Genomic DNA, 87,608 nt, shown 5'->3' with positions numbered 1-87,608 from the left:
GCCGAGACCGATCTCGGTCACCGTCAGGCCCCGACCGGTGGTACGTGAACGGATGGCAGATCCTCCTCGTCGAGCCTAGAATTCATCTAACATCACATGAATCGGAGCAATTCTATGCGTACAGCGTCGTACACGGGCGATCGCAACATCGCGGTCGGCGAAGCCGAACCCCGTCCCGCCGGAACGGGCGAGGTCCGCATCGCGGTCGCCTACACCGGCCTGTGCGGCACTGACCTTCACATCCTGCACGGCAACATGGATGCGCGCGTGACGAGGCCGCTGATTTTCGGGCACGAGATGAGCGGAACGATTGAGAGCGTCGGCGCCGACGTGACCGAGTGGTCAGTCGGCGATCTGGTTACCGTGATGCCTCTCGACTGGGACGGCACCTGCCCCGCCTGCCTTGCCGGCAATTCACACATCTGCCAGAACCTGAACTTCGTCGGGATCGACTCCCCCGGTTCGCTTCAGCAACTCTGGACCGTTCCGGCCGCGCTGCTGGTGCGCCTGCCCGCGGGAATCGACCTGCAGCAAGCTGCTCTCGCCGAACCTGTCGCAGTTGCCGTGCACGACGTGCGCCGCTCGGAGCTGGTCGCGGGTGACCACACTGTCGTCGTCGGCGGAGGCCCGATCGGGGTACTCATCGCGACGGTCGCCCGCCATGAGGGTGCGGAGGTCGTCGTGATCGAGCCCGAAGCTAAACGTCGCGCGCAGATCGCCGAGCTCGGCTTCACAGTGCTCGACCCGATGGCGACCGACCAGGTCGCGTGGGTCGAAGAGTGGACCGGAGGCGCCGGGGCTGACGTCGTGTTCGAGGTGTCGGGTGCTGCCGCCGCCGTCAAGGGAACCACCGCACTCGCGAAGGTGCGGGGCACGATCGTCGTCGTTGCCATCCACCCCACTCCGCGTGAGATCGATCTGCAGCGGGTCTTCTGGCGCGAATTGCGCTTGCTCGGCGCTCGCGTCTATCAGCGCACCGACTTCGAGCGCGCCATCGAGTTGCTCGAGCAGGGCGTCATCCCGACCGAAGCTCTGATCAGCTCGGTCGTGCCACTCGACGGCATCCCCGCCGCGGTCGAGGATCTCGAAAATGGCCGCGCGCTGAAGATCCTGGTGGATGTCGCAGGCACCCCGCGATGAGCGCCTCCTTTGATCTGACCGGCAAGCTCGCCGTCGTGACCGGCGCGAAGCGCGGCATCGGATTCGCGATGGCCGAGGCTTTGGCCGAAGCCGGCGCCGACATCATCGGGGTCAGCGCGTCGATCGAGGCCAGCGGCAGCGCCATCGAAGCCGCCGTCACGAGCCACGGCCGAAAGTTCGAGGCGATCGCCTGCGACTTCGCTGACCCAGAAGCCGTCGTTCGTCTGGGCGCGCAGTTGGCGCAGCGCCCCATCGACATCCTGGTCAACAACGCGGGAACGATCCGCCGCTCGCCCGCCGCGGAGCACCCGCTGGAGTGGTGGGACGAGGTGCTGCGCGTCGACCTGACCAGCCCGTTCGTGCTGACGCAGGCGATTGCCCGCGGCATGCTGGAGCGCGGTCGCGGCAAAGTCATTTTCACCGCGTCGCTGCTCACTTTCCAGGGCGGGATCAACGTGCCGGGCTACGCGGCAGCGAAGTCGGGCATCGGCGGCCTCACGAAGGCTCTCGCCAACGAGTGGACCGCTCGAGGTGTGACCGTGAATGCGATCGCGCCCGGTTACATCGCCACCGACAACACGCAGGCACTTCAAGACGACCCTGACCGGTCCCGCTCGATTCTCGACCGCATCCCGGCAGGACGTTGGGGACAGGCATCCGACCTGGGCGGCGCCGTCGTGTTTCTCTCCTCGTCGGCATCCGACTACGTCTCGGGGGTCGTGCTCCCGGTCGACGGCGGCTGGCTCGGACGATGACAACGGCCGGGGCCCTCGACGGGCATCGGATCGTTCCGGTCGTCGTGATCGACGATCCGGCGCGGGCGGCCGACCTTGCGCACGCTCTCGCCGCCGGCGGCATCCACTGCGCCGAGATCACGCTCCGCACCTCGAACGCTGTTGAGGCGATTCGGGCGATGGCCGAAGTACCCGGATTCGTCGTCGGCGCCGGCACCGTCGTGAATCTCGAGCAGGCGAGTGCGGTTCTGGATGCGGGAGCACAGTTCATCGTCAGCCCGGGATTCTCTGCCGCGATCGTTGATGCCACGCGCACACGCGGGGCCGGCGTGCTGCCGGGCATCGCCACCGGAACCGAAGCGATGACTGCCCTTCAGGCCGGGCTCGACGTCGTCAAGTTCTTCCCGGCCGATCGGCTCGGCGGACTCGCCACCATCCGTGCGCTTGCCGCACCGTTTCCCCAACTCGGCTTCGTCCCCAGCGGGGGCGTCACTGCACTGAGCGCTCCGGAGTACCTCGCCGATCCCGCGGTTCCCGCGGTGAGCGGCTCCTGGATGGTGGGCCGCGACCTGATCACGGCGGGCGACTTCGAGACGATCACCCGACTCAGTCGGGATGCCGTCGCCGCGATCGGCGCACCGTGATCGACCACGTCGGCGACGCTGGGCCGGTCGTCGTCACGATCGGCGAGACCATGGGCCTCTTTAGCGCCGTCGACATCGGGCCTCGACCCGACCGTTACCGCCTCGGAATCGGCGGAGCCGAGAGCAACGTCGCAATCGGTCTGGCACGCCTCGGAACCCGCGCTACCTGGATCGGCCGGGTCGGTGCGGATAGCGCCGGGGATCTGGTGCGCCGCGAACTCCGCGCCGAAGGCGTCGAGGCTGTCGCGATCGTCGACCCGGAAGCGCCGACCGGCCTCATGGTCAAGCATCGTCCCCGCGGATCCGCGAGCCGAGTGGAGTACCACCGCCGCGGCAGCGCCGGCAGCCGACTTCGTCCCGAAGATCTCGACCCCGAGCAGATTCGGGATGCCGACCTCCTCCACGTCACGGGCATCACCCCTGCGCTCTCCCCCACCGCTGCCGCCGCGATCGACCACGCGATCGACGTCGCGGTCGCGGCCGGAGTCCCGGTCTCCTTCGACATCAATCACCGCGCGTCGCTGTGGTTGGGACGTTCGCCGGTCGAGATGTACCTGTCGATCGCTCGACGGGCGCACATCCTCTTTGCCGGTGACGACGAGGCTGCGCTGATCGTCGACGGTTCGTCGGCCCAGGATCTGGCCCTCGCTCTCACGGCGCTCGGGCCGACCCAGGTGCTCGTGAAACTCGGCGCCGACGGGTGCGTCGCGATGATCGACGGCGAGCTGATCACGGTTCCCGCGATCCCCATCGTTCCCATCGACACTGTCGGAGCCGGCGATGCCTTCGCGGCTGGCTACCTCGCCGAACTCCTTGCCGGTTCGACTCCGGCGCAGCGGCTCAACATCGCGGTGCGGGCCGGTGCCTTCGCGTGCCTCGGCCCCGGCGATTGGGAGAGCCTCCCGAGGCGGGGTGACCTCGCCGCCCTCGACGGCGGCGCCGATCCCGTCATCCGCTGACGATCTGAGCCGACTTTGCGCGGTCGACGTGCTTCACGTCGTCCGTTACCGTTCCGAGACTCCGGCAGGACATATGATGTATGCTGTTTCCGCGCGCAGCTATGCGGCACCACCAATCAAGGGCGATGATGAAGATCACGGGGTATCGCTGCATTCGCAGTTACCACGACTGGGGACGGCCGGTAGGCGACGTCAACGGGTTCGTCGAATCGGGAATCACTGAGGTTCCGATCGTCGTCATCGAGACCGATGCGGGCATCACCGGCTACGGCACGGGTTCTCACGAGGGAATCGATCGCGTCTTCCCAGCCCTTGAGGGCCAAGACCCCCTGGCTGTCACGACTCTGTACGACCGGATGCTGGCGCGAGTATTCAAGGCCGGTCACGCCGGCGCCACATTTGGCGGCATCGGCACTCTCGACATGGCGTTGTGGGACATCAAGGCCAAGGCCGCCGGGCAGCCGCTGTGGCGCCTTCTGGGGGGCGGCGACCGCTTCGTCGCCGGCTACGCGTCGGGCCTCGACATTGCGCTCAGTGACGAGCAACTCGCGAAGTTCTATCACGAGATGGGCAATCGCGGGTTCCGCAGCGGCAAGCTCAAGGGCGGGCGCGATGTTGAAGACGACATCCGCCGCCTCGGCATCGTGTCCGATGCACTCGCGCGCGACAGCACTCGCCCGGCGCTGATGCTCGATGCGAACGAATCGTGGAACCTCAAGCAGGCCGTTCGCTATGTCAGTCGGGTCGAAGAAGTGCACGACCTGACCTGGATCGAAGAACCGTTGCGCCGCTGGGATGCCGCCGGCAATGCTCGACTTTCGGCCTCAATCCGGGCCGCGGTCGCAACCGGTGAGAACCTCAGTGGCCTCGAGCAGTACCGGCCCCTGCTGGACGCGAATGCCGTCGACATCGTGCAGGCCGCCGCAGTCTGGGGCATCACGAACTTCTTGCGCGTCTCGATCGCCGCGCATAGCCGCGACCTGCCGATGAGCCCCGTAGGCCTCACCGCCAATGCTGGCGTAGCGCACGCTGCGGCGGCGATCCCGAATCACCTGTCGGCCGAGGTTCAAGACCTGGGCGCGCCGTTCGGAACCACAGTCGATGCCGAATACGCCGACGGGGGAATCGTGCTCGGCGAGGAGCCCGGAGTTGGGCTGATCGTCGACGAGGCGAAGATCCTCGCCGAGGGACAGAAGTCCGCATCCTGGTTGATCCCGCAAGGGCCGCACGTCCGACCGAGTCGAGCGGGCCTGCGGCTCGTCGCCGAACCCTCCGACGCACGCTAGTACTGAACTTCACCCACCTAAACTGAGCGCATGACCGACGCGGCAACCGATATCGAGGCAAACAAGTCGGTTTTGAGCGGCGTGCCCGCGCGTACCCCGGCCGCTCGACTCGGTGTCGCGGTCGTGAGCAATCTGGTCAACGCCGTCGTGACCGGTGAACTGCTCCCCGCCGATGTATTGCCCCCCGAGGGTGCCCTCTCTCAACGCTTCGGCGTGAGTCGTACCGTCATCCGCGAGTCCGTGAAGCGGGTCGAAGAAAAGGGGCTCCTGACGGTCGCACAAGGGCGTGGCACCACCGTGAACCCGCCCAGTTCGTGGAACGTTCTCGACCCGATCGTGCTCTCAGCTTTGGTCGACCATGACGACTCACTCGGGGTCCTCGACGATCTCTCCGTGGTTCGCGGGAGCCTCGAATCCTCGATGGCTGCGGCGGCGGCTCGCCGGCAAACTCCCGAGCGCCGCGCAGAACTCCAGTTGGCGTACGACGAAACCGTGCGACGAGTCGATGACCTCGACGCCTATAACGAGGCTGACGCGGCCTTCCACTACACGATCATGGAACAGTCGGGCAATCGGCTCGCGGCCAACATCACCCGCATCCTGTTCACGCGTGCGCGGGAGAGTCGACGATTCACCGGCATCCCGGAATCGAACGGTCCGCACGACACCCTTGAGGAGCACAAAGCCATCCTCGAGGCGATCTTGGCCGGCGACGCCGAGCGCGCAGCCGAGGCCATGCACGACCACATCGCTCTGGCCTGGGCGCGTCGCCGTCCCGACGGACGCGGCATCCCCGCTGAGTGACTGACTGACGCTCTGACTGACTGACGCTCGCGACGGATCAGTCGAGGTGCCAGGCCTCTTCGAGTTCCTGCCACTGGGTGCCCTCAGGAGCGTCAGCATCGAAGCCGTACTGGCACGGATCCGTGTTCGACCACCACTCCTGGGAGACCGGGTCGGCCGACATCCGGGCCTGATCAGCGTCGTAGTCGTCGCCGACATACTCGTAGTACCCGAAGAGCACGTCGCCGCGCACGAAGATCGTGAAATTGCGGATGCCACATTCCGTGATCATCGCCTCTACACCCGGCCAGACAGCCGAATGCAACTCGAGATACTCGTCTCGCTTTTCGGGGCGCAGCCGACACGCCATCCCAAACCGACGGGTCACTCCTTGGTGCCGCCCGCGGTCAGACCGCTCACCAGGAATCGCTGTGAGAACAGGAAGATGACAAGCACCGGTGCGACGGAAATGAGCGTCGCGAGCGCGAGTTGGGGAAGGCTGATCGTGATGGAAGCGACCGTGGTCGGATTGAACAGCGGAACGTTAGAAATCAACTCCGCCAGACCGACCTGTACGGGCATCCTTGTCGACCCCGGTTCCATGACGAACGGGAGGAAGTAGTTGTTCCAGTTCGTGACGAAGTTGAAGAAGCCCACGAGTGCGATGACGGGGGTAGCGAGCGGCAGCGCGATTCGCGAGAAGACCCTGAACTCCCCTGCGCCGTCGATGCGCGCAGCGTCGAGCAGGTCACGCGAAATGCTCGTCGAGAAGTAGATGTACGCCAGATACACGCCGAATGGGAAGAAGGAGAACGGCAAGATCACCGCCAGCGGCGACCCGACGAGTTTCACGACGCTGAGCTCAAGGAAGATCGGCAGCACGAGCGCCGTGTTCGGGATGAGCATCACCATCAGGGTCAAGACGAGAAGCGTCCGGCGAAACCTGAAATGCGTCATGGCGAGGGCGTAGCCGGCGGGAACCGTCACGAGGAGGGTGATCACCAGCGCGCCACCCGAGTACAGCACCGAATTACCGAGCCAGGTCCAGATGACGCCGTGCTGGAATCCCACCAACGCGTTCCAGTTTTCGGCGAGTTGATCGAACGACCCGAAGCTAAAGGGCTGCTCGCCGTTGAGGCCATTGAGTTGGTTGCTCGACTTCGTCGGCGCGAGCAACAGCCACGCGATCGGGACCACGAAGAACAGGGTGAAGAAGATGATGATCGCGCCGGCGAGGAGGCGGCCAACCCAGCGTCCGGGAGCGAAGCCGGTGCGATCGACGACGGTCTTAGTCGCGGTCAAAGAGTCCTCCTCGGAATACGAAGAACGCGGCAAGCCCCATCGCTACCACGAGCAAGAGAATCGAAATCGCGGCAGAGCTGTTGAAGTCTCCTTGCGGGCCGAATGCGACGAGGTACGCGAGCTGATTGAGGGAGTAGTCCTTGGGAACCACGCCGCGGCTTGCGAGGCTGAGGATCTTCGGTTCGACGAACAACTGGCTGCCGGCGGCGAGCGACATGACGCCCATGTATGCGATCCACTTCCGCAAGAGCGGAATCTGGATGTACATGGCTGTCTTGATGGGGCCCGCACCGTCGATGCGGGCTGCCTCCATGATGTCGCTCGAGATGTTGTTCAGGGCGCCGTACATGATGATGATCCAGCCACCGGCACCGGTCCAGAACGCGATCACGGTGAAGATGAACGGAAGGTTGTCCTGGGCGACAGTCTGGACGAAGCTCGTTGATCCGAACTGCTTCAGAAGGGTCGCGACCGGGCTGACGCTGGGGTCGAGCAAGAAGAGCCACAGCATGACGCTCGCAGAACCCGCGAGCGCGCCCGGGATGTAAAACAGGAAGCGCGTGGTGGCGGACAGCCACCTGACCCGCACGGCGTGAACGATGAGCGCCAGCAGGACGACAAGCACAATCAGCGACGCGACCCAGATGGCCACGAACATCGCGACGTGTTGCACCGCGGGGCCGAATCGGAAGTCGCCGAAGACCTTAATGAAGTTGGCGAAGCCAACAAATTTTCCGGCCTTGGTGAATGCGAGGAACAAGGCGTAGATCATGGGGAGAACGCCGAAGACTAGGAGCAGAATTCCGTAGCCACTGGAGAACACGTAGCCAATGACGGTCTGCGCCCGATCTGGGCGACTTCGCGGGGACCGGGCGACCCGCTGCCGCCCCTGTGAGGGGGCGGCAGCGGGCACCATGGTGTCACTCTGAGAGATGGTGCTTATCCTTCTCTACTACTTGACCGTGAGGCCGTTGACTTGAGCGTCATTCTCGTAGCGCTTCTTCCACGCGTCAGCAACTGACGCGATGGTCTTGCCAGAAACGATGGCCGGAAGAACGACCTCTGCCCAGGCAGTCTCCGAGCTGAAGGGAAGCGTGGCTCCCCAGCCCTGCCAGATGTTGGCAGCAGCCTCGGTGACGACGGCCTTGAACTTGTCCGAGTCCGCCCAGGCACCGCTGGAGGCCTGCGCGTCGAGCCACTCAGAAGCGGTCTTCTCGTAGGCCGGGAGGCCGGTGATGAGCTTCACAGACTGCGGTCCGCTCGTCGCGTACTGCAGGAAGGTGCCGACAGCTGCGAGGTTCTTCGAGTGGCTGGAACCGTACCAGAAGCCACCACCCACGTTGCCCGTTGCGATCGGTTCGCCAGCCCAGTGAAGCGCGTTGCTCGCACCCCAGGTGCCCTTCGGTGCGTCGAGCACGGTGGGGTTGTTGATGATACCGCCCGAGAACCACGTCGGCCCGGGGATCCCGAGCGTCGTGTCCTTGTGGTTCTTCGGGTAGTCAGCCGTGAACAGCCCATCGAGCGTCAGGGTCTTGTTCGCCAGCATGTGGTCCATGAGGGCGATCATCCGGGTGCTGTGGTCGTCCGCGAAGTTGGCCGTGAAGTTGCCTCCGTCGACCGTGTAGATCGGCGCCTGAGCGCTCCACATGTTGGTCAAGACAGCGGTGAACGGGTCACCGATCGAGCCGAGGACGTATCCGGGGTGCTCAGCAGCAAGCTTGTCGCTCAGCGCCTGGTAGTCCTCCCAAGTCTTCGGGACGGTGTAGCCGAACTGGTCGAACAGGGTCTTGTTGTACCAGAACACGACGGGCGCGAGGTTGTCGCGGGCGCCGTAGACGTGACCGTCAACCGTGACCGGGTCTTCAGCGTGTGCCGTGTAGCCGTCGAGCCAGCCCTTGTCGGTGACGCCCAAGTCGAGCGGCGCGGCGAATGCCTGCACGCCGTTCTGCTCCTTGGCGGCCCAGCTGGCGTCGTTGACCTGCCCTGACCATACGACGTCGGGCCAGCCTTCGCCCGCCTGGTCGAAGAGCGAAACCTTGGTGTGGAACGAGTCGCTGCCGCCGGAGTTACCGTCGTACGTCTCGACGGTGACCTTGATCTCCGGGTGGTCGGCGATGAACGCGTTGACGATGGCCGTGCGGTCAGCGTCAACCCAGATCGTGATCGGGCTGTTCTCAACCTGATCGGCGGTGGGGAAACCGTACTTTGAGCCGGTGTCGGTACCGGGAGTGGTACCGGTGCAACCGACTGCAAGCATTGCGATGCTCGCAGCTACGGCGGTAAGGCCGATGGCACGCGAGGTGCGAGTAATGCGGCGTTGCTGTGATGACATTGTCGCGTCCTTTTCTGTCGACGTCGTTGACGACTTCCCGCCAATCGACGGTAAGACGTAGTAGATCATACATGTGACGTTTTGGCAACGATGCCTGAGCGATCGTGACCAGCCCGTCGCGGCTCGCTTTAAGGCGCGGGCGTCGACTCCGGGGGGTGCTGCTCCAGCTCCGTGAGGAGCCGTGCCATCTTGGCGCCAAATGTGCGTGCGACAGCCAACGCGCTCCCGATCGTGGCGTCGTTGTCAAAGAGCGCCGAGAGAACCATCGGGTGGCCCGCGACGCGGAGCTGCACGACGTAGCCCTTACCCGAGGCGATGATGATGTACTCACTGTCGCCGATGCGCAGCTCATGGGTCACGGCATCGCCGAGAGCCTGCATGGAACTCGCCATACTGGCGAACCGCGCGCCATCAGTCTCCCCCGGCAGCCGAGCGACGTCGAAGCCGTCATCGGTCAGGAGAGCTGCGTAGTCGAGGGAAGCCGCCACGCTCTTCATCTCATCGAGGACTGCTGACGCTGCGGCGATCAGGTCGGGGTTGGTGTGTGGTGCCTTGGTCATCTCGAGAACGACATTACCGGTATGGCTCTCGGCCCCGACGGGGTGAGTCGGCCGCAGCCGGGGCTTGCTACAGGATGATTTGCGCGTCAGCCTCGGTCGCCTTGTAGCGTGCCATCGCGAGGCTAGCCTTCGATCGATCAGCGACCAGATAGATGAACATCGTCGGCTTATTCGTGAGCGGGCGAATGATGTGAAGTTGTGTCGTGAGCGTCATGAGCAGATCGTCGATCTGGTCAGGAAGCGCGAGCGCTTTCACGGTCGCGCGACGGGCTCGCAGAATCATCGAGGCGCCGGCGGCTGCCCGCTCCATCTCAATCCCCGACCCAGCCTGACCCAGCACCATTCCCGACTCGCTGTCAGCCAACGCGACACACATGGCGCCATCGAAATTCAGCATCTTCTGAAGCTCTTCGGTGAGTGCCGACGGCTTACCTGCCGCTTCTTGGACCGGAGCTGGGGACACAGATCCGACGGAAACTGCGGCGGGCGCTGTTTCACGCGCGGCCTCTGGCGCGGGCTCTGGTACCGACTCTGGTGCAGAGGCCATGAAGGCATCCAGGTTTGCCGACCACGCCGAGAAGTCGGGCTCTGAGTAGTCGGGCCGGACCGCATCGGCCGCAGCCTTGCGACCGCGCGTGAGAAAGCGGGGAAAATCGCTCATGAGCGCACCCCGCTGTGATGGATCTGTCGGCTACCCAGACTTTGCGTCGCCATTGTCGCTCCCTCCCGAGCTTCGCCACGTTTCTGGGTGCCGAAGCTCCCCGAATTCATAAGACCAGTTGCGCTTCGCATTCCGCGACCTTGTATCTGGCCAACGCCAAGTTCGACTTCGATTTGTCCATCGTCAGGTAGATGAACATCGACGGGTGTTCCCCCAACAGGCGGAGGATGTCGTACTGGGTCGTCAGGGTGATGAGGATGTCGTCGATCGAATCGGTCTGCCCCAGAGATTCCAAGAGCTTCAGCTGAGCCCGAACGACCTCCGTGTTGCCCGCGGCCGCGACATCCATGTTGGCGCTCGAGCCACTTTGCCCGATGACCATTCCCGACGTGCTATCGACCAATGCGGCGCACTTGGCGCCCGCAAGCTCCATGAGACTGTCGAGTGATTCTTTGAGGTTTGACAAATTCGGGTCCTCGGGATGAATTGCGGGTCCGCGGGATGAAATTGAACGCGATTTGTTGAGTGTAGCCGCGGCCGGTTCGAGGATTCTTGCCCACGTTCGAGGGGAGGCGCGCCGCGTCAGCCGCATCAGCGGCTCAGCGCGCCGGCGCTCAATTCGTCGAAGTTTTTTGGTGGACCCTAGGAGATTCGAACTCCTGACCTCCTCGATGCGAACGAGGCGCGCTACCAACTGCGCTAAGGGCCCGTGGACAAGAAGTCACATTACCAGCCCGCCCGGAGGGCCTTCACCCCGCCGAGCGTCGACGCCTCAGCACCTCGTCGAGGTCAGTTGCCTCGACGGCATCGGGTCCGAGCACTCCCATCCCGGAGTAGGGGGACGGCTTCGCAGCACGGAACGGCACGACCTCGGGCGCGGCTTGAGCGGCGCGGAGGTTCCGCTCGGCATCGGCTGCGGCATCCCGAAGCGCCTGCCGCAGGTCACGGTGCACGACGGCATGTTCGGGTGCCGGGCTCGAGAGGTAGAGCGGCTTCGGCGTTGCAACCGGGGTCCAGGATGTCGGGGCCGGCCGGGCCGACATCACGGGAACCTGCACCGCGGTTCTCGATCGCGCGGAAACCGAGGTGGCAGCGATGGGTGCCGCAATCGCGGCGAGGCGCCGTTGGATGGCTATCGCGGTGGTGCCGACGACGACCGAGCCGGCCAGGACGAGCCACGCGCCCATGCCGATCCCCGTCGTGAGGATCAACCAGATCTGAACCAGCGTGACGAGGGTGGCCGCGACGAGCGAAAGTGCCGCGATGCTGCGGGTTCGACGCATCCGGCGGCGGCGCAGCAGATCTCCCGACAGCGGAACGCTCGCGCCCACCGGTTCGCGTGCGGCAGCTCGCACAACGGCTGACCGTTCAACGGCCTGCCGCAACGCGGACGCATCAGCACGGCGTTGCTCGGCGCGCAGGATGCGTTCCTGCCGTGCGACCTCTCGGGCGGTCGCCGCGACCCGCACCTCGGTCGGAATCTCGGAGGTTTCGGCCATCACCCGCATGGTCTGCTGAAGCCGGGTCGCCGTGCGCTCGGTTGCGAGGTATTCGCGACGCCGCATCCAGGTCGGCACAAAATAGACGAACCAGAGCAGGGCGGCGATGGCGAGCATGATCGCCGTTCCCGCGCCGCTAGTCATGCTGCCGACAGTACGAGCCCCGCGCGCGGCGGGCGGAGTGCCGCGCCGCAGCGTGGAGCGGGTCCGAAGCTCACACCTGGTTCAGCCCAGGCGCAGGGGCTTCTCGGCAAGCGCACGGTCGGCGGCAGGCACCGAGCCGACACCTCTCGGTACGCGGCCGTCCTTCCAACGCCGGAGCACCCCGCTGGGAACCTCCTCGACGGTCAGCGCGAAGCAGAAGTGGTCGCGCCAATCGCCGTTGATGTGAATGAACCGCCGGCGCAGCCCCTCGTACCGAAACCCGAGCTTCTCCACCACGCGCAGCGAAGGAGCGTTTTCGGGACGAATGCAGATCTCCATCCGATGCAAACCCAGGCTGAAGAAGCAGTGATCGGTCGCGAGCGCTACCGCGGTGGGGATGACGTCTTTGCCGGCGAAGCGCTCGGCCACCCAGTAGCCAACGGATGCTGACGACAGGGACCCGTACGACATCCCGGAGATATTGAGCTGGCCGGCGAACTCCCCGTCGTACTCGACCGCGAACGGGACGCCGTTACCGGTGCGAGCGTGGGCCAGCAACGACCGGATGCTGGCCCGTGCGTCGAAACCGACAGGCCCGGTCGGGTTGGTCGCCTCCCATTTGCGCAGCCAGGTGCGGTTGTTTAAGAGTTCGCGCTCAAGGGCGCGCCCGTCGCGAACGCGAATGGCGCGAATCGAGATGTTTCCGTCACGAAGAGTCGGCCCGCTCACGGCTCCGTCAGCATCCCGTCTGCGGGGACGGTATCGGACAGTCCCGCAGCGAAAGGCTTGAGCCAGGCGCGGAAGTCGGGCCCCAGATCATCCCGGTCGGAGGCGAGCTGCACGATCGCCTTCAGGTAGTCAAGGCGGTCGCCGGTGTCGTAGCGGCGCCCCCGGAAGACGACTCCATACACGCCCCCCGCCCATTCGGGTCCCGTCGCGAGCGCCTGAAGAGCGTCGGTGAGCTGGATCTCCCCGCCCTTGCCCGGCGGGGTCGCTTCGAGGATGTCGAAGATCTCGGGACGCAACACATAGCGTCCGATGACCGCGAGATTCGACGGCGCGGTCCCCGGCGCGGGCTTCTCGACCAGGCTCGTGATGCGCACCAGGTCGGGGTCGTCGGTGGGCTCGACGGTCGCGATGCCGTACTGGTGAGCAACCGACGGGTCGACCTCGAGAAGGGCGATCACGGTGGTGTTGCGTTGGGCCTGTACCTCGAGCATTCGGGCCAACAAGACATCGCGCGAGTCGATGATGTCGTCGCCGAGCAGCACCGCAAACGGTTCGTCACCCACGTGCATGCGCGCTCGCAGCACCGCATGGCCGAGGCCGAGTGGATCACCCTGACGCACGTAGTGCACGTCGGCCAGGTCGGTGGAACGCCGCACCTTCTCGAGCTTCTCGGCGTCGCCCTTGGCAAGCAACGCCTGCTCGAGCTCGCCCACCTTGTCGAAGTGGTTCTCGAGCGCGGTCTTGTTGCGTCCGGTGATCATCAGAACGTCGTGCAGGCCGGCGGCGACAGCCTCTTCGACCACGTACTGGATCGCCGGCATGTCGACGACGGGCAACATCTCTTTCGGCATCGCCTTGGTTGCTGGCAGGAAGCGCGTGCCCATGCCAGCTGCGGGAATGACGGCCTTCGTGATAGGTCGGGGCATGTCGACCAGCGTAACCGGCCCTCTAAGCTCGAAATGTGCCGGATGAGGAGAGTCAGAAGCGCGCCCTTCGTGCTGAACTGCGCGAACGCCGCCGCATCCGCACGGCAACCCAGCGCGAAGCGGCAGCGACCGCCCTGACGGCAAACCTCCAGAAGCTCGCGACCGACACCGGCGCGCACTCCATCGCCGCCTACCTGTCGCTGCCCGACGAGCCCGGTACCCGGCAGTTTCTGCACTGGGCCGACGAGCAGGGTTTGCGTGTGCTGTTGCCGATTTCGCGCGAAGACGGCCTGCTCGACTGGGCGCCGTACGACGCGGGCGAAGAGGAGGCCGACATCCTCGGGATGCCGACGCCGACCAGCGAACTCCTCGGTCCGATCGCGATTAACGACGTCGATCTCATCCTGGTTCCGGCGGCTGCCGTCGACCGCGGTGGGATGCGGATGGGCTGGGGCCGCGGCTACTTCGACAAAACCCTCGGCTCGATGGAAAACTGCCCGCCCGTCTATGCTGTGATCTTCGACGACGAGCTCGTCGACGCGGTTCCGCGGGAGCGCCACGATATGCCGGTGAGCGGCGTCGTGACGCCGGGCGGCATCGTCACGTTCTGAGTTCGCGTCTCGACGCGACGGATCTCATGCCCACCTATTCCTACCGCTGCACCGAATGCGGTACCGCTTTCGACATCCAGCAGGCGTTCACCGACGACACCCTGACGGTGTGCCCGAACTGCGGCGGGAAGCTGCGGAAGCTGTTCACGACCGTGGGGGTGACCTTCAACGGGTCGGGCTTCTACCGAACCGACAGTCGCTCGTCGTCGTCGTCTTCTTCGTCGAACAAAGGCTCGTCGTCGTCCGACGGAGGCTCGTCGTCACCGGGTGCAGACTCGTCCTCCTCGGCGCCGGCACCAAGTTCTGCCCCCGCGTCGTCACCCAGTACGTCGAGTTCGCCCAGCACATCGAGTTCGCCCAGCAAGGAGTAACTGTGTTCAAGGGATTCCGGGAATTCATCCTCCGCGGTAACGTCATCGACCTCGCGGTGGCCGTCGTCATCGGTACCGCGTTCACCGCGATCGTCACGGGCCTGGTGGAGGGCGTCTTCAATCCACTCATCACCCTGATCTTCAACGCCGACACCCTCGCCGGCTCAGGGTTCACGCTGCGGCCCGAATCCGCCCCCGGCGCCGGGGATGCCGTCGTGCTCGGCTGGGGAAAGGTCATCTCGGCGCTCATCCAGTTTGCGCTGGTCGCATCCATCGTCTACTTCGCCCTCGTGGCGCCGATGAACTTCGTGAAGAGGCGTGCCGAGCGTCGCAAGGCCGAAGGTCATCCTGCCGCCGACCCCACGCCGACTGAACTCGAACTGCTCACCGAGATTCGCGACCTGCTGAAAGCTCAGCAGCCCAGTTCTTAGGCATGGTTAGTAGTGCGGGGGCTTGTCGTCGCGCAGGCGTGAGTCGTTCTCACCCTCGGCGTGCACGTCGGGTTCCTCAACGGGCGTCGGGTCGCTGCCTCGCGGCACCTCTGTCGTCACCCGGCGATGGCGGCGGCGACGTGGATGCGGTGCCTCAGACTCCGGCAATGACCGGAATCTCTTGGGTGGTCGTCGCAACCTGCATTCCGGCGACTCGCGCGATGCGGTCGGCAACAGCATCCGGATCGCTGAACAGCTCGAAGGCGTGCACCCGGGTGTAGTGCCAGCCGAGTCTGCGCAGCACTTCGGGTCGCAGCCGCAGGGACTCCCGCAGCGAGCGGCCGAGCAACACGGTGTCGGTTTCGACGACGACGCAGGTGCCTCCGTTGGCCGCGACGAGCCCGAGTTTCGACCGGTGGCCGAGCGCGACACGGAGGCCGCGCGCGGCGAGCCTGCGCGACAGGTCAACGAGCATCGGGTCCGAGTCGTCGGGGATCGGCGGTTCGGCGCGACGTGCGGCGATCTCTTCGAGAATCTCGGCGAGGGCGACGGCGCCGTGACCGAGCCGACCGTCTTCGATGTCGGCGGGCTGGAAGCAGGTCACGATGACCAGCGAGCGGCGGGCCCGAGTGATCGCGACGGCGAGCAGGCGCTCTCCCCCGGGCTCGCCGAGCGGCCCGAAGTCTGACAAAACGCGCCCGTGCGGCGTGCGCCCGTAGCCGACCGAGAACACGACACGGTCGCGACTCTGCGCGACGGCTCGGCCAATCGGCAGCACGTCGAACGGTTCGGCCCGGTCGCTCAAGACGAAGTCGCTCAGGGCGGCGCGGCCGGGCATCGCTTCGGCGACGGCCTTCCACACACGGTCGGCGTGCTTCTCGCTGGCACTGACCACCATGAGGGATTCTTGCGGCCGCGATTCGGCGTGTTGGATGACGAGGTCGACGACGCGCTGCACCTCGGCATCCACACTCTCGACCGCGCCGGTGACCGGGTCGGGCATTCCGGTGCCGTTTTCGACGTAGTCCAGCACGAGGCTGCCATGTCCAAGGAACGATCCGGCCCACGGCAGTGCATCGATCTTGCCGCCGTAGAAACGGCGGTTCACGAGTTCGGCGAGATCCTCGCCCCCCGCTCGGTAGGAGCGGGTCAGAGTGAGGGTCGGCAACACCTGGCTGAGACGCGCAAGCGCCGAACGGGAATGCAAATCGTCGAGAGGGCGCGAGTCGGGACCGCGCGAATCGACATCGCCCGCGTCGAGGTCCCCCGGCTCGGGAGCGCCGGAATTGGCAGCCGTCGCGAGTTCTTCCTCGGCGTCGCCGAGACCGATCGAGAACGGAGCGGGAGTCTGAGTGACCGAGTCGCCGATGACGACGATCTGCTTGGCGCGGCGGATAGCGCCGACACTCTCGGCGACCGTGACGGCCCCGGCATCCACCAGCAGGAGCGTGTCGAAACTGATGTCGGCCGCAACGGTATCGATGTCGTACGGCGACGCGAGCCACACCGGGGCGAGGGCGCGCGACAGGTGTGGAGCGGCGCGGTGGAGGGCGGCCGAGGTGAGATCGTCGGCGCGCAACGCCATCTTCAGGGCGGCCGCCTCGTCGGGCCAGTCGAGGAGCGCAATCTTCCAGCCTTCGGCGAGGCGGTAGGCGAGAGCCTGGGCGCTGCCGGCGACATGTGCCTCATCGACCAGTCGGAAGTCAGCTTCGAGCCGTTCGAGCACGTCGGTTTTCGCTCCGAGTAGCGCCCGATCGTTGGCCAGCAGCGAGTCGAGTGCCGAGCGCCACCAGGCCAGTTCGAGCTCGACCGCCACGCTCTCCTCGGGCACGTGCCGGCTCGCGAGATCGGTGATCAGGTCGTCAAGGTCAAGTGCCCGAAGGATGCCGACCAGCTCCGCACGCTCCTGGAGGTTGAGCAGGGCATCCGACTCGGTCGCGAGACCGCCGAGCGCCTCACCGAGGGCGTGCAGCGGCAACGACACCAGTGAGGTCTCGCGGGTGACCCGGCCGAGCGGAGCATCCAGCGACTCGAGGTCGACCGCGACGTTAGTCCAGGCAGCCTGCACTTCGGCGATGCCGGCGGGAACCTCGGGTGTCACCCCGGCGGCGGCGAAACGCTGCCACAGAATGCGTTGGCGCTGGATCGCATCGAGTGACGCGTGCAGGTCGCGAACGTGCATCCCCGGCCGGATGTACTCCTTCGCGAGGCTCATCAACCGGCGACGACTGGAGGCGCTCATCTCGGGAGCCTCACGGCGGGGGGCTGTCGCCGCGACCAGCTCGGAGAGTGAGCGGTCAAAGACAGCGGGCACGAAACGATCGAGGGTGTCGCGGATGTCGGCGAGCAGCCGCAGGTACACCCCGAGTTCGGCGATCGTCTCAAACGGCCGCATCCGGGTCGCACCGATCAGTTCTTGCGCGCGCACCAGCAGCCACGGCACCGACTCGCCGTGCAGACGTTGTGCCAGGCGGTGAGCGGCGGCAGCGGAGTCGCCGTTCGGGAACGCAGCGCCGTACCAGGGAGAGTCGGCCGGCCCGTAGCGGAACTGCCCGAGCTTGGCGGCCTCAACCATGGTCATGGCAATCGGAGCGCGGTCGGCGCTCAGTCGCTCAACCGTTGCACGAGACAACCGCGCGGTCGTGGCCGGAGGATGTGGCAGCAGTTGCAACCGGGAAAGTTCGGTCACGCAGTCGAGCACCGAGACGCCCAGCACGTCATCGGGCCGGGTGAGGGCACCGCGGTAGTCGAGCAGCACGGCACGCAGGCGCACCATGGCTTCATCGACGTCGCCGACGCGGGGGGCAACGGCCTTCTCGTTGCGCGTGATCGCCCGCAACAGGTCGCGGCGCAGGCCGCGCGGCGAAACCGCAACGCCGGGCAGCCCGATGTCGGCGAGCCGCCGGGAGATGCCCGACAGGGTGCCACGGCGGGGGCTGACCACCAGCACCCGACGACCCTGGGTGATGAGAGCACCCAGGGCGTTCACGATGGTCTGCGTGCCACCCGTGCCGGGCATGGTCTTGACGACGATCGAATTGCCCGCGGCGATCTGCGCGATCGCGTTCTCCTGCTCGGCATCGGCATCCAGTAATAGGGAGTCGGTCGACGGATCGCGGTAGTCGGAATCGATCACATCGACGGGGCTCTGGGCCTCAGAGATAGCCCATTTCGCGGTCGAGTTACCGGCGAGTGCATCAAGCACCGGGTGGTCGAGGTCGCTCGCATCGTCCAGGAGCGCGCTCGCGACCTCGGCGAACGACGACACGATGAGACGCGGCTGCACCGTGAATCCGTCGATGTGGCCGGTGAGACCCCGAAGTTGGTCGATGACGGCGTTCGGCTTGAAGGTTCCGTCGGCGTCGCTGAGAGCTACGAAGGCGCGGGCATCGAGTGCGATCCCAAATTGCCGTTCCAGGGCGCGCACGAGAGCCGGATTGAGCACCGCCTCACCGCGCAGTTTCAGTTCGACATCCCGCCCATACCGACGGATGGAAAGCGGGCGCAGCAAAATGGGCGCACAGAAGTCGCCGTCGGGGCCGCTCCACTGGGCGAGCCCAATTCCGAGACGGATGGCGTCGATGCCACGGGTACTGGAGAGTTCGAGACCCTTCGCGGCGATTCGGTCGGCGGCCAGGCGCGCGGCCCGCAGCGCCACGTCGTCGCGGATCAGTTGCGAGAGCAGCGTGCTGGCGCCGGTGATGAACCGAGCGAGCCCGCCAGGATGGGTGGTCGACAGCTCGATCCGCGTTGAGGGGTCGTCGACGAAATGCACCAGCGGCGACGGCCCACCCACCGCGGCGAGTTCGGCCCGCCAATGTTCGCGTACGGGAGCCGCGGGATTCGCGGTGCGCCAATCGCTTTCGACCGGCGTCAGGTCGGCACGCGCGCTGGCAGGGGGGTGCTCCGCCTCGTCCATTCCGAGGTGGTCCTCCCGCCGATCGGCATTGCGCACGTCGCCACGATAAGACGAGACCCCCTGAATTCCGGGGAACCGCTCCGGGGTTTCGATACACCGAGCGCACTAGGCTCTGGGGCTGTGGCACCCGATCTTGCGAACGTTGCCGTGCTCATCGTCGGCACCGTCGTGGTTGCGTTCGTCATCCTGATGGCCGTTGGCCTGGTTGTGCTGCGTCGACGAGCACGGCAAGCGGCTCACGCGCCGATTCCCGGTCGAACGGATGCCGGAGTCGCGCTGGTGCGCGCCGACGACGCGATCCATGCGGCGACCGACGATCTCGCGTTCGCCGTTGCGCAGTTCGGCTCAGACCGCACTCGCGATTTCGCGGCGGCCCTTGCCCAGGCGAAGACCGATCTCGACCGCGCCTTCGCCCTGCAGCAGAAAATCGACGATGTCGAACCCGACAGCGATCGACAGCACGCCGACTGGGTCAAAGACATCCGCAGCCTCGCTGATGGCGCCCGCAACGCTGTGGAGACCCAGGCCGCCACTTTCACGACGCTGCGCCGCGACGAGGCGAGCGCGCCCGAGACCCTGCGCCTGCTGCGCCAGCAGATGACCGCGATCGAAGCACGCCGATCGACGGTCGCGGCGGTGCTCGCCGACCTCAAGACCGCCTACGTCGAGAGCGCTGTCGCACCCGTGTCGGGCAACATCGAAGCGGCGGCGACCGCTCTCGCCGACGCGAAGAAAGCGGCGGATGACGCCGAGGCCGCCATCGCCGCCACCCGCGTGACTGCCGTGAGTGACGCGTTGCAGACGGCGCAGGCGAAAGTTCAGGCCGCGGCAGGACTCCTGGATGCGATCGAGCACCGGCGCGACGAACTCGCCGCCTCGGTCGCCGGGCTTCAATCACTCGCGACCGAGCAGCAGACGGCTCTGGAGGCCGCGCGTACTCTGCGGGACGCCCCGCCGGATCCCGACTCGTCATCTCGCGTCAACGACGCCATCGGCGAGCTCGAACCGTTACTTGCCTCCGTCGGCAAGAAGGGTCGCCGCGACCCGGTCGGCGAACTTGACCGACTGGTCGATGCCGGGGATGCGCTCGACGTGGCCGTCTCGGCCGCTCGTAACCAGCAGCGGCGGCTCGACGGTGCCCGCGGGGCGCTGACCGGAGCACTGACTTCGGCGAAGGCTCAGATCAGTGCGGTCGAAGACTTCATCGGTTCGCACGGCGGCGGGGCCGGATCGCGCACCAAGCTCGCCGAGGCGAAGCGAGAACTGCTCACCGCCGAAAACGAGTCCGACCCGGTGGACGCCCTCGACGCCGCCCGCCGCGCCCAGAACCGGGCACGGGATGCCGACGACCTCGCCCGCTACGCCGGACTGTGAACCGCGCGGGGCTGTGAACCGCGCCGGGCTGTGAACCAAGCGGGGCCTAGCGAATCACGTTGAGCGGCGGTGCCCCGGCCTCGAGCGCCGCGACCTGTCGGCGAATGAGCGCTTCGACCGCATCCGGCATCGTCGTGACCTGACCACCGACGTGCGGCGAGATCAGGATGCCGGGTGCGCGCCACAGGGGATGGTCGGGCGGCAGCGGTTCGGGGTCAGTGACATCGAGGGCGGCCCGCAGTCGACCCGCGCTGAGTTCGGCGAGGAGTGCGTCGGTATCGACGACTGCCCCGCGTCCGATATTCACCAGGATCGCGCCGTCGGGCATCCGTGCCAGGAACACTCCGTCGACCATCGCCGCCGTGCTCGGTTCGAGCGGCAGGCAAATCACGACGGCATCGGCGTTCGGCAGCAGTGTCGGCAACTCGTCGACACCGGCGACCTCCCCACGTTCGTCGGTTCGCCGGGTGCGCCCGACCCGAGTCGGGTGTGCGCCGAACGGCAGCAGCCGGTCAACGAGAGCGTTCGCGAGTCCGCCGGCGCCCAGCACCACGACTCGGAGCCCGAAGAGACCGCGAGTGAAGCCGCCCCGCCACTCGCCGACATCCTGTTGCCTCACGAAACGCGGCAGCTCGCGTTGCGCCGCGAGGAGGAGAGCCATCCCGATCTCTGCAGCGGGACCCTCGTGCACACTCGCAGCGTTGGCGAACGTGGTGCCCGCTGGAAGCCGCTCGAGCACCCCGTCGTAGCCGATGCTCTGACTTTGAACCAGCCCAACCTCGACTCCGGCGAGCGCGCCGAACAACGCGGTCGCGCCCATGTAGGGCGGCACCACGATGTCGATTGCGGGCCACGGCGCGGGGGTGGTGAGATCCCAGACGGCGACGTCGCCGACATCCGCCAGCCGTTCGCGCAGCAGCTCGGTAGGAACGGTGACGCGCATCCCGACAGTCTGCCCGACGTCAGCCGGGTCATCGAGACCCCGGTCCCGCGCGAGTACTGTCGGCCTCATGATGGTGGATGCGGGCGCGGCGACCTTCTGGGCTCGAGGTCAGTCCTGAGCGGTGAGCAGCTTCAGGCGCTTCTTGGCGGCCTTCGCGCTCAGCACCGAAACGTAGTCGTGCACGGGGCGCTTCTCGAGAGTCGCGACCTCTTCGGCGACGATCCGCTCGACGTCTGCCGGGTTTGCCGACGGGAACTTCTCCCGGAGGCTCTCGGTCACCTGGCGGACGACTTCTTCAGGATCGAACTCTGAGGTCATGACGAAAGCTTGTCACGCCCCACGGCCTGGTGCATCTGCTCGAGACCGAGTGCGGGAAGGATCACATCGTCAATCACAGAGATCATGAAGTCGCGCGTCACCGGTTGCCGCAGCATGAGCACGCGATAGGCGGTCATTGCGGGGGCGACGATCGCCACCGTCTCGAGATCGTGCTCGGCCGACACCTCGCCTCGCTCGACAGCACGCTGGATGAAGAAGCGAGTGACGGCGGCGCGAGGCTCGACAAACGCCTGATGAGCAACGAGCGCGAGTTCTGGCGACCGAGAGATCATCGAGACGATTCCCGCCATGATCTGCAGCTTCCGCTCGCCATCTTCCATCGTCGGAGTCTTGATCATCGCGACCAGGTCACCGCGCAGTGATCCGGTGTCGGGAAGGTTTTCGGGGTCGAAGCTCGCGCCCTTCATGCACGCGACGGCATCGATGACGAGTTCGGCCTTCGAGGGCCAACGACGGTAGAGCGTCGCTTTGCCCGCTTTGGCGCGCGAGGCCACCATGTCGACGGTCATCCTGTCGTAGCCCTCCTCGGCCAGCACCTCGAGGGTGGCGGCGAGGATCTCAGGGTCGCGACTGTGATCGCGCTTGCGGCCGGAGCGCACGGGCGCGTTCGACTCGGCGGGGTCGGTGGTGAGTCCGAGCAGCGTCATTGCGGCTTCCTCCTCATGTTTCTTCACCTCATGGTGCACGATCAGCCGGAGGCGAATCGGTACCGAAACGTTCAAGAACTGACTATATCCGAAACTGGCGAGTTTCGTATATAGTCTCCCTCATGTCTTCTACTCCTACGCCCGGCGCGACCGTGGCATCCGTCTCCTCCCGGCGCTGGCTGACCCTCGTTGCGGTCGGCCTCGCCCAGCTCATGGTCGTGCTTGACGCGACCGTTGTGAACATCGCGCTGCCCTCCGCGCAGGGCGAACTCCACTTCTCGGATGGCGACCGCCAGTGGGTCGTCACCGCCTACTCCCTCGCCTTCGGCAGCCTCCTGCTTCTCGGCGGTCGAGTCTCCGACCTGATCGGTCGCAAGCGCACCTTCCTGATCGGACTCGTCGGCTTCGCCCTCGCGTCGGCTCTCGGCGGGGCCGCTCCCACGTTCGAGGTGCTCATCGCGGCCCGCGCCCTGCAGGGTGCCTTCGCCGCGCTGCTCGCGCCGACGGCACTCGCCGTGCTCACCACGACCTTCACGGTCCCCAAGGAGCGGGCGCGTGCGTTCGGTGTCTTCGGGGCCATCGCTGGCGCCGGCGGGGCGGTCGGCCTTCTGCTCGGCGGCGTTCTCACCGAACAACTCGACTGGCGCTGGAACCTCTACATCAACGTCTTCATCGCGGCCGTCGCCGTCGTCGGCACCCTGATGTTCGTACCGAACGTCCTCCGCACCGGACCCCGCCCGCGCCTGGATGTGCCGGGCACCATCCTGATTTCGGGTGCGCTGTTCGGCATCGTCTACGGCTTCTCGAACGCCGTCACCGAGGGCTGGGATTCGCCACTCACCTGGGGCGTTCTGGTCGCGGCCGGCATCCTCTTGATCGCGTTCGTCGTCTGGCAGACGCAGGCGAAGCATCCCCTGCTCCCCCTGTCGGTCGTGCTCGACCGCAACCGCGGGGCGGCGTTCATAGCCGTCATGATCGCCGGGGCCGGAATGTTCGGCATCTTCCTGTTCGTGACGTACTACATGCAGACCTCGCTGGGCTTCAGCCCGATCCAGACCGGTCTCGCGTTCCTGCCGATGATCGGGATGCTCGTGCTCGCGGCACAGATCTCGACCAACTTCCTGCTCCCCCGCCTCGGCCCGAAGATCATGGTGCCGTTCGGGATGGCCTTCGGCGTCGTCGGGATGCTGCTGCTCACGCGCCTTGACCTCGACAGCAGCTACGCCGCGAACGTGCTGCCAGCCCTCATGGTGCTCGGCCTCACGATGGGCACGATCATGCCCGCCGCGATGCAGACTGCCACCCTGGGCGTCGACCGCCAGTTCGCCGGCGTCTCCTCGGCGATGGTGAACACCAGCCAGCAGGTCGGCGGATCGGTCGGCACCGCATTGCTCAACACGATCGCGGCCACCGTCGCAACTGACTACGTCGCCAATCACCTTCCGCCGAGCGACCTCGTCGTGGCGCAGGCCGCCGTGACGTCATATGCCGCCGCGTACTGGTGGGATGCCGCGATCTTCGCGGGGGGCGCCGTCATCACCGCCCTGCTGTTCCGCCGGCGCGGACAGGGTGTCTCACTCACCTCGGGTCACGCGGCCGCCGACAGCGTGAAGGATGCCGAGCCGGTCGTCGTGCACTAAACCGTCTCCCCCAGGCGATCTTCGGGGCTGCCGTTCTGAGAGCTCTCTCAGCACGGCAGCCCCTTCCCGTCTCTAACTCACTGTCACTCCGCGGCCCGCTGGCGCAAAGTTATTCCCAACGACCCGCGCGCGTCGCGTCCCCAAGGTCACCCTTCTGTCCTGGGTACGGAAGCGGCTCGCGGCGGGCTGGGCCTCGGCGCGGTTGTCGAACGACACGCGCGACATTTGGTGCCCCTGGAGAGACTCGAACTCCCAACCGTTTCCTTAGGACGGAACTGCTCTTCCATTGAGCTACAGAGGCTGACCGCACGATTCTAGGCGCGGCTCCTCGATCCCGACGGTCCCGTACAACTCAACTCCCCGTCGAGCGCCACCCACCGTGGTACTCGGTGCGAGCCGTCACGGCGTACGGGGCCGGGCTCACCACCACGCGGACCGCGCGCTGCGTGTGCGGCTGCACCGTGGTCTTCTTGCTGTTCGGGCTCTCGCCCCACAGCACGCGCAACTCGGTGCCGAGTTCGATCTTCGGATCGATGGTCGCGAGCGAAAGACCGCGACGCTCGTTCGCGCTGTAGCCGGTGAAGAGGGATGCACCGACGACGGTGCCGTCGGCGTCGACCACGGAGTCGAAGTTCGATGAGCCGTAGTTCGCGTTCGGCAGGTCGAAGAATTGCGCTGAGTCCGACTCGTCGTCGAGAACCGACGTCATGATCTCGCCCAGGTCTTCGCGGTTCCAGGCGAGCGTCACCTTCTTGCGCTGCTGCTCGGGAACGATCTTCTCGAGAGCCTCGCGACCGATGAAATCGTGGTCGAACTTGACGAACGAGCCGTACCCGAGCTCCCACGGGTTGAGGTAGTAGTCCTCGATGTTGTCCGACTCAAACGAACCCGCCAGCGCGTTCGTTGCTTCATAACTGTCAGCGGGGAGCCATTCCCGGTAAGCCCGCTCGGCGTCGCCGGTGTAGATCGACGGGAGTGGCGACGGGATCCATCCGGATTCCAGCGTGTTCGACGAGTAGGCGCGCGACCCGACCGCCTCGATGCCGAACTCGCGCCCCGCCTCCAGGATCGCGTTCCGAATCCGCTCGGCGTCTTCGTAGGGACCCCAGAGTTCAAGCCCCGGTGCGCCGGCCATGCCGTGACGCAGAGTGTGCACCTGGGTGCCGTCAATGGTGAGGAATCCCATGTGGAAGAACTTCACCTGTTCGACCGATGAACCCTGCAGCTTCTCGATGATCGGCCAGGCGTTCGGCCCCTGGATCTGGTAGCGCCAGTATTTGCGGCTGACGGCCTTGCCGTAGGGGCGCGACGGTGAGCGCCGATCGACGACCATTTCGACGTCGTAACCACCCGTCGACCCGTGGAACTGAAGCCAGTTTGCGACCGGAGCACGACCGACGTAGACGTACTCGTCGTCGGCTTCGTGGAACAGGATGCCGTCACCGACCACGCCGCCATTCGACGCGACCGGGACGAACTGCTTCGCGATGTTTACCGGGAAGTTCGCGAACGAGTTGATGCCGAGTTCGGAGATCAGCCGCAGGGCGTCTTTGCCCTTAATGAAGAGGTTGTCCATGTGATGCGACTGGTCGTACAGCACGGCTGTCTCGCGCCAGGCCCGCTGTTCGCGTCGCCAGTTGGTGAACTCCGCCGGCACAACCGGGTAGATGTAGGTGCCGAGCTGCGAATTGCGCAGCAGCTCGACGGTGTTGCCTGCGGCATCCAGGACTTCCTGAAGGTTTTTCGGGGCCATGTGTCTCGCGCTTTCTGCTGGCAATCACTATCTCGATAGCGAGTTGATACACCGGACGCTACCGCCGCGTGACAGAAGTCGTCAACAACATTGCAGACAATCTTGCCGATGATCGTCGGGCGTGGTTTGCTGTGACCGAGTCAGGACAACCAAGGGAGCAGACGATGAGCGCAGCTGGCACGGGGACCATGCTCGTGGTGAGCGCCCACGCGGGCGACTTCGTCTGGCGAGCGGCGGGGGCGATCGCATCCGCCACCCAGCGCGGCGACCGAGCCGTGATCGTCTGCCTCACGTACGGCGAGCGCGGCGAGTCCGCAAGTCAGTGGCTGGCCGGCAAGACCCTCGACGAGATCAAAGGGATGCGGCGCGCCGAGGCCGAAGCGGCAGCGGCAGCGCTCGGCGCCGAGATCGAGTTTCTCGATGCAGGCGACTACCCCCTGCTGGAATCCGCGGAACTCACGGATCGCCTGGTCGAGGTCTATCGGCGGATCGTTCCGACGGTCGTGCTGACGCATCCACTGTCTGACCCGTACAACGGCGACCACCCAGCCGCCGCCCGGATGGCCATTCAGGCCAGAATCCTGGCGCAGGCGATCGGCTATCCGGGGCCCGGTGAGCCGCTCGGTGCGCCCCCGGTGTTCTTCTTCGAGCCGCACCAGCCCGAGCAAAGCGACTTCAAGCCGAACGTGCTTCTCGACATCACCGCGGCATTCCCAGCCAAGGAGGCGGCCATGCGCTGCCTCCCCGCCCAGCAGCACATGTGGGACTACTACAGCGACCTCGCGGTGCGCCGCGGAGTGCAGGTTCGCCGAAACGCCGGCCCGAACCTCGGGTTGTCCTCGGACACCAAGGGCGAAGCGTTCATGCGGTACTACCCGCAAGTGACGGATGTCTTGGAATGAGAACTGTCGTCGTCACCGACCCACCGCGCACGCCCCTCGACCAGCTCGACGCGCTCGCGACGTTCGGTGTCGCCACCGTTCACGAGGCGATCGGTCGCACGGGACTGGTCGGCACCGGCCTGCGCCCGATTCAGGATGGCGCCCGCATCGCCGGCGCAGCCGTCACCGTGCTGAGTTGGCCGGGTGACAATCTCATGATCCACGCCGCGGTCGAGCAGTGCCGCCCCGGTGATGTGCTCGTCGTCACGACGGTGTCGCCGTCACTCGACGGGTCGTTCGGTGAGTTGTTCGCCACCGCACTGCGGCATCGGGGAGTACGCGGCCTGGTGACCACAGGCGGTGTCCGCGACGTTGCCGAGCTGCGCGAACTGGGATTTCCGGTCTGGGCGGGTGCGCAGAACGCGCAGGGCACCGTGAAAGCGACAGCGGGTTCCGTCAACATCCCGATCCTGGTCGGCGGCGTCGTCGTCCATCCGGGCGATGCGATCGTTGCTGACGACGATGGCGTGCTGTGTATTCCGCGCGAAACCGTCGAGGGTGCGATCGCGGCATCCGAGGCCCGCACTCTCAAAGAGGCCGAATCCCGCCTTGCCTACCAGAACGGCGAGCTCAGCCTCGATCGCAACAACCTTCGCGGGGTGCTCGCCGACCTTGGTGTCGAGTACGTGAAGGCGTCCAATGCCTAGTTCTGAGGGCATCGGTTCTGACGGCATCCGCTGCATGATGATGCGCGGTGGGACCTCGAAGGGGGCCTACTTCCTGGCTGAAGACCTTCCCGCGGATGTCGCCGAGCGCGACCGACTGTTGCTGGCGATCATGGGGAGCCCCGATCCGCGCCAGATCGACGGAATCGGCGGCGCCGATCCACTCACCAGCAAGGTCGCGATCGTCTCGAGATCCACCGACCCGTCGACCGACGTCGACTACCTCTTTCTTCAGGTGCTCGTCAATGAGCCGATCGTGACCGACCGCCAGAACTGCGGCAACATCCTGGCCGGGGTCGGGCCGTTCGCCGTCGAGCGAGGCCTCGTGGCGGCGCGCGGCGACTCCACGACCGTGCGCATCCGAATGGTGAACTCGGGTTCGATCGCGGCCGCGACCTTCCCAACGCCCGGCGGGTCACCCGACTACCGCGGAGACACCTCGATCGACGGGGTACCCGGGACGGCCGCCGCCGTGCGGATCGACTTCGCCGATACGGCGGGGTCGTCGACCGGGTCATTGCTGCCGACCGGCAACGTGCACGACACGTTCGAGGGCGTCGCCGTCACGTGCGTTGACAACGGGATGCCGACAGTCCTCATCGCCGCCGCCGACCTGGGCCTCACCGGAGCCGAGTCACCGGATCAGCTCGAAGCCGACGTGGCCCTCAACGAGCGACTGCACGCCATCCGTACCGCCGCCGCAGCCGCCATGGGGATGGGCGATGTGTCGAAGGCGACGGTTCCGAAGGTGGTTCTGCTCTCGCCCCCGCGCGAGGATGGCGTCATCGCCACCCGCAGCTTCCTGCCCGTAAAGGTGCACACCTCAATCGGCGTTCTGGGAGCTCTCACCGTCGCCGCCGGAGTTTCGATTCCGGGGGCGGTGGGGTACGACTTCGCTCGACTCCCGGCTCCCGGCGGTCAGTTCCGCATCGAACATCCGACCGGTCACCTTGATGTCGTGATCGACATGGATGGCACCCAGGTCATCGCGTCGGGCAACGTCCGCACCGCCCGAAAGCTTTTCGACGGCGTCGTCTTTCCCCGACCGATCTGACTCTTTCACAGACAGGATTCATCATGAGAACACCGGCCTTCGGCGATATCGCCCACCTCGGACACGTCGAGCTACTGACCTCTGAGTTCGAGAAGAGCAGATGGTTCTTCACCCGACTGCTCGGAATGCGCGAAGTCGCCGCCGACGGGGACTCGGTGTTCCTGCACGCCTGGGATGACTACGAGCGCTACACCCTGAAACTCACCGCCGCCCCCGCGTCGGGCGTCGGTCGAGTCGCGCTCAGGGCGGCAAGCCCCGAGGCGCTCGAGAGGCGGGTTCGGGCCATCGAGGATGCCGGCCGCGGAGTCGGCTGGAAAGACGGCGAGCAGGGCGTGGGCCGCAGTTACGCCTTCACCGATCCCGATGGCCACCCCATGGAGATCTACTACGACACCGAATGGTTCACGGCGCCTGAGGGCGAGGGTCCCGCCTTGAAGAACCAGGCGGACCGCTTCCCCGGATTCGGCATCAACGCCCGCCGACTCGATCACGTGAACTATCTCGCGAAGGATGTCGAGGAGAACGGCGTGTTCATCGAACAGGCCCTAGGCGGGGAACCGACCGAGCAGATCCGGCTCGACTCCGGCGAGATCTCGGCCCAGTGGTTCCACTTCACGAACAAGTCCTACGACCTGGTCTACTCAGCCGATAACACCGGCAGCACGGGGCGCTTGCACCACATCGCGTTCGCGACCGACACCCGAGAAGACATCTTGAAGGGGGCCGACATCTTTCTCGAGAACGGCATCCACATCGAGTCTGGCCCGCACAAGCACGCGATCCAGCAGACCTTCTTCCTCTACGTCTACGAACCCGGCGGCAACCGGATCGAGTTCGCCAACGCTGGTGCGCGGCTCATGCTCGCACCGGACTGGCGCACGATCGAGTGGAGCGAAGCCGAGCGCGCGAAGGGTCAGGCGTGGGGGATGAAGACGATCTCCACGTTCCACAGCCACGGCACCCCACCGGTGGGCGAGTAGCCGATCGAGTAGCCGGGCGTTAGGTCAGGCTGCGCAACGCCTCGATGACACTCATCAGGTGTTCGCGGGTCGCGGCCTGAGCGGCGACCGGATCCCGGTCGATGAGTGCGTCGATGATGGCGACGTGCTCGTTGACTGAGACCCGTGCCCGCCCGGCTTGAAACGAAAGCCGGAACTGGTGGCGCACGCTCTGCGCGCGGAGACGCTCGATGATGCCGACCGCTGTCGCCTGGGCGCTGATCTCCCGGATGCGACGGTCGAGGTTCTGGTGCAGGCGGGAATATTCCAGAAGATCGCCGGCGCTCACTGACTCGATGAGTGCCGCACGCAGCAGCCGCAGTTCATCCACTTCGCCGTCGGTAATGCGCTCGGCGGCCTTGGCCGCGCACAGTCCCTCCACCGCGATGCGCACCTCGAGGATTTCGACCGCCTCGTCCAGCGAAACCGAGCGAACTCGGGCGCCACGATTCGGGAGCCGGTCGACGAGTCCCTCGGTAGCGAGCTCGAAGAGAGCGGAACGGATCGAAGTGCGGCTGGCTCCGAGGCTGCCCGTGAGATCCGCCTCAATCAGGCGTTGGTTCGGCGCGAACTCGCCGCTGACGATGGCCGCCCGGATCGCATCGGTGACCGACGGGTCGGGGCGATCGGTGTCTGATATTTCTACGGCATTCACGGCGATCCTCCCTTCGGCGACATTATTGTCTACAATCACACAGCATTGCAGTTCGAGGGAGATCATATGCGTGTCGCGGTCCTTGGACTCGGCGAGGCAGGCCGTCTTTACGTGGAGGGGTTCAGCTCCCTCGGCGTCGACGTGGTCGGCTATGACCCGCAATCTCCCGAGCCGCTCCTGACCGGCTTGCGGGTTGGTACCGTCGCCGACGCCGTGCGGAACGCAGACTTCGTGGTGAGCCTCACCGGGGCCGAGGCCTCGCGAGCCGTTCTCGACGCGGCGCTGCCCGCGATCTCCGCATCCACGGTGTACGCCGATCTGAACACCGCCAGACCCGAACACAAGGCCGGGCTCGCGCAACAGGCAGCCAACCACGCGACGGCGTTCGCAGATGTCGCTGTGATGGCCCCCGTCCCGCGAGCGGGAGTCCTCACCCCGCTGCTTGCGAGCGGGACCGGCGCGGAACGGGTCGCTGCCGAGTGGTCGGTACTGGGCATCCCTATTCGTGACGTTGGCGAGGTGGCAGGTCACGCCGCCGGGTTGAAACTGCTGCGCAGCGTCTTCATGAAAGGGCTAGCCGCACTGGTCTATGAAGGAGTGACCGCCGCAAGCCACCTCGGAGAACGCGACTGGATGACGGCCGAGATCGCGTCAGAGCTCGGCCCCGAGGGCGCCGCCCTCGTCGACCGCCTGCTCGACGGTACGCGCCTGCATGCCCGTCGACGCGCGCACGAGATGCACGACGTCATTAGCTATCTGGGCGACCTCAACGCGCCGCACTGGATGAGCGACGCGACCGTCCAGTGGCTCGAAGCACTCGCTGAGGATCCCGGCTTCGCCGACTCACCCTGACGCGGGGGTGAGCTCGGCCAGGATCGCATCCTTGAACACGGGCGCGAAGTAGCGGCTGAAGGTCGCCGTCACGTGGTTGCCGTCGAGATAGGTCTGCACGTCGCCCATGATCAGCGGACACACGTCGGTGCAGAAGTAGGGCTGCAGATCGAGGTAGGCGGCGCCCGTCGCCTGCGCCGCGCCGCGCTCCGCGTCGACGACCCGCGGATTGACCGCTTCGGACACCGGGCTCGCACAGGTCAGTGCATCCTGCAGATGGGCCGAGAGACAGTCCTGCGGATCGAACGCGCGACTCGGTACGTCACCGACGACGATTACGCGCGTTGACGGGTTGAGCTCTTGGATGGTGCGGCTCAGCGCCGCCCCGTAGTCGTCCGTGTACGGAAAATACAGCTCCGCATGATTCGCGAGTACGACCACGTCGGGCGGGTCGGCGCGCAGCAGATCGATGACGCCCCGACGCCACTCGTTGCAGTTGGGATAGGGGCTGGTATCGACGAGCACATCCTCGACGAATGCTGAAGGACAGCCCCGCTTGGTGTACCTGGTCATCTGAATCGTTCCGTCATCCGCGAGGGCTTCGAGGGCGGGGATCCAGGATGCGGCGTGAGAGTCACCGAATAGAGCAACGGTCGGCGCGCCGGTCGCGGAGCCGTACGCGCAGCCGGTGGGGTCGGCATTGTCGTAGTCGCGCACGCAGTCCGGCCGATCGACGCCGGGGATGTCGCCCGAACCTGCCCACAGGTTGGGCGTGAGGTTGTTGGGAACGAACGCCGTCCCCACCGGACTCTTGCTCAGCACGAACGCCGGCGCCGCCCGTCCCGCGTCGACGGGAAGACGCTGAACCACGACGGCGCTCGGCACGAGCACGACCGCGAAGGCGAGGCTGGCGGCGAGGCCGACGATCAGGGTCCGCTTAGCCGACGCGGTCCACTTCCACGTGCCGCGTCTCCCCGGCTCTTCGACGAAGCGCCACAACAGCCAGGCGAGGGGGATGGCGGCCGCCGCGAGGATGAGCGGCACCCAGAAAGGAAGGGGTTCGCGCCAGCCGAAGAGCACCTGAGGCACGATGATCAGCGGCCAGTGCACGAGGTAGAGCGAGTACGAGATCTTGCCGATGAACTGCGCCGGGCGGATGGCGAGCACGGCCGCCGGTCCGTAGCGCGTCGCTCCGGTCCCGCCCAGGATCGCGGCGGCGGCCGCGAGAACTGGCAGGGCGGCGTACCACGAGGGGTAGGGCGTCGCCGGACCGTAGAGCAGCGCGGCGGCGGCGATCCCGACCAGTCCCGCCCAGGCGAGCGGAGCCTTCCACCACCGGTATTCGGAAATCTTGGGAGCCGCGATGACCGCCAGGGCGACCAACGCGCCCACGCCGAGTTGCCAGGCGCGCGTCGGCAGCAGGAAGAAGGCGAGCGGCTGCCGATAGTCGGTGACGACGACCGCGAGCGCGAAGGACACGACGGTGATGATCGCCACCGCCACGAACAACCCGCGACGAGAACGTTTGAAAACCCACCACGCAAGCAGCAGCAGGAGCGGCCAGAAGAGGTAGAACTGCTCCTCGACGCCGAGCGACCAGTAGTGCTGAACGACCGAGGGATCCGTGCCGGCGAAGTAGTCCGTGCCCGAGACGGCGAACAGGATGTTGGGGCCGTACAGCGCGGCAGCCGCGATCTCGACGAATGCCTTCGGCTTCATGAGCGGAGGGAACCAGATCGCCACGGTCGCCGCGGTCAGAGCGAGGACGATGAGCGCCGCGGGAAGCAGTCGCCGGATGCGCCGACTGTAGAAGTCGCGCAACCGGAGCCGGCTCGCCTCAATCGACTCGACGAGGTGGGTCGTGATGAGGAACCCCGAGATCACGAAGAACACATCGACGCCGACGAAACCTCCGTCGAGAACTGACACCCCCGCGTGGCTGAGGACGACCAACGCCACCGCGATCGCGCGAAGACCCTGGATGTCGGGCCGGAACTCTCGTTTCACCGGTTCATCCTGACATGGCGCGAGCTCGACCCCGCCCAACGCTCGTCGCGCGCCTGAGCGGGCGGCGCGTCAGCGAACGACGCGGATCACTTGGGCGGCGCGTACAGGTAGTAGTAGCTGCTGGCCGGAACGATGCGCTGGCCGTAGACGTGAGTCCGGTTCCAGTTGTATTCCTCGATCAACACCGTGCCGTCAGGCAGGATGCCGTTCACGTAGGCCACGTGGTTGCCGCCCGGCAGCCATGCGACCGCGCCAACCTCCGGGGTCGTCCCGGTCGGCCAGCCGTGGTTCAGCCAGGCCGTCTTCCAGTAGCGCGCGCTGCCCTGGGCGAGGTTCGTCCAGACCCACTTCCACGGCGCAGAGGTGACCCCGGCATCCCGGTTCATCCGCCAGGCGACGAAGTCGACGCACTCCCGGTAGTAATAGTTGAACGGTGAAAGCCCACCGCCCTGGTCGATGCTGATCGCGTCGGGGTACGGGTAGTCGTCGCCGAGCTCCTTCGCGCCCGAGTTGAGGTACGCCGCCAGATTCTGCTGACGCAGCGCCTCGGCGTAGAGCTTCTTGAGGTCGGACGCGTTCGTGACCCCGTACGTGTCCCGAATGGATGTCGCAGCATCCGCATTCGCGGCTGTCACGTCGAGAGCCTGGCCGGCCAGCGGGTCGGCGTTCTTCTGGGTGGGCCCGCCCTGATCGGCGAACGCGGGGAGCGCGAGCGTTGCGAACAATCCGAAGATCACCGTCATGACACCCGCGGTGCTGAGCTTGCGACGCAGGCTCGTCGGCGGGGGTTTGAGTCCGGCCCGCACGTTGTCCCGGGTGTTCGAGCGCTTCGCTGCGCCGCGTGGTCGCGAGCGCGCCGCCGTCGACGTGGTCCGGCTCACCGCCGGTGTCGGGGTGTTGCGCGACACCGGCGCTGCGGTGACGGGCGCCGGGGTCGTGGTGGCGGGCGCCGCGGTGGCGGGCAGCGAACCCGCGGATTCCGCAACCTGGTAGCCGCCCGCTTCACGCATCGCGCGGCGCGAGGTGAATGTCGCGTCGGCGGGCGGGACCGCCGCAACGGGAAGGTCGGGCGAGTCACCGAGGGTCCACCCACTGGATGGGACACCAGCATTTTCGGGAACACCGGACGTACGAGCGAGATCGGGACGACTAACGTTCTCGTCCTTCTCGCCGAAGAGTCCCCTCATTGGATCGGGGAACTCGCTATCCGTCACAAGAATGCCTCCGGGTTTACGACCGTTCGAGAGTACGAGACAAAGCTGGGAAAGTCACGTACAGGTAACGGTCACGCCGCTGGAGCGAGGAATTCTTCCCACTGAGGCTGCGCCCGTTCCACCCCACGCACGAGCCAAGCGGTGCCATGTGGAGCGCGCGGGATGTAGCGCAGCGACCAGCCCATCTCGTGGGGAGTGCGGTCGCCCTTGAGGTTGTTGCACCGCAGGCAGCACGCGACGAGGTTCTCCCAACTGTCCGCACCACCGCGCGAGCGGGGCTGAACGTGGTCGATCGTGGTCGCACTCGCGGGGCAGTAGGCGCAGCGCTGGAGGTCGCGACGCAGCACACCCCGACGAGATACCGGCACGTTTCGACCGCTCGGCACCTTGACGTACCGCCGCAACAGGATGACGGACGGGCGATCCCACGCGCCGGAGGTGCCGACCACCGGATTGTCGGGGTCACTCGCGACGATCGACGCCTTTCCGCCCAGCACCAGCACCAGTGCGCGTTTGAAAGACACCACAGCCAACGGCTCGTAGCCGGCGTTCAATACCAGAGTTCGCATTCGGGCTCCTCTCGAAGGCGCCCGCACGGCTTGCAGAAATTCGATTCCCAGATCCGTTGTCACACAGGAGGAGCAAACACAAAAGGCGCCGTCGTTGCCGACAGGCGCCTTAGTCGACCGGGACGTGACAGTGCACGACCGGACGGATGCTGCGCCGTATGAAGAACAGCGCGCGGGCATCCTTGGTAGGGATGCTGCCCGTGTTCTGCATACGACTCTCCCGATTTACTCGAGTTCCGAGGATCCCAGGCTAGACCCGCAAACCCTCGGTGTCGGTTACGGCACGGTGACGATTAGCCCACGTGCCCGGCGACTCAGATGCCGGGACGCACGAACCAGTAGTCGCCCCACGGCTTGCCGATCCGCACCACGGTGCCGGGCATCGGTGCATGAATCATCTGTCCGCCACCGATGTAAATCCCGACGTGATGGCCGCCGTCGAGCACGACGAGGTCACCGGGCAGCGCTGCGGCCGGGTCGATGGCCTGCATCCGGCCCTGCGCGCTCGACGAGTGCGGAAGCGAAATCCCGACGTTGGCGAACACGAACTGGGTCAATCCCGAGCAGTCAAAGCCGGCCGGTGAGTTTCCGCCGAAGACGTAGGGCACGCCCAAGTACTGCTCGGCGATCGAGACGATCGTCGCCGGGTCGTAGTTCGGGTAGGGCGGGTTTTTCAGCAGGTCGCTCACACTCGGGCCGCTGTACGCGCGTGCCGCCGCCGCGAGCTCGGAGCGACGCATGTCTGCCGCCGAGGTCGCCGTGTAGTCATCGCGAGCGACAGCAATTGCGGCGGGGCTGACGACATCCACGGTTTGCGCGTCCTGCGTCTTATACGCCTCAAGCGCGGCGGTAGCGCGGCCATCGACGGGTTGGGCCGAACTGTAGGCGTAGGCCGGAAGGGCGACCGTGCAGAAGATGGCCGGAACGGCGACACCCATGACCAGAATCGGCAGGACGCGAGCCTTAAGCCCGATCCGCGGGGTGAGGGTCGAAGCAGGCGCAGGAAGGGGAACGATTGCTGACCGGCTACCGGTCGGCTCAGGTGAGGTTAAGAACACGAGAGACTCCTGCGCCACACCGCCTCTCTCAGCGGCCCCATCCCTGTCGTATGTCACGTCGTGCCGCCGAGGATGGGTGACGTGACGCCCGGCGAAACGGCCTCCGGCCGGCTTACGTGGCCGAGAGGACTCGTTGACTATACGTGGAGCAGTTAGGCAATGCCAGTCGGGCGCGCGACATAGATGTGAGTCGCGACTTCGGGCGGCAACTCGAGGCCGTCACCGTAACCGTCGACCCGCACGAGGACATAGCCGTCGGCGGCCGAGATGCTCGCATCCGCACCGGGCAGTACGCCAGCAGTCTTCAACTGCTCCAACAGGTCGGGTTCGAACTGCACCGGCTCACCCAATCGGCGGATGGTCACGACCACGGGATCGACTTCACTGCGAACCCGCTCGACGATGTTGACGACACCTTCGAGGAAGGGCGCCGACGCCGTGCCGCCGATCTCCTCGAGTGCGGGGATGGGGTTTCCGTAGGGCGACTCGGTCGGGTGGTTGAGGATTTCGAGGAGCCGTCGCTCGACCTGCTCGCTCATGACGTGCTCCCACCGGCAGGCTTCGTCGTGAACAAGCGCCCAGTCCAGCCCAATGACGTCGTACAACAGCCGCTCTGCCAGCCGGTGCTTGCGCATCACGTGCAGGGCGCGCAAGCGGCCCTCGGCCGTGAACTCCAGGTGGCGATCCCCTTCGACACGAACCAGACCGTCGCGCTCCATCCGACCGATGGTCTGCGACACGGTCGGACCGGAGTGCCCGAGCCGCTCAGAAATACGGGCGCGCAGCGGCACGATGCCCTCCTCCTCGAGATCGAGGATGGTGCGGAGGTACATCTCGGTGGTGTCGACGAGATCCGTCATCTTGGCCTCCCGGCTGCCGTCGATCAGCGTACCCGTCGGCCCGGGCGGCGTCCGGTACGCCGGTAGAATTCGAGCATGCCGAGCCTCGAGATCCCCCGCGACCTGTTGCCCGTCGACGGACGGTTCGGTTGCGGACCCTCGAAGGTGCGCCCCGAACAGATCGCCCACCTTCAGCACAATGTGGGACTGCTCGGAACCTCCCATCGGCAGGCACCTGTGAAGAACCTCGTCGGCCGCGTGCGCTCAGGTCTTGGCGACCTGTTCTCGGCGCCCGACGGCTACGAGATTCTGCTCGGCAACGGCGGCTCGACTGCGTTCTGGGATGCCGCCGCCTTCTCGCTCATCGACAAGCGCAGCGAGAATCTCGCGTTCGGCGAGTTCGGGGCAAAGTTTGCGGCCGCTGCGAAAGCTCCGTTCCTTGAGGCTCCGCACGTCATCACTGCGACCGGCGGAACCCGTACTGGCGTCGAGGTGCTCGCGGGCATCGACGTCTACGCCTGGACCCACAACGAGACCTCGACCGGCGTCATGGCTCCCGTTACCCGCGTGGTCGCCGACCCGGGCGCTCTCACCGTGATCGATGCGACGAGTGCGGCGGGCGGCATCCAATTCGATGCGTCGCAAGCGGATGTCTACTACTTCGCGCCGCAGAAGAATCTGGCCAGCGACGGCGGCCTGTGGTTCGCCCTGGTTTCGCCTGCCGCGGTGGAGCGCATCGAGCGGATCGCGGCGAGCGACCGTTGGATCCCCGAGATCCTCAGCCTCAAGCAGGCTCTCGACAACAGCCGCCTCAACCAGACCCTCAACACCCCGGCGCTCGCGACGCTGCTGCTGCTCGAAAACCAGCTCGACTGGATCAACGGCAACGGAGGGTTGGCCTGGGCCGACTCCCGAACCCAGCGCTCGTCGGACCTGCTCTATGACTGGGCCGATGCGTCGCCGATCGCGAGCCCGTTTGTGGTCGAAAAGGGAGACCGCTCGCAGGTCGTCGCGACGATCGACTTCGACGAGACGGTCGACGCCGCAGCGGTCGCGCAGATCTTGCGCGACAACGGAATCGTCGACACCGAGCCGTATCGCAAGCTAGGTCGTAATCAGTTGCGTATCGCGACCTTCACGGCCGTCGAACCGGATGACGTGGCCGCCCTGATCGCGAGCCTCGACTGGGTACTTGAGCGGGTCACGGGTGAGCCGAGCGCCGTGGAAACCGCCGCGGCGGCGAACTGATGCGCCTTTTCCTCAAAGACTCAGAGCGTCGCCCCGATCCGGCCCCCGTCAAGACCGACGACCGCAAGGTCGTGCTGGTCGGGCTGGTGCTGTGGCTGGTCGCCCTCGGGGTGCTGCTGGTGTTCCTCACTCCCCTTCAGGAGTCAGGGCACGTCGGCTCGCTCTGGACTGTCCTCGTCGGACTCGCCCTCGGCCTCGTCTTGCTCGTCTACACCCAGCGGCGCCGCGACTAGTTCGTCGCTTTCGAAGTCGATGCCGTCGACCAGGTCGTCTTCGTCGTCGTCATCCTCGACGTCGTCATCTTCGAGGTCGTCATCACCCTCGACGAGGAGTCCTGCCGCCGCCTGAGCGGCGCGGTACTCCTCGAGGCGATCGACCCACGGCACCCAGTCCGGCGAGACCAGAGCGCCATCACCGGGCATCAGCTCGGCTTCGAGAACTGTGGGGTCTTCACCGGCAACCTGGGCGGCGCTGACCGACCAGTGCCAGCCCGGATAGCCCGGCAGCGTCGAGACGAAATTCAGCGTGACGACCCCGTCGTCTTCACCGACCTGCGAGATCAACACACCGATCGTGTCGGGTGTCGTAATCTCGGCAAGCGCCGCGCGAGCTACCCCTTCGAAGGTGGCGGTGTCGCCTGTATCAGCGGTATCCGACGACATCAGGCGTCGAGGTCGTCGGCTACCCGGCGAAGCACGGCGGCAATCTTCGCGCCGTGCGTCTTGTCGGGATACCGGCCGCGCCGCAGCCCGGCACCGATGCCATCCATCAACTTGACGAGGTCTTCGACCACGATCGCCATATCGTCGGCGGAGCGACGGTTGCGCTGCCCCATCGTGACGGGGGTCTCCAGGACGCGAACCGAAAGGGCCTGTGCGCCCTTCTTGCCGTCAGCGATTCCGTACTCCAGGCGCGAACCCGCCTTCACCACGGCGCCGGCGGGCAGCGCGGAGGCGTGCAGAAACACTTCGGTGCCATCGTCCGATGCGATGAATCCGAAACCCTTGTCCTCGTCGTAGAACTTGACCTTGCCGGTGGGCATGACAGCTGACCTCTATCCTTGACCCGTGGCGAATGAAACCCAGGTACCGCTCAATCGTATCGAACGCATCCTGGTGGCGATGGTCGCATCGAGTGCGGGGCTCTCGATCGCTGCGATTATCGCCGTCATCATCGGCGGCTTTGCGAAAGCAGACACCAACTCGGGCATCTGGCTGACCGTCAAGGTGCTCCCCTTTGTCGGCCTTATTCTGGCGCTGATTCTGATCGTGGTCTTCCTGATCGTCAGCGTCGTGCGGCGCCGCCGACTCGCGCGAGACGGTCGCTAGCGCCAGCAATGGCCGCCAGCGGTTCGGCCCTCGCGCTCGCCGCGCGGCTACGGGCGCTGGATGACGGCGCGCTCGCACGGTTGGTGACCCAACGCCTCGTGCGCGAGTCCGGCATCCGCGACTTCTTCGATCTCGCCGAAGCGCTGCTCGACCGCAGTTCGATTCAGGCGGCCCTCGAACGGCTCGATCGCGGCACTCTGGCGCTTCTCGCGGTCGCCGGAGAACTCGCCGAGAGCGCCGGAGCGCCGACTGCCGAACAACTTTCCGCGCGCCTCGACCTTCCCGTCGCCGACGTTCGGGAGCGCATCGCGACCGCGCTCGATGCCGGACTCCTCGGTACCGAGTCGGGCCGCTACGCCCCCTGGGATGCCGTGGTTGAGCAGCTGCGCGCCTGGCCAGCGTTTGGACTGCCTGCCGGTCGCGACCTGGTGGACGGCTCCCCACCCGCAGTCTTGGAACCGGTCAGCGAAGCCGACGTGCGCTTCATCGACCGGGGCGCGGGCGACCGCGCCTTCGGAACCCTCGGCGCCGTCACCGAAACCCTGCTGGCCTTGCGCGAAGCCCCGGCCCGACGCCTCGCCCGGGGTGGGCTCGCCCTCCCCGATGCCCGCCGTCTCGCCGCCATCGCCGGCGTCGATGCCGGTGAGGTCGAACTGCTGCTCGACATCGCATCCCGAGCAGGGCTCGCGGTGCTGGCCGGGACTGAATGGGTCGCGACCGATCGGCTGACCGACTGGCTCGCCGGATCGCGGATCGACCGCTGGGGTGAACTCGCGAGCGGTTGGCTCTCGCGCCTGCCCGACGACCTCCGTGACCTGTTGCGCATGCGCGCCCATGCGGTCTGGGGAGACGGCCTGCTCGACTATCTCGATTGGCTGTACCCGGCAGGCGCGTCGTGGGTGCGCGAGCGCGCCGTCATTGCTGCCCGCACGGCAGAACTGCTGGGCATCACGGGCGCAGGTGCCCCGAGTAGCGCAGGCGCACGACTGCTGCTCGACGGCACCGAGGCGGCCGCCGAGGCCATGGCGGCATCCTTCCCCGCCGAGGTCGACAACGTGTACCTCCAGCACGACCTCTCGGTGATCGCGCCCGGTCCACTTCGGGTCGACCTCGAGACCCGACTGCGGGTCATGGCCGAGGTCGAGGCTCGCGGTCTCGCGTCATCGTTCCGCATCACCGCCGTCTCGTTGACCCGAGCACTGGTCGCGGGCGAGACGGCGACCAGCATCCGCGAGTTCCTCGGCACGCTGTCGCTCACCGGCATCCCACAACCGTTGGACTACCTGATCACCGACACCGACGCGCGGTTCGGAACCCTTCGGGTCGGGCAGATCGACGGCGCGATCGGCAGTTACGTGCGCAGTGTGGATGCCGAGCTGCTGCGCCAACTCGCGGTCGACCAAGCCCTCGCACCGCTCGCCTTCGACTCCACCGACCCACATCGGCTGACGACCCGGTTCGACGTCGGGCTGCTGTACACCTCGCTGCTCGACGCTCGATATCCGGTCGTCGCCGAAGACGGTTCGGGGCGGCTGATCGCGATTCGAGCCCAACGCCGCTCCACCGGGGGAGGCGAACTTGTCACGCAAGATACCGCCGCCGTGCTGGTGCAGCGCGTGCGCGAAGGGGCTGCGGCGGCCCCCGAAGAAGCCGACCGTGCGTGGCTCGCCCGGCAGCTTGAACTCGCGATCAAAGGCAAGGTGACCGTTACCGTGACCGTCCGGTTGCCCGATGACTCTCTCGCCGAGTACGTGCTCGAACCGGCGGCTCTCGCCGGGGGACGGTTGCGGGCCCGCGATCGTCGATCCGACATTGAGCGCACACTGCCCCTGTCATCCATCGTCGCCGTCGCCAACGCCTAACCTCCGCTCGCCGTAGACTTGCACGTTATGTCTGCGCCCCCGGTCAGCCCTGTGCCCGTGAGCAACTCTGGGCCGCTGATCGTGCAGAGTGACCGCACCGTGCTGCTCGAAGTCGCGCATCCGGATGCTGAAGACGCCCGCCACGAACTGAGTGTCTTCGCCGAGCTCGAGCGCGCACCTGAGCACGTGCACACCTACCGCATCACGCGGCTCGGCCTGTGGAACGCCCGTGCGGCCGGCCACACCGCCGATCAGATGCTGAGCACTCTGGAACGCTTCGCCAAGTTTCCGGTGCCGCAGTCGGTCACGATCGACATCACCGAAACCGTCGGGCGCTACGGCCGACTCGTCATCACCCGGGGCGACGAGAACGAGCTGCTGCTCACGACGACCGACCCGGCCGTGCTCGCCGAGATCACCCGCTCGGCCAAGGTCGGGCCGTTCCTCGGAATCCGGCGAACCCCCACCGAGTGGACTCTGCAGCCCTGGGCTCGCGGGCAGATCAAACAAGAACTTCTCAAGCTCGGCTGGCCCGCCGAAGATCACGCCGGCTACACCCCCGGCACGCCCCACGAGATCGGCCTGATCGAGAACGGCTGGGCGCTGCGGGCCTACCAGCAGAAGGCCATCGACAACTTTTTCGCCGGCGGCTCCGGGGTCGTCGTGCTGCCGTGCGGCGCGGGCAAAACGATCGTCGGCGCCGGCGCAATGGCCGAAGCCGACTCGACCACGCTCATCCTGGTGACCAACACGGTCTCGGCGCGACAGTGGCGCACCGAACTGCTCAAGCGCACGACCCTCACCGACGACGAGATCGGCGAGTACTCCGGCGAGCGCAAAGAGGTCAGGCCGGTCACGATCGCGACCTACCAAATCCTCACCGCGAAGCGAAAGGGCGAGTTCGCCCACCTCGCGCTGCTCGATGCCCTGGACTGGGGCCTCATCATCTACGACGAGGTGCACCTGCTTCCCGCGCCGGTGTTCAAGCTCACCGCCGAACTGCAGGCCCGCCGCCGCCTCGGCCTGACGGCGACCCTGGTGCGCGAAGACGGCCGCGAGTCGGATGTCTTCTCGCTCATCGGTCCGAAGCGTTTCGACGCCCCCTGGAAAGAGATCGAGGCGCAGGGCTTCATCTCGCCCGCCGCCTGCTACGAAGTGCGGATCGACCTGCCGCAGTCCGACCGGTTGGAGTACGCGGCGTCCGCCGACGACGAGCGATACCGGCTGGCCGCAACGGCACCGGCGAAACTGCAGGTCGTGAAGGATCTCGTGAAGAAACACGAGGGCGAACGCATCCTGGTCATCGGCCAGTATCTCGACCAGATCGACACCCTTGCCGACGTGCTGAAGGCGCCGTCGATCACAGGCGCGACACCCATCGCCGAACGCGAACGGCTGTACGAGGAATTCCGCGAGGGGCGCATCAAACTGCTCGTCGTGTCAAAGGTCGCGAACTTCTCGATCGACCTTCCCGAGGCCACCGTCGCCATCCAGGTGTCGGGCTCGTTCGGATCGCGCCAAGAAGAAGCCCAGCGTCTCGGTCGGCTGTTGCGGCCGAAAGAGAGCGGCATCCCGGCGTCGTTCTACACCCTCGTCGCGCGCGACACGGTGGATCAGGACTACGCGCAGAACCGGCAGCGCTTTCTCGCCGAGCAGGGGTACTCCTACACGATTCTGGATGCCGACGGCCTCGCCGCCTGATGAGCGACACAGCGGCGTAGCGGTCACAGAACTCTCCCAGGCGAGATACCTCTCCGGGAGTACAGGTCACGGCCGGGGGGATGACAGGCTGAACTCGTGATCGAAGCATCAGGCCTGACCAAGCGTTACGGCGACAAGACCGCCGTTGACGACGTGAGTTTCACCGTCAAGCCCGGGATGGTGACCGGATTCCTCGGCCCCAACGGCGCGGGCAAATCGACGACGATGCGACTGATTGTCGGGCTCGACAGCCCGTCGGCGGGGAGAGTGACAGTCGGCGGCAAGCGGTACGAAGATCTGAAAGCACCGCTCCGCGAGGTCGGCGTCCTGCTCGACGCGAAGGCGGTACACACCGGCCGCACCGCCGAAAGCCACCTCCTCGCGCTGGCAGCCACCCACGGCATCCCGAAGAAGCGCGTTGCGGAAGTGATTTCGCTCACCGGACTCGAGTCGGTGGCCCGACGGCGCGTCGGCGGCTTCTCGCTCGGCATGGGGCAGCGGCTCGGGATCGCGGCGGCACTGCTCGGCGATCCGGAAACCCTCATCCTCGACGAGCCGGTCAACGGACTCGACCCCGAAGGCGTCATCTGGGTGCGCACGTTGTCCCAAGCGCTCGCCAAGCAGGGCCGCACCGTCTTTCTCTCGTCGCACCTGATGAGCGAGATGGCGCTGACAGCGGAGCACATCATCGTGCTGGGCCGCGGTCGGGTCATCGCGGACGCCCCGGTCGGCGACATCCTCGCGCGTGCGGGGGGCGGCACGGTTAACGTGCGCACCCCGGATGGCTCCAAACTCAGCGCGGCCGTCACCAAAGAAGGCGGCACCGTCACGCCCAGCGCGAACGGACTCCTCGTCGTGACGGGTCTCGCCGCTCCCCGGATCGGCGAACTCGCCGCCCGCGACGGCGTCGTGCTGCACGAGCTCACGACCGACGTCGGGACTCTCGAAGAGGCTTACCTCGCGCTCACCGCCGACGAGGTCGAATACCACGCAGGAGGACTCCAGTGACCACCACCGTCGCCACGCGACAGCCGCACCTCACCTTCGGCGGCATCCTGCGCTCGGAGTGGATCAAGCTGCGCAGCCTGCGTTCGACGCTGTGGTGCTACCTGATCTTCGTCGCGCTCACGATTGGGTTCGCCGCGCTCGTCGCCGTCGCTGCGCCGACCGACGGCAGCAGCGGCGGACGCGGCCTGATCGATCCCTCGGTCGGGGTCGAGCCCCTCTGGTTGGGTGTTGCGACCGTCGGGGTCACCTTCGGCCAGCTAGTCATCGCGGTGCTCGGAGCACTCGTGATCACGGGCGAATACGGAACCGGGATGATCCGCTCGACCTTCGCCGCCGTGCCCAAGCGGCTGCCCGCGATCGCCGGGAAGGCTCTCGTCTTCGGTGTCGTCACGGTCGTCGTGTCGGCGGTCGCCCTGATCGCTTCAGCATTGATCTCGGCCGCGATCCTGACCGGTCGGGGCCGCACCCTCGACCTGGGCGATCCGCCCTTCTGGTGGGGGATCCTCGGCGCGATCGGCTACCTCGCGCTGATCGGCATCCTGTCGCTCGCGATCGGCGCGATCATCCGGGTCAGTTCGGGCAGTATCGCGACCGTCGTCGGAATCGTCTTCATCGCGCCCATCGTGCTCAGCCTGGTTGGCGTGCTCACGCAGGCGGCCTGGGCCTTCAACGTCGCGGCATTCTTGCCGAGCAACGCGGGCGGTCAGATGTACGCGTATGAACCGGTGGCTTCTTCCGAAGGCGGCGTGCTGACCCTCGATGCCACCCAGGGGCTGCTCGTCATGCTCGCGTGGGTCGTCGTGAACGGTATCGCGGCCTTGGTTCTCGTGAAGCGCCGCGACACGTAGTCACGGCCTTTCCGGGCGATACTCGAAGGGTGTCTGCGCGCATCGAACCCTTCACCATTCAGGTCGAGGATGACATCCTCACCGACCTGCACGACCGGCTAACCCGCACCCGTCGGGCGCCGGTGAGTGTCGCCGACGATTGGTCGCGCGGCATCCCGCCGGCCGCCCTCAACCGAGTACTCGCCCACTGGGCCGGCGCCTACGACTGGCGAGCGGCCGAGGAGCGGCTCAACCGATTCGACCAGGTGCGGGTGACGGTGCCGACGCCGAGCGGGCACGACCTCGGCGTGCATGTGGTGCGCGCCGGGACCCGCGGTGCGACCCCGCTCCTGTTGCTGCACGGCTGGCCCGACGGGTTCGTGCGGTTCGAGAAGGCGCTCCCGCTGCTGGCCGAGCGTTTCGAGCTGATCGTGCCGAGCATCCCCGGGTTCGGGTTCAGTGACAAGCCGCACGAAGCGCTCGGGCCCGTCGGAGTCGCTGAGGTGTTCGCGGCGGTGATGACCGAACTCGGACACGACAGGTTCGGCGTCCATGGAGCCGACCTGGGCTCGCAGATCGGGGAACAACTCGCGCTGATCTGCCCCGAACGGTTGCTCGGGCTGCACCTCGGCGACATCCCGTTGCGGCGGTTGCGCAGCCTCCTCACCGGCAACCCGGCCGACCTCAGCGACGGCGACCGCGACTGGCTCGCGCGACTCAGCGACTGGGAGACCGCAGAGGGCGCCTACGCGCGACTGCAACGCACGAAACCGCAGACCATCGGGGCTGCACTCGACGACTCCCCCGCGGGGTTCGCCGCGTGGATCGTCGAGAAGTTCCAAGCGTGGAGCGACGGCGACGTCTTCGACGTGTACACGCTCGACGAGCTGTGTACCAACCTCACGATCTACTGGGTGACTGCGTCGGCGACGTCGGCCGCGCAGTACTACTACGACAACGGACATTCGACCCTCTCGGAAGCACCTGTCACGGTGCCAACGGGTGTATCGGTGTGGCCCGGCGACCTCGTGCCCGGACCACGGGCGTCGGCTGAGCACTGGTTCCCGATCGTGCGGTGGACCGAGCTGCCGCGCGGCGGGCACTTCGGCCCGTGGGAGCAGCCCGCGCTCTGGGCCGACGATGTGATCGCCTTCTTCAACCAGGTAGGAGCCTGAACTATGTCACGCGTTGTGAGCGACCTCGCTGTCTCGATGGACGGCTACGGATCCGGGATCGGGCAGAGCTTCGAGAGCCCATTCGGCGACTTCGACCAGACCCTGATGCTCTGCTGGATGTTCAAGGAGCCGTATGCCGCCGAGAACCGGGCAGAAGTGGCCACGATCGTCGACGCGGGCGCATTCATCATGGGCCGCAACATGTTCGGCCCCGACCGCGGCGACTGGGATCTCGACTGGACCGGATGGTGGGGGCCTGAGCCGCCGTATCGCGGGCCGGTGTTCGTGCTCGCGCACCGCGAACGCGACGACCTCGTGATGGAGGGCGGGACGACCTTCCATTTCGTGAGCGACGGAATCCATGCGGCGCTCGACCGAGCACGGGATGCGGCGGGCGACCGCAACGTCGCGATTTCGGGCGGCCCGTCGACCGTGAACCAGTTCCTTGCGGAGGGGCTGGTCGACGAGTTGCGGTTGCACGTCATGCCGATGGTCGCTGGCCGCGGCGAGCGGCTGTTCGACGGGGTTCCCGCCCAACAGTGGCGGCAAGTGTCGGCGCGGGCGACGACCCTCGTCACCCACCTCGTTTACGAGCCGGTGCGCTGAAGCCTCAGCCCCCCGAGGTTCGGGATGTCGCGATTCAGACTCCCGAGAACCGCGCGATCGCGACAAAGAGCAGCAGCGCGATCAGGACGAGGGCGACCGGAACATTCGGCCACTCCCGCCGGCGCAGGTGGAAGACCAGCGCTCCGGCCATGATCAGCGCGAGGCAGCACGCGGCGATCGGCGCCAGCACCGGGAGGATGCCGGTCAGCATCGGCACGACGAGGCCACCCGCCCCGAGGATCTCAGCGAGGGAGATCGCGATCACGCCGCGGCGGGGAACGGCGCGAATCCACTGCTGATTCGGGATGTCGGCATAGCGCTCGGCTGGTACGACAAGACGCGCGACCCCTCCGACGACGAAAGCGAAGGCGAGCAGCCCCGACACGATCCAGACGGCGATCTCCACGTGTTCCTCCTGGTACCTGAAGCATCTACTTGAAGCGTCAACTGATTGCGAGGCTAGACCGAATAACTTGAAGCGTCAAGTTTTGGTATCCTCTCCCCATGAGCGAGCGCGCGCGGTTCCCCGGTCAAGACCTGGGAGCACTTCAGCGCATGGCGTGGATCCGATTCGCCGGCGTGTCTGCGGGGATCCCTTCCGAGATCACCTCGCGGCTCCTGACCCAGACCGGACTTACCCAGTTCGAGTACCTCGTCTTCAACCATCTGAACCTCAGCGACGGCCGGGCCATGCCGATGTCGCGGCTCGCGCTGCTGCTCGCCTCCTCGTTGTCGCGGCTGTCCCACGCCGTCTCGCGGCTTGAATCCCGCGGAACGGTCACCCGCTCGCGCTCGGTCGACGACAAGCGGGTGCAGATCGTGACCCTCACCGAAACCGGGTACGCGGCATTCCGAGCCGCCGCCCCGTTCTACTTCGCCGCAGTGGGTGACTTATTCTTCGACCGACTCAGTGACGCCGACCTCGCGGATCTCGACCGGGTCATGGCAAAGTTGCTGCCCGGCGTCGACGCCGGCGGCATCCTGGCCCCCCTCGCCGACCGGATCGCGGCCGATGCCACGTCGCCGATGACCCCGAGGTGATCCCCCGATCACGCGACTATCAGGAATCATCCAGCAAACGCGCAGAAACTAGGGACATGAGCGACGGCCCCCGCATCCTGATTGTCGACGACGAGCCCAACATCCGTGACCTCCTCACCACCAGCCTGCGCTTCGCCGGCTTCGCGGTGCGCGCGGTCGGCAACGGTGCCCAGGCGATCTCGGCGGTGCTTGAAGAAGAGCCCGATCTGATCATCCTCGACGTCATGCTCCCCGACATGAACGGTTTCGGCGTGACCAAGCGGCTGCGCGCGAGCGGCTACACCGCACCCATCCTGTTCCTCACCGCGAAAGACGACACCGAAGACAAGATCACCGGGCTGACCGTCGGCGGCGACGACTATGTGACCAAGCCGTTCTCGCTCGACGAGATCGTCGCCCGACTGAAGGCAATCCTGCGCCGCACGATGCATGACGAAGAGGATGCCGTCATCCGAACCGGCGAACTGAGCATGGATCAGGACACGCACGAGGTGACCGTCGGTTCCGAACAGGTCGAACTGTCGCCCACCGAATTCAAGCTGCTGCGCTATCTGATGCTCAACCCGAACCGGGTGCTCAGCAAGGCTCAGATCCTCGACCACGTCTGGGAATACGACTTCAACGGCGATGCCGGGATCGTCGAGAGCTACATCTCGTACCTGCGCCGTAAGCTCGATCAGCACTCGACCGAGCCGATGATTCAGACCAAACGCGGATTCGGGTACATGCTCAAGACCTCGAAGGTCTAAGCCGCAGTCAACGACTCAGCCTCGATCACCACAGGACCGCTCGGGAGGCGCGTGATGTCGAACCCCGTCCAGGCCTCCTTCGACCGCTGGTGGAACGGCATCTCGCTGCGCGCCAAGGTCACCGGCGTCATCGTGTTGCTGCTGACCCTCGGCCTCACGGTCGCGGGTGCCGGAACCATGACGGTGCTACGCGCCTACCTGCTTGAGCGCGTCGACGAGGGAATCAACTCGAGGTACTCCAATCTCGAATCCGCGGTTGAGTTCAGCGGCTTTCTGCCCTACGGCGACGACCGCGCCGGCTTCACGCCGTACTATTTCGCAGCCGTCTCGGCGAGCGGTGAACTCCTCGACGACAATCTCTCGCTGAGCGAAACCGACATCGCGCCGGTCATCTCAGGGCTCGGCCTGTCGTCGGTGATTCAGCTCGACGGCGGCATCACCCTGCTCAACGCTGCCAAGACCACCGAGTGGCGGGTGATCGCGTACCCCTCGACCGTCTCCTGGCAGGGCCACCAGGCGACGCTCCTGATCGGGCGAAACCTGAGCGACACCAACGCGCTCCTCGGGCGTTACGCGGCGATCTTCCTGTTGTTCGCGATCGCGGTCGTCGTATTCGCGGCCATGGCGACGCAGTTGTTGGTGAGCGGCGCCTTCATGCCGCTGCGCGACGTCGAACGTACCGCCGCGCGCTTCGCCGCAGGCGACTACAGTCAGCGGCTCGGCGGTGCCACCCCCAACACCGAGGTCGGCCGGTTGAGCCGCTCACTCAACACGATGCTCGCCCGCATCGACCGGGCCTTCGCCGACCGTGCGCGCACTGTCGATCAGATGCGGCGCTTCGTCGGCGACGCATCGCACGAACTGCGCACGCCGTTGGTCTCGGTGCGCGGCTACGCCGAGCTGTATCGGATGGGGGCGTTGCAGACGTCGGAAGACGTCGCGCAAGCCATGGACCGTATCGAACGCGAGGCGATCCGCATGGGCGCCCTGGTCGAGGACCTGCTCGAACTCGCTCGACTTGACGAGGCACGGCCGCTGACCCGCGTCGCCGTCGATCTGCTGCCGATCGCTCGGGATGCCGCACTCGACGCCGCGGCATCCGCACCCGAACGGCGCATCACCGTCGTCGTTCCCGAACCTGAAGAGACGAACTCCGGCATCCCCACGGCCGATTCGTCGGAGGCCGACGCTGCCGTCGCGGCGGTGCCGTCGGCGGCCCGGCGCGCGGGAGTCACCGTTGGGGCATTTGCGTTTGCCGGGGCAACCCTTGCCCGACTTCGATTCCGCCGCCCGGCACGCGGAGCGCCCGTTTCGGCCCCAACGCCGCTGCTTCCTGTCGGGCCGATCGTGTTTGCCGAAGAAGACAAGATCCGCCAGGTCGTGACAAACCTGATGGGAAACGCGATGCGATTCACCCGTGACAACTCCCCCGTTGAGATCGTCGTGGATGTCGACAGCGTGGGTGGATTCGGGGTGATCGCGATCGTTGACCACGGCGAGGGCATCCCGCCGCAACTGCGCGAGAAGATCTTCCAGCGGTTCTTCCGCGCCGACTCCTCGCGCACCCGCGACACGGGTGGCTCGGGCCTCGGACTCGCGATCGTGGCGGGCATCGTGGCCAACCACGACGGCCACGTTGAGGTTGTCGAGACTCCCGGCGGGGGCGCGACGTTCCGGGTCAGCCTGCCTCTCCTCCCCACCTCGGAGCCGGAAGCCCCGTCCCCAGCGCCAGCGCCCGCGTCACGGGGGCGTGCTAAGCGTCCGTAGGTTCACCGCATGACGCGATATCAAGTAGATAGTGAAGCCGTCGCTGCCGCGACCTCTTCCGTTCAAGCGGCCGCGAGCCGCATCCAATCCGACGTGAGCGTGCTCCACACCAAGCTCCTCGACCTCCAGAGTTCGTGGACGGGGCAGGCCGCAGCAGCCTTTCAGGCCGTCGTCGCGGACTGGACCGCTACCCAGCGGCGAGTGGAGGACAGCCTGCACCTCATCAACACCGGGTTGGCCCAAGCGGGCCAGCACTACGCCGACATCGAGCAGCAGAACGCGCGGTTGTTCGCGCGCTAACGCCAATCCGAAACGTCGGCGAACGGGAAACGAAAGCGGGCGGCTCCTTGTGGGAGCCGCCCGCTGATCGTTGTGCAGGACTTAGAAGTCCATGCCACCCGACGGGTCGCCGGCCGGGGCAGTGTTGCGCTCCGGCTTGTCGGCGACAACCGCTTCGGTCGTCAGGAACAGCGCGGCGATGGATGCGGCGTTGAGCAGAGCCGAACGCGTCACCTTCACCGGGTCGTTGATTCCGGCGGCCAGCATGTCGACGTACTCGCCGGTCGCAGCGTTGAGGCCCTGACCGACGGGGAGGTTGCGCACCTTGTCAACGACGACGCCGGGCTCGAGACCCGAGTTGAGCGCGATCTGCTTGAGCGGGGCATCGATGGCGACGCGCACGATGTTCGCACCCGTCGCCTCGTCACCCACGAGGGCCTTGATGGCCTTGCTCTCGAAGGCGAGCTTGCCTGCCTGGATGAGGGCAACGCCACCACCGGCGACGATTCCCTCTTCGACGGCGGCCTTCGCGTTGCGAACGGCGTCCTCGATGCGGTGCTTGCGCTCTTTGAGTTCGACCTCGGTCGCGGCCCCGGCCTTGATGACCGCGACACCACCGGCGAGCTTCGCGAGGCGCTCCTGGAGCTTCTCGCGGTCGTAGTCGCTGTCGGTGTTCTCGATCTCCTGACGGATCTGCTTGACCCGTCCGGCGATCTGGTCGGCGTTGCCGGCACCCTCGATGATCGTGGTCTCGTCCTTCGTGACGATGATCTTGCGGGCGGACCCAAGCTGCTCGAGCGTTGCGTTCTCAAGCTTGAGCCCGAGCTCTTCGCTGATGACCTCGCCACCGGTGAGGATGGCGATGTCGGCGAGCTGCGCCTTGCGACGGTCACCGAAGCCGGGAGCCTTGACGGCAACCGACTTGAAGATGCCACGGATCTTGTTGACGATCAGGGTCGCGAGAGCCTCGCCGTCGACGTCTTCCGCGATGATCAGCAGCTGCTTGCCCGCCTGGATCACCTTGTCGACGATCGGGAGGAGGTCCTTGATGTTGGAGACCTTCGAGTTGACGATGAGCACGTAGGCGTCTTCGAAGACGGCCTCCTGACGCTCCTGGTCGGTGACGAAGTACTGCGACAGGTAGCCCTTGTCGAAGCGCATCCCCTCGGTCAGTTCGAGTGTCGTGCCGAAGGTGTTCGACTCCTCAACAGTGACGACGCCCTCCTTGCCGACCTTGTCGATCGCTTCGGCGATGAGCGCGCCGATCTCGGGGTCTCCGGCAGAGATGGATGCGGTGGCCGCGATCTCTTCCTTGGTCTCGATTTCTTTGGCGCCAGCAATCAGCTCGGCGATAACGGCCGCAACGGCCTTCTCGATGCCGCGCTTGAGGCTGATCGGGTCCGCGCCAGCTGCGACGTTGCGCAGGCCTTCGCGAACGAGCGCCTGGGCGAGCACGACCGAGGTGGTCGTTCCGTCGCCCGCGACGTCATCAGTCTTCTTGGCAACCTCTTTGACCAGCTCTGCGCCGATCTTCTCGTAGGGGTCGTCGAGCTCGATCTCTTTCGCGATCGAGACGCCGTCGTTGGTGATCGTGGGAGCGCCCCACTTCTTCTCCAGAACGACGTTGCGGCCACGCGGGCCGAGCGTTACCTTGACGGCGTCAGCGAGAATATTCAAGCCGCGCTCGAGGCCGCGACGGGCCTCTTCGTTGAAAGCGATGATCTTTGCCATGAGTGTGTGTCGTCCCTCCTGGACGTAGAACTTGGCACTCACGACGCGCGAGTGCCAGAGGCTATCTTGGCACTCGACCAGGGGGAGTGCAAGCCGCGCACCGAGCGGTCAGGGGGTTGGGGAAGGCTCCGGAGACGGCGGCGGCGCCGCGAAGTCGACGCTTCCGGCAAGCGGCACGAGCTCGATCCAGCTGTTCCCCGGCGCGAGTCGCACGACAGTGCCGGTGTCGTCGACGATGCGGATCGGCTCGTACATCGACGCCTTCGACCAGGTCGCGTGGATCGTGAAGCCTCCCGACGACACCCAGGCCTCGCCCGACCCGATCAGTTCGGTCTTCGGCACGCCCCCGTCGTTGGAGATGGCGACCCGGATGACAACCACGTTGACTGCCGAGTACGGCGTTCCCGCCGAATCGAGATCCGGCGACTCATCTTGCGATCGAAGCCAACGTTGCGAGGCGGCATCCCAGGCCCACCCGCGACGCGAGCCCGAACTGAAGCGTGCGGTGATCGCGGCGGTTGCGGCTCCTTCACGCACTGCAGACGACGAATCGAGGTCGGGCGCGAACGAGAACAGCTGTACGGGCGCCGCGAGATCGAGGTGCCGGGCGATCAGTTCCTGCGCCTTGACGATGACATCGTGAGGGCCGGGCCGGTCCGGTGCCCGGTACATCAGGTCATCGGTATCCCGCTGTCCGTGGATGGCGTTGTACAGCCCGGTATTCAGCATCTGCTGCACGAACCGGGACTGACCGCCCGAGTAGGCGACGATCCCCCCGAGCGGCGAAATGATGTCGGGATCCATCGGGCGGATGCTGCGGATCGGTCCGATCTCGGCAGGAACGTCAGAATGCCAGACCGCGACGTACCGCGTGAGACCACCCTCGACGAGCTCCTCGAACAGCAGATCGGTGTGCTCAAGACCCACCTGGGGCCGAGCATCCGGGTGGTTGTCGATTTTCGCCGACAGCGCCGGAGCGCTCAACGATCCGACCGGGATTATCGCGCCCGTGAGGGGCGCGAGCCCGGTCGGCTCCGGCGTGACGTAGGTCGAGGAGTAGCTCGGCGTCGGCATCGGAACGGGTGCGACGGCACAGCCAGCGAGAAGGGCGATCGCGGCCAGAGCGCCCACAGAACCCGCGACCCAACGCCCCCTGATGGTTCGCCCCCGACTCATGCCGTCATGGTAGGCGGGGCGGTCACCGCGTGGATGGACCGACTCGGCACGGGGAGAATCTCGCGGTCGGCTAGGGCGCCGGCGGGACGTAGTCGGCGCCGAGAATAATGGTGACCGGGGCTCCGGGGTAGAAGTCGGAAAGCACGATGTTCGCCGGATCGGTGCCCAGCAGTTGCGCCAATCCGAGGGCAATCCCCTCGAAGTCGCTCGAGCTGTAGTAGATCTTGGTGACCTTCTCCTCGCGCGACGTGGAGTTGGCCGCGGCCGGTGTCGGCCAGCCTGCCAGCGCGATCTGGTTGGCCGCAGCCTCCGCCTGCTTGTTGGTCGGCGAGCCGTTCAGAACCGAGATCGACAGGTTAAGCGCCGGATCGACCTGCGTCGGGTCAGTGACCGGGACGACGACCGGTGCGGGGCTTTCCGTTTCACCGGCAGTGGGTCCGCCCCCGAAGTTCGGGAGGTCGAAAGAGACGTCGGGATTGACGCGCGAGAGCCCGTAGAGCCCGGCGACGATGAGCACAGCGGTGACCAGGGCTGCCCAGGCGAACTTGACCCAGCCGCGTCCACGCCTCGCGGGTGCCCGGTGCGCGCCAACACGCACGAGATCGTCGGGGACGTCGTCAAAGCGGTCCCTGGGCTGAGTGGCCATCTACTCGGTGTCGTCCTGGCTATCGGGGCGGGCTGTGCTGTCTGATGGGAAGGTGTGGGCTCGCGCCCTGCGCCGTGCGTCGCGGAGCCGCTGGAGGCGGCGCACGAGGATCGGATCGTCGCGCACTGCGAGCGGCGAATCAATGAGCGCGTACAGCATTTGATAGTACCGGGCTGAGGAAACGCCGAATTCGGCCCGGATAGCGGCCTCACGGTTGCCGGTGCGGTCGGCCCACGCCCGCTCGAAGTCGAGCAGTCGCAGCTCCGTCTCATCGAGCGCCGCGTGCGAGGCGGCCACGGGCGAGGCAGCGGTCATATCGGTGACTTTAGGGCGCGGTACCGGGGTCGCGACGGAGGCTGGCCGGGCTCGGGCGAGCGCTCACCCGACCCACGACAAACGGTCGCCGTGCGGGCTGACCTGAGCGATCGGTTCCCCGTCGAGGGCGAGCACAAACCCGGTGCGTTCGGGAGCTGTTCGTGCTGTGGTTTGGTCCGCGATTCCCTCGGCCTCGAGGGTGACCAAGCGAGCACCGAGGCGGGCGACCGCTTTCGGAAATTCCGCGCGCGCTGCCGGAGCGAGGTAGACCAAGGTTCCGAGCGAGACGACAACGAGGGGGATGTCGCGCGGCGCATCGGCGGCGACCCGCGCGAGATCGTCGAGCGCATCCCCGGCCACCACTGTCGGGGGGTCGACCTCGGCGGTGGCGAGAGCGGCCCTGAGACGGGAACGTCGATCGGGACGGTCGAGCGGAATCAGGGCCTCGAGCCACTCCCGGTCGGCAGAGTCGGCGGCCGAGAGTGGATTGAGATCGATGCCCCGTCGCCAGGCAATCGCGGGAATCCGCTCGGGAGGGATGCCGTCACCTGAGACAGCCACCTCGATGAGTGGTGTGCCGTCGCCGACAACGGGGTGGGTGCCAAACCGGTACGAATATCTGTCGGGGATCATGCACAGTCCGGCCGCGGCCCCGACCTCGAGGAGCGCGATCGGGGCGGTCTCGCCGCCGCGATCCGTGACGCGGTCCAAGGCGACCACAAGGGGGCCGCATCTCGCGACCTCGTTCGTCTGGGTGCGACGAGTTGTGGTCTCGCGTTCAACGTCGGGCCAGTGCTCGACCAGCCAGGTGCGAAAACCCGGGTAGGCCTCGAGCGGCGCCCCGAGGTAGGTCGCAACCGAGAAGACCAGCGAGGGCTGCCGACGCTCGCGCGGGAGTCGATCCAGCAACGCAACAACCTCGTCATCCGCGGCCACTCCGGCCGCCCAGGCGACGTGCAGCGCCGAGTGGCCCACCAGGTCGCGCGTGGCGGCCCGGTGGTACCAGTCGGCGGTCGGGCTGCTCATGGCAAGCAGTCTGTCAGCCTGCTCGGGTTGAATAGAGTGGCGTGCGCATCGGGCGAGCGTCGCGGAGCGGAAGGACACGACATGACCACAACGGGCAAGGGCTACTCGGTCGAAAAGACCGACGCACAGTGGCGCGATGAACTCTCCCCCGAGCAATACGCGGTTCTTCGCGAGGCCTCAACCGAGCGCGCTTGGACCGGCGAACTCCTCGACGAGCAGCGCGCCGGGCTGTACACCTGCGCGGCCTGCGACGCCGAGTTGTTCAAGAGCGGAACGAAGTTCGATTCTGGCTGTGGCTGGCCGTCGTTCTACGACTCCGTGAACCCGGATGCCGTCGAGCTCATCGAAGATCGCTCGCTCGGAACCGTGCGCACCGAGGTGCGGTGCGCCCGCTGCGGCTCCCATCTCGGCCACGTCTTCGACGACGGCTTCGGCACCCCCACCGGGCTGCGCTACTGCATGAATTCCGTCTCGCTCGGGTTCCACTCGGAGCCGTGACCAGCCACCCCATCGCCGACGGGATGCGACGCCGCCACTCGCATCCCGCGGTGACCGAGCAGGCGCCCCGAACGCGCGACCTGCTGCCGCTCATCGAGGCGGCAGCATCCATCGGCGATCATGCGGCGCTGCGACCGTGGCGCATCATCGCGGTGCGCGGCGAGTCCCGCCGTCGGGTGGGAGAGGCCCTGGCCGAGGCGGCTGGCCTGCAGGGTTTGGCGGCAGAGAAGATGGCCGCCAAACCCCTTCGGGCGCCCCTTCTGCTCGCCATCGTCGCGTCCCCGAAACCGAGCATCAAAGTGCCCGAGTGGGAGCAAGAGGCTGTCGCCGCGGGAGTCGCTCACGCGCTCAGCCTGGTTCTCGACGAGGCGGGGTGGGGAGTCATGTGGCGCACCGGACTCTTCACCCGTTCAGAACCCGTACGGCGCTGCCATCGGCTAGAGCCTGGAGAGTCTCTGCTCGGCTGGCTCTACGTCGGCGGGAAGCACGATCTCGCGCCGACCGGTCGCCGTCCGGCCATGAGTGCTCGGAACTTCCTCACCTCGTTGTGAACGGGGTTCAGTCGGGTGCGGCAACGCGAGCCCGCCGTGGGAGCGCGGCAACGACGACTGCTGCCAACACGAGAGCCGTTCCGATGACCGTGACCAGATGGATGCCGTCGGCCGATACCGGCACGATCAGGTCGAACAGCACGGCGGCGCACAACTGTCCTGCGAGCAACGCGAGACCCATCAGCAGCACGCCGGTCCTTGTGACGATGACAGCCTGCGCCGCGATGAAGACACACCCGAGCGCACCACCCAGGTACAGCCACGGCACGGTCGGCAACTCGACGCGGCCACCGCCGACCGCCAGGTGCACGAGCAGCGCGATCCCGAGCACGAGGGTGCCGACGAGAAAGTTGCCGAAGGTCGCGGCGTAGGCCGACCCGGCGATCGACCGCACTTGTCCGTTTGCCGCCTGCTGCCATCCGACCAATAGTCCGGCGACGATCGGGATGAGGAGCGCGAGGTAGGGCGCGTCAGGACGCACCCGATCTGAGACGGCTACCCCGACCGCAAGTACGGCCAGCGCGGCGCCGAAAATCCGCCGAGGGGTCGCGGGCGTTGCCGGCATGAGCGCAAGCCCGCGGTGATCGACCAGGAGCGAGCTCACGGTCTGGCCGCAGACCACGCCCACCGTGAAGAGCGCGACCCCGAGGATGCCGACCGTGAGCGTCTGACCAAGCACGAAAGTCGCACCGCCGGCGCCGCCGAGCACCAACCACCACGGGATGCGGCGCTCCCGAATCGCGGCGACGACGCGAGCAACGCCGCGACGCCCGGGTCGCCAGACGATTCCCACGAGGCACAGAATGACGAATCCCGATCCGAACGAGATGAACGCCGCCAGAAAACCGTCGCCGAGGCGCTGCCCCAGCTCCCCGTTGATGCGCGACTGCACGGCGATGAGCCCGCCGGTAGCGAAGGTGACGACGAGCACGAGCACAAGTCGTGCCGACGCGGCGGGGGGCGCTGGAGAGGTCGAAGACATCGAGCCTGCTGTCGGAATCGAACCGACGACCTACGCTTTACAAGAGCGTTGCTCTACCAACTGAGCTAAGCAGGCGGGCCGAGCGAGTCTACGGGGCCGGGGTCTCGGTCGGTGTCGACGTCGGCGTCGCGTTCTCGCTGAACGACTGACCGGCCACCCTCAGCACGAACTGTCGGAATTCGTTCGGGTCGAATGCCGTCGTGTAGTGAAACTCTTGCCCGTTGACGATGATCGTCGGCGTCGCCTCGATCTTCGCGACGTCGGTGCCCGGGATGGGCCCGGCCAAAGCGCGGTTCGTCGCGTCAACTACCCAGGCGCGGTAGGTGTGGTCGTGCACACAGGTCGTGACGTTGGCAATGTCTGCGACGCCGGCTGTCTGCGCCGCAGCGATCAGTTGCTCGTCGGTGAGCCCCGGGGTGTTCTCTTCGGGCTGCTCGGCGAACAGCTCGTCATGAAATGCGTAAAAGTCGTCGGGCGAAAACTGGGCGACGCAGGCCGCGGCATTCGCTGCCCGAAGTGAGTACTGGGTGCCCGCGGACTTCGAGGTGAAAATCGCGATCGGGTGAAATTCGACGGTCGCCGCCCCCGACTCCACCCACTCGCGGAGCGTGTCGCGATTGCGCTTTTCGAACTGACCGCAGTTCGGGCAGAGGTAGTCAACGTAGATCTGGATGTCGACCACGTTCGGCGCATTCGTCGACGACGCGACCGGGGTCTGGTCGGCTTTGAGGCCCACCGTGGGCACGGCTACGAGGTTCTGACCGATCTTGATGCCGTCGCTCAACATGTTCGCCGGACCTGTCGCGGGCGTTCGCGGGGTCGAGAGTGCCACAACCACAATCACCGCCACGACGAGCATCCCACCCGTAATCCCGAGAATGAGCGCCGTACGTTGGCGTCGATCGTGACGGCGGTGCTCGGCTCGGAGCTCGCTGGCGCGCTGGCGCGCAGCCTCACGCGATTCGCTCATGGATCCTCTTCAGGTCGGGTCACGCGGCGCCAAAATACTGCAGAACAGGCCGCGCGGGCAAAAGCGCCTGGTAGAGCGTATGGGGCCACTCTGGGAGTCGCCCCGACGGATGCCGAATCCGCCCCCTCAATGGGGCGTGCCATAATCGGGGGTACTGAGTCCCCAACTCGGCACATCATCCATTCACTAAGGATCGTCCGGCACGTACCTGCCGGTGAACGGGAGCAGTATTCCTATGGCAACAGTTACCTTCGATAAGGCCACTCGGCTCTACCCCGGCACTACTCGCCCGGCAGTCGACGCCATCGAACTGGAGGTCGCCGACGGCGAGTTCCTCGTCCTCGTCGGACCCTCGGGTTGCGGCAAGTCCACGACCCTTCGCATGCTCGCGGGCCTCGAAGAGGTCAACTCGGGACGCATCCTGATCGGCGATCGGGACGTCACCGACGTGCCGCCGAAGGATCGCGACATCGCGATGGTCTTCCAGAACTACGCGCTCTACCCCCATATGACAGTCGCCGAAAACATGGGCTTCGCCCTGAAGATCGCCGGCGTCAACAAGTCTGAGCGCGCCGAACGGGTACTTCAGGCGGCGAAGCTGCTCGACCTCGAGCCGTACCTCGGGCGCAAGCCGAAGGCACTCTCCGGTGGTCAGCGTCAGCGGGTGGCGATGGGTCGCGCGATCGTGCGTCAGCCCCAGGTGTTCCTCATGGACGAGCCGCTGTCGAACCTCGACGCCAAGTTGCGCGTCCAGACGCGAACCCAAATCGCTTCGCTCCAGCGTCGGCTCGGCGTGACCACGGTCTACGTCACCCACGACCAGACCGAGGCGCTCACCATGGGTGACCGCATTGCGGTGCTCAAGGATGGCGTGCTGCAGCAGATCGGTACTCCGCGCGACCTCTACGAGAACCCGCTCAACGTTTTCGTTGCCGGCTTCATCGGCAGCCCGGCGATGAACTTGTTCACGACAGACCTCACCGAAGGCGGCATCAAGTTCGGCACGGCTATCGCCAAGGTCGAGCGCGAGGTGCTCTCCGGCACCAAGGCGAAGAAGGTCACCATCGGCATCCGACCCGAAGACCTGACCATCGCGACCAGCGGCAGCGGCCTTCCGGTCGAGGTTGACGTCGTCGAGGAACTCGGCGCCGACGGTTACCTCTACGGGCACACCAAAGTCGACGGCAACCGGGTCGACATCGTCGCCCGCGTCGACGGCCGTAGTCACCCGAACCCGGGCGACAAGATCGTGGTCACCCCGACCCCGGCGCACATCCACGCTTTCGACATCGAGAGCGGCGAGCGCCTCTCGAAGCCGGTAACGGCGAAGGCCAGCTGACCGGCTCCCCTCTACGCGGCCCCCGTCTCCTACGAGGCGGGGGCCGTTGTTTTGCTCGGCCCGAGGTTCGGGAGGGTCGCTCGCCCTAGGCTCGGGGAGTGAGTTCCGCCCTCTCGATCACCTCGGCCGTCCCCGATCCGGCTCTGCTCGACCTGCCGTGGAACCTTCCCCTTGAGCTTTGGCCCGACGAGACCATCGCGGCACTCCCTAAGGGCATCTCGCGACACCTCGTGCGGTTCGTGCGGCTCGGCGAGCACGTGCTGGCCGTCAAAGAGACCACTGCCGAGATGGCCCAACACGAGTACGAGCTGCTGCGCACCCTCAACCGCCTTGACCTGCCGTGTGTCGAACCGATCGCCGTGATCACCGGACGCACCTCCGCGACCGGTGAAGAACTCGCGCCGGTGCTGGTCACTCGCCACCTGCGTTTCTCGCTGCCCTACCGCGCGATCTACTCGCAGACCCTCCGGCCGGATACCGCCACCCGGTTGGTCGATGCCCTCGCCGTTCTGCTCGCGCGGCTTCATGTTGCCGGGTTCTTCTGGGGCGACGTGTCGCTGTCGAACACTCTGTTCCGGCGAGACGCAGGCGCCTTCGCGGCGTACCTCGTGGATGCCGAGACCGGCAAACTGTACGACGGCGCCCTGAGCGCGGGGCAGCGCGAGCACGACCTCGAGATCGGCCGGATCAACATCGCCGGCGAACTTCTCGACCTCCAGTCCGGCGGCCGACTCGATGAAGACGTCGACCCCGTCGTGATCGCCGACCGGATCGTCGAGGCCTACCGCGACCTGTGGGTCGAGCTGACGGCATCCGAATCGTTCCCCGAAACGGAGCGATGGCGTATCGCGCAACGCGTCGAGCGACTCAACGAGCTCGGGTTCGATATCGAGGAACTGTCGATCAGTCGGGATGACGCGGGCGCTCGAGTGCGCATCCAACCCAAGGTGGTGGATGCCGGTCACCATTCGCGCCGATTGCTGCGGCTGACCGGATTGGATGCCGGCGAGAACCAGGCGCGCCGCCTGCTGAACGACCTCGACGCCTATCGCACCTCCGGTGACAGGGTCGGTCACGACGAAGAGGTTGTCGCCCACGAATGGCTCGCGCGGGTGTTCGAGCCTGTGGTGCGCGCGATTCCGCGTGAACTGCGCGGGAAGTTGGAACCGGCCGAGGTTTTCCACCAGTTGCTGGAGCACCGGTGGTACCGCTCGCAGGACGAAAAGCGCAACGTTCCGCTCGCCGAAGCGCTGACCTCGTACATCGAGACGGTGCTGCGTCACCGCCGCGATGAGATGACCGTGGTCGATCCACCGACCGGCTCGATTACCGCTCCCATCACCGTGGTCGAAGACTGGCGAGACAAGGTCTGACGCGGCTTTAGGGTCGAGTCATGGCTGTCGACCCTTCGCATCCTCACCCCGTTGGCGCGCTGGGCAAACTCGCCGGGGCATCCGCTCGGCATCCGTTCCGGGTCCTCACAATTTGGGTCGTCGTGCTGGGTGCAGCGGCGGCGGTCGCGCTCGCGGGGGTGACCGGTCAGGGGCTCTTCGATCGACTCGGGAGCGACGGCAGCTCGTGGTCCAACGGGGAGAGTAAAACGGCCGACGATCTTCTGGCCGGGGAGGATGCCCGTTCGACGACTCTTCTCGTCTACGGCGTCGACACCACGGATCCCGAACTCGCAACGCTCGTCGCTGCCGCGGCAACTGACCTCGGTGATCTCGACGGCGTGACGGTTGTCGATCCACTGCTCCTGCCGCCGCTTCCGGATGGCAGCCCCGACCCACGGACTGCTTCGCTCTACGCAGCTGACGGCGACGGGGTGCTGATCAGCGCGTCAGTTGCGCGGACCGCCAACGACGTGGATGCCACCGTCGAGCGCGTTGTGGATCGCCTGCGCTCGACGGCAGACGCGATCCGCACGACCTTTCCGGGCGCGACGGCCCAAGTCGGCAGTTCCGATCTGCTCGTCGACTCGATCGTGCACATCTCCGAGAGCGACCTTCAGCGGGGCGAGACCATCGCCCTCCCGATCGCGCTGATTGTGATGCTCGTCGTATTCGGCGGCTTCCTCGCTGCGGGCATGCCTCTCGTTGGCGCGCTCGTGTCGATCCTCGGTGGCCTCGGCGCCCTGTTCGGGTTCACCTATCTGATCGACGTCAACACCACCGTCGTCAACGTCGTCACGGCCGTTGGGCTAGGCCTCTCGATCGACTACGGACTGCTGATCGTGTCGCGGTTCCGTGAGGAGTACCGACGCTCGCCGGATGGCGGCTCCGCGCGAGCACACCGACTCACGGCCATTGTGCGAACGGCAGAGACGGCGGGTCGCACGGTCGCGTTCTCGGGCACGACGTTCGCGATCGCAGGACTCGGCCTGCTGTTCTTCTCGCCGTCGATCGTCAAGGCGATCGGGCTGGGCGCCCTGTCGGTCACCGTGATCTCCATCGCATCCGCCCTCACGCTCCTCCCGGCGCTCCTCGCGCTCACCGGCGAACGGCTGGTGCGTCCCGGCGCTCTCACCAAGATCCCGGGGATCGGCCGAGCGCTCACTCGCTTCGGCGATATCGCCCCCGCCGAGGGCTTCTTCTCGAAGCTTGCCCGTCGACTTCAGCGGCATCCAGCTCTCGTCGCCCTCGGCGCTTTCGCGGTGCTGCTGCTTCTCGCGACTCCCGTGCTCTCGCTTCGACTGGCGAACACCGCGGTCGACGCGATCCCCAGCTCATCCGATCAGTCCACCTTCATCACGACGTTGAACACACACTTCCCCGAGGCGGCGGCGCCCCGAGTCGCGCTGGTCACGCGCTCCGAGGCGGACGCCCGCTCCTGGGCCGCGACCGCGTCGAAGCTGGCGCACGTTGAGTCGGTGGGCACGCCGGTCGAGTCGGGCGATGCCTGGCGAACGTCGGTCGTCGTCGATGGCAAGAACGGCGGCGCAGTGGTTGCCGAGCTCCGCGATGGACATCCCGCCTTCGATCACTGGGTCACCGGCACGGATGCCCGCGCCGTCGACTTTTCGCAGTCTCTGCGCAGCGGCATCCCGTGGGCGGCCGGCGTCATCGCCCTGGGCACCGTGCTGCTGCTCTTCCTCATGACGGGGTCGGTCGTCATCCCGCTTAAGGCGCTGTTCGCCAGCGCACTCTCGCTCGGAGCCTCGGTGGGACTGCTGGTCTGGGGCTTCCAAGACGGAGCGTTTGCCGGCCTCATGGGCTTCGACCCCACAACCGTGTACGGCGTCGACACCCTCGTCGTGCTGCTGACCTTCGTCTTCGGTTTCGGCCTCGCGATGGACTACGAGATGTTCATCCTGTCGCGCATCAAAGATCAGCGGGATGCCGGCGCGACCGACGAAGAGTCGATCGCGCGGGGTCTTCAGCAGTCCGGCCGCATCATCACCTCGGCGGCGCTGATCATCATCGTGGTCTTCGCCGGCTTCGCGACCGGTGACCTGATGATCATCAAACAGCTGGGCGTCGCCCTGGCCTTTGCGGTGCTGCTCGATGCGACGCTCGTGCGCTGCATCCTGGTGCCGGCGTTCATGACCTGGCAGCGCCGGATCATGTGGTGGGCGCCCGCTCCGCTGAAGCGTCTGCACGCCCGCTTCGGGGTGAGCGACTAGCCGCTTCTTGTGCGCTTAGATCCATCTAAGCGCGGATGGACCCCCGTACACCTGGGTCCATCCACCCCGAGATGGATCTAGGTCGATCGAAGCTTCGAGATTTCGTACAGCGTGACGCTCACCGCGATGCCGGCGTTGAGCGACTCAGTCGCCGAGTCGATCGGAATCGACACGACCGCGTCGCAGGTCTCGGTGACCAGTCGCGACAGCCCTTTGCCTTCGCTGCCGACGACGATCACGATGGGTTCTTTCGCGAGCGCGAGCTGCGGCAGTGACACTGATCCGCCCCCGTCGAGACCGAGCACGAACACGCCGCGCTTCTTGAACTCCTTGAGCGTCGTCGTCAGGTTCGGCGCCATCGCGACCGGGACGCGCGCCGCGGCCCCTGCCGAGGTTTTCCACGCGGATGCCGTCATCCCGACGCTTCTGCGCTGCGGCACGATCGCACCCTGGCCGCCGAACGCGGCAATCGAGCGCACGATCGCACCCAGGTTGCGCGGATCGGTGATCCCGTCGAGGGCGACGAGCAGCGGCACCTTGCCGGACTTCTCGATCTGATCGAGCAGTTCCATCGGATGCGCGTACTCGTAGGCCGGAACCTTGAGGGCAAGCCCCTGGTGCACCGAATCGGGACCGGTCATCCGGTCGAGTTCCTGCCGCATCACTTCGAGCACCGGGATGTTGCGCTTGCCGGCGAGCGAGATGGCTTCCTTCACGCGGTCATCCATCTCCAACCGCGACGCGAGGTAGAGCGTCGTGCCCGGAACCTTCGCCCGCAGCGCTTCGACGACCGAGTTGCGCCCGGTGACCATCTCCGACTCGGCGTCCCGCTGGGGAGCGCGACGCCGCTCGGGGGCCGGTCGACCGGTGCCGCCCTGTCGGTCCGCACCCTGCCGGTCCGCACCCTGCCTGTCGGCACCCGGCTTTCCGCCACCGTGCCTCTCGCGTGCGGCTTCGAGGCGATCGTTCGCCGCCTTCCGCTTGCCGGCGACATGCCAGCTGCGGTCGGTTGCCTTCGGGGTCGGCCCCTTGCCCTCAAGCGCCTGACGACCATGACCGCCGGTGCCCGTGGTCGGGCCCTTCTTGTTTCCGCGTGCGCCGGGGCGCCCAGGCTTAACCAATTTGTTCCTGCCTCACAGGGTCCACCGAGTTCCCTCGGGGCCGTCTTCGAGCGTGATGCCCGCACCGGCCAATGTGTCGCGCACCTTGTCGGCGGTCGCGAAGTCTTTCGAAGCCCGAGCGGACTCCCGTTCGGCGATGAGTCGGTCGACGAGGGTGCCGAGCACGGCATCCGCTGCTCCGCCTTCGCCCGACGTCCATTCCGGAGCCTCCGGGTTGATGCCCAGCACCGACGTCATCGCGATGACCTCAGCCCGTGCGCGGGCCGCGGTCGCGGTGTCGCCGTCATCGAGCGCAGCGTTCCCCGCCCGCACCGTTTCGTGCACGACGCCGAGCGCCTGGGGTACCCCGAGGTCGTCGTCCATCGCAGTCGCGAATGCGTCCGGTATGGCGACGGCACCGCCTGAGGTGCCCTGACCTGCCAGTACCCGGCCCGATCGCTCGAGGAATCCCTGGATGCGGTCGAGCGCCGACTCTGCCTCGACGAGCGAACCCGCGTGGTAGTCGATCGTCGAGCGGTAGTGCGCACTCGCGAGGTAGTAGCGAATGACGATCGGCCGCGCCGCGGCGAGGAACTCGGCGGCGTAGATCGAGTTGCCGAGCGACTTCGACATCTTTTGGCCGTCGATGTTGACCAACCCGTTGTGCACCCAGTGCTGCGCGAATGCATCCCCCGCCGCGGTCGACTGGGCGAGTTCGTTCTCGTGGTGCGGGAAGCGCAGGTCGAGTCCGCCGCCGTGGATGTCGAACGATGAACCCAGATAACGGCGGGCCATCGCCGAGCATTCGACGTGCCAGCCCGGACGGCCGGGACCCCACGGGGAGTTCCACGACGCCGATGCCGGCTCCCCCGCCTTCGTGCCCTTCCATAGAGCGAAGTCGCGCGGGTCGCGCTTGCCCCGAGTAGCGGCGTCGGCGGAGTCCGCCATGTCGTCAGGCTTCTGGTTGGTCAACTCACCGTAGGCAGCCCAGCTCTTGACGTCGAAGAACACGTCACCCGTGCCGTCCTCGGCAACGTAGGCGTGACCCTTCTCGATCAGGGTGGCGATCAGCTCCTGCATCCCCGGAATGGATGCCGTGGCTCGCGGCTCATAGGTCGGCGCCAGGATGCCGAGGGCGTTGTAGCCGGCCGTGAATTCGAGTTCGACCCGGTAGGCGACCGCCCACCACGGGTCGTTCGCACTGCCGTTGGCCAGCACCTTGTCGTCGATATCGGTGACGTTGCGCACGAAGGTGACGTCGTACCCGCGGTAGGTGAACCAGCGCCGCCACAGGTCGTAGGCCAGCGCGCTGCGGAGGTGCCCGATGTGCGGGGAGGACTGCACCGTCGGCCCGCAGACGTACATTCCGACCTTGCCCGGTTCGAGCGCGACGAACTCTTGCAGCGCCTGAGCGCGCGAGTCGTACAGCCGGATCGCCACCCGTGAATCTTACGGGGGCCGCTCTGCGGTGTTACGGAGCTGCCGCGAGAAGTACTGTCGCGATGGCGCCGAGTCCCCGGTCGCCCGTGAAACCGAGACGATCCGAGGTCGTCGCGCCCACGGCCACGGGGGCGCCGACGAGCGCGCTGAGGTGCTCCTCAAGCTCCTGCCGTCGCGGCCCAATCTTCGGATGCGCACCGACAATCTGCACTGCGACGTTGGCCACCTGCCATCCGCTCTCGGCGACCAGACTGAGGGCACGCTCAAGGAACACCGCACTGGCCGCACCCGCGAACTCCGGACGGTCGGTGCCGAATTGCGAGCCGATGTCACCGAGGCCGGCGGCGGACAGCAGCGCATCGACGATCGCGTGGATGACGGCGTCGCCGTCGCTGTGCCCAGAGAGACCTGGCTCGCCGGGCCAGTCGAGACCCCCGAGCCGCAGGCGAACCTCGGGGTCGTAGGCGTGGACGTCGTACCCGACCCCGCCGCGACCATGGGCGACCGCCCATTCGGGACCGAGCAGTTGCGCGGCGCGGTGCAAGTCGTCGGGCGTAGTGATTTTGAAACCACGAGGATCACCAGGGACCGTCGCGACGGAATGTCCGGCCGCGGCGAAGAGCGCGGCGTCGTCAGTGTGGTCGACGGTCGCGGCAGCGTACGCCGCCTCGAGTGCTGCACGCGGGAACCCCTGCGGCGTCTGGACGGCAACCAGGTCGGCGCGGTCGACGGTCGCGACGACGACCCCGTCGTGCACGCGCTTGACCGTGTCGGTGACCGGCAGCACCGGGATGACGCCCTCACCTGTCGTGCGGACCGCCTCGACGACGCGCTCGAAGACCTCGATCGGCGCGAGCGCGCGTGCCGCATCGTGAACGAGCACAACATCCACCTCGTCACCAAGCGCCGCGAGGCCCGCGGCCACCGACTGCTGACGGGTGCCGCCCCCGGCAACCACAATCGCGGACGGGGACGGCCTGATTTCCTGGTGAAGTGCCACGGTCACGCGAGCCTGTTCGAGGTGGCTCGCGGGAGCGACGACAACCAGGTCAGCATCGGGCGGCACGCGAACCAGCGCGTGATCAAGGACCGACCATGATGCCAGCCGGGCGAACGCCTTCGGCATCCCGGCGCCGAGCCGCTCACCACTTCCCGCGGCGACGACGATGACGGCGACACTCATCGATCGTCCGTCGGGACTCAGCTGTCCAGAACCTTAAGAGGCCAGAACCCTAAGAGGCCAGAACCTCGTCGAGAACGTTGGACGCCTTCTCTTCGTCAGTCTTTTCGGCGAGCGCCAACTCAGAGATCAGAATCTGACGTGCCTTGGCCAGCATCCGCTTCTCGCCAGCAGAGAGTCCACGGTCCTGATCGCGGCGCCACAGGTCGCGAACGACCTCAGAGACTTTGATGACGTCGCCCGAGGCGAGCTTCTCGAGGTTCGCCTTGTAGCGACGGCTCCAGTTGGTGGGCTCTTCGGTGAACGGAGCGCGCAGCACCTCGAACACCTTGTCGAGGCCTTCCTTGCCGATGACGTCACGAACGCCAACCAGATCGACGTTGTCGGCCGGGACCTCGATGGTCAGATCGCCCTGGGTGACGTTCAGTTTGAGGTACAACTTCGTCTCACCCCGGACGGTGCGATTCTTGACCTCGATGATGGTCGCGGCACCATGGTGGGGGTAAACGACAGTTTCGCCGACCTCAAAAAGCATGGAATTGTTCCTTCCGCAGAATTGCCAGTCTACCACGCGGCTCATTCCGTCAGGCGGGCCTCACTCCGACCGCGGCTCGGTCGCCGCTAGGCTGGAACTGCTCATGCGCAATCGACCCGGGAGGTCTGAAATGAAGGTCCGTACCGGGGCATCCGTCATCGTCGGAGCAGTCCTTGCAACCCTGCTCGCCGGCTGCAGCTTGTTCGCGATTCACCAGACCCTCGAGCACTACGACTCGAGCGACGGTGTCAGCGTGACTGTCGGCGATGTCACGTTCATCAACGCCATCGTCTTTACGAAAAACGGGCAGGATGGCAACTTCTCCGCCGCCGCCGTCAACACCGGCACGAGCGACCTCACGGTCACGCTGCAGTACCAGTCCCATGGGGCGAAGATCGACGTCACGGTTGACGTTCCCGCCGGCGGAACCACCACGCTCGGGGAAGGCGGCCTCGACGGCCAGGTTCTTCTCGCCGGGATGGACACGCCCCCCGGCAGCCTTCTCAAGATCTACGTGCAGTACGGCACGGTGCCGGGCAAACAGTTCGACGTGCCGGTTCTCGACGCTTCGCTGGGCCAGTACGGCTCGCTGATTCCGTCGCCAACGCCGTCGCCAACGCCAACCCCGACCGCCACCCTGACGCCGAGCCCGACACCTACTCCGTAGCGCTCAGCTTCGAAACGGATCAGCTTCCAAACGGCTCAGCCCCGAAACGGGCTCAGCTTTCGAAGCGATAGCCGAGGCCGCGAACCGTGACGAGCAACTTCGGGTCGGACGGCTCGTCTTCGATCTTCGAGCGGATGCGCTTGATGTGCACGTCGAGCGTTTTGGTGTCGCCGAAATAGTCGGACCCCCAGACCCGGTCGATCAACTGCCCGCGAGTGAGCACCCGGCCCGCGTTGCGCATCAGCAGCTCGAGCAGTTCGAACTCTTTGAGCGGCATCGCCGTCTCCTTGCCGCGCACCGACACGGCGTGACGTTCGACATCCATTCGCACGGTCCCCGCCTCAACCACGCCGTGGTCGTCGTCACCCAGGTCGGAGTGGCGGCGCATCACCGCGCGAATGCGGGCCAGCAGCTCACGCGACGAGTAGGGCTTGGTGACGTAGTCATCCGCTCCGAGTTCCAGACCGACGACGATGTCGACCTCGGTGTCTTTCGCGGTGAGCATGATGATCGGCACGGCCGAGCGGGTGCGTAGTTCGCGGCACACTTCGGTGCCCGGCAGCCCCGGCAGCATGAGATCGAGCAGCACGAGGTCCGCGCCGGAGCGGTCGAACATCGACAGCGCGACCCTGCCATCCGCCGCGATCTCGGTCTCGTATCCCTCGCGCCGCAACAGGAACGAGAGCGGCTCCGAGAGGGAAGGCTCGTCTTCGACGATGAGGATGCGGGTCACGTGGTGGCTCCGGTAGTGGTCGTGATGGTGGCGGCCGAAGTGCGAGACGACTCCGGAAGTCTGATGGTGAAGGTCGAGCCGCTGCCCTGATGAGACCAGACGCGCACATCCCCCCCGTGGTTCTGAACGACGTGTTTGACGATCGCCAGGCCGAGGCCGGTTCCGCCGGTGTTGCGGCTGCGCGCCGAGTCGACCCGAAAGAACCGTTCGAACACGCGGTCGCGCTCAGCCTCGGGAATTCCGACGCCCTGGTCGGTCACGGCGATCTCGACGACCCCGTCGGTGTGGGTAACCCCGATCCCGATGCGTGAGTTGTCGGGCGAATACTGGATGGCGTTGGCGATCAGGTTGTGAACCGCGGTGACCAGCAGGGCTTCGTCGCCGTAGACCTCAGTCCCGGCGTCGCCGCCAGACACGAGCGCGATGGCGTGCTTGTCGGCGGCGACGCGGTTGCGGTCGAGCGCCTGTGCGATAACCGTGTCGACATCCACGGTGCTCGCGTCGTGCAGGACGTCGGTGGCTTGCAGCCGGCTGAGTTCGATGATCTCGTGGGTGGTCTTCGCCAACCGGTCGGCCTCGATCGACAGCCGCTTCGCGAACCGTTTGACTTCGTGGGGCTCATCGGCCGCCAACTCGAGCGCTTCGGCGAGAAGCCCGACCGCACCGATCGGGGTCTTCAACTCGTGACTGATATTGGCGACGAAATCGCGCCGCACCTCATCAAGGCGATAAGCCTCCGTGCGATCCTCGGCGAGAACCAGCACGAACCGGGTGCCCAGCCGAGCGATGCGCACGAAGACATGGATGCTGGCTTCGCCAAACGGCCCACGGGAGAGGTGCAGTTCGCGGGCGATCGGCTCGCCGTCGCGGCGTACCTGGTCGACGAGGTGCACGAGCTCCGGATGCACGAGAGCCTGGTTCCAGACCAGGCCAAAAGCGAGAGCGCCCGTCGACGCCTTCAAGACATTGTTGGAGGCGTCGAGCACGATGCCGGCCGACTCGAGCGAGTCGATGACCTCATCCGCACCCTCGGGAACCGTGGGGGTCACCACTGCAACCGCGCGCTGACCGCGGCGGTGAGCCGCAACGAAGACCGCTGCAGACCCCGCACCGAGCACGAATCCGAACACGATCGCGACCGGCACGAGCCAGGCCTGGTCCATGCGACTAGATTAGGGCTCGCTACGCGTGTCAAACGTGGCGTGTGCGCCCTGGTAGGGGAGTTGCACCAGAAAGTTCAGGCTTCCGACACCGGCAGTTAACCTGCGCGGGGGACCGTGGCCTACGGCGGGCGGTTCGAGGCTGTCTGCGAAACGGGAGGACCAGAATGCGCGAAGTATTCCAACAGGAACTGCGTGAAGTGCAGGACCGCCTGGTGGAGATCGCGTCACTCGTCGCGGACTCGATCCAGAAGGCCACCACAGCGTTCAACGAGTCGAATGTCGCGCTCGCCGAGATTGTCATCGAAGAAGACGATCGAATCGACACCGCGGCGCTTGAACTCGACGAACTCGCCATTCAGATCCTCGCTCGGCAGCAGCCCGTTGCCCGGGATCTTCGCATCGTCGTCAGCGCGCTGCGTATCAGCGCCTCGCTCGAGCGGATGGGCGACATGTCGACCCACATCGCGCAACTCTCGCGCTACCGCTTCCCCGAGAAGGTCGTGCCGAAGTCACTGCGCCCAACCTTCGTCGAGATGGGGCAACTGGATGTCGGCATCGCCCGCATGCTGACCGAACTCTTGCGCACCCAGGATGTCGCGATCGCCGAGCAGATCCGCAACGAAGACGACAAGGTCGACGCCCTGCACCTCTCGGTGTTCGACAAGGTTCTCGGCGAGAGCTGGAAGGGCCAAGCCGTCGACACCGTCGACTCGACTCTCGCCTCGCGCTACCACGAGCGTTTTGCCGACCACGCCGTCTCGATCTCCAAGAAGGTGCAGTACCTCGCTACCGGTGACTGGATCCCCGCCGACAGCTGAGGCGACAAACGCTATTCGAGAAGCGCCATTCCGGGGAGCTCTGAGGCCCTGCGGTCGAACGTGACGGTGTACTCGCAGTCCGCGTCGATCGCGAGGTGCGCGATGATCGCGTCCGCGAGGTCGGTGCCGTGTTCCGCGGCGTCTCGCAATGCCCGGCGCACGACATCCGGTGCCTGGACCACGATCTCTTCCGCGCTGAGGAACGCGCTCACGATCGCGACCACGCGCGACATCGGCACCTTGTCGCGTCGACTCAGCGTCCACACTGTCTCCACCAGCACCACGACAGAGAGAAACGCGGGGTCTTTCGCCGACCGGGCGGAGAAGAATGCTGCGGCCTGGCGCGACTGGGTTGCATCGTCGTCGAGCAGATGGCGCAGGAGGACGTTGCTATCGACCCCGATCACGGGCGACGGCTTCGTGCGTCCTCTGCGGTGAGGTGCTCCGCAATCGCGGCATCCATCTCTTCGAGGGTCATCGGGGGCATCGCGTCCTTGAGCACCCCCGCGAGATCCATGATCGACCCCGTTGCCGGGATGAAGTCGTAGATGCCATCCGCGCCGGTGACGAATTGCACGCGCGTGCCGGTGTGGATTCCGAGTTGCGCACGTACCGCAAGCGGGATGGTGATCTGTCCTTTGCTCGTTACTGTGGCGATAGGCATGGCGCAATCTTACCCTTCGAGCACTTCCTTACCATCAGTAAGATTGCGTCATTGCAGGGCACGGACCGGCCAGAATCGAGAGATGAGCATCCGACGGGCGCGCGCACGATGATCCTGGCCACCCGCATCGTCGCGTACGCCGCGGCGGCTCTCGGCGCGATCGCGTACTGGACGATTTTCGGCGACTACTTTGAGCGCGGCATCTGGCCGTTGCTCGCCTGGTATTCGATCGCGGGGGCAACGCTCGGGCTGCGGGCACTTCCCGTCAAGGAGCAGGTCGACCGACTCCCCGAAGCGGGGCTCGACCCGATCATGAAGGGTCGCGTTCGGAGCTCGCTCATCGACATCGGCGTCATCTTCGCGATCTCGATCGTGGCCGCTTTCTTGGCCATCCTCACAACCGGTGCGAACGACTGGGGTTTGCCGCTGCTCATGCAGCTTCTGGTGGTGATGGCTTTCGCGATGGGGATTCTTGTCGGGCTACTCGTGCTGATGCCACTCGGACTGCTGGCGACCGCGATCGTACGTGCCGCGCAGGGGCGGCCGGTCGCCGGCGGAGTCGTCGGAATAGCGGTCCTGCTGCTCGCGACGGTCGCCTTCGGCATTGTTGGAGTGCTCGCCCTCAACGGACACTCAGACTCGCTGTTCTGGCGCACCCGTGCCTATGAGGCGATGTTTGTCGTACTCACCGGAATCCCGACCGACACGATATCTGTGGGATCGCAGCCGCTGGCCTGGGTCGCACGGGCGATCGCGGTAGCGATTGTCGCGCTCATCGTCTACCTCGTGAAGACCGGCTTCGCGACCGGCCGGGCGGCCCGAGCCAGTCGCCGACAGGCCTGACGCTCTACTTCGTGGGTCGCGCTACTTCTTCTGACCCTGTGCGGCGACCGCGGCCGCTCCCGCTGCGGCGGCATCCGGGTCGAGGTAGCGTGACGGGCCGGTCGGGCGGAAGGCGTCATCCAACTCGTAGACCAGCGGAATACCGGTCGGGATGTTGAGCTCCGCGATCTCGTCGTCGGGGATGTCGTCGAGGTGCTTGACGAGCGCGCGCAGCGAGTTTCCGTGAGCCGTGACGAGCACGGTCTTGCCCGCCGCGAGGTCCTTCGTGATGTCTGATTCCCAGTAGGGCAGCATCCGATCGATGACGAGTTTGAGGCTCTCGGTGCGCGGCAGCTCGGCATCCGGGATGTCGGCGTAGCGTTCGTCGCCCACCTGCGACCACTCGGCGTCATCGGCGAGCGGCGGCGGCGGTACGTCAAAACTGCGGCGCCATTCCATGAACTGATGCTCGCCGTACTTCGCGAGAGTCTCGGCCTTGTCGAGCCCCTGCAACGCGCCATAGTGCCGCTCGTTCAACCGCCAGGAGCGCTTCACCGGAATCCAGAGCCGGTCGGCGACCTCAAGCGCGAGGTTGGCGGTCTGGATCGCCCGGGTGAGCACGCTCGTGTAGAGAACCTCCGGCGCCAGCCCCGACGCGGCGAGCAGTTCGCCAGCCCACTGCGCCTCGATCACACCCTGCTCGGAGAGCCGCACATCCACCCATCCGGTGAAGAGGTTCTTCTGGTTCCAGTCGGAGTTTCCGTGCCGCAGCAAGATGAGGGTGGCCATGCCGCCAGCCTACGCAAGCGCCGACACCGGCAGAATCGAGGAATGGCCCGCGCATCCGTTCCGAGTGGACGGATCACTCGCGGCACGACCGGTGTCAACCGGCTGCGCCGCATCGACCGCTGGATCGCCGTGCAACCGGTCTTACGTCGCGCCGAGGATCCCACAGTCGTCGACCTCGGCTACGGCGCCTCCGCGACGACGACCCTTGAGTTGCGCGACCGGCTCGCGCGGGTTCGCCCTGACGTCAGGGTGGTCGGCATCGAGATCGACCCCGAGCGGGTGCGGATCGCATCAGCCGCGGCTCGGGATGGCGTCGAGTTTCACCTCGGCGGCTTCGAGACCCCGCTGCCCGGTGGACGCAAGCCCGCCATCATCCGGGCCCTCAACGTGCTGCGCCAGTACGACGAAGGCGAGGTCGCCGCGGCCTGGGCGACGATGGGCGGGCGCCTCCAACCCGGCGGATTGCTCGTCGAGGGCACCTGCAACGAGTTGGGTCGGGTTGCGTCCTGGGTGGGGCTCGATCCCGACGGTCCGCAGACGTTCACGATCTCACTTCGATTGGATGCTCTCGAGCAGCCGTCGATCGTCGCCGAACGGCTGCCGAAGTCACTCATCCACCGCAACGTCGACGGCGAACCGGTGCACGAACTCCTGGTCGCCCTCGACCGCCTGTGGGCGACCCACGCCCCGCTCGGCGTCTATGGGCCGACACAGCGATGGATCGCCGTGGCCGAGTCCCTCCGCGCTCTGGGCTGGCCGGTGCGCGACTCACGAGCGCGCTGGCGTTTAGGAGAACTCACCCTCGACTGGACCGCGGTCGCGCCGCTCACGTGAGCGAGGTCTGACCGACGGGGGTCAGATCATCGGGAGCAGGGCGCGGGCGTCGTCGAGCGGCATCCCGGTGCCGGCGAGGAGGTCGACGGCCAGCGGACGCAACATCAGCACGACGGCGGCGTCAGCGAGCCCCGCCGCCGGGATCACCACGGCAGGATCGAGTCGGCGAGCCAGGTCAGTCAGCAGCGACCGGGCCGCCCCCGCGACCTGCGGGTCGGCCAGCTCCTCCCCGAGCAGCCTGACTCCCGTCGCGGCGGTCGCGACGAGTTCCGCGATCGCCGGGCGATGTTCGCCGTCGCGCACCAGAAACTCAACGCGTCGCGCGAGGGTGCGCAGGTGCCGAGACGCGAGGTCGGCCGCTTCGACGGCGCGGGCGTTTCGCTTGTAGTCGGGCAGCCGCGCCCGCAGATACGGCGACACCCGGGCGACCGAGATCGCGGTGTCCAGGGACGTGCGCCAGGCATCGACGAGGGGCTGGGTACGCCGGAGTCGGGTCAGGGCGAGTTCCCCGGCGGCCGTATCGGCGTCGTCGAGGGAGTCGACAATCGACCCCATCGACTCAACCAGGACCGAGAACAGCGTGGTGCGATCACGCGCGGCGGCCCGGCCGGGATCGCGGGGCAACAGCGCCGTCGCGAGAAGAGCGACGGCGCCTGCGACCACGGCATCGAGCGTGCGCGTGAAAGGACTTCCGGTGACCGGCACGAGCACCACGAGAGCCGAGGGTAACGCCGCGGCGAGCGCGAACCCCGGGTTGGGAGACACGATCCGGCCGGTGATGAAGACGACCAGCAGCACCACGACGAGTTGCCAGATTCCGCTGCCGAGAAAGATCGTGAGGACATCGGCGAGCGCGACCCCGAGCAGGATGCCGAGGAGGGTCTCGGCGACCCGCCGCGGACGTGCATCCCGCGAGAAGCCGAGCGAGTTGATCGTCACCGTTACCGCGAGGATGGGCGTCGCGTGCCCGAGTCCGTAGTGCGCGATCGCGTAGGCCGCTGCTACGGCCGCCGTGATTTGGATGATCGCCGGCAACGACTCCCAGACCCGACGGGCGGCCACCGCGACATCCAGCCGACGGCGGATGCGGCGCTCGAGCCTGCGCAGCCCCGCGCCGTCAGAGGTCATTCGCGTCGAACAGCGCCGAGGCGCGGAAGCCTCGGAACGTTCGCCTCGGCTCCGGCGTCGGGAGGGACGATGACCTCCTGCGCCGCCGCAACAGCGACACCATCCGAAGTGGTTACCGTCAAGGTTGCCGCTGGATCCGTCGCCCTTTTAACGAGGGCGAGCGCGATCGGGCCCAGCTCATAGTGCAGAGCGGATGCCGTGATCCGGCCGACCACCGTGTCACCATTCGCGACCTGGTCACCAGCCGCGACCGGGGCGCTGTCGGACCCGTCGAGGTGCAACATCACCAGACGACGCGGGGGATGACCCAGGTTGTGCACCTTCGCGACAGTCTCCTGCCCGCGGTAACACCCCTTTGCCAGGTGCACCGCGGAGCGCATCCAGTCGAATTCGTGCGGAATCGCCGTGGCGTCAAGTTCGGTCAGCGCGCGCGGGCGCCAGGCTGCGATGCGGAGCGCTTCGAGAGCGAGGATGCCGGCCGCGGGCCGATCAGCGAACGCGGCGAGGGCATCCCTCGGCACGAGAGTCTCGGAGTAGGCCCAGTCGGTGGCGGGATGCTCGTCAACCGCCGCATACTGATGACCGCCCGGCGCGACCGACGACCACGAGTCACGCCAGGTGACGTGAGAAGAGCCGAGGTCCTCTGCCGCGGCACCGAGCGCGCCGATCGTCGCGTACTGCGCCGATCGGTCGGCAACCTCGACCCGGAGGGTGAACCGCATCCGATCGAGGAAGGTCAGCAGCCCGGCACTCGTGCCGGCATCCATCAACAGCCAGGTGGTCTCGCCATCGTCGACGACGCGCACCGCGTACTCGATCCGTCCACTCGGGTCGAGCAGGAGCGCTTCTGCCGACTCACCGGGCGCGAGCCGCGCGAGACTCTGCGACAGCAGTGAGTCGAGCCAGGTCAACCGGTCAGAGCCCGTGACAGAGAGAACCTCACGGTCGGCGAGGTCGACGATGGCACGGCCTGCGGCCAGTTCACGCTGCTCGGCAAGGAGCGATCCGTAGTGCTGGGGCGGCTCCCCCACGGCGCCGGGGCGAGACGTGAACGGGTCACGCACGACACTCGGCTCACTCGACACGAGCAAGCCGTCCTGAGGCGTGAGTGCGCAGATCTTGGCCGAGGGCGGCGATATCCCAGGCCCAGAGCAGGTGATCGTCGACGAGACCGTAGAGACGGGTCGCTGCGGCGTACTCCTTCGCTGTCGCGGATCGCATCACCGCATCCGTTCCCAGCTCGATGCGCGGTCCGGTCACCGTGCCCAGGTAGAGCTCGCTGACCCCGGTTGGATGCAGGATCGTCACCTCGAGATCGAAACCGCCGGTCGCGTTGCGCAGCGTTTCAACGTCATCGGCGTTCGTAAAGAGAGGGTCCCCGACTCCGGGCAACATCCCCGGGCCTTGGTCTGCGGCGCCGAGCTGCCGAGAGAGGCGCCAGTATCCAATTTCAGAAAACAGCGGCGTGCGCTCGGTGACGTCGATCGAGTCGTCGAGCAGCCAGCTACTGGAGACGTACTGCACGGTGGTGCCGCCGTCGTGGGTGAAGGCGACCCGCTGCCCGAACTCGTACTCGCGCACGACATCCCCCACCGTGTAGGCGATCACTCCGCTGCCTTCCCACACTCCGAGGAGCCAGGAGAGGGGAACGATCTCCGCCGGTACTGCGGCGTCGAGTTCGAACATGACGAGCCTTAGCGCTGGCCGCGGAACAGGTTGTAGAGCACGACGAGTGAGACAAACCCGATCGCGAGAACTGCCAAGCCGAGGAGTCCGATGAAGGAGAGTTCCAAGGCGAGCATCATGCACCCAGACTATCGAGCGAACCCGGGTTCAGCAGGAGCAGCACGACAGTCGCGACCGCGAGCAGCGCGAGCGAGCCTCCGATGCTCGCGATGATGCGATTCACCAGGCCATCTTTGCGCTGCAAGGAGAGCTGAATGACAAACGTCAACAACACGACGATGGCGAGCACGACGGGAAGCCAGGAGAGGAAGGCCGCGCCGGCGAAGATTCCCACCAGCACCGCGCCAACGAGGGCGGCGACCCACACCGGGGGGACGCTTCGGGATCGCCAAGACACGTCCTCAGGATAGGCCACCAGCCGCGCCGACCAGGTGCCCGTGGAGGCGTCACCCACGTGCCCAGAACGCCTCCCGCGACCTCGCCGCGCCGATACGCTGGCCTCAGCCGAGCAGAGGGTGACCCGACCCGAGGCCGCACCCAACTCGAAAGGGACCCGTGGCGATCGATCGCGATATTTCGCTGACGGAGTTGGGCGATCCCGCGACCGAGCCCGCGCGGTTAGCGGAGATCGCGCACGCCTTCCCCGACCTGGCGCCGCAGATCACCGCGCACCCCAACGTCTACCCCGATCTGGTGGCGTGGCTGGCAGCCCACCGTGCCGTTCCCCTGTCGCCAGCAGCGGCGGTCACGCTGACAAGGCGGACCCCGCTGCTAGCTACGGCGGAGGCGGAGCACATCCCGCCGCCACCGGCACCGGCGCGAAAGACGCTCGTCGGAATCGGCATTGGTGCGTTCACCCTCATCCTGGTCATCGTCGTCGCTGTCGTGGCGTTCGCCTACCGCGGCTCTGCGCCGACATTCTTCGCCGACGGCGGCTCCGACGGCGGGGACTCCGACGGCGGGGCCGCGGCGACAGTCGCGTGTCCGAGCGGCTCGACCCAGGTCATGTGGTCGAACTGGGATGGCGGCGCCACTCTGGTCTGCAAATTCGAGAGCGGCGGATACGTCATGATCGTCGCCAACGGTGGATCGTTGGCGCAAAGTGAGGACGTCACCTCAACTCCCACCGGCTACTCGTCGAGTCTCGCCGAGGTGGGTTTCGGTGGCTGGGTGGTCTGGTTGCCCAACGGCTCCGACGGGATCGCGGCGACATCCTGGGGTAACAGCGACTTCGGGGATGCCAGCGGTGAACCCCCCGCGGCATCCGGCATCGCGGCGTGCCCATCCGGCAGTTACCCGCTCTCGCTCTCCCAATGGTCCGGCGGCTGGTTGCTCATCTGTGGGATTTCGAGCGAACAGCCGACCAGTTTCAGCTATCTCGACGGGTCACGCTCCGGCTCGGGTGGCAACCTCAACCTCTCGGGTGGCCGATACTGCGGCACCGACGAGAACGAATCCGAGGTCTGCGTCAGCGCTGCGCCGGCTCTCGTGCAATTCACGCCCGCGGATGACGGCTACTCCACCCGCTTTTCCGTCACCTCGAACTACTTCGCGGGTTCCGGGGTGGGCGGCCAGGGCAAGGGCACCGGTGCCTACGGCGTCGCGGCTCCGGGAAGCACGGCAGAGGACCAAGTCGGCTACCTCGTCGCCATCCTGGAGAAGTCGGCCGAGGCACGTTCGGCGGTGAACTCAGTGCTCGCCCCGCTCAATGCCTGCTCGGTGTCGAGTGATGACGTCGCGGCGCTTCAGACCCTGACCCAGGCGCGCACCGACCTCCTCGACGCGCTCCACTCGACGCCGGTCGATCAGGTGCCCGGCGGCGACAATCTGCTCGCTCAGCTGACCTCCGCCATCCAACTCTCCCAACAAGCTGACCTCGGGTACGTCGATGCCGCGCAGATCATGTCATCGGGCGATTGCAGCAATGGCAAGGGCACCTATCGCAACGCGCTCAACATCGCGGACCAGGCGGAAGCGGCCAAGCAGGCCTTTGTCGACTCATGGAACGGCTCGATCGCGGCAACGTTCGGGGTAGGGACGTACACCGCGAAGGATATCTAGCACACTGAGACATCCCGCCAGTGTCCCTACACTGTCGAGTAGGCGTTTTGGAGGTTTCCGCTTGGCTCAGTTGCTCATCTTGACCTCTGCGGTCGATGGCGACGCTCTGCCCGCCCTGGGGTTGCTGTCACATCGCACCCGGAGCATCCCCGCCCAGCCTGCGGCACTCATCAACGCTCCCACCGCGGATTTGATTTTCGTCGACGCCCGTCAAGACCTGGCCAGCGCCAAATCGCTGTGCAAGATCCTCAACACCACGGGAATCAACGTTCCCCTGGTGCTGGTCCTCACCGAGGGTGGGCTCACCGCCGTCTCCGCCGATTGGGGCGTGGATGACGTCATCCTCGAGTCCGCCGGTCCCGCCGAGGTGGATGCCCGCATCCGGCTCGTGATCGGGCGACTGGCTCAAGAGAAGAACGGTTCCAAGATTCACGCATCCGGTGTCGTGATCGACGAGGCCTCCTACTCGGCCAAGGTGCACGGCCGGCCGCTCGACCTCACGTTCAAGGAATTCGAGCTGTTGCGTTTCTTCGCGAGCCACCCGTCGCGGGTATTCACCCGTGAACAGTTGCTGAGCGAAGTGTGGGGGTACGACTACTTCGGCGGCACGCGAACCGTCGACGTGCACGTGCGTCGGTTGCGCGCCAAACTCGGCGACCTCGAGTCGCTGATCGGCACGGTGCGCAACGTCGGCTACCGCTTCAACGTCTACGAAGACGAAGAACGGCTCGCGCCCGTCTCCTGAGCTTTCGGCCTATCAGGCGACGCGTTCGCGGGCCAGGAGGGCCCAGGTTTCGAGGGTGCTCCATTCGCCTTTGAACCAGTCGGCTTCAACGGCCACCCCTTCCTGGCGAAGACCGACCCGCTCCAGAAGACGCTTCACCGCCGTATTGCGCTCGTCGCACTGGGCGAACACTCGGTGAGCGCCACGATCCCGGAAGAGATGGTCAATGACGCCCGCCACAGCTCGCGTCGCGAGACCTCGGCCTTGAGTCGCGGGCGCGAAGGTCACGCCGAACTCGTAGCAGTCCGGTTGATCCGCAAGCGGGTGCACGGCGACGTCGCCCGCCAGGGTGCCTGCTGAGGTAACCCCCAACTGCATCCATTCACCCGCCGGCGGAAAGTCCCATCCAGCCTGATCGTCGAGTAGCCGGCGGGCGTCGTCGAGGGTGTAGTCGGGAGACCAGCTCTGGTACCGCGCCACCCGCGGATCACTCCGGTAGGCGACGAACTCAGGCAGATCACGTGCTGTCAGAGGCCCGACGCAGAGTTCTTGAAGGTCGAGTCGCATGCTTGACGGTAGTCGAGTTCATCCGCCATTCACGTGCGGCTGACATGATGGAGCGATGGAGGACAGCCCCCTCGGCGACGCCACGATCGCCGCCGACCTGCTCGACGATTACGACGCCGAACCGCTGTTCATCGACACCACCGAACTTCCGGGCGATCGCTTTCTCGATCGCGAGTTGAGCTGGCTCGGTTTCAACAAACGCGTGCTCGAACTCGCCGAAGACGAATCACTCCCGCTGCTCGAGCGCGCTAACTTTCTGGCGATCTTCGCGAGCAATCTCGACGAGTTCTTCATGGTGCGCGTTGCCGGCCTGAAGCGGCGGATCGCCACCGGAATTGCCGTTCCGACCAACACCGGCCGGTCTCCGATCGACGTTTTGCGCGACATCTCGGCACGTGCCCATGACCTTCAGGAGCGGCACGCCCAGGCCTTCCGCGTCATGGTGAAGCCCGCGCTCGATGCCGCAGACATCCACGTCGAGAGCTGGGGTGACCTCGACGAAAACGACCGCGCGAGCCTCGACGAGATCTTCTCGGGGCAGATCTTCCCGGTGCTGATGCCCCTCGCTGTCGACCCCGCGCATCCCTTCCCGTACATCTCGGGGCTCTCACTCAACCTGTCGATTCGGGTGCGCAACCCGCGGAACGGCCGAGAGGAGTTCGCGCGCCTCAAGGTGCCGACCAACCTCCCGCGATTCGTGAAACTGCCGGATGACGACCGCGGCACCCTGCGCTACATCCCGCTCGAAGACCTGATCTCCAACCACCTCGACGAACTCTTTCCGGGAATGGAGGTGTTGGAGCACCACGAGTTTCGGGTGACGCGCAACGAAGACCTCGAAGTCGAAGAGGATGACGCCGAGAACCTCCTCATGGCGCTGGAGAAAGAACTGCAGCGCCGTCGCTTCGGGCCCCCCATTCGGCTCGAGATCACCGACGACATGGACGAGACCACCCTGGCCCTGCTCATGTCGGAATTGCAGATCACCGAGCAGGAGGTCTACCGCCTTCCCGCGCCACTGGACCTCATGGGCCTGTTCGAGCTGATGCGGCTCGAACGCCCGAGTCTCAAATACGCCCGGCACGTTCCGACGACGAGCGTGAGCCTGTTGCCGACCGACCCGACCGAGAAGCCGGATGTCTTCGCCTCCATCTCGCGCGGCGACATCCTGCTGCACCACCCTTACGAGTCGTTCGCGACCAGCGTGCAGGCTTTCCTCGAGCAAGCCGCGGCCGACCCCAACGTGCTCGCCATCAAGCAGACGCTCTACCGCACGAGTGGAGACAGCCCGATCGTCGAAGCGCTGATCGACGCCGCCGAAGCCGGCAAGGCCGTGCTCGCCCTGGTCGAGATCAAGGCGCGCTTCGACGAGCAGGCCAACATCGGCTGGGCGCGCAAACTGGAACGCGCGGGAGTGCACGTCGTCTACGGGCTCGTCGGACTCAAGACTCATAGCAAGCTCGCCCTCGTCGTGCGGCAAGAGGGCGGCAAGCTCGTCCACTACAGCCACATCGGTACCGGCAACTACAACCCGAAGACCAGCCGCATCTACGAAGACCTGGGCCTGCTCACCGCCGACGACACCGTGGGAAAAGACCTCACTCGGCTGTTCAACGAGCTCTCGGGCTACGCGATCGAAAAGAAGTTCAAACGACTTCTGGTCGCGCCGCTGCACCTCCGCAAGGGCCTCCTCAAACGGATCGCCGCAGAAGCCGACAACGCGCGCGCTGGCAAGCCCAGCGGCATCCGCATCAAGGCGAACTCGATGGTCGACGAGTCGATCATCGACGCGCTCTACCGAGCCAGCCAGGCCGGAGTGCCGATCGAGATCTGGGTGCGGGGCATCTGTTCCCTCAAGCCGGGTGTCGAAGGACTCTCCGACAACATCCGGGTGCGCAGCATTTTGGGACGCTACCTCGAACACTCACGGATCTTCCGCTTCGAAAACGACGGCGACCCGCAGGTATTCATCGGCAGCGCCGACATGATGCATCGCAACCTCGACCGTCGCGTCGAAGCGCTCGTGCGGCTCACCCGCCCCGAGCACCTCGACGAACTTCAGCAGCTGTTCGACCTGGCGATGGCGGAGACGACGTCGTCGTGGTGGCTCGGCAACGACGGACACTGGACACGCCACGATCGGGATGACTCCGGAGAGCCGCTGCGTGATCTGCAGAATGAGCTCATGCGACAGATCGGCGCACGCAAGCGCCCCGCCAGCTACGGAGCAACGGCACGGTGACCGAGCCAGTCCTTGCGGCAGGAGCGGTCTGCTGGAAGATCACGGGCAAGGGCAAACTCCGCATCCTGGTGGTGCTTCGCACCCAGCACAAAGATGTCTCGCTCCCGAAAGGGAAGGTGGATCCTGGCGAGACGCTGCCCGAGACTGCCGTGCGCGAGATCGCTGAAGAGACCGGGCTGATCGTCGGACTCGGAGTGCCACTCGGGGTGGTTGAGTACGACCTGCCGAACGGGCGATCGAAAGTCGTCTACTACTGGGCTGCCGAGGTTGACCGGCTGGCCATCGAGAACTCCACCTTCGTCTCGAACGACGAAATCGATCAACTCGCCTGGATGAGCATCAAAAAGGCGCGCATCCGTCTCAGCTACCCCCACGACGTCGACATCGTCGATCGTTTCGCCGACCTCGCGGCCCAGGGTCGCGCGCGCACTTTCGCGATCATCGCCCTCCGGCATGGCAAGGCGACGCCGCCCGAAACCTGGAATGGCCCGGATTCCACGCGACCGCTGCTGCCTCGCGGCGAGACTCAAGCGATCAGCGTCGCTCCCGCCGTCGCGGCCTTCCGCCCCGCGAAGCTGATCTCCTCGACTGCGGTTCGTTGCGTCACCACGATCGCTCCCACCGCCCGAATCACCGGCCTCGACGTGGCGCAGAAGGGCGAGATCAGCCAGGAGGCCTTCAACGCCGATGGCGCAGCCGTGCGCAAGCTCGTTGAGAAGCGACTGCGCAAGGGCGTCACCGCGGTGCTCTGCAGCCACGGGCCGGTGTTGCCCCAGATCATCCATTCTCTTGCCCGAGCGACGGGTACGCCTGACAGTGCCCGGCTTCAGCGCGCGTCTGCTCTGGCGACCGGCGAATACGCCGTGTTACACATCCCCGTCGATGACCCCTCCAGCGGCATCATTGCGGTCGAGATCCACGGTCCTGCGGTCTAACCTTCGAGCGTTCTCCCAGCTGGGCGCGCGCGCCGTTCGGCCGTCGTTAACCTCGCGTTTACCGTCCACCCAAAGGCTGGTCACGCGGCGTTCTTACCGTCGGGACGGGCCTTCACCGGCTCGTCCTGTAACGACACATCAAAATTCCCGAAGGGAACACACACAGTGAAGATCACGCGTACTGGCAGCATCGCTGCCATCGCAATCGTGGGCGCAATGGCGCTCGCCGGATGTTCGACCGCTGGCGGCGGAACGACCCCCGCCCCCACCTCGGCTCCGATGGACTACAGCTCGATCTCCGGCACGCTCAGCGCCGGTGGATCCAGCGCGCAGGGCAACGCGGAGTCGGCCTGGACGGCCGCCTTCAAGGGCCTCGGCGCAACCCTGACGTTCGAGTACGACAAGTCGCAGGGCTCCGGCGGCGGCCGTACCAAGTTCCTTGCGGGCGAGTACGACTTCGCTGGCTCGGACGCTCCGCTCTCGGCCGACGAGACGACGTCTGCCGCAACGACCTGTGGCGCCGATGGTGCCATCGACCTGCCGATCTACCTTGACGGTGTGTCAATCGCGTACAACGTCTCCGGCGTGACCGACCTCAACCTGTCGTCGGCCACGATCGCGAAGATCTTCAACCTGAAGATCACCGACTGGAGCGACCCGGCGATCGCCGCCGACAACGGTGGCAAGGCGCTTCCGTCCGGCCCGATCACCACGGTCGTGCGCTCCGACAGCTCAGGCACCGCGACCAACTTCACGAAGTTCCTCGTGGGCACGGCCGGCACCGAATGGCCTTACCCGGCTGGCGGAACCTGGCCGATCACGGCCGGTGTTTCGGCTCAGAAGGGTGGCTCGGCAGTTGCCGGAACCATCGGCACGACCGCCGGTGCGATCGGCTACGTCGACCACAGCGCCGCGAAGGACTCCAACGGTAAGGCGCTCACCGTAGCGAACGTCAACGGTGTCGCTTACACGCCGGAAGCCGTCTCGAGCACGCTCGCGAACATCGGAACCGTCAAGAGCAACGGTGTTGCCGGTGACCTCTCGATCTCGTTCGACTACTCGAAGCTCGCTGCAACCGACTACCCGGTGCCGCTGCTCTCGTACGCGATCATTTGCAAGACTTTCGCGAACCCGGCCCAGGCCGAGCTCACGAAGGCCTACCTCGGGTTCATCGCGAGCACCACTGGCCAGCAGGTCGCCGCAAAGAACGCTGGCGCCGCCCCGCTGCCCGAGTCGATCCTCGCGCAGATCACGGCGTCGCTCGCGGACGTCAAGTAACCCTTCCGTAGTTCGCAGTAACCGGAATACTGAACATCGTGCAAGAGCCGCAGGGACAGGGCAAGGAGAGTCGTGACCGACAACTCAACGGTTGACGCTCGCGCGTCCTCCCCTGCGGCTCGGCCGGTCAAACCGGTAAAGAGTGGGGCCCCCCGGAACTCGGGGGGCCCCACCCCTGCGGGAGGCGTGTCGAAAGCCGGAGATCGCGTCTTCCTGGGCCTGAGCACGAGCGCCGCGTGGCTCATCATGGTGATGCTCGCCGGCGTCGCAATCTTCCTGATCATCAAAGCCTGGCCCGCCATCACGGCCAACTGGGACGCCAGCAACCCGCTCCAGGACCGCACGTCGGGCAACACCGCCGGCCAGACCAGCTTCTGGTCGTATGTCGGCCCCCTCGTCTTTGGCACTCTGTGGTCGGCGTTTCTCGCGCTTCTGATGGGCGCTCCGGTCGCGATCGGAATCGCGCTCTTTATTTCGCACTACGCCCCGCGGCGACTCGCCGGCACCCTGGGCTACCTGATCGATCTCCTCGCAGCAGTGCCGTCAATCGTGTTCGGCCTGTGGGGGGTGTTCGTCATCCGCGACTTCTTCAAGCCGCTCAACGGCTTCCTCAACCAGACCCTCGGCTGGCTTCCGTTCTTCCAAGGGACGACGAACGCCAATGGCGAGAGTCCGATTTCGGCCACCGGGTCGACAATTCTCGCTGGCGCGGTGGTGCTCGCCGTGATGATCCTGCCGATCATCACCTCGATCAGCCGCGAGATCTTCCTGCAGACTCCGAGCCTTCATGAAGAGGCGGCATTTGCTCTCGGCGCGACGCGCTGGGAGATGATCCGGATGGCGGTGCTCCCCTACGCGCGCAGTGGCATCGTCAGCGCCACCCTGCTCGGTCTCGGTCGCGCCTTGGGCGAGACGATGGCCATCGCGATCATCGTGTCACCGCACCTGGTCTACTCGTTCAAGCTCATCACCGACGGCGAGAACCCGGCAACGATCGCGGGCAACATCGCGCTGCAGTTCTCCGGATCGAACAGCCTCCAGCAATCGGCGCTCATCGCCACTGGCCTGATGTTGTTCGTGATCTCGTTCGCCGTGAACTTCATTGCGCGCATCGTCGTCGCCCGCACCGCGCCCGGCGCCAAGCGGCGGACCAGGAAGGTCACGAAAGCGTGAGCACCTCGACCCGAACTCCCTCGAACCGCACGCCGTCGACCCGCACCCCGTCGGCCCTTGTGGTCGGACAGTTGCCTCCGTTCAGCGAACTGTGGACTCTCATCGCCGTGACGATCGCGGTGGGCGTCATCTTCATGTTGATCGGCTTCAGCATCCCCGGCTGGCTGATCGTCTCGGCGATCACCTACCTCGTCGTCATCGGGGCACTCTCGGCCGTTGCCGAAGGCCGGCGCAAGGCAACCGACCGGGTGATCCGCGGGCTCGTGACTGCGGCGTTCCTGCTCGCGATGATCCCGCTGGTCTCGACGCTCTGGACGGTCATCTCGCACGGCATCGCCCAGATCACTCCCGACTTCATCTTCGGCGTCTCTCGATCCGAATTCGACGTGAACTCCCTCGAGGTGAAGGTCTTCCCCGGCGCCCTTCAGGCGATCGTTGGAACCCTCGAGACGACGGGTATCGCGGCCCTGATCTCGATCCCGATCGGCCTGCTCACGGCCGTCTGGCTCACCGAATACACGCTGCCCACCAACCCGGTGCGCCGAATCGTGACCTTCCTCGTGGATGTGATGACCGGCATCCCGTCGATTGTTGCCGGGCTGTTCGCGTTCTCGCTGTTTGCGCTGATTCGCGGCCCCCGCGAGGCGTATAGCGGCTTCTCCGCGGCGATTGCACTGTGCGTGCTGATGATTCCGATCGTCGTGCGCGCCTCAGAAGAGATGATCCGCCTCGTCCCCGACGAGCTGCGCGAAGCGTCGTACGCGCTCGGAGTCCCCAAGTGGCGCACGATCATCCATGTGGTGCTGCGCACCGCGGTCGCCGGTCTGGTGACCGGCATGGTGCTCGCGATCGCCCGAGTCATCGGTGAGACAGCACCGATCTACATCGCCGCGGGCATCGCCGGCGGGCTCAACACGGACCCACTCAACGGGGCGATGCAAACATTGGCTGTGCTGGCCTACACGGGCTACCAGTTCCCGAACTCGCAAGACCCGGCGGCATCGCTGCTCGAGGCCTGGGGTTCCGCACTGCTGCTCGTCATCCTGGTGATCGTCCTCAACCTCGTCGCTCGAATCGTCTCCCGGCTCTTCGCCCCCAAAGCGCGCCGGTAACCTGCGGCGAAATTAGAAAGGCTCCACGTGTCCAAGCGCATCGAGGTCAGCAACCTCAACGTCTACTACAGCGATTTCCTCGCCGTCGAAGGCGTCAACATCACAATCGAACCGCGCACGGTGACGGCTCTCATCGGACCGTCGGGATGTGGCAAGTCCACCTTTCTGCGCACCCTGAATCGGATGCACGAAGTGATCCCCGGCGCGCACGTGGAGGGTGAGGTGCTTATCGACGGCAACAACCTGTACGGGCCCGGCGTCGACCCCGTCATGGTGCGCCGCCAAGTGGGCATGGTGTTCCAGCGACCGAACCCGTTTCCGACGATGTCCATTCGCGACAACGTGCTCGCCGGCGTGAAACTCAATGCCCGCCGGATGCCGAAGGCGGAAGGCGACGATCTGGTCGAGAAGTCGCTGCAGCGCGCGAACCTCTGGAACGAGGTCAAAGACCGTCTCGACCGACCCGGATCCAGCCTTTCGGGCGGCCAGCAACAGCGCCTCTGCATCGCCCGGGCGATCGCGGTCTCCCCCGATGTCGTGCTGATGGACGAGCCGTGCTCGGCCCTCGACCCGATCTCAACGCTCGCGATCGAGGACCTCATCGAGGAGCTCAAACAGGACTACACGATCGTGATCGTGACCCACAACATGCAGCAGGCCTCCCGGGTGAGCGACCGCACCGCGTTCTTCAATATCGCCGGTTCCGGAAAGCCGGGCAAGCTCATCGAGTACGACGACACCTCAACGATCTTCAGCAAGCCCAGCGTTCAGGCGACCGAAGACTACGTCTCGGGCAAATTCGGGTAGGTCCGCCTCAGGCTTCGGTCGGGATGACGACGATCGGCGTGGTGCTCGGCGCAGCCGATCCACCGGACGGCTCGACCGTGATGCCCACTGAGTCTCCGCGCGCCAGGTTGCCGGCGAGCACGATCGACTGCACGTCACTTCCGCT

Annotated in this window: 92 protein-coding genes, 3 tRNA genes and 1 pseudogene (1 of these 96 only partly in view); 46 read left to right on the top strand and 50 right to left on the bottom strand. The window is 66.2% G+C overall.

Annotated features, from left to right (window positions below; genetic code table 11):
- Window positions 1-114: 114 nt before the first annotated feature.
- From ABIR17_RS11455 to ABIR17_RS11430, 6 genes are all read left to right on the top strand, one after another.
- Window positions 115-1,140, top strand: a complete 1,026-nt coding sequence (locus ABIR17_RS11455; RefSeq protein WP_348004523.1) for an alcohol dehydrogenase catalytic domain-containing protein — start codon at window positions 115-117, stop codon at window positions 1,138-1,140.
- A complete protein-coding gene (locus ABIR17_RS11450; protein ID WP_348004522.1) occupies window positions 1,137-1,895 on the top strand; it encodes an SDR family oxidoreductase in 759 nt (252 codons plus the stop codon). The genes ABIR17_RS11455 and ABIR17_RS11450 overlap by 4 nt, the downstream gene beginning before the upstream one ends.
- Window positions 1,892-2,518, top strand: coding sequence for a bifunctional 4-hydroxy-2-oxoglutarate aldolase/2-dehydro-3-deoxy-phosphogluconate aldolase (gene eda, locus ABIR17_RS11445; protein ID WP_348004521.1), 627 nt, complete (start codon window positions 1,892-1,894; stop codon window positions 2,516-2,518). The genes ABIR17_RS11450 and eda overlap by 4 nt, the downstream gene beginning before the upstream one ends.
- On the top strand, window positions 2,515-3,477 hold the full coding sequence (locus ABIR17_RS11440; RefSeq protein WP_348004520.1) for a sugar kinase: 963 nt from the start codon (window positions 2,515-2,517) through the stop codon (window positions 3,475-3,477). The genes eda and ABIR17_RS11440 overlap by 4 nt, the downstream gene beginning before the upstream one ends.
- 128 nt (window positions 3,478-3,605) lie before the next feature.
- Window positions 3,606-4,763: a mandelate racemase/muconate lactonizing enzyme family protein gene (locus tag ABIR17_RS11435; RefSeq protein WP_348004519.1), complete on the top strand. Its 1,158-nt coding sequence runs from the start codon at window positions 3,606-3,608 to the stop codon at window positions 4,761-4,763.
- A gap of 30 nt (window positions 4,764-4,793) precedes the next feature.
- Entirely contained in the window at window positions 4,794-5,567 is a 774-nt protein-coding gene (locus tag ABIR17_RS11430; RefSeq protein ID WP_348004518.1) for a FadR/GntR family transcriptional regulator, read from the top strand.
- Window positions 5,568-5,604: 37 nt separating this feature from the next.
- Here the strand turns inward: ABIR17_RS11430 and ABIR17_RS11425 are convergent, their stop codons facing one another.
- The 11 genes from ABIR17_RS11425 to galU form a co-directional block, all read right to left on the bottom strand.
- The gene (locus tag ABIR17_RS11425) at window positions 5,605-5,934 is read right to left on the bottom strand and encodes an L-rhamnose mutarotase (RefSeq protein WP_348004517.1); all 330 of its coding nucleotides are present in this window, start codon (window positions 5,932-5,934) and stop codon (window positions 5,605-5,607) included.
- A complete protein-coding gene (locus ABIR17_RS11420) occupies window positions 5,931-6,848 on the bottom strand; it encodes a carbohydrate ABC transporter permease (protein ID WP_348004516.1) in 918 nt (305 codons plus the stop codon). Before ABIR17_RS11420 ends, ABIR17_RS11425 begins: the two co-directional genes overlap by 4 nt.
- Window positions 6,835-7,620, bottom strand: a complete 786-nt coding sequence (locus tag ABIR17_RS11415; protein ID WP_348004515.1) for a sugar ABC transporter permease — start codon at window positions 7,618-7,620, stop codon at window positions 6,835-6,837. Before ABIR17_RS11415 ends, ABIR17_RS11420 begins: the two co-directional genes overlap by 14 nt.
- 180 nt (window positions 7,621-7,800) lie before the next feature.
- Window positions 7,801-9,180 (bottom strand): carbohydrate ABC transporter substrate-binding protein, encoded by a 1,380-nt coding sequence (locus tag ABIR17_RS11410; RefSeq protein WP_348004514.1) that lies wholly within the window; start codon window positions 9,178-9,180, stop codon window positions 7,801-7,803.
- A 128-nt stretch (window positions 9,181-9,308) separates the two neighbouring features.
- On the bottom strand, window positions 9,309-9,740 hold the full coding sequence (locus tag ABIR17_RS11405; protein ID WP_348004513.1) for a roadblock/LC7 domain-containing protein: 432 nt from the start codon (window positions 9,738-9,740) through the stop codon (window positions 9,309-9,311).
- A 67-nt stretch (window positions 9,741-9,807) separates the two neighbouring features.
- Window positions 9,808-10,401, bottom strand: coding sequence for a hypothetical protein (locus ABIR17_RS11400; RefSeq protein ID WP_348004512.1), 594 nt, complete (start codon window positions 10,399-10,401; stop codon window positions 9,808-9,810).
- Window positions 10,402-10,507: 106 nt separating this feature from the next.
- Window positions 10,508-10,783 (bottom strand): hypothetical protein, encoded by a 276-nt coding sequence (locus ABIR17_RS11395; RefSeq protein ID WP_348004511.1) that lies wholly within the window; start codon window positions 10,781-10,783, stop codon window positions 10,508-10,510.
- A 251-nt stretch (window positions 10,784-11,034) separates the two neighbouring features.
- Window positions 11,035-11,110 (bottom strand) — tRNA-Ala (locus tag ABIR17_RS11390).
- Window positions 11,111-11,150: 40 nt separating this feature from the next.
- A complete protein-coding gene (locus tag ABIR17_RS11385; RefSeq protein ID WP_348004510.1) occupies window positions 11,151-12,044 on the bottom strand; it encodes a hypothetical protein in 894 nt (297 codons plus the stop codon).
- An 81-nt stretch (window positions 12,045-12,125) separates the two neighbouring features.
- Window positions 12,126-12,773, bottom strand: a complete 648-nt coding sequence (locus ABIR17_RS11380; protein ID WP_348004509.1) for a GNAT family protein — start codon at window positions 12,771-12,773, stop codon at window positions 12,126-12,128.
- The gene (galU, locus tag ABIR17_RS11375; RefSeq protein WP_348004508.1) at window positions 12,770-13,699 is read right to left on the bottom strand and encodes a UTP--glucose-1-phosphate uridylyltransferase GalU; all 930 of its coding nucleotides are present in this window, start codon (window positions 13,697-13,699) and stop codon (window positions 12,770-12,772) included. The genes ABIR17_RS11380 and galU overlap by 4 nt, the downstream gene beginning before the upstream one ends.
- A gap of 35 nt (window positions 13,700-13,734) precedes the next feature.
- Between galU and ABIR17_RS11370 the strand changes: the two genes are divergently transcribed.
- The gene (locus ABIR17_RS11370) at window positions 13,735-14,310 is read left to right on the top strand and encodes a 5-formyltetrahydrofolate cyclo-ligase (protein ID WP_348004507.1); all 576 of its coding nucleotides are present in this window, start codon (window positions 13,735-13,737) and stop codon (window positions 14,308-14,310) included.
- Window positions 14,311-14,336: 26 nt separating this feature from the next.
- Window positions 14,337-14,477 (top strand): annotated as a pseudogene (locus ABIR17_RS11365) (FmdB family zinc ribbon protein); the annotation flags it as partial.
- Between the two features lie 14 nt (window positions 14,478-14,491).
- Here the strand turns inward: ABIR17_RS11365 and ABIR17_RS11360 are convergent.
- The gene (locus ABIR17_RS11360) at window positions 14,492-14,674 is read right to left on the bottom strand and encodes a hypothetical protein (RefSeq protein WP_348004529.1); all 183 of its coding nucleotides are present in this window, start codon (window positions 14,672-14,674) and stop codon (window positions 14,492-14,494) included.
- Window positions 14,675-14,683: 9 nt separating this feature from the next.
- On the opposite strand from ABIR17_RS11360, the gene mscL reads away from it, so the two are divergent.
- Complete coding sequence (mscL, locus tag ABIR17_RS11355; RefSeq protein WP_348004506.1) at window positions 14,684-15,112, top strand: large conductance mechanosensitive channel protein MscL; 429 nt, start codon at window positions 14,684-14,686, stop codon at window positions 15,110-15,112.
- Window positions 15,113-15,266: 154 nt separating this feature from the next.
- Here mscL and ABIR17_RS11350 read toward each other — a convergent pair whose 3' ends face one another.
- On the bottom strand, window positions 15,267-19,031 hold the full coding sequence (locus ABIR17_RS11350; RefSeq protein WP_348004528.1) for an AAA family ATPase: 3,765 nt from the start codon (window positions 19,029-19,031) through the stop codon (window positions 15,267-15,269).
- A 120-nt stretch (window positions 19,032-19,151) separates the two neighbouring features.
- Between ABIR17_RS11350 and ABIR17_RS11345 the strand changes: the two genes are divergently transcribed.
- Complete coding sequence (locus ABIR17_RS11345; protein WP_348004505.1) at window positions 19,152-20,405, top strand: hypothetical protein; 1,254 nt, start codon at window positions 19,152-19,154, stop codon at window positions 20,403-20,405.
- Between the two features lie 46 nt (window positions 20,406-20,451).
- On the opposite strand, the gene ABIR17_RS11340 is transcribed toward ABIR17_RS11345, so the two are convergent.
- From ABIR17_RS11340 to ABIR17_RS11330, 3 genes are all read right to left on the bottom strand, one after another.
- Complete coding sequence (locus ABIR17_RS11340; RefSeq protein WP_348004504.1) at window positions 20,452-21,348, bottom strand: 2-hydroxyacid dehydrogenase; 897 nt, start codon at window positions 21,346-21,348, stop codon at window positions 20,452-20,454.
- A gap of 108 nt (window positions 21,349-21,456) precedes the next feature.
- A complete protein-coding gene (locus ABIR17_RS11335) occupies window positions 21,457-21,666 on the bottom strand; it encodes a hypothetical protein (RefSeq protein ID WP_348004503.1) in 210 nt (69 codons plus the stop codon).
- Window positions 21,663-22,409, bottom strand: a complete 747-nt coding sequence (locus ABIR17_RS11330) for a TetR/AcrR family transcriptional regulator (RefSeq protein ID WP_348004502.1) — start codon at window positions 22,407-22,409, stop codon at window positions 21,663-21,665. Before ABIR17_RS11330 ends, ABIR17_RS11335 begins: the two co-directional genes overlap by 4 nt.
- A 47-nt stretch (window positions 22,410-22,456) precedes the next feature.
- On the opposite strand from ABIR17_RS11330, the gene ABIR17_RS11325 reads away from it, so the two are divergent.
- On the top strand, window positions 22,457-23,974 hold the full coding sequence (locus tag ABIR17_RS11325) for an MFS transporter (protein WP_348004501.1): 1,518 nt from the start codon (window positions 22,457-22,459) through the stop codon (window positions 23,972-23,974).
- Window positions 23,975-24,200: 226 nt separating this feature from the next.
- Here the strand turns inward: ABIR17_RS11325 and ABIR17_RS11320 are convergent.
- Window positions 24,201-24,275 (bottom strand) — tRNA-Arg (locus tag ABIR17_RS11320).
- Window positions 24,276-24,326: 51 nt separating this feature from the next.
- Complete coding sequence (locus ABIR17_RS11315; RefSeq protein ID WP_348004500.1) at window positions 24,327-25,727, bottom strand: aminomethyl transferase family protein; 1,401 nt, start codon at window positions 25,725-25,727, stop codon at window positions 24,327-24,329.
- Window positions 25,728-25,891: 164 nt separating this feature from the next.
- On the opposite strand from ABIR17_RS11315, the gene ABIR17_RS11310 reads away from it, so the two are divergent.
- From ABIR17_RS11310 to ABIR17_RS11295, 4 genes are read left to right on the top strand one after another with little or no spacing between them, the layout of a single operon-like run.
- Window positions 25,892-26,629, top strand: coding sequence for a PIG-L deacetylase family protein (locus ABIR17_RS11310; protein ID WP_348004499.1), 738 nt, complete (start codon window positions 25,892-25,894; stop codon window positions 26,627-26,629).
- The gene (locus ABIR17_RS11305) at window positions 26,626-27,315 is read left to right on the top strand and encodes a 4-carboxy-4-hydroxy-2-oxoadipate aldolase/oxaloacetate decarboxylase (protein ID WP_348004498.1); all 690 of its coding nucleotides are present in this window, start codon (window positions 26,626-26,628) and stop codon (window positions 27,313-27,315) included. Before ABIR17_RS11310 ends, ABIR17_RS11305 begins: the two co-directional genes overlap by 4 nt.
- Window positions 27,308-28,387, top strand: a complete 1,080-nt coding sequence (locus ABIR17_RS11300; RefSeq protein ID WP_348004497.1) for a 4-oxalomesaconate tautomerase — start codon at window positions 27,308-27,310, stop codon at window positions 28,385-28,387. The genes ABIR17_RS11305 and ABIR17_RS11300 overlap by 8 nt, the downstream gene beginning before the upstream one ends.
- A 23-nt stretch (window positions 28,388-28,410) precedes the next feature.
- Window positions 28,411-29,367, top strand: coding sequence for a VOC family protein (locus tag ABIR17_RS11295; protein WP_348004496.1), 957 nt, complete (start codon window positions 28,411-28,413; stop codon window positions 29,365-29,367).
- Between the two features lie 19 nt (window positions 29,368-29,386).
- Here ABIR17_RS11295 and ABIR17_RS11290 read toward each other — a convergent pair whose 3' ends face one another.
- Entirely contained in the window at window positions 29,387-30,040 is a 654-nt protein-coding gene (locus ABIR17_RS11290; protein ID WP_348004495.1) for a GntR family transcriptional regulator, read from the bottom strand.
- Window positions 30,041-30,106: 66 nt separating this feature from the next.
- Here ABIR17_RS11290 and ABIR17_RS11285 point away from each other — a divergent pair, with 66 nt between their 5' ends.
- Window positions 30,107-30,892, top strand: coding sequence for a DUF1932 domain-containing protein (locus ABIR17_RS11285; protein WP_348004494.1), 786 nt, complete (start codon window positions 30,107-30,109; stop codon window positions 30,890-30,892).
- Here the strand turns inward: ABIR17_RS11285 and ABIR17_RS11280 are convergent.
- The 5 genes from ABIR17_RS11280 to ABIR17_RS11260 form a co-directional block, all read right to left on the bottom strand.
- Complete coding sequence (locus ABIR17_RS11280; RefSeq protein WP_348004493.1) at window positions 30,884-32,878, bottom strand: acyltransferase family protein; 1,995 nt, start codon at window positions 32,876-32,878, stop codon at window positions 30,884-30,886. The two genes, ABIR17_RS11285 and ABIR17_RS11280, sit on opposite strands and share 9 nt — an antisense overlap.
- Before the next feature lie 86 nt (window positions 32,879-32,964).
- Window positions 32,965-34,092 carry a CHAP domain-containing protein gene (locus ABIR17_RS11275; protein WP_348004492.1) on the bottom strand — a complete coding sequence of 376 codons (1,128 nt, stop codon included), beginning with the start codon at window positions 34,090-34,092 and terminating at the stop codon, window positions 32,965-32,967.
- Between the two features lie 71 nt (window positions 34,093-34,163).
- The gene (locus tag ABIR17_RS11270) at window positions 34,164-34,661 is read right to left on the bottom strand and encodes an HNH endonuclease (protein WP_348004491.1); all 498 of its coding nucleotides are present in this window, start codon (window positions 34,659-34,661) and stop codon (window positions 34,164-34,166) included.
- Window positions 34,662-34,975: 314 nt separating this feature from the next.
- Complete coding sequence (locus ABIR17_RS11265; protein ID WP_348004490.1) at window positions 34,976-35,719, bottom strand: C40 family peptidase; 744 nt, start codon at window positions 35,717-35,719, stop codon at window positions 34,976-34,978.
- Between the two features lie 152 nt (window positions 35,720-35,871).
- Window positions 35,872-36,579 carry a metal-dependent transcriptional regulator gene (locus tag ABIR17_RS11260; RefSeq protein ID WP_348004489.1) on the bottom strand — a complete coding sequence of 236 codons (708 nt, stop codon included), beginning with the start codon at window positions 36,577-36,579 and terminating at the stop codon, window positions 35,872-35,874.
- Window positions 36,580-36,654: 75 nt separating this feature from the next.
- Between ABIR17_RS11260 and serC the strand changes: the two genes are divergently transcribed.
- The gene (gene serC / locus ABIR17_RS11255) at window positions 36,655-37,806 is read left to right on the top strand and encodes a phosphoserine transaminase (RefSeq protein ID WP_348004488.1); all 1,152 of its coding nucleotides are present in this window, start codon (window positions 36,655-36,657) and stop codon (window positions 37,804-37,806) included.
- A complete protein-coding gene (locus ABIR17_RS11250) occupies window positions 37,806-38,039 on the top strand; it encodes a DUF2530 domain-containing protein (RefSeq protein WP_348004487.1) in 234 nt (77 codons plus the stop codon). Before serC ends, ABIR17_RS11250 begins: the two co-directional genes overlap by 1 nt.
- Here the strand turns inward: ABIR17_RS11250 and ABIR17_RS11245 are convergent.
- Together ABIR17_RS11245 and ABIR17_RS11240 are read right to left on the bottom strand one after the other, a co-directional pair.
- Window positions 37,950-38,468 carry a DUF3027 domain-containing protein gene (locus ABIR17_RS11245; protein WP_348004486.1) on the bottom strand — a complete coding sequence of 173 codons (519 nt, stop codon included), beginning with the start codon at window positions 38,466-38,468 and terminating at the stop codon, window positions 37,950-37,952. The two genes, ABIR17_RS11250 and ABIR17_RS11245, sit on opposite strands and share 90 nt — an antisense overlap.
- Window positions 38,468-38,848 carry a cold shock domain-containing protein gene (locus tag ABIR17_RS11240; protein ID WP_348004485.1) on the bottom strand — a complete coding sequence of 127 codons (381 nt, stop codon included), beginning with the start codon at window positions 38,846-38,848 and terminating at the stop codon, window positions 38,468-38,470. The genes ABIR17_RS11245 and ABIR17_RS11240 overlap by 1 nt, the downstream gene beginning before the upstream one ends.
- 25 nt (window positions 38,849-38,873) lie before the next feature.
- Between ABIR17_RS11240 and ABIR17_RS11235 the strand changes: the two genes are divergently transcribed.
- From ABIR17_RS11235 to ABIR17_RS11205, 7 genes are all read left to right on the top strand, one after another.
- A complete protein-coding gene (locus tag ABIR17_RS11235) occupies window positions 38,874-39,134 on the top strand; it encodes a multidrug ABC transporter ATPase (RefSeq protein WP_348004484.1) in 261 nt (86 codons plus the stop codon).
- An 8-nt stretch (window positions 39,135-39,142) separates the two neighbouring features.
- The gene (locus ABIR17_RS11230) at window positions 39,143-40,996 is read left to right on the top strand and encodes a helicase-associated domain-containing protein (RefSeq protein ID WP_348004483.1); all 1,854 of its coding nucleotides are present in this window, start codon (window positions 39,143-39,145) and stop codon (window positions 40,994-40,996) included.
- A 57-nt stretch (window positions 40,997-41,053) separates the two neighbouring features.
- On the top strand, window positions 41,054-42,697 hold the full coding sequence (locus ABIR17_RS11225) for a DNA repair helicase XPB (protein ID WP_348004482.1): 1,644 nt from the start codon (window positions 41,054-41,056) through the stop codon (window positions 42,695-42,697).
- Between the two features lie 96 nt (window positions 42,698-42,793).
- Window positions 42,794-43,705, top strand: a complete 912-nt coding sequence (locus ABIR17_RS11220; RefSeq protein ID WP_348004481.1) for an ATP-binding cassette domain-containing protein — start codon at window positions 42,794-42,796, stop codon at window positions 43,703-43,705.
- The gene (locus ABIR17_RS11215; protein WP_348004480.1) at window positions 43,702-44,553 is read left to right on the top strand and encodes an ABC transporter permease; all 852 of its coding nucleotides are present in this window, start codon (window positions 43,702-43,704) and stop codon (window positions 44,551-44,553) included. Before ABIR17_RS11220 ends, ABIR17_RS11215 begins: the two co-directional genes overlap by 4 nt.
- 29 nt (window positions 44,554-44,582) lie before the next feature.
- Window positions 44,583-45,707 (top strand): epoxide hydrolase family protein, encoded by a 1,125-nt coding sequence (locus tag ABIR17_RS11210; RefSeq protein ID WP_348004479.1) that lies wholly within the window; start codon window positions 44,583-44,585, stop codon window positions 45,705-45,707.
- Window positions 45,708-45,710: 3 nt separating this feature from the next.
- Window positions 45,711-46,313 carry a dihydrofolate reductase family protein gene (locus ABIR17_RS11205; protein ID WP_348004478.1) on the top strand — a complete coding sequence of 201 codons (603 nt, stop codon included), beginning with the start codon at window positions 45,711-45,713 and terminating at the stop codon, window positions 46,311-46,313.
- Window positions 46,314-46,347: 34 nt separating this feature from the next.
- Here the strand turns inward: ABIR17_RS11205 and ABIR17_RS11200 are convergent, their stop codons facing one another.
- On the bottom strand, window positions 46,348-46,719 hold the full coding sequence (locus tag ABIR17_RS11200; RefSeq protein WP_348004477.1) for a DoxX family protein: 372 nt from the start codon (window positions 46,717-46,719) through the stop codon (window positions 46,348-46,350).
- Between the two features lie 98 nt (window positions 46,720-46,817).
- Here ABIR17_RS11200 and ABIR17_RS11195 point away from each other — a divergent pair, with 98 nt between their 5' ends.
- Genes ABIR17_RS11195 through ABIR17_RS11180 form a run of 4 tightly spaced genes read left to right on the top strand, consistent with a single transcriptional unit; the run spans window position 46,818 to window position 50,170 of the window.
- On the top strand, window positions 46,818-47,354 hold the full coding sequence (locus ABIR17_RS11195; protein WP_348004476.1) for a MarR family transcriptional regulator: 537 nt from the start codon (window positions 46,818-46,820) through the stop codon (window positions 47,352-47,354).
- A gap of 56 nt (window positions 47,355-47,410) precedes the next feature.
- Window positions 47,411-48,103, top strand: a complete 693-nt coding sequence (locus ABIR17_RS11190) for a response regulator transcription factor (RefSeq protein ID WP_348004475.1) — start codon at window positions 47,411-47,413, stop codon at window positions 48,101-48,103.
- A gap of 54 nt (window positions 48,104-48,157) precedes the next feature.
- Window positions 48,158-49,870 carry a HAMP domain-containing sensor histidine kinase gene (locus ABIR17_RS11185; protein ID WP_348004474.1) on the top strand — a complete coding sequence of 571 codons (1,713 nt, stop codon included), beginning with the start codon at window positions 48,158-48,160 and terminating at the stop codon, window positions 49,868-49,870.
- Window positions 49,871-49,879: 9 nt separating this feature from the next.
- A complete protein-coding gene (locus ABIR17_RS11180) occupies window positions 49,880-50,170 on the top strand; it encodes a WXG100 family type VII secretion target (protein ID WP_348004473.1) in 291 nt (96 codons plus the stop codon).
- Window positions 50,171-50,251: 81 nt separating this feature from the next.
- Here the strand turns inward: ABIR17_RS11180 and groL are convergent, their stop codons facing one another.
- From groL to ABIR17_RS11155, 5 genes are all read right to left on the bottom strand, one after another.
- Window positions 50,252-51,880, bottom strand: coding sequence for a chaperonin GroEL (groL, locus tag ABIR17_RS11175; RefSeq protein WP_348004472.1), 1,629 nt, complete (start codon window positions 51,878-51,880; stop codon window positions 50,252-50,254).
- A 108-nt stretch (window positions 51,881-51,988) separates the two neighbouring features.
- Window positions 51,989-53,056, bottom strand: coding sequence for a DUF3048 domain-containing protein (locus tag ABIR17_RS11170; RefSeq protein ID WP_348004471.1), 1,068 nt, complete (start codon window positions 53,054-53,056; stop codon window positions 51,989-51,991).
- A gap of 70 nt (window positions 53,057-53,126) precedes the next feature.
- Window positions 53,127-53,702, bottom strand: coding sequence for a LytR C-terminal domain-containing protein (locus ABIR17_RS11165; protein WP_348004470.1), 576 nt, complete (start codon window positions 53,700-53,702; stop codon window positions 53,127-53,129).
- Complete coding sequence (locus tag ABIR17_RS11160; RefSeq protein WP_348004469.1) at window positions 53,703-54,017, bottom strand: DUF3263 domain-containing protein; 315 nt, start codon at window positions 54,015-54,017, stop codon at window positions 53,703-53,705.
- A gap of 63 nt (window positions 54,018-54,080) precedes the next feature.
- Window positions 54,081-55,043 carry a DUF2332 domain-containing protein gene (locus ABIR17_RS11155; protein WP_348004468.1) on the bottom strand — a complete coding sequence of 321 codons (963 nt, stop codon included), beginning with the start codon at window positions 55,041-55,043 and terminating at the stop codon, window positions 54,081-54,083.
- 81 nt (window positions 55,044-55,124) lie between these two features.
- Here ABIR17_RS11155 and msrB point away from each other — a divergent pair, with 81 nt between their 5' ends.
- Together msrB and ABIR17_RS11145 are read left to right on the top strand one after the other, a co-directional pair.
- Window positions 55,125-55,541 carry a peptide-methionine (R)-S-oxide reductase MsrB gene (gene msrB, locus ABIR17_RS11150; RefSeq protein ID WP_348004467.1) on the top strand — a complete coding sequence of 139 codons (417 nt, stop codon included), beginning with the start codon at window positions 55,125-55,127 and terminating at the stop codon, window positions 55,539-55,541.
- Complete coding sequence (locus ABIR17_RS11145; RefSeq protein WP_348004466.1) at window positions 55,538-56,092, top strand: nitroreductase family protein; 555 nt, start codon at window positions 55,538-55,540, stop codon at window positions 56,090-56,092. The genes msrB and ABIR17_RS11145 overlap by 4 nt, the downstream gene beginning before the upstream one ends.
- 7 nt (window positions 56,093-56,099) lie before the next feature.
- On the opposite strand, the gene ABIR17_RS11140 is transcribed toward ABIR17_RS11145, so the two are convergent.
- The 3 genes from ABIR17_RS11140 to ABIR17_RS11130 form a co-directional block, all read right to left on the bottom strand.
- Window positions 56,100-57,074: a DMT family transporter gene (locus tag ABIR17_RS11140; protein WP_348004465.1), complete on the bottom strand. Its 975-nt coding sequence runs from the start codon at window positions 57,072-57,074 to the stop codon at window positions 56,100-56,102.
- A gap of 2 nt (window positions 57,075-57,076) precedes the next feature.
- A tRNA-Thr gene (locus tag ABIR17_RS11135) sits at window positions 57,077-57,149 on the bottom strand.
- Between the two features lie 13 nt (window positions 57,150-57,162).
- Complete coding sequence (locus tag ABIR17_RS11130; protein WP_348004464.1) at window positions 57,163-58,044, bottom strand: thioredoxin domain-containing protein; 882 nt, start codon at window positions 58,042-58,044, stop codon at window positions 57,163-57,165.
- Between the two features lie 235 nt (window positions 58,045-58,279).
- Between ABIR17_RS11130 and ugpC the strand changes: the two genes are divergently transcribed.
- The 3 genes from ugpC to ABIR17_RS11115 all read left to right on the top strand — a co-directional run bounded on the left by ugpC (window position 58,280) and on the right by ABIR17_RS11115 (window position 63,005).
- On the top strand, window positions 58,280-59,383 hold the full coding sequence (gene ugpC, locus ABIR17_RS11125) for a sn-glycerol-3-phosphate ABC transporter ATP-binding protein UgpC (RefSeq protein WP_348004463.1): 1,104 nt from the start codon (window positions 58,280-58,282) through the stop codon (window positions 59,381-59,383).
- A 98-nt stretch (window positions 59,384-59,481) separates the two neighbouring features.
- The gene (locus ABIR17_RS11120; RefSeq protein ID WP_348004462.1) at window positions 59,482-60,756 is read left to right on the top strand and encodes a DUF4032 domain-containing protein; all 1,275 of its coding nucleotides are present in this window, start codon (window positions 59,482-59,484) and stop codon (window positions 60,754-60,756) included.
- 20 nt (window positions 60,757-60,776) lie between these two features.
- Window positions 60,777-63,005, top strand: coding sequence for an MMPL family transporter (locus ABIR17_RS11115; protein WP_348004461.1), 2,229 nt, complete (start codon window positions 60,777-60,779; stop codon window positions 63,003-63,005).
- A gap of 77 nt (window positions 63,006-63,082) precedes the next feature.
- Here the strand turns inward: ABIR17_RS11115 and rlmB are convergent, their stop codons facing one another.
- Genes rlmB through ABIR17_RS11095 form a run of 4 tightly spaced genes read right to left on the bottom strand, consistent with a single transcriptional unit; the run spans window position 63,083 to window position 67,260 of the window.
- Entirely contained in the window at window positions 63,083-64,126 is a 1,044-nt protein-coding gene (rlmB, locus tag ABIR17_RS11110) for a 23S rRNA (guanosine(2251)-2'-O)-methyltransferase RlmB (protein ID WP_348004460.1), read from the bottom strand.
- A gap of 12 nt (window positions 64,127-64,138) precedes the next feature.
- On the bottom strand, window positions 64,139-65,545 hold the full coding sequence (gene cysS, locus ABIR17_RS11105) for a cysteine--tRNA ligase (RefSeq protein WP_348004459.1): 1,407 nt from the start codon (window positions 65,543-65,545) through the stop codon (window positions 64,139-64,141).
- A gap of 31 nt (window positions 65,546-65,576) precedes the next feature.
- Window positions 65,577-66,728, bottom strand: coding sequence for a 2-C-methyl-D-erythritol 4-phosphate cytidylyltransferase (gene ispD, locus ABIR17_RS11100; RefSeq protein ID WP_348004458.1), 1,152 nt, complete (start codon window positions 66,726-66,728; stop codon window positions 65,577-65,579).
- Between the two features lie 49 nt (window positions 66,729-66,777).
- Window positions 66,778-67,260 carry a CarD family transcriptional regulator gene (locus ABIR17_RS11095; protein WP_348004457.1) on the bottom strand — a complete coding sequence of 161 codons (483 nt, stop codon included), beginning with the start codon at window positions 67,258-67,260 and terminating at the stop codon, window positions 66,778-66,780.
- A 130-nt stretch (window positions 67,261-67,390) separates the two neighbouring features.
- Between ABIR17_RS11095 and ABIR17_RS11090 the strand changes: the two genes are divergently transcribed.
- Complete coding sequence (locus tag ABIR17_RS11090) at window positions 67,391-67,927, top strand: hypothetical protein (protein ID WP_348004456.1); 537 nt, start codon at window positions 67,391-67,393, stop codon at window positions 67,925-67,927.
- Window positions 67,928-67,979: 52 nt separating this feature from the next.
- Here ABIR17_RS11090 and ABIR17_RS11085 read toward each other — a convergent pair whose 3' ends face one another.
- Window positions 67,980-68,660: a response regulator transcription factor gene (locus tag ABIR17_RS11085; protein ID WP_348004455.1), complete on the bottom strand. Its 681-nt coding sequence runs from the start codon at window positions 68,658-68,660 to the stop codon at window positions 67,980-67,982.
- Window positions 68,657-69,823, bottom strand: a complete 1,167-nt coding sequence (locus ABIR17_RS11080; protein WP_348004454.1) for an ATP-binding protein — start codon at window positions 69,821-69,823, stop codon at window positions 68,657-68,659. The genes ABIR17_RS11085 and ABIR17_RS11080 overlap by 4 nt, the downstream gene beginning before the upstream one ends.
- 164 nt (window positions 69,824-69,987) lie before the next feature.
- On the opposite strand from ABIR17_RS11080, the gene phoU reads away from it, so the two are divergent.
- The gene (gene phoU, locus ABIR17_RS11075) at window positions 69,988-70,641 is read left to right on the top strand and encodes a phosphate signaling complex protein PhoU (RefSeq protein WP_348004453.1); all 654 of its coding nucleotides are present in this window, start codon (window positions 69,988-69,990) and stop codon (window positions 70,639-70,641) included.
- 11 nt (window positions 70,642-70,652) lie between these two features.
- On the opposite strand, the gene ABIR17_RS11070 is transcribed toward phoU, so the two are convergent.
- Both ABIR17_RS11070 and ABIR17_RS11065 read right to left on the bottom strand, forming a co-directional pair.
- Window positions 70,653-71,048: a type II toxin-antitoxin system VapC family toxin gene (locus tag ABIR17_RS11070; RefSeq protein ID WP_348004452.1), complete on the bottom strand. Its 396-nt coding sequence runs from the start codon at window positions 71,046-71,048 to the stop codon at window positions 70,653-70,655.
- A complete protein-coding gene (locus ABIR17_RS11065; protein WP_348004451.1) occupies window positions 71,045-71,305 on the bottom strand; it encodes an AbrB/MazE/SpoVT family DNA-binding domain-containing protein in 261 nt (86 codons plus the stop codon). The genes ABIR17_RS11070 and ABIR17_RS11065 overlap by 4 nt, the downstream gene beginning before the upstream one ends.
- A 108-nt stretch (window positions 71,306-71,413) precedes the next feature.
- Here ABIR17_RS11065 and ABIR17_RS11060 point away from each other — a divergent pair, with 108 nt between their 5' ends.
- Window positions 71,414-72,148 (top strand): hypothetical protein, encoded by a 735-nt coding sequence (locus tag ABIR17_RS11060; protein ID WP_348004450.1) that lies wholly within the window; start codon window positions 71,414-71,416, stop codon window positions 72,146-72,148.
- Between the two features lie 21 nt (window positions 72,149-72,169).
- Here the strand turns inward: ABIR17_RS11060 and ABIR17_RS11055 are convergent, their stop codons facing one another.
- Complete coding sequence (locus ABIR17_RS11055; RefSeq protein ID WP_348004449.1) at window positions 72,170-72,916, bottom strand: phosphoglyceromutase; 747 nt, start codon at window positions 72,914-72,916, stop codon at window positions 72,170-72,172.
- Between the two features lie 42 nt (window positions 72,917-72,958).
- Here ABIR17_RS11055 and ABIR17_RS11050 point away from each other — a divergent pair, with 42 nt between their 5' ends.
- Entirely contained in the window at window positions 72,959-73,750 is a 792-nt protein-coding gene (locus ABIR17_RS11050) for a class I SAM-dependent methyltransferase (protein WP_348004448.1), read from the top strand.
- Between the two features lie 21 nt (window positions 73,751-73,771).
- Here the strand turns inward: ABIR17_RS11050 and ABIR17_RS11045 are convergent, their stop codons facing one another.
- The 4 genes from ABIR17_RS11045 to ABIR17_RS11030 form a co-directional block, all read right to left on the bottom strand.
- Window positions 73,772-74,878, bottom strand: coding sequence for an FUSC family protein (locus ABIR17_RS11045; protein ID WP_348004447.1), 1,107 nt, complete (start codon window positions 74,876-74,878; stop codon window positions 73,772-73,774).
- Window positions 74,875-75,942 (bottom strand): glycine cleavage T C-terminal barrel domain-containing protein, encoded by a 1,068-nt coding sequence (locus ABIR17_RS11040; protein ID WP_348004446.1) that lies wholly within the window; start codon window positions 75,940-75,942, stop codon window positions 74,875-74,877. Before ABIR17_RS11040 ends, ABIR17_RS11045 begins: the two co-directional genes overlap by 4 nt.
- A 10-nt stretch (window positions 75,943-75,952) precedes the next feature.
- On the bottom strand, window positions 75,953-76,564 hold the full coding sequence (locus tag ABIR17_RS11035; RefSeq protein ID WP_348004445.1) for an FABP family protein: 612 nt from the start codon (window positions 76,562-76,564) through the stop codon (window positions 75,953-75,955).
- 115 nt (window positions 76,565-76,679) lie between these two features.
- Window positions 76,680-76,961, bottom strand: coding sequence for a hypothetical protein (locus ABIR17_RS11030; RefSeq protein WP_348004444.1), 282 nt, complete (start codon window positions 76,959-76,961; stop codon window positions 76,680-76,682).
- Between the two features lie 158 nt (window positions 76,962-77,119).
- On the opposite strand from ABIR17_RS11030, the gene ABIR17_RS11025 reads away from it, so the two are divergent.
- Both ABIR17_RS11025 and ABIR17_RS11020 read left to right on the top strand, forming a co-directional pair.
- Window positions 77,120-78,625, top strand: coding sequence for a hypothetical protein (locus tag ABIR17_RS11025; RefSeq protein ID WP_348004443.1), 1,506 nt, complete (start codon window positions 77,120-77,122; stop codon window positions 78,623-78,625).
- Window positions 78,626-78,686: 61 nt separating this feature from the next.
- Window positions 78,687-79,370: a response regulator transcription factor gene (locus tag ABIR17_RS11020; protein ID WP_348004442.1), complete on the top strand. Its 684-nt coding sequence runs from the start codon at window positions 78,687-78,689 to the stop codon at window positions 79,368-79,370.
- A gap of 12 nt (window positions 79,371-79,382) precedes the next feature.
- On the opposite strand, the gene ABIR17_RS11015 is transcribed toward ABIR17_RS11020, so the two are convergent.
- Window positions 79,383-79,916 carry a GNAT family protein gene (locus tag ABIR17_RS11015; RefSeq protein WP_348004441.1) on the bottom strand — a complete coding sequence of 178 codons (534 nt, stop codon included), beginning with the start codon at window positions 79,914-79,916 and terminating at the stop codon, window positions 79,383-79,385.
- 55 nt (window positions 79,917-79,971) lie between these two features.
- Here ABIR17_RS11015 and ABIR17_RS11010 point away from each other — a divergent pair, with 55 nt between their 5' ends.
- The 6 genes from ABIR17_RS11010 to pstB all read left to right on the top strand — a co-directional run bounded on the left by ABIR17_RS11010 (window position 79,972) and on the right by pstB (window position 87,463).
- Window positions 79,972-82,158, top strand: coding sequence for an RNA degradosome polyphosphate kinase (locus ABIR17_RS11010; protein WP_348004440.1), 2,187 nt, complete (start codon window positions 79,972-79,974; stop codon window positions 82,156-82,158).
- The gene (locus tag ABIR17_RS11005; RefSeq protein ID WP_348004439.1) at window positions 82,155-83,093 is read left to right on the top strand and encodes an NUDIX domain-containing protein; all 939 of its coding nucleotides are present in this window, start codon (window positions 82,155-82,157) and stop codon (window positions 83,091-83,093) included. The genes ABIR17_RS11010 and ABIR17_RS11005 overlap by 4 nt, the downstream gene beginning before the upstream one ends.
- Window positions 83,094-83,258: 165 nt before the next feature.
- Window positions 83,259-84,371: a phosphate ABC transporter substrate-binding protein PstS gene (locus tag ABIR17_RS11000; protein WP_348004438.1), complete on the top strand. Its 1,113-nt coding sequence runs from the start codon at window positions 83,259-83,261 to the stop codon at window positions 84,369-84,371.
- Between the two features lie 246 nt (window positions 84,372-84,617).
- A complete protein-coding gene (gene pstC / locus ABIR17_RS10995) occupies window positions 84,618-85,544 on the top strand; it encodes a phosphate ABC transporter permease subunit PstC (RefSeq protein WP_348004527.1) in 927 nt (308 codons plus the stop codon).
- Window positions 85,541-86,656, top strand: coding sequence for a phosphate ABC transporter permease PstA (gene pstA, locus ABIR17_RS10990; protein WP_348004437.1), 1,116 nt, complete (start codon window positions 85,541-85,543; stop codon window positions 86,654-86,656). The genes pstC and pstA overlap by 4 nt, the downstream gene beginning before the upstream one ends.
- Window positions 86,657-86,683: 27 nt before the next feature.
- The gene (pstB, locus tag ABIR17_RS10985; RefSeq protein WP_348004436.1) at window positions 86,684-87,463 is read left to right on the top strand and encodes a phosphate ABC transporter ATP-binding protein PstB; all 780 of its coding nucleotides are present in this window, start codon (window positions 86,684-86,686) and stop codon (window positions 87,461-87,463) included.
- 7 nt (window positions 87,464-87,470) lie between these two features.
- Here the strand turns inward: pstB and ABIR17_RS10980 are convergent, their stop codons facing one another.
- A protein-coding gene (locus ABIR17_RS10980) for an anti-sigma factor (RefSeq protein WP_348004435.1) crosses the window boundary here: on the bottom strand, window positions 87,471-87,608 show its 3' end. Its footprint extends 573 nt past the window's final position; only the last 138 of its 711 coding nucleotides appear in the window; the start codon falls outside the window, past its right edge — the gene reads right to left on this strand; the stop codon is at window positions 87,471-87,473.

Source organism: Pseudolysinimonas sp., from assembly GCF_039912695.1.
GTDB lineage: Bacteria > Actinomycetota > Actinomycetes > Actinomycetales > Microbacteriaceae > Pseudolysinimonas_A.
Note: the sequence above shows the minus strand (reverse complement) of the source record. Positions and strands in the feature narration are given on the sequence as shown.

Excerpts from the sequence above, each read along its gene's own strand:
- ABIR17_RS11285 (WP_348004494.1), top strand. The coding sequence starts at position 30,107 with ATGCGTGTCGCGGTCCTTGGACTCGGCGAGGCAGGCCGTCTTTACGTG.
- serC (WP_348004488.1), top strand. The coding sequence starts at position 36,655 with ATGCCGAGCCTCGAGATCCCCCGCGACCTGTTGCCCGTCGACGGACGG.
- ABIR17_RS11140 (WP_348004465.1), bottom strand. The coding sequence starts at position 57,074 with ATGTCTTCGACCTCTCCAGCGCCCCCCGCCGCGTCGGCACGACTTGTG.
- ABIR17_RS11450 (WP_348004522.1), top strand. The coding sequence starts at position 1,137 with ATGAGCGCCTCCTTTGATCTGACCGGCAAGCTCGCCGTCGTGACCGGC.
- ABIR17_RS11350 (WP_348004528.1), bottom strand. The coding sequence starts at position 19,031 with ATGGACGAGGCGGAGCACCCCCCTGCCAGCGCGCGTGCCGACCTGACG.
- ABIR17_RS11340 (WP_348004504.1), bottom strand. The coding sequence starts at position 21,348 with ATGCGCGTCACCGTTCCTACCGAGCTGCTGCGCGAACGGCTGGCGGAT.
- ABIR17_RS11405 (WP_348004513.1), bottom strand. The coding sequence starts at position 9,740 with ATGACCAAGGCACCACACACCAACCCCGACCTGATCGCCGCAGCGTCA.
- ABIR17_RS11240 (WP_348004485.1), bottom strand. The coding sequence starts at position 38,848 with ATGCCCACCGGCAAGGTCAAGTTCTACGACGAGGACAAGGGTTTCGGA.
- ABIR17_RS11195 (WP_348004476.1), top strand. The coding sequence starts at position 46,818 with ATGAGCGAGCGCGCGCGGTTCCCCGGTCAAGACCTGGGAGCACTTCAG.
- msrB (WP_348004467.1), top strand. The coding sequence starts at position 55,125 with ATGACCACAACGGGCAAGGGCTACTCGGTCGAAAAGACCGACGCACAG.
- ABIR17_RS11245 (WP_348004486.1), bottom strand. The coding sequence starts at position 38,468 with ATGTCGTCGGATACCGCTGATACAGGCGACACCGCCACCTTCGAAGGG.
- ABIR17_RS11060 (WP_348004450.1), top strand. The coding sequence starts at position 71,414 with ATGATCCTGGCCACCCGCATCGTCGCGTACGCCGCGGCGGCTCTCGGC.
- ABIR17_RS11455 (WP_348004523.1), top strand. The coding sequence starts at position 115 with ATGCGTACAGCGTCGTACACGGGCGATCGCAACATCGCGGTCGGCGAA.
- pstC (WP_348004527.1), top strand. The coding sequence starts at position 84,618 with ATGGTGATGCTCGCCGGCGTCGCAATCTTCCTGATCATCAAAGCCTGG.
- ABIR17_RS11115 (WP_348004461.1), top strand. The coding sequence starts at position 60,777 with ATGGCTGTCGACCCTTCGCATCCTCACCCCGTTGGCGCGCTGGGCAAA.
- ABIR17_RS11335 (WP_348004503.1), bottom strand. The coding sequence starts at position 21,666 with ATGACCTCAGAGTTCGATCCTGAAGAAGTCGTCCGCCAGGTGACCGAG.
- ABIR17_RS11205 (WP_348004478.1), top strand. The coding sequence starts at position 45,711 with ATGTCACGCGTTGTGAGCGACCTCGCTGTCTCGATGGACGGCTACGGA.
- ispD (WP_348004458.1), bottom strand. The coding sequence starts at position 66,728 with ATGAGTGTCGCCGTCATCGTCGTCGCCGCGGGAAGTGGTGAGCGGCTC.
- ABIR17_RS11050 (WP_348004448.1), top strand. The coding sequence starts at position 72,959 with ATGGCCCGCGCATCCGTTCCGAGTGGACGGATCACTCGCGGCACGACC.
- ABIR17_RS11435 (WP_348004519.1), top strand. The coding sequence starts at position 3,606 with ATGAAGATCACGGGGTATCGCTGCATTCGCAGTTACCACGACTGGGGA.
- ABIR17_RS11400 (WP_348004512.1), bottom strand. The coding sequence starts at position 10,401 with ATGAGCGATTTTCCCCGCTTTCTCACGCGCGGTCGCAAGGCTGCGGCC.
- ABIR17_RS11130 (WP_348004464.1), bottom strand. The coding sequence starts at position 58,044 with ATGAGCGAATCGCGTGAGGCTGCGCGCCAGCGCGCCAGCGAGCTCCGA.
- ABIR17_RS11015 (WP_348004441.1), bottom strand. The coding sequence starts at position 79,916 with ATGCGACTCGACCTTCAAGAACTCTGCGTCGGGCCTCTGACAGCACGT.
- ABIR17_RS11095 (WP_348004457.1), bottom strand. The coding sequence starts at position 67,260 with ATGCTTTTTGAGGTCGGCGAAACTGTCGTTTACCCCCACCATGGTGCC.
- ABIR17_RS11155 (WP_348004468.1), bottom strand. The coding sequence starts at position 55,043 with ATGAGCAGCCCGACCGCCGACTGGTACCACCGGGCCGCCACGCGCGAC.
- ABIR17_RS11260 (WP_348004489.1), bottom strand. The coding sequence starts at position 36,579 with ATGACGGATCTCGTCGACACCACCGAGATGTACCTCCGCACCATCCTC.
- ABIR17_RS11230 (WP_348004483.1), top strand. The coding sequence starts at position 39,143 with ATGGCCGCCAGCGGTTCGGCCCTCGCGCTCGCCGCGCGGCTACGGGCG.
- ABIR17_RS11270 (WP_348004491.1), bottom strand. The coding sequence starts at position 34,661 with ATGCGAACTCTGGTATTGAACGCCGGCTACGAGCCGTTGGCTGTGGTG.
- phoU (WP_348004453.1), top strand. The coding sequence starts at position 69,988 with ATGCGCGAAGTATTCCAACAGGAACTGCGTGAAGTGCAGGACCGCCTG.
- ABIR17_RS11430 (WP_348004518.1), top strand. The coding sequence starts at position 4,794 with ATGACCGACGCGGCAACCGATATCGAGGCAAACAAGTCGGTTTTGAGC.
- ABIR17_RS11090 (WP_348004456.1), top strand. The coding sequence starts at position 67,391 with ATGAAGGTCCGTACCGGGGCATCCGTCATCGTCGGAGCAGTCCTTGCA.
- ABIR17_RS11055 (WP_348004449.1), bottom strand. The coding sequence starts at position 72,916 with ATGGCCACCCTCATCTTGCTGCGGCACGGAAACTCCGACTGGAACCAG.
- eda (WP_348004521.1), top strand. The coding sequence starts at position 1,892 with ATGACAACGGCCGGGGCCCTCGACGGGCATCGGATCGTTCCGGTCGTC.
- ABIR17_RS11385 (WP_348004510.1), bottom strand. The coding sequence starts at position 12,044 with ATGACTAGCGGCGCGGGAACGGCGATCATGCTCGCCATCGCCGCCCTG.
- ABIR17_RS11035 (WP_348004445.1), bottom strand. The coding sequence starts at position 76,564 with ATGTTCGAACTCGACGCCGCAGTACCGGCGGAGATCGTTCCCCTCTCC.
- ABIR17_RS11180 (WP_348004473.1), top strand. The coding sequence starts at position 49,880 with ATGACGCGATATCAAGTAGATAGTGAAGCCGTCGCTGCCGCGACCTCT.
- ABIR17_RS11065 (WP_348004451.1), bottom strand. The coding sequence starts at position 71,305 with ATGCCTATCGCCACAGTAACGAGCAAAGGACAGATCACCATCCCGCTT.
- ABIR17_RS11045 (WP_348004447.1), bottom strand. The coding sequence starts at position 74,878 with ATGACCTCTGACGGCGCGGGGCTGCGCAGGCTCGAGCGCCGCATCCGC.
- ABIR17_RS11410 (WP_348004514.1), bottom strand. The coding sequence starts at position 9,180 with ATGTCATCACAGCAACGCCGCATTACTCGCACCTCGCGTGCCATCGGC.
- ABIR17_RS11300 (WP_348004497.1), top strand. The coding sequence starts at position 27,308 with ATGCCTAGTTCTGAGGGCATCGGTTCTGACGGCATCCGCTGCATGATG.
- groL (WP_348004472.1), bottom strand. The coding sequence starts at position 51,880 with ATGGCAAAGATCATCGCTTTCAACGAAGAGGCCCGTCGCGGCCTCGAG.
- ABIR17_RS11165 (WP_348004470.1), bottom strand. The coding sequence starts at position 53,702 with ATGGCCACTCAGCCCAGGGACCGCTTTGACGACGTCCCCGACGATCTC.
- ABIR17_RS11185 (WP_348004474.1), top strand. The coding sequence starts at position 48,158 with ATGTCGAACCCCGTCCAGGCCTCCTTCGACCGCTGGTGGAACGGCATC.
- ABIR17_RS11315 (WP_348004500.1), bottom strand. The coding sequence starts at position 25,727 with ATGGCCCCGAAAAACCTTCAGGAAGTCCTGGATGCCGCAGGCAACACC.
- ABIR17_RS11415 (WP_348004515.1), bottom strand. The coding sequence starts at position 7,620 with ATGATCTACGCCTTGTTCCTCGCATTCACCAAGGCCGGAAAATTTGTT.
- ABIR17_RS11395 (WP_348004511.1), bottom strand. The coding sequence starts at position 10,783 with ATGGTCATCGGGCAAAGTGGCTCGAGCGCCAACATGGATGTCGCGGCC.
- ABIR17_RS11310 (WP_348004499.1), top strand. The coding sequence starts at position 25,892 with ATGAGCGCAGCTGGCACGGGGACCATGCTCGTGGTGAGCGCCCACGCG.
- ABIR17_RS11305 (WP_348004498.1), top strand. The coding sequence starts at position 26,626 with ATGAGAACTGTCGTCGTCACCGACCCACCGCGCACGCCCCTCGACCAG.
- galU (WP_348004508.1), bottom strand. The coding sequence starts at position 13,699 with ATGCCCCGACCTATCACGAAGGCCGTCATTCCCGCAGCTGGCATGGGC.
- ABIR17_RS11190 (WP_348004475.1), top strand. The coding sequence starts at position 47,411 with ATGAGCGACGGCCCCCGCATCCTGATTGTCGACGACGAGCCCAACATC.
- ABIR17_RS11170 (WP_348004471.1), bottom strand. The coding sequence starts at position 53,056 with ATGAGTCGGGGGCGAACCATCAGGGGGCGTTGGGTCGCGGGTTCTGTG.
- ABIR17_RS11250 (WP_348004487.1), top strand. The coding sequence starts at position 37,806 with ATGCGCCTTTTCCTCAAAGACTCAGAGCGTCGCCCCGATCCGGCCCCC.
- ABIR17_RS11295 (WP_348004496.1), top strand. The coding sequence starts at position 28,411 with ATGAGAACACCGGCCTTCGGCGATATCGCCCACCTCGGACACGTCGAG.
- ABIR17_RS11325 (WP_348004501.1), top strand. The coding sequence starts at position 22,457 with ATGTCTTCTACTCCTACGCCCGGCGCGACCGTGGCATCCGTCTCCTCC.
- ABIR17_RS11080 (WP_348004454.1), bottom strand. The coding sequence starts at position 69,823 with ATGGACCAGGCCTGGCTCGTGCCGGTCGCGATCGTGTTCGGATTCGTG.
- ABIR17_RS11010 (WP_348004440.1), top strand. The coding sequence starts at position 79,972 with ATGGAGGACAGCCCCCTCGGCGACGCCACGATCGCCGCCGACCTGCTC.
- ABIR17_RS11160 (WP_348004469.1), bottom strand. The coding sequence starts at position 54,017 with ATGACCGCTGCCTCGCCCGTGGCCGCCTCGCACGCGGCGCTCGATGAG.
- ugpC (WP_348004463.1), top strand. The coding sequence starts at position 58,280 with ATGGCAACAGTTACCTTCGATAAGGCCACTCGGCTCTACCCCGGCACT.